Source organism: Campylobacter sp. RM16704 (assembly GCF_000816245.1).
Lineage (GTDB): Bacteria > Campylobacterota > Campylobacteria > Campylobacterales > Campylobacteraceae > Campylobacter_D.
The window spans coordinates 1,263,911-1,379,253 of record NZ_CP007769.1; the positions used below are offsets into that span (position 1 = coordinate 1,263,911).

Consider the following 115,343-nt stretch of genomic DNA (forward strand, 5'->3'; position numbering starts at 1 on the left):
TTTGCTTTAGATAAAAAGTCTTGGTATGAACTTTGTTGATTTGAGTTATTGTAAGTGTGAATTTGGATTTTATCATTGGTATTACCCCAGTAATTTCTATCTGTAATTGCATTAGTTAAATCATTTGTATGATGATAGATATGGACATTAGTAAAGGTAGGATTAGCACCAGTAAAATAACCTCTACCAAAGAATTTACCTATATAATTTTGCCTACCACCACTTGCACTTATACTCATATTTGGATTAAAAAATATATAAATGTTTTCGAAGGTAATTATTGATGAAGTATCATCATTGTAAATATAACCAATAAAACCACCGGCATAACTCTCACTACCACCATAATTACTATTACTACTACTAATATTGCCTATATTATTTAAAGAGATATTGCTAAAGGTTCCATCTATAGCATAACCCGCAAAACCACCAGCATAGCTGACACTAGTAAGACCACTACCACTAATATTACCTATATTATTTAAAGAAATATTACTAAAGGTTCCACTAGCAAAACCAGCAAAACCACCAGCATAGCTATCACTATAATCATCACTACTACCACTAATATTGCCTATATTATTTAAAGAAATATTACTAAAGGTTCCATTACTAGCATAACCCGCAAAACCACCAGTATAGCTGACACTAGTAGTACTACTAATACTACTACTAATATTGCCTATATTATTTAAAGAAATATTACTAAAGGTTCCACGATAAGCATAACCACCAACAAAACCACCAGCACGAATATCTCTATAACCACTACCACTAATACTACTTATGTTATTTAAAGAAATGTTGCTAAAGGATACATCACCAGCATTACCAGCAAAACCACCGATATAGCTAAAACCAACACTACTACTACTACTACTAATATCCCCTATATTATTTAAAGAAATATTGCTAAAGGTTCCATTACTAGCAAAACCAACAAAACCACCAACTCGAGCACCATCAGTAGCCTTTATCCCACCACCCATATAATCTACATTAATATTTTTAATAGTAGCATTATTAGTAGAACCAAATATACCAACAAAATAGGGTTTATTGCTTAAAGAACTTGTGTCTATATTGATATTTTTTAAAGTATAGCCTTGTCCATCAAAGGTTTTAGCAAAAGAAGTAACTATCATAGAAGTACAACCTAAACCATTTAAACAATAATTAGCATAGTTTTGCCAGTCTCTACCTTCTACTCCTTGTCCTTTGTTACCACTAAAATCCACATTCCCTACTAATCTAAACTCATCAACACTTTGTGTATCACCTATATATTCATTCCACCCTTTAGCAAAGTAAAACCATTCTGTAGCATTAGCTTTTTCATTTTCCATATTACCTATAGTTAGGACTTTTTTGAAGTTATTACTTCCATTATGAGTTTGTCCGTTAGTTTCTGTATAGTTTGTATTTTGTATATTGGTGTAATTTCCAAAATTATAATTATCATTAGCAAATTTATTCATTTGTCTTTGTATATAACCATTTTGTGTAGCTGTTACATTTATAGTTGAATTTAAATTAGCACTATCTGCATCTATATATACATTATTTCCTACTAAGTGTGTAGTAGAATTAGCATTACCTAGCTTACCACCTTGTATATCTACTTTATTACCTATAAGCAATACTTTATCTGCTTTAATATTACCCATATTAACTACATTACCTAATTTATTAGGTTTAAATACAGGTGAGAAAGTATGAGCATTTTCATAAGTTAAATTTTTAAATGTTGTATAATCTGCATTATTTAAAGATGAAGTAGAAGCCACAAAGCGATTAGCATTGATAGTTCCTGTTTTAGTAATGATTACTCCATTAGGATTGATTAAAAATACATTATTACCATTAGCATTTAATAAACCAGCTATAGTAGATTTACTTGTTCCATGAGCAATGTTTAGATAGTTTTTATTAGATCCATTAAAATTTACACTCTCACCTTGATTAATACTAAATCCACCACCCCATTGAATGACAGAACTAACTTTATGACCATTAATATTCATAGTATTACCATTAATGTTTATAGTTCCTGTTGTTCCATGAGTAAATTTACCTCCACTAGGTAAAGCAAATGTAGATGAAAAAAGTAAAGAAGCGACTATATTTGAAAGTAGAATTTGTTTTGATAATTTTTTATAAGAAGAGGTTAAATCAAGATTATTCGATCCCCAACACACCCCCCCCCGTGAAGATAGCTTTAACATTGTAGTTCCTTTAAGCTAAAATTTTATGTATGTTAATATTATATTTATAAATTTTTACTTAAATTAATGTGTTAAAATTTAGTTTTAAGTTCATCTTCGCTTGTGATTTTTTTATCATATTTTATCACTAAGAATTTAGAGTTTTTATACACATCTAAAACTCCATTTAAATTTTTAATCATATTTAAATCGTGCTTAGTATCTAAAGATAAGTAGATATTTTTAAAATCTGCTGGGCTTTGTAAAAATAAAAGCAATACAAACCAAATTAGTGATAAAACGATTAACACAAAGGCTAAATTTACTAAACTAAAATGGTGTAAAAAATACCCTCCTACAACACCACCTAAAAAGCTTCCAAAATACCCAAAAGCATTAAACACACCCAAGGCTGCACCCTTTTCATTTACCTTGGCAAATTTACTCGCACAGCTTTGCATAATAGGCTCATGCAAATTAAATCCTATAAAAAATACTACAACACCTATCATAAACACTACTGCATTATGCGAAAAAGCAAATATAATATAAGCGATGATGAAAAATGCTACTCCTAAAAGCAGTATTTCTTTGCTTAAACCTCTTTTTTCCCCTAAAGAGCCTGATAAACCCATAGCTAAAAAACCAAGTACCATAGAGCTAACATAAACATGCCATAAATTTTCGCTTGGGTAGTTAAACTCATGCACCAAAACCAAAGGTATGCTTAAAAAAGCTATACTCATAAGCATTTTTTGCATACAATTAGTAAGATTCATTAAAGCTAGGTTTTTTTCTTTTAGAAGTTTTTTTAATGGGGTTTTAGTATTTTCATGTACTATTGTATGTTCTTTTGGCACTACGCTAAACAAAAGCACGATACAAACTAAACTTAAAATAGCACTCAAATCAAATAAGCTCGAAAGCCCAAATTTAGCACTCATTAATGGTGAAAGCACTAAAGAAGTTGCAAAAGAAAGTCCTATAAAAGACCCCATGATAGCCATAGCCTTACCGCGATTTTCTTCATTGATAAAATCACTAATCATGGCAGTAGCAACAGCACCTATAGCACCTGCTCCTTGTAATAATCTTCCAAACATCATAGTATAAATATCATTAGCATACGAGCAAACTAAAGAACCTATGATAAATATCACAAGCCCTATAAGCATAGTTTTTTTACGCCCTATTTTATCTGAAAGAATTCCAAAAGGAACTTGTAAAGCCATTTGAGTTAAAGCATATACACCTACCAAAAGCCCCACTAAAAATTCATTAGCCCCTTTTAAATTTAAAGCATATAAACTTAAAACTGGTAAAACTATAAATAAACCAAAAAATCTAGTTCCAACTATAAAAGATAAAGGCAAAACGGTTTTTAACATCTTTTCTCCTTATAAAGGATAATTTTACTATGATTTTGATAAACTTTTTTTAAAGTCAAAACAAAAAGAGAATTTTATGAAAAAAAAATTAAAAATCATTCTAGCAAGTTCTAATACACATAAGATAGAAGAAATTAAAAAAACTCTAACTACTTATGAAATTTATGCACTAAATGAAATCATCACTCCTTTTGAAATCATCGAAGATGGTAAAAGTTTTAAAGAAAATGCTTTGATAAAATCCAAAGCTATTTTTAATGCTTTAGGTAAAAAACAAGATGAGTTTATAACCTTAAGTGATGATAGCGGTATAAGTGTAGAAGCTTTAGATAATGCACCAGGGATTTTTTCAGCAAGATATTCCAAAGAAGGCACAGATGAAGCTAATAGAAACAAACTCATTCAAGCTTTACATAAAAAAAATCTAACTCAAAGTAATGCTTTTTATACTGCAGCTATTGCTATAAGCTCAAAGTATGGACATTTTAGCACACATGGATATATGCATGGTGTTGCTATAGATACTCCAAAGGGAAATAATGGCTTTGGCTATGATCCTTTATTTATCCCAAAAGGTTATGATAAAACTTTAGGCGAGTTAGATGAGAAAATTAAATTAGAAATTTCTCATCGCACACAAGCTTTAAGACTTTGTATTTATATATTAAAAATTATAGAAAAACAATAAACATTATAAATTATGAATTTTTATATTGTTTATGATTTTAAATTTTATACTTTTGCCTTAAAACGATAATAACTTACAATAAAACTTGGCAATAAAAATAAAGCACCAAATAAAAGCAAACTCATAGCCAAAACCGTAAGCAATCCAAAATAAATCGTCGGGATAAAATTACTACTAATCATTACTAAAAAGCCTAAAATAATAGTAACACTAGTATAATAAATAGCACTGCCTATACCAAAATGAGAAGCTTTTATAGCTTCTTCTAAACTTTTATGTTTCAACTCTTCTTTAAAACGATGAATATAATGAATCATATCATCAACCCCTATTCCTATACAAATAGCAGCTATAGTAATACTCATAATATCAAGTGGTATATTTAAAACACCCATTAAGCCAAACACTAAAGCCAAAGGTATGAGATTAGCTAAAATTGCCACAAAAGCATAAACAAAACTTCTAAAAATCACCACAAACAAAGCAAAAATCACAAGCACTACAAAGGCTAAAGTGTCAAATTGAGATGAAAAAAGACTTTGAAGCATATTATTATATAAAGGCATAATACCGCTGATTTTAACCTCTACATTATCATTTTTTAAAAGCTCGTTTAAGTCTTTTTCAAGTTGTTTTAAAAAGGCATCGCGTCTTAAATTTGGATCACTATCTAGCATACGCACACTAAATCTTAACTCATTGTTTTCCACGCTTACAAATGGAGTTAAAACCTGTTTTTTAAAGCTCTCATCTAAATTTTCATATAAAAATGCCAAAGCAAAATCATCTAAAGCTTTACCATCATTGATACTTTTTCCAAGCTCTAATAAACTTTGCAAGCTAAGCACAGAACCAACATATTTTTGCGTACTTAAAAATTCATGCACTTTAGTAGCAATCCTTGTTTTTTCACTACTAAAAAAATACCTATCATCTTTGGCTAAATCATCAAATTCTTGTTCGAATTCATCAACGCTCTCATTTTGCTTTGAGTTATGCTTAAATTTAACAATCACATCTAAAGGCATAGTTCCGCCTAGCTCTTTATCTATAATCAACAAACCTTGTTTTATTCTAGAACTATCTTTAAAATAACTTACAAAGCTATTTTCTACTTTGATTTGTGAAATTCCAAACAAAGCAAATACCACACAAATCACACTTATGCTATAAATAATTTTTCTATGCTTTAAACTTACATTAGCACAAAAACTTAAAAATTTCAAAGAGCTTTGATTGAGTTTTTTAAATTCAAAGCGAGGTAAAAGCATTAAAATACTTGCAAAATATATATAAGCTAAAATCAAACTTATGCTTATACCAAGGCTCATCATAATGCCAAGTTTTATTATAGGCTCTATATCTGAAAATACAAAACTTAAAAATCCAACTATGGTAGTTAAAATAGCAAAAAAACTTGGATTTGCTTTATTTAATAAAGTTGAAAGTAATATTTTATAAACACTTGATTTTGGATGTTTATGTGAATTTTCTATAAAATGTACTATTAGATGAATTACCACAGAAACGCTAATAATAAGCACCAAAGCCACATAGTTTGAAGAAACTATGGTAATATCAAAACCCAAAAGTGCGAAAATTCCACTAGAAGTAAAAAGCGAAATCACACAAATTCCCAAAGCCAAAAACACTAAACGCAAAGAGCCAAAAAACCACCAAAGAACAATAAATAAAAGACCTATCAAACTAAGTCCATAAATTTTTAAATCACTCTTTACATAATCAATCATATCATTAGCAATCATTTCCACACCACCAAGGTGTAAAAAATCTCCATTTTGACTATATTTAGATACTATTTTAGTGATTTCTTCTAGTCTTTTTGCACTAAATTCTCTTGAACTTTCTTGATGTTTTTTTATTAAAGCTCTAAAATGCTCTTTTTCGTTTTCATTTTTTGCACTATCCCTTGATTTAATCAAGTCATTATAAACAAGATCAGGCGCTAGATAAATCAAAATTCCCGTTGTTGTTCCATCTTTTGAGATGATATTGTTTTTATAAAAGGGTTGGTTTAAAATTTCTTTTTTAGCTAGATTAATATCCACATCTTGACTAAAAATATTAGGTATATTTTGAATAAGCTCTTTTAATTCTTTATCTTTAGAACTTGTAAGCAAAGGTGCATTAGTGATAGAAAATACTTTTTCAACCCCTTTAACTTTTGCTAAATCAAAAGTTAAATTTTTGATGGTTTCCAAATTTTCTTTAGTAAAAATATCATTATCTTTGGGAGCAAAAGCAAGCATTAAAAAATTATCATTGCCATAGTGTGCTGAAATTTCTCTATATAGTTTCAAACCCTCATCATGTTCTAAAAGTAAGCTTTCAGCACTTGCATCTACACTTAAATTCTTCGCAAAAAAACTAAAAAATACACAAAAAATTAAAGTAATCCCCAAAGTTAATTTTGGAAAATTAAGAAAAGTTTTTAAAATTTTACTTAGCATTATTTAGAAAAATCAACACTGGAAAGCTTTTCAAGCAAAGTATTAAAATCACTATTTTGTATAATGTCTTTAAATTGAGAACGATATGTTTGTATAATGCTTATACCAAAAATATCCACATCATAAATTTGCCAATCTCCGTTTTTATCATAAAATTTAAAAATTACAAAATTTTCTTTTCCATCGACTATCATAGAAGTTTTTAAAAAGGCTCTTTTATTTTTTTCTTCTAAGCCAACTACCTTTAATTTTTGCGAATCATATAAAGCAAGTTTATCTGTAAAGCTTTTTTTAAGATTTTTTTCAAAAGCCTTATTAAATCGAGTTTTTTCACTCTCGCTTAATTTTTCATACCTTGTAGAAAGACTAAGTTTAGCCATAAGAGTATAATCAAAAACACCATCAAATAAAGCAAAAATTTGCTCTGCGGCTTTATTTTTATCGTTTTTATTTTGATCTAAAATTTTTAAACTCTCATCAATTTTTTCTTGCATAGTTTTTGAAATATCTTGCAAATTTAAAGCAAAAGCAAATGCTATACTAAAAAATAATATTATGATTTTTTTCATTAATTTCCTTGTTTTATAAGTTCTTGACGCTTTTGCTCATAAGCATCGCGTATAAAAATATAATAATCTACACTATTTTGGTAAATATCATCAATTTTTTCATACTCAAAACTTAATTCATTAAGTTTTAATGTAGCATTTACACCTACTCCAAGCCAAAAATTATCTATATAAGCTTCAGGAACTAAAAACCAATCTATGGGTAAAGCTAGAGCATCTCTTACATTAGATGGTCCTAAAATAGGTAAAACCAAATGTGTTCCACTACCTACTCCCCATTTACCCAAAGTCGTTCCAAAATCAACTTCATAACTTTTTAAAGAAGTTTTACTTGCACTATCTAATAAACCAAAACCAAAAATCACATTCACACAAAATCTACCAAATTCCTCGCCTGCCTTTTTAAATTCAAAGCTTAAAAGATGATTAATAATCCTTGCAGGAGATCTTGTAGTATCAAAAACATTTTTTACCCCAGTTCTTACAAAACTTGGTGTGATACTTTTATAAGAAATAGCAATAGGTCTTAAAATATAAGTATAAAGATCATAATTAAATTTACTCATAGCTTTATTATAGGTATAAAAGCTATCTTTAATTTCTTTTTTTTGGTATTCTTGTTCGAAATCTTCAAAGTCATTAGCTATTATTAAAGTGCTAAAAAACATACATAAGCAAATTATATATTTTGACAATTTTTTCCTTGATTTTTATATATAAATAAGAGTGCAAATTATACAAAAATAAAAATAAATTTTGCACTAAAGAATTTTAAATATTCTTATAAAATAAAATAAAAAAAATATTTTGCTATATCCTAGCTCTTACAAAATATGCAAAAAATACAAATTAATTTTTACTTTTAAAAATAAGCTATAATTTTTTGCAAAATTTATTATTAAAAGGATAAAAAGTGAAAAAAATTCTTACACTAATTTTTTTATGTGTTTTTGGGTTTAGTGCTGATGTGAATATTGCTGCGGCTGCAAATGTAGCTTATGCTTTTAAGGCTTTGCAGAAAGAATTTCAAAAACAAAATCCAGATATTAGCATCAACGTAAGCTTAGGAGCAAGTGGAAATTTGGTTTCGCAGATTAAAAACGGAGCACCATTTGATATTTTTATGGCGGCTAATATGAAATTTGCTCAAAATTTATATGATGATAATTTTGCTGTTACAAAGCCTGTTATTTATGCTCAAGGTGCTTTAGCTTTACTAAGCATAAGAATGGATTTAAGCAAAGGATTAGACACACTTAAAGAAGAAAAAGTAAAAATCATCACCATAGCTAATCCCAAAGCAGCTCCTTATGGACAAGCTAGTATAGAAACTTTACAAAATGCTAAAATTTATGAACAAACAAAAGCTAAAATCATTGAAGCAAAATCCATAGGAGAAGCTTTAACTCAAACATTAAAAGCAGCTGATGTGGGTTTTGTAGCAGCAAGTGCTTTATATGAAGATACACTAAAATCTTATAAACTCCAAGAAGGAAAAAATTATATTTTAATCGATCCAAAGCTTTATGAGCCTATTAATCAAGGCATTGTTATAACTTCTTATGGTAAAGATAATGTCAAAGCTAAGAAATTTTATGATTTTATATTAAGTCCTAAGGCTAAGGAGATTTTTAAAGCCTATGGCTACAATGTTCCATGATTAAAGCTAAAATAAAAACTATAAAAAGTCATGAAAATATAAACTGGGTGGAATTTCATACCCAAAAGTATAATTTTTTTATGCTTGCTTTAGAACTTGATGAAAAAGCAAGCATCAACCAAGAAGTTTTGCTTGCTTTTAAAAGTAGCGAATGCCTACTTAGCAAAGAAAGCTTAAACAACTCGTTTTTAAATACTATCTATGCAAAAATCATAAACATTTTCCAAGGACAAGTCATTACCATAATAAGATTAGAAAATGAAATTTGCACCTTTGAAGCACAAATTAGTACTTTTGAATTCTTAGAACAAAATTATCAAGAAAATGAATATATATTTGCTTATATTCATCCTAGTGCTTTATTTATTAAAGAGTATTTATGTTAAAACTTGACTTTGAAAAAATCTTTAAAAACAAAGAAAAAGAATTTAAACTCAAAGTTAAATTTGAAGTTAAAGACGGAGAATTTTGTACTATTTTTGGAAAAAGCGGAAGTGGAAAAACTACACTTTTAAGAATTATTGCTGGTTTTGAAAAAGCACAAGGATTTTGTGCTTTTAATGATAAGGTATTTTTTGATGATAAAAACTTTCTAAGCCCACAAAAAAGAAAAATAGGATTTGTTTTTCAAGATTATGCTTTATTTGAACATATGAATGTAGAGCAAAACTTACTTTTTGCCAAAAAAGATCTAAAATTTGCTAATGAACTTTTAGAGCTTTTAGATTTAAGCAAGCACAAAAAAAGTCATATTTTAGAACTAAGTGGAGGGCAAAAACAACGCGTAGCTTTAGCAAGATCCATTATGCAAAAACCTAAGCTTTTACTTTTAGATGAGCCATTTAGTGCCTTAGATAATGAGATAAAACTGCACTTGCATGATTATCTTTTAAATATACATAAAACTTATAAAATCACTACTATTTTAATCAGCCATGATGTAAGTGAAGTTTATAAACTAGCCAATAAAGTCATCATTTTAGAAAATGGAGCTATCATAAAAAAAGGCTCGCCTAGTGAAGTTTTTTTAAAAACGCAAGGTTCGCAAAAATTTGCCATAAAAGCACGCATTTTAAAACTACAAAAACAAGATAGTATATTTATAGCCATACTTGCCATAGGCAATCAAATCAGCCAAGTAGCACTAAGCCCTTTAGAAGCTAAAGATTTTAAAGAAAATGATGAAGTACTTTTGAGTCAAAAAGCTTTTGCACTAAATTTAACTAAGATATAAAAAATGTTAAAATAAGATAAATTATTGCAAGGTTATAAATGACTTATGGATTTTTTATCTTAAAATTTTATACTAGCTTATGGACAAAATGGAAGGTAAAAACTGCATATGGTTATTTTTTCTACGCCATAGCTCCACCTTTTATCCTTTTATAATTTCATTTTTAATTATTTAAAGGATATAAAATGCATTGGTTGATTTTAGCAATTAGCATAGTTTTTGAAGTGATTGCAACAAGTTCTATGAAATATGCAAGTATTAGTAAAAACAACTTTTATTTAATCATTTTTGCAGTATTTTTTTCTTTTTCTCTAGTAGGGTTGTTTTATGCTTTGAAAAAAATTGATTTAAGTATAGCTTATGCGATTTGGGCAGGTTGTGGTATAACACTTATTAGTATCATGGGCTTTTTAATCTTTAAAGAAGCAATAACCATCAACAAACTTATTTTTATCGTTTTAATCATTACTGGAGTGGTGGGATTAAAACTTAGTGCTTAAGCCTTTTGGCTTAAAGCACGTCCATATTTTGTATCATTATCTTTGCTTTACATTCAGCACAGCAATATAGTGTTTTTATCTTAGTTTCATCTCCCATAAATTTTGGTTTCATAATGTTAGCTATTTTTTCAACTGCTTTTTTTGTAGCAAATTCTTTCCCACACTCTACACAGGCAAAAAGTTCATCTTGGGCTAAAATCATAAAAGAAAAATAATCTTTTTCTAAATCTATCCCACTTCTTTGAAGCTCTAGGGTATCTTTTTCAGCACAACTTGTTTCACAATATCCACAGGTAGTACATAAACTTGCATTAAATTTCAAAGAATTATCCTTGGTATCAGCCACTAAAGCTCCTACATTACAAGCACCCACACAAGAAAGACATAAGGTGCAGGTGTTTGTATTGATAGAGATTTTTCCATAGCGTATCCATTCTTTGCTCGGGATATTGCCTAAATTCTCTTCTTTTATAAGCTCTCTTAATCTTATAGCAAAATCTTCTCTTTTTAAAACAGAAGAGTTATAAGAAATAAATTTAAGATTTTCTATAAAACAGGTTTTGTCAATAGCTTCTAAAAGCTCATTTTCATTTTTGGCTAGAAAAATTGCATTTTGTTTAAATTTTCTTTGAAAAATTTCATTAATTAAATCAACAATCTCCAAACTTCCTTTAGATAAATTATCACTATAAACAACCATATTTGCTCCACTTGTTTGAAGCATAGCTAAAAAATGTGCTTGATCAAGATAGTTTTCACTTTTAACCATAAATGGCATAACATTTTCTTTTAAAGTAATGTTTAAATTTTCTATAGAAAATCTTTCAGGAATGACTAAAATAATTTTATCTTCATAAAATTTTAAAATTTCATAAAAGCTATTGCGTGGCATAGGTGCATAATCAAGTGCTCCACTAGGACAAATTCCTACACAATCACCACAATTTATACAATCTATATGAGAAAATTCTAATTTTCTTTGCTCATCATCTTTTAAAATAGCCACACTTGGACAAATTTCAGCACATTTTCCACAATGTATACTTCTTCTTTCATGGTATTGACAAATGCTATCATCATAACTAATATAATTTCTAAATCTATATTTTGGAGAATTTGAATTTAAAAGTTTTATAAGCTCTTCTTGACTTAAAATAGTTAAATCATAGCAACCACTTTGCTGATCAAAACTTTCTTTTTTTACATCATATAAGAAAAAATCACAATCAATTTCTACTTGCTCATTATCTTTCAAAGCTATCACACAAAGCTCACCCACGCAACCTAAAACGCCTAAACATTGCTCATTGCTTAATTTTAAAACCTTATATTCTTGTTTTTTTAAACTTTCTATAAGCTCATTTTGATCCTCATTACTTACAATAATTACATTTTTACCCACTTCTTTGGTATATTCTAAATCAAGTCCCAAATCATAAACTTTAGATCTAATCTTATATAAAGACTCAATAGTTTTGGCTTTTTTAAGCACATCATCTTGTGAGTTTTTAAGGTAAAAATTAATCTCAGGTGCATAAACTTCAGGGTTTAAAAGCTTTGAATTTCCTATAAAAACTTCTTCATTACAAGCTTTTTGAACTATGCTAATACTATCACTTAAAGGGATTAAATCTTCATTTTCTAAAAATACAAAATCTTTCATCATACTCTCTTTTAAATTTTTAACTTTAATTATATAAATTTCATTATAAAAAAGTTATAATTTTAGTAATTTATTCTTAAGGTTTAAGATGAACAAATTTAGAAATTTTCCACCTATTAATACACTAATAAACGATAAAAGCTTGGTTAAATACCCTTTGTATTTAAAAACATATTTTTCAAAACTAGTTGTTTCAAATTGTAAAAAAGAGCTTAGTAAAAATGAAAATTTAAATTTTAGTTTGCAAGATTTGCTAAGTAAAATTGCTCAAAGCATTGATGAGTTTTTAAATATGCAAAGTCAAAGCTTGATCAATGCTACTGGAGTTATCATACATACTAATCTTGGTCGTAGCATTATTGATGAGAGTATTTTTGAAAGAACTAAAGAAATCATCTGCTCTTATTCAAATTTAGAGTTTAACATGCAAACTGGCAAAAGAGGCTCAAGATATGACGCACTCAGCGTGAATTTAAAAATATTATTTGATTGTGAGGATTGTTTGGTTGTTAATAACAACGCCTCAGCTGTATTTTTGATTTTAAACACCTTAGCAAAAAATGAAGAAGTTATTACTTCAAGAAGTGAGCTAGTTGAGATTGGGGGAAATTTTAGAATTCCTGAAGTTATGCTAGCAGCTGCTGTTAGGCTAAAAGAAATAGGCACAACTAATAAAACTCATCTATATGATTATGAAAAAGCTATCAATGAAAATACTAAGATGATTTTAAAAACCCATCGTTCTAATTTTACTTTTAAAGGATTTTTTGAAGAAGTAAGCTTAAGTGAAATTCATGCTTTGGCAAAAAAGAAAAAACTCATATCTTATTATGATTTAGGTGCTGGCTGGTGTGAAAAAATCAATAAGCAACTAAGTAAAAATGAGCCAAGTGTGAAAGAGCTTTTAAAACATTGTGATATTTTAAGTTTTAGTGGTGATAAGCTTTTTGGTTCTACTCAAGCAGGCATTATACTTGGAAAGAAAAAATACATTCAACAACTAAAGAAAAATCAACTTCTAAGAATGCTAAGGGTTGATAAAATCACTCTAGCTTTTTTAAATGAAACTACCAAAGCATACTTAGAAAAAGAATATGAAAAAATCCCCACACTAAAACTTTTAAATGATGATTTAAAAATCATAGAAAAAAAGGCTCTTTTTGTCAAAGAAAAAATTCCTACAAAATGTGAGTTAAAAGCTTCTAAAAGTTTAGTAGGTGGTGGCTCTATGCCTGATAAAAGCTTAGATACTTTTGTGTTAAGTTTTGACGAGAAAGCTTTGCTTTTACAAGAAAAATTTAGAAAAAAAGGTGTGATTGGCCGTGTTGAAAATGGACATTTTGTGCTAGATTTTAGAAGTATTTTAGAAAAAGATTTAAACCGTTTAATCCATGCTATCAAAGAGGTATTTCATGCATAGTATCATCATAGGCACTGCTGGACATATTGATCATGGTAAAACTTCGCTTATTAAAGCTTTAAATGGTTTTGAGGGTGATGATTTAAAAGAAGAGCAAGAAAAAGGCATTACGATTAATCTTAGCTTTTCAAATTTAAAAAGTGAAAATTTAAATATTGCTTTTATTGATGTACCTGGGCATGAAAGTTTAATCAAAACTATGATAAGTGGTGCTTTTGGGTTTAGAGTATGTATGTTTGTCATAGATATAAATGAAGGTTTAAAGGCTCAAAGTATAGAGCATTTAAGGGTTTTGGAATTTTTAGGTGTAAAAGACGTAGTGCTTATTTTAAGCAAGATTGATTTATGCAAGGATTTAGCACAAAAGCAAGAAGAGCTTTTAAAAGAATTAAAAGCCTTTAAAATCAATATCTTAAAAGTTTTTCCAACTAGTATTTATGATGAGCAAAGTATAATAAATTTAAAAAACTATCTACTTAGTTTAAAACCTAAAGAAAATGATGAAAATTTGATTTTTAGATACTACATTGATAGGGTTTTTTCTCTAAAAGGTATAGGCACGGTAGTAACTGGAAGTTTAAATGAGGGAAAAATCAGCAAAAATGAAAAAATCTTTTGCCTTGAAAATCAAAAAGATATCATTGTAAAAAACATACAAATTCATGAAGAAAATGTTTTAGAAGCAAAAGCTTATAATAGAGTTGCTTTGAGTTTAAATTGTGATTATCATGAATTAAAAAAAGGCTATATACTCACAAAAAAAGGTATTTTTAAGAGTTTTAAAAGTATTGATGGAGTTGTTTTTAATACAGAGATTAAACACGGAAGTATTTTAGAGTTTTGCAGTGGCTCAAAAAAGCTTAATGCAAAAATCAGCATTATCAAAGAATTTGAAAATAAAACTTACATTAGTTTAGATTTTGATAAAAATCTACCTTTATGCTTTGATGATAAATTTATCTTGCTTGAAAATGGTCGTATTAAAAGTGGTGGCGTGGTGTTAAATGCAGTGAGTGAGCCTTTAAAAAAAGATATAAAAGCTAAGTATTTAGCACTTTTAGAACAAAAAGATTTGAAAAAAGTATTTGAGTTTTTAAAACAAACCCATAAACTTGGTTTTGGTTTACTTTCAAGTTACCAGCGTTTCAAACTCGCTCATGAACAAGCTTTAAATTTAGCAAAAAGTTTAGATCATGTTTTTGTCGACGAGCAAGCTTTAAATGTATATGATTTAAATGCTATGCAAACTTTGAAAGATTTTATTAATTTTATCTTTTCTAAAAATCCTTATGCTTTAATCTCGCCTCATTCTATCGCCTTAAGACTTACTTGGGCAAGTGAAAATTTTTGTGCTTATACACTTTTGCAAATGCAAGAAAAGCTGGACTTTAAAGATGGCATATGGTTTTTAAAAGGACAAGACTTTGAAAAATTACAAGAAAAGGCTCATTGTGAGCTTTACGAAATTTTAAAAAAAGAAGGTATAAAACCTACTGCACCTTATAATCTTTATGAGTATTTAGAGCTTGATAGGAAAAATGGAGATCTTATCTTAAAAAAACTTACTAAAGAAAATAAAGTCAAAAGACTAGCGCATAATCTTTTTATAGAAAAAAATGCTCTTGAAAATCTTATGCAAGAATTTTTAAAACTATTACAAAATAACTATTTAGATGTAAGCTTTGTAAAAAATCATTTTCAAATTTCAAGAAAATATGCCATAGCTTATTTAGAATATCTTGATAAAAATTACCCTCAAGTAATAAAAATAGATGAAAAAAGAATGCTAAAAATCTAAATGTTAAAAATTACATTTTATAATGTATGAAATTCAAACATAAAGGAAAATAATGAAAAAATCTTTAGCTCTTTTGACCCTTGCTAGCTCTTTATTTGCAGCAAGTAATGAAGAAATTATTAATTTTTTTAAAAAAAATCCAAATTTATCTAATGCAAACATTAGCGTTTCTAGTAGAGAAAAAATTCCTGATACTAACTTTGAAGCTGTGATAGTTAATTTTGAAATTAGCGGTAAAAATTTTCAAGAAATCGTTTTCACTCAAGATAATATCATCACAACTGAAGTAATTGATGTCAAAAAAGGTGAATTTTATTCTCAAGTTTATCAAGCAAAACTTATGGAAAAACAACAAGCTGAATTTTCAAAAAAAGCTTTGACTGAACTTAAAAAAGAAAAAATGTTTGTTTCTTTAGGAGATCCTAAAAAACCTTTGCTTTATGTGTTTAGTGATCCTGAATGCCCATATTGTAGAATGCATTTAGATAAAATAGAAGAAACATTAAAAACTCATCAAGTTAAATTTATCTTAACTCCAATCCATGATACTAGTGCTTTTGAAAAATCAGCTCTTATTTATAAAGAAAGTAAAAATGCTAAAGATGATGCACAAAAAATTGCTATTATGAAGAAATATTATGATGAAAATATAAAAGATTATAAAAAACCTAGTGAAGCTGAGGTAAAAGCGGTAAGAGAAACTTTTGCAAAATACTCTAAACTTGGCCTTCGTGCCGTACCAACCATAATTGATGCTCAAAAATAATTTTTTTTTGCTTGTGTTTGCACTGTTTTTAAGTGCTTGCACAGGTCCTATGCAAACTTTTATACAAACAAGCAATGATGGTATTTTCCTACATGCTAATAAAAATCAAAGTTTTTCTTTACACATCAATAATCCTTCAAAACTAAATACAAATTTAGAAGCTAAGCTCACTCAAAAATTACAAAATTTAGGATTGGTTTTAAACAATAAACAAAGTGATTATAAAATTTATCTCAATATAGTAGATTTTAAGAAATTTTCCTATGCACAAAGATTACTTGCTTCTAATGCGAGATTTTTTTATAACGACTTTGATAAAATAGATGATGTTTTTGAAATGGAAGTGGAAAATTACTACCTTTTACAAGTTAATTTACAAATAATTTCTAAAAACTCTACTCAAAGCACCTCACTTTTAGCAAGAACTGCTTATCTTAGCAATATAGATAGAGCCAAAGAATCTTTAGAGGAAAAAATTACTAATCAAATAGCAAGCTTTTTTTACATGCAATAAAGATGGCATTTAAGCCATCTTTTTAAATATAACCATGATCAATCATCGCATCAGCTACTTTTTTAAAGCCTGCTATGTTTGAGCCTACCACTAAATTTCCTTCATGATTATAAGCTTTTGCACACTCGTATGAATTTTCAAAAATATTTTTCATAATCTTATGCAATTTTGCATCAACTTCCTCAAAACTCCATTGACACATACTTGCGTTTTGTTGCATTTCAAGTTGAGAAGTCGCTACACCGCCTGCATTTGCGGCCTTAGCTGGAGCAAATAAAAAGTCTTTTTGATTTAACATAAAATCAATCGCTTCAAGTGTGCTTGGCATATTAGCTCCCTCTGCTACCATACGACAACCATTATGATATAAGGTTTTAATATCTTCTAAATTTAACTCATTTTGCGTAGCACTTGGAAAAGCTATATCACAAGGTATGCTCCACACCCCATTACAACCTTGTTTATACGCGCTTTTTGGAGTAAAAATAGCACCTTTTTTAAGCGCTGCATAATCACTCACCCTAGCTCTTTTTATTTCTTTAATTTCCTTTAATAAATCTAAATCTATTCCATCTTTATCATAAACAAATCCATCACTATCACTTATTGTAATTGCTTTTGCACCAAGTTGGTGTAATTTTTCTATAGTATAAATTGCCACATTTCCACTACCTGAGACTGCACACTCTTTTCCTTCTAATGCATTGTTATATTTTGCTAGCATTTCTTGAGTAAAATACACACAACCATATCCTGTTGCTTCTGTTCTTGCTAAGCTTCCACCCCATGGAATTTTCTTTCCTGTTAAAGTTCCATCAAAATTAGAGCTAATTTTCTTATAAGCTCCAAACATATATCCAATTTCTCTAGCACCAACCCCTATATCACCTGCTGGTACATCAGTATTTGCACCTATGATTTTTGAAAGTTCTGCCATAAAAGCTTGACAAAAACGCATAATCTCTGCTTCACTTTTACCCTTAGGGTCAAAATTTGCTCCACCTTTGGCACCTCCTATCATTAAACCTGTTAAAGAATTTTTAAAAATTTGCTCAAAACCTAAAAATTTCAAAACATCTAAATTTACACTAGGGTGAAATCTAAGTCCACCTTTATAAGGACCTAAACTAGAGTTAAACTGCACTCTATAACCAAAATGCGTTTGAGCTTTACCTGCATCATTAATATACACAACTCTAAATATAGTTGTTTTTTCAGGCATTACAATACGCTCTAATATTGCATGATCTTGATAAGTTTTATTAGATTCAAGTAAAGGTTCTAAAGAATTTAATACCTCGGTTGCTGCTTGAAAAAAGATAGGTTGTCTTGGAGAAATTGTTTGAATTTTTTCTAAAGTTTCGTTGATATATTGTTTAGCCATACTCATAAATTGTCCTTTTTATAGTATCTTGCTGTTTGTTTTAGCTAAAAATTTTTTTAGCGCCATTTGCTCCTTTGTTCCTATTTTGTAGTAAATTAGCTTTAAGTATGTGCTAATTTCTTTTTGAGAAAGATTTCTTGATTTAGAATAATCTAACAAAATATATTGTGGAATGAAAATTTTACTTTTTATGAAATTTTTCATCATTTTTTTATAAATAGAAAAATTTTTAACACAAGAAAAGCGTGCAAAAACAAAAGGTAAATTTGTTTTTTCATACCATAATTCACACAAATCAATATAATCTTTTGGATTTTGCAAATAAAGTTTTAAAGCTTTATCACCGATGATAACCTCCCCTTTTTGCTTTAAAACTTTTGCAAGAGCATTAGAAGTTGCAGAACTTGCATCTTCTTTGCTTTGAGAATGCTTTTTCACTAAAACGCTTTTTACCTTTTTATTTGCACAAATTCCTACATTTAAGGTTTTGTATTTTTTTCTACGACTTTCAATGCTTGAGACAATTGCTGCATCAATGCGTCTAAAATACAAATGGCGATTTAGCTTACTAGGAACCCCTTTTTTGTATTCTGTAGTTTGTTTAACATAGCTAGGAAAAGCTGATTTTTTAAGATAGATATGTAAAGGGAGTAAATTAAGATAATCTATCTTTCCAAAAACCATTTTAACCTTTCTAATAATAAACTTCTATATCCTATAAAAAAATATCTTAAATGTAAATTAATTTAATTAATAATACAATCAACAATAAAAATTTATGTTTATTTGTAAAAATACCTAGCCATTTACTAATATTAAAAATATATTTTAAAAAATTAAAAAAGAAATTTGTAAGGTATAAAAATAAAAATTAAGTTTTATTCAAAAAAATATTTTAAATAAAACTTAATATATAAAAATTATTGTAAACTTGCTAGATATTTTTGATAATCAAATTCTTTTGCTAAAGCCACACCATCTTCAACAGCAGCTTTTGCCACAGCAGCACTGACTACAGCTTTTACTCTACTATCAAATGGTTTTGGTATAACATAATCTCTACCAAAACTTAATGTTTCTATTCCATAAGCTTGTTTTACCTCATCAGTAACTTCAAGCTTAGCTAAATCTGCCAAAGCTTTAGCCGCTGCAACTTTCATATTTTCAGTAATTTTAGTTGCCTTAACATCTAAAGCACCTCTAAAAATAAAAGGAAAACCTAAGACATTGTTAATTTGGTTTGGATAATCACTTCTTCCTGTTCCAACTATAGCATCATTTCTTACTCTTTTAACATCTTCAGGCATAACCTCAGGCACTGGATTAGCTAGTGCAAAAATCACTGGATCTTTAGCCATAGATAAAACCATTTCATCATCTAAAATTTTAGGCACACTCAAACCTAAAAATACATCAGCACCTCTTAAAGCTTCTTTCAAGGTTTTATCTTTAGTATCATTTACAAATTCTAGTTTATATTTATTTAAATCATCTCTTTGAGTATTAATTACACCTTTACTATCTACTAAAATGATATTTTTTACTCCTAAATTTCTATACATTCTAGCACTTGCAATGCCTGCTGCACCAGCACCGCTTACTACCACTTTAATGTCTTCAAATTTTTTACCACTAATTTCCATAGCATTCATTAATCCTGCAGTAGAAATAATTGCTGTTCCGTGTTGATCATCATGCATTACAGGAATTCCAAGATCTTGTAAAGCAGCTTCTATCTCAAAACATTTTGGTGCTGAAATATCTTCTAAGTTGATTCCACCAAAAGTCGGAGCTATAGCTTTACAAAAAGTAATAATTTCATCAATACTGTGAACATTAATTTCTAAATCATAAGCATTAACGTTGGCAAATTTTTTAAACAAACAAGCCTTTCCCTCCATAACAGGTTTACTCGCACTTGCTCCTATATTTCCAAGGCCTAAAACAGCACTTCCATCACTAACTATAGCAACTAAATTTGCTTTATTAGTATATTTATACGCTAAAGTTTCATCTTTTGCAATTTCTAAGCATGGTTCAGCTACTCCAGGTGAATAAGCCAAGGATAAATCATGTGCACTACTCATAGGTTTTCTAGCTATAATATCAACCTTACCACCTAAATGGTATTCTAATGCTTCGTCTTTTAAATTCATTATCATTTCCCTTTCATGTAATTTAATAAATTTTCTATCCTAAGTTTAACTTTTTGCACTCCTAAAAATTCCAATACTTCAAAAATACTAGGACTTACAGAATTTCCAGTAAGTGCAATACGTATAGCTTGTGCTAAATCTTTTAGTTTAAGATTGTTTTCTTCTAAGAATTGATTGGTTAATTCTTCAAATTCACAAGCTTTTTTTTGCCCATTTAAAACCATAGCGTATTTTTCTAAATAAGTTAAATTTATTTCATTAAGAAATTTATCTATAGCTTTTTGATCATATTTTTTTGGGTTGTCTAATAGTATTTTAGCCCCATTTATAATATCGTGCAAAGTTTTTGCTCTTTCTCTTAACATATCTAGTAAAAAACCTGCTTTTTCATACTGACTTAAGTCAAAACCCAAATCTTTTAATTGTCTGTTAATTTCTTCAAAAGGTAAGGTTTTAATATAATGAGCATTAAGCCATTCTAGTTTTTTAAAATTATAGCAAGATGCACTTTTATTGATGTGATTTGGATCAAAAAGTTCTTGCATTTTCTCTAAAGAAAAGATCTCATCATCTCCATGACTCCATCCAAGTCTTACTAAAAAATTTAACAAGGCTTGAGGTAAAATCCCCATATTTTTATACTCCATCACATCAGTTGCCCCATGACGCTTAGAAAGTTTTTTACCATCTTCACCGTGTATCATAGCTACATGATAAAATTTAGGTATCTTAAAACCGAGTGCTTCATAAAGTACAATTTGTTTTGGAGTATTTGATAAATGATCATCTCCCCTTATAACATCACTCACACCCATTAACGCATCATCAATTACAACGGTTAGGTTATAAATAGGACTACCATCACTTCTTGCAATCACAAAATCATCTAAAATATCTTCGGCCTTAAAGCTAACTTCACCTTTAATACCATCTATAAATTTAATCTCTCCACTTTGTGGTGCTTTTATACGCACCACAGGCTCAATACCACTTGGTGGAGTTCCTTTAAAATCTCTATATCTACCATCATATCTTGGACGCTCTTTAGCTGCTTCTTGTTTAGCTCTTAATTCATCAAGCTCTTCTTTACTCATATAACAATAATAAGCCTTGCCCTCATCTAATAATTTTTGAATATATTTTTTATAAATATCAAATCTTTGAGATTGATACTCAATTGTCCCATCATAATCAAGCCCACACCACTTAAATGCTTCTATAATAGCTTGTGTTGCTTCTTGTGAATTTCTTTTTAAATCCGTATCTTCAATGCGTAATAAAAATTTACCCTTATTTTTTCTTGCATAAAGATAGTTATATAAAGCGGTTCTAAGTCCTCCTATGTGTAAATATCCAGTTGGAGAAGGAGCAAAACGCGTAGTAATTTCTTGCATATTTTTACCTTTTTTAAATTTTTATTGTTATAATGCTATATTTACACTTAAATAAAGGTTTTAAAATGAGAAAATTTTTAATATCTTGTTGTTTTGTTGCAAATATTTTATACGCACAATCTCTTGGTGGAATAGCAATGATAGTAGAAAACCAACCTATCACCCTTTATGATATTGAACAAACCATGAAAGAATTAAAAACTAATGATAAACAAAAAGCTATTGCTTTCTTGATAAATGATAAGGTTCAACAAAGTGAAGCTAAAAAGTTAGGAATTTATGTTAGTACTTTTGAACTCAATGAAAAATTAGCACAAATTGCAAAAGGTAATAATACTGATATTAACGGTTTACAAGCAAAAATAGAAAAAGATAAACTTAGTTTTGAAAATTTTAAAAATAAAGTTAAAAAAGATCTTGAAAGAGAAAAGCTTTATAGAAATATAATGCAAAATGCAAAAATAACTATTGATGATGAAGCATTAAAACATTTTTATGAAAACAATCTTGATAAATTTAGTACTTTTTCTAATATTGATTTAGTTGTTTATAATTCTACAAATCCAGAACTTTTACAACAACTTATACAAAATCCTATGTTTAAAAACTCACAAATTAAATCAAAAGCTATTAGTCTAAATGCAACAAACATGGATCCAAGATTGTTGGCTTTACTTAATAATACTAAAATAGGAGAATTTACCCCAATATTAAATGGAGAAAATACCTATATAATATATTTTATAAAAGAAAAATATGGAAAAAATCCTATTGAATTTGATTTAATCAAAGATCAAGTTAGTAATGTTTATACTTTAACCCAAAGAGAACAAGCTTTAAAAAATCATCTTGATAAAATAAGAGTTAACGCTCACATAGAAAAAATAAGATAGGCAAACGCCTATCTAAATTAATGCCTTGAAAGATAATTCGTATCATAATTATTATTGATAAAATCTGCATTATCCATCATTGCCAAATGAAAATCTTTTGTCGTTTTAATCCCACCTACAATAAGCTCTTGCAAAGCAATTTTCATTTTTGCAATAGCTGTGTTTCTATCTTCACCCCAAACAACTAATTTTCCAATCATAGAATCATAATAAGGAGGTACACTATAATCTTGATAACAATGGCTTTCCATTCTTACATTACGTCCTGCTGGTGCTACATATTTTGTAATTTTACCTGGACATGGTAAAAAAGTCTTAGAATCTTCAGCTGTAATTCTACATTCTATAGAATGACCTTTAAGTTTAATTTCTTCTTGTTTTGGTAAAGGATAGCCTTCAGCTACTTTAATCATAAGCTCGATAATATCTACCCCACTAACCATCTCACTTACACAATGTTCTACTTGCAAACGCGTATTCATTTCAATAAAATAAAAGTCTAGATTTTTATCCACTAAAAATTCAAAGGTCCCTGCACCTTCATAATCAATAGCCTTAGCGGCTTTTACTGCTGTTTCATGAAGTCTTGCTCTTGTTTTTTCATCTAGTAAAATTGCAGGGGATTCTTCTATAAGTTTTTGATGGCGTCTTTGCATAGAGCAATCTCTCTCACCTACATGAATTACATTACCAAAACTATCACCTATGATTTGTACCTCTATATGGCGTGGATTTTGTATATATTTTTCCATATACATTGTTCCATCACCAAAAGCACTCATAGCTTCACTTTCTGCAGACCAATATGCTTTTTCAAGATCACTTTCTTGCTCTACCACACGCATTCCACGACCACCACCACCTGCTGCTGCTTTTAAAATCACTGGATAACCTATTTCTTTAGCAAGTTTTTTTGCAGCTTCAACTCCACCTAAAGCTCCATCGCTTCCTGGTATTACAGGCACACCCGCTCTTTGCATTACTTGTTTTGCCTTGCTTTTATCGCTCATTAGTACCATAGCAGCTACCGAAGGACCTATAAATTTTATATTGTGTTTTGCACAAATTTCAACAAAATTTTGATTTTCACTTAAAAATCCATACCCTGGGAAAATAGCATCAGCTTCGCTGATTTCAGCTGCACTAATAATAGCTGGGATATTTAAATAACTTTCTGAGCTTCTAGCATTTCCTATACAAATACTAGCATCAGCATATTTTAAATATAAAGCATCTTTATCTGCTGTAGAATACACACAAATTGCCTTTTTACCCATTTCTTTTATAGTTCTTAAAGCTCTTAATGCAATTTCTCCACGATTTGCAATTAAAACTCTTTTGATTTCCATTTTATAATTTCTCCACCACAAATAAAGGCATACCAAATTCCACAGGTTGACCATCTGCTACCAGTACTTCTACTATCCTACAATCATATTCAGCTTCAATTTCATTCATAATTTTCATTGCTTCAATGATAGCTATAGTGCTTCCCTTTTTAATGGTTTGCCCTGCCTTAGCAAAAGGTGCTGCACCTGGACTAGGAGCTTGATAAAAAGTTCCAACCATAGGGCTATTTATAGTTGGTTTATTTGAAGAATTTGAATTTGTCTTGGTTTCATTTACAACATTTACATTAATTGGTTGTGGTGCTGGAGCAACAGGAGCTGGAGCTGGTAATTCACAACATAAATCTTTTTCAAGTTCTATTTCAAATCCATCTTGTTCTTTTATTTTAATCTTACTTATATTTGCTTCTGCAAAAAGTTGCATCAGTTCTTTGATTTCTTCTTTTGTCATATACTCTCCTTAATTTAATAAGACTTAATTTATAATTATATATAAAAATAATAAAAATAACTTCAATTATTTATTTTTTACTTTTATTTTAAGATATAATTTGAAAATTCACTTTTTATAAAAAGGATAAAAATGGGTTTAAAAGCAGATAATTGGATTAAAAAAATGGCATTAGAACATAATATGATAGAGCCATTTTGTGAAGCAAACATAGGTAAAGGTATAGTTAGCTATGGGCTTTCAAGCTATGGATACGATATACGCGTAGGAAGAGAATTTAAGATTTTCACTAATGTAAATTCTACTGTGGTAGATCCTAAAAATTTCGTAGAAGAAAATGTGGTGGATTTTGTAGGTGATGTATGTATAGTACCCGCAAATTCTTTTGCACTTGCAAGAACGGTTGAGTATTTTAAAATGCCAAATGATGTCTTAGCTATTTGTCTTGGAAAAAGTACTTATGCAAGATGTGGCATTATAGTTAATGTAACCCCTTTTGAGCCTAGTTTTGAAGGACATATCACTATAGAAATTTCAAACACCACTCCGCTTCCTGCTAAAATTTATGCTAATGAAGGTATAGCTCAGGTTTTATTTTTACAAGGAGATGAGCCTTGTGATATTACTTATGCAGATAAAAAAGGCAAATATCAAGCACAAACGGGTATAACTTTACCAAGGATTTTAAGATAATTTTATCTTTAGACAATATAAAAGTTAACAAAAATAGGAAGTAAATATGTTTAATGGAAAAAGCATTTTAATTACTGGCGGAACAGGAAGTTTTGGGAAAACTTATACTAAAACATTACTTCAAAAATACAAACCTAAAAAAATCATCATCTATTCACGTGATGAACTCAAGCAATTTGAAATGGCAAGAGAATTTAACGATGTTTGTATGCGTTATTTTATAGGCGATGTAAGAGATAAAGAAAGATTAAGCACAGCTATGAAAGATGTGGATTTTGTCATTCATGCAGCTGCTATGAAACATGTGCCAATTGCAGAATATAATCCTATGGAATGTATTAAAACCAATATTAATGGTGCTCAAAATGTAATTGATGCATGTTTAGAAAATAGTGTCCAAAAATGCATAGCTCTTTCAACCGATAAAGCGTGTAATCCTATTAATTTGTATGGAGCTACTAAGTTAGCAAGTGATAAACTTTTTATTGCAGCCAATAACATAGCAGGAAAATCTCATACTAAATTTAGTGTTACAAGATATGGAAATGTAGTAGGTTCAAGAGGATCTGTGATACCATTTTTTAAAAAGTTAATAAATGAAGGTGCTAAAAAACTTCCTATAACAGATGAGAGAATGACAAGATTTTGGATATCTTTAGAAGATGGAGTCAATTTTGTTTTAAGCAATTTTGAAAGAATGCATGGAGGAGAAGTATTTGTTCCCAAAATTCCTTCTATGAAAATCACTGATTTGGCAAAAGCTATGGCTCCCAATTTAACTCATAAAATTATAGGCATAAGAGCTGGTGAAAAACTTCATGAGATTATGATTTCAAGTGATGATAGCCATTTAACTTATGAATTTGAAAAATATTATGCTATTAGTCCAAGTATTAAATTTACAAGCATAGAAACGGATTTTAGTACTAATGCAAAAGGTGAAAAAGGTAAAAAAGCTTCCAATGGTTTTTCTTATAGTTCTGATAATAATCCTTTATGGATAAGTCAAGAACAACTATTAGACATTATAAACCACACAGAGATTGAAAAATGATTGCTTATTCTCATCAAAACATAGATAAATGCGATATAGACGCTGTAATTAATGCGTTAAAAGATGAAATTTTAACTGGTGGAAAAAAAATAGAAGAGTTTGAACAAGCTCTTTGTGAGTATGTAGGCGTAAAATATGCTTGTGTGTTGAATTCTGCCACTTCTGCACTGCATCTTGCGTATTTATCTTTAAATGTTAAAGAAAAAATCGTTTTAACCACTCCTATAACATTTGCAGCCACTGCAAATGCAGCTTTAATGGCTGGAGCAAAAGTTGAATTTATAGATGTAAAAAGTGATGGAAATATAGATGAAAAAAAATTAGAACAAAGATTAAAACAAGATAGCAAAAATATAGGTGCAATTTGCGTTGTTGATTATGCTGGCAACAGTGTAGAAATGGATGAGATTTTAAGTCTTTGCAAAAAATATAACATAGCTTTAATAGATGATGCAAGCCATGCTTTAGGGAGTATTTATAAAAATAAAAAAGTAGGAAGCATGGCTGATTTAGGAATTTTTTCCTTTCACCCTGTAAAACCAATTACTACTTTTGAAGGTGGAGCAGTAGTTAGCAACGACAAAGAGTTGATTGAAAAAATAAAATTATTAAGATCTCATGGAATTTATAAAAAAAGACTATGGGATAGCGATATGATTGATTTAGGATACAACTACCGCTTAAGTGATGTAGCTTGTGCTTTAGGTATAAATCAACTTAAAAAACTTGATCAAATGTTAGAAAAAAGAGAGGAAATAGCAAAATTTTATGATAAAGAATTTGAAAAAAATCCTTATTTTAGCACTATAAAAATCAAAAATTATAAAAAAAGTTCAAGACATTTATATCCAATATTACTTTATCCTGAGTTTTATTGTCAAAAAGAAATAATATTTGAAAAATTAATAAATGCTGGTATAGGAGTGCAAGTGCATTATAAGCCAACTTATGAATTTAGTTTTTATAAAAATTTATATGGGAATGTTTTTTTAGAAAATGCTGATAATTTTTATAAAGCTGAGCTTAGCATACCATGTCATCAAGAAATGACTTTAGAAAATGCACGATTTATAAAAGATAAAGTGTTTGAAATTTTAAAACAGAATAAGAAAGGATGTAAAATATGAGTAATTCATTATGGGGGGGGGGGATGTATGAGTTAGCTAAAAAACTTTTTCCAATTTGCAGAAGTATTAGTGGAGAAGGTTTTAGGCAAAGCTTAAAAATACTTGATGATGTTATGGGGGGGGGTATACTACAAATTCACTCCATAAAAAGCGGAACTGAAATATATGATTGGGTTATTCCGCAAGAATGGCAAATAAACGATGCTTATATCATAACTCCAGATGGAGAAAAAATTTGTGATTTTAAAAAAAATAATTTGCATGTATTAAATTATAGCGAAGGTATAGATGATGAAATTTCACTAGATGAGTTACAAGAGCATTTATACTCCATAGAAGATTATCCTGATGCCATACCTTATGTAACAAGTTATTATAAAAAAAGATGGGGATTTTGTATAGAGCATGAAAAAAGAATAAATCTTAAAAACGGAAAATACAAAGTTTTCATAGATGCAAAGCATTTTGATGGTGTTTTAAACTATGCTGATTTTATCATACCTAGCACACAAAATAATAAAGAAGAAATTTTAATTTCTTCTTATCTTTGCCATCCATCTATGGCAAATAACGAATTAAGCGGACCAATAGTAGCTACATTTTTGGCCAAATGGCTTTTAGAACAAAAACAAAGAAAATATAATTATCGTTTTGTTTTTATACCTGAAACTATAGGAAGCATAGTATATATTAATAAACATTTAAAACATTTACAAAAATATGTAAAAGCTGGATTTGCATTATCTTGTATAGGTGATGATAATGCTTATTCTTTAGTGCATTCTCCATATGAAGATACTTTAGCTGATAAAGTTGCTTTACATACTTTAAAAAATAAGAAAAATTTTAAAGAATTTAGCTTCTTATATAGAGGAACCGATGAAAGACAATATTGCTCACCATTAGTAAATCTTCCAGTAGTTGCAATTTGTAGAACTAAATTTGGCAATTATAAAGAATACCACACTAGCAAAGATGATTTAAATTTAATTTCACAAACAAGTTTAAAAAATAGTCTCAAAGCTATGCAAGAAATCATAATGAATTTAGAAATAAATGAAATTTATAAATTAGTGACATTTTGTGAGCCAAATTTAGGAAAAAGAAATTTATATCATAATATAAATGTAAAAGTTATTCAACTTCCAGTAGCTGCAAATTTTTTAGCTTATTGTGATGGCAAAAATGATGTTTTAGATATAGCTGATAAATTAAATTTACAAGCTTATGAATTAAAAGATTTAATAGAAAAATTAAAATTTCATAAACTAATTCTTAATTCTAATACATTAAAATAAAAAATATTTTTAAGGATAAAAAATGCAAATTTCAATGCAGACTGTTAAAACTCTATTTGAAAAAATAGGAAGAAATGATATAAATGAAAATACACAAGATTTAATTGGTGAAGATATTATTGATAGTGTTGATATGATGAAACTTATTATAGAAATTGAAAAACTTTTCAATCAACCTTTAAACGCCAAATTTATAATACCAGACAATTTTCAAGATTTTCAAAGTATTCAGAAAATGCTTGAACAAGCTATGAATTAGTCTATAAAGTATTTACAGAATTTATCTTGATATTTTTGCTCTAAAACATCATATAAATTCTGCATTTTGTTTATAAAATCTTCGTTTTTATACGCTTTTAAAGTCATAGAATTAATTTCTTGCATGGCAAAAAAATTATATTTTTCATCTTCATTCATCTCATCTAAATACACTTCCTTGCCATAATATTTATATGTATATTTTTTCAAAGCTTCTTCTATATATTCTAAAGCTTTAAAAATAAATATCATTATAGGTTCTTGTTGAAGTATTTTTGTATTTTTATCAAAAGTTTTTATAAATTCTTCTTCAGCAGTATGCGTAATAGTGCAAAAATTATTTTTTTTATGCTTATAAAAAATATCAAATAAAGCACAAGGTTTTACACCCAAAAAATTACCATCAAAATCAACTTGTGGATAATAAGGATATAATTTGCAAATTAATGGTCTTAAACTATGAGGATTACAAATACCATTTAAAGAACACTTTATTAAATAAACAACAATTTTCTTTTTGTTTTTTAATTCATATATTACCTTGCTGTGGTTGCTTAAATTATTATTACCAGCTTTTACTAAAGATATATATTCAGCTTCAATTACAGGTAAAATAACTTCACTTGAAGTATTAAATTTAAAATATTTTGCATAAATATTATGACAACAACCACCATTGCAAGTCATATAGCATTTTGGGGCAAAAATAAATTCTTTATCATGCAAGGTATCAAAAAAACTATCCATATCTTTCCTTTAAATAATTTCTAAATCAAATTTATTGCCATTATCTTTAAAAGTGAAAACCTTATCTCCACAAGGATAACTTATGCTATCTTGTTTTAAATTAAAATTTTTACCATGTAAATTTTCTAACAATCTTGGTAGTTCTTTTTGAAACAATGACCTCATAGTAATGCCTCCACTATGATTTAAATGCTTAACAAAACGTCCATCAATCTTATTTTCGTCTATTAAATTAAAATCCACTTCATAACCTAAAGTTTTATATATTTGCATTAATTGAGTTTTATCTTTTGCTGAACTCATCGAATCAGTAGAACTATGATAACTTATATATTTTATATTTTTATTTTTTTGGGCTTGAAGAGTTAAATGCGTAGGATTAAGTAAGGCTCTAATCATATAATTTTCATTTTTAAAACAATATGGAGAATTAGAATTTACATTCCAATATGTTTTTAAAAAACAACCAAATTGAATATTTCTTTCATAAATTATAAATTCTGCTTGGTTTAAATCTTTGCCTATTATATATTGTAATAAAAGCAAAGCTTCACCAGAATTATCCAACACCACATCAACATGCCAAGGAGCAATTTTTGAAATTAGTAATGACAGGTAACCTCCATATGACCCCCCCCCATAAATTTTAGGTAAATTTTGAAATTGTGGAAATTTTTGCATAATACTTTTCAAAGCATTAATATGATCAATGGCAGCCATAATCCCATAATTTTGATACTCATTATTTGGTGGAATAAAAGTTACACCAATAGTTGCTTTATAATCTTGTTCTCTTTTTCCAGTATCTTTTAAATGTTGTACATGAGCATCTAACTTTTGAATAAAATCCCCAGCATTGTTTAAATTTAAACCATAGGTGGATAATCCATGATTTTCTAAAACTTTTTTTAAGTACATTAAATTATCTTCTAACACAGCAATTTCAGCACTATAACCAATACTTTCACTTTTTCTGATACTAAAACACCAATAAATAACGCTTACTACAACAACATCAAATTTTGAAGCAATATATTGTCTATCAAAATCCATGATAGGCATACTCATATTAGTGCCATATCCTCCGATCATAAATACAATAGCTTTCATTTGTTTGCTATCATCATAGGTAATTCTATATTCTAATTTGCTTTCTCTTTTTATATTTAATTCTACATCATCGCAAGAGTCTATAAAATAAGTTTGATTTATAAGCATAATTTTCTTTCTTAATTGTATTTTATGTTATTATAACAAAAAATTTCAAGGAAGCTTATGACAACCCATATCAATGATTTTTTACAAGAAAGTGTTGCTAAATTTGAAAGCAAAAATGCTTTTGTTGAGTTTAATGGTAAGAGTATAAGCTATAAAGAATTTGATGATTTGAGTAAAAAAATAGCAAGCAAAATTCTTTCCAAACTTCCTACTAAAAGCACACAAGAGCCTGTGTTAATCATACTTCCTAAAGGGATTGATTGTTTGCTTTCTTTTTTTGGTGTAGCAAAAAGTGGAAATTTTTATACACTTTTAGATGAAAAAAGTCCTAAAGAGCGTGTAGAAAAGGTTATAGAAGTTTTAAAACCTAAACTTTTAATCACTTCTAGAAAATTAAATTTAGATTATAATCTTGATACTATTTATGCAGAAGACTTTGAAAAATTTTCTATAGATGAAAACGCTTTAAGTAATGCCTTAACAAATCACATAGATACAAACTTACTTTATGTGTTTTTTACAAGTGGAAGTACAGGAATACCAAAAGGAGTAAGTATAAGTCACAAAAGTGTGATTGATTATACTTTTTGGGTGTGTGAAACTTTTAAACTAAGTCATGAAGATACACTAGCTAATCAAGCACCATTTTACTTTGATAACAGCATATTAGATATATTTTGCTCTGTTAAAATGGGAGCTACGCTTCATATACTACCAAATCATCTTTTTGCTTTTCCAAATAAAATTTTAGAATATTTAGAGCAAGAAAAAATAACAACAATTTTTTGGGTGCCTTCTGTGCTGATTTATTTTGCCAATACTAATGCAGTAGATAGTACCAAACTAAAAAATTTAAACAAAATTCTTTTTTGTGGCGAAATCATGCCAAATAAACAGCTCAACATTTGGCGCAAATGCCTTCCTAGTGCTTTATTTGCCAATCTTTATGGACCTACTGAAATCACCGATGTGTGCTCTTTTTATATAGTTGATAGGCAATTTAGCGATGATGAACTTTTACCTATAGGAAAAGCTTGCAAAAATACCCAGCTTTTAGTCTTTAATGAAAATTTAAATTTAATTACTCCAAATCAAGTAGGAGTTAAAGGCGAACTCTATGTAAGAGGAACTTGTCTTTCTCTAGGATATTACAACGATAAAGAAAAAACAAAACAAGCTTTCATACAAAATCCTTTGCATGATAACTATTTAGACTTGCTTTATAAAACAGGTGATGTGGTAGCTTATAACGAATTTGGTGAGCTTTTATGTTATGGAAGGATAGATCATCAAATCAAATACATGGGTCATCGCATAGAGCTTGGAGAGATAGAAAGTGTGATAAATTCTCATGAGAATGTTAGAAATTGTGCTTGTGTCTTTGGAGAAGAAATCATTTGTTTTTATGAAAGTAAAGAAGAGTTAGATTTTAAAAACTTTTTAAAAGATAAACTACCTGCTTATATGATACCTAAGAAATTTATTAAAATAGAACAATTTGCTTTAAATGCAAATGGAAAGATTGATAGGAAGGTTTTGAGTGAAATTGTTTAAAAAAGAAGATAATCAGGTTTTAAGCTCACTTATATCATTAATGCCTAACTAGATATTTGATTAATTCACAATCTATAAATTTTATAGATATAATTTTCTCTTGGAATTTAAGTAACATTTTTAAAGGATAAAACATTTTAACAACAAAAATATACTTCTTTATTGTTTGGTAATGATGAAGCTAAATTAAAAACTATAAACACAAAAGAAAAGCTTTTAAAATTGTAACAAATTAAAGATAAACATACTCTGCGAAAATATATTTAAATTGCCGCAGAGTGCTTTGTTTAGTGTTACTACTATACAAAGATACATACTAAATTTTTAAAAGAATAAAAAAGATATTAATAATATTGATCGTTTTATCTTATATCAAGATAACATATATGTAATTTAGGTATCATTAGGCAATTTAAAATTAATGAAAAAAATATTATTTAAATGGCAATACCATTCTTCTATATTAAATTATTAGAAAATGAAATTTTAAGCAAAATATATTATAATAACCAATTTCAAAGATATTTTAGAAATTTTAAAGAAATCCAAATTCTAGTCGATATAGACATGTTAGAAATAGACAAATTTCATGAAAGATTAAAGAGTTAATTCTTTGAATATGATGAATATTTTTTAAATTTATAAGCAAATATAATAAAAATTCTATGAAAGATGTAGAAAAGTTTGATTCTATAAATATCATCAAACAACAATATATTAGATTAAAACAATAATAAAGGTAAATTATGGATCTAATTCAAAAATTTTTTGATAATATTGGAAGATCAGATATTGATAAAAATTCTAAAAACCTTCTTAGTGATGGAATTATTGATAGCATGGATATTGTTTCTTTAGTTGCTGAAATTGAGAAATATTATAACAAACCTTTAAAATCTGATTTTATAAAAGCTGAATACTTTGAAAACTTTAACACAATACAGCAAATGATCATGGAAAATATAAAATAATGATTCCACTTTTTAAAACAAAAGAGCGAATTTATACCACAAAAGATCTAATATTTACTTTACAAAATCTTGGTATAAAAAAAGGAGATACACTATATATACATAGTGAAATTTTTAATTTTGGAATTCCTATGGTTAGTCTTTGTGATCTTCAAAAAAATATTATAGATTGTTTTTTTGAAGTAATAGGAAGCGAAGGCACTGTACTAATGCCAACCTTTACTTATAGTTTTTGCAATAACAAAGTTTATGATAAACTGAATTCAAAAACAAAAATTGGTGTTTTAAATGAATTTTTTAGAAAACTCCCTAGCGTTAAACGCACGAATGATCCTTTGTTTTCTTTTGCGGTTAAAGGTGCAAAAGAAAATCTATTTTTAAAAGAAACAGATAGCTGTTTTGGAGAAAATTCAGTTTATGATATACTGACTAAAATTGGAGGTAAAATCATTCTTTTTGGTAGTAGAAAATTAGGAATAACTTATTTTCATTATATAGAAGAAAAGACTATGGTTTCTTATAGACACTTCAAATCTTTCATGGGTAAAATAATTAATGAGCAAGGGCATGAATATAACAAAAAAATAGATTTTTTTTGTAGAAAATTAAATGAAAATTCGATAACTTCAACAAATATACTATTGAATTTTTTATCTCAAAATAAAAATATAACAATAGAAAAATATGCAAATTCAGAAATTGCAAGTATAGATATAAAAAAATTTTATACTACTTGCTTTACAAAATTACTACAAAATGAGAAATTTTTTTTAGATACTCAAAGAGGTAATTATGCAGAATAAATTTTCTTACGCAAAAATTTCAGCAATGGTTATGGTAATTCCTCAACATAAAATTAATATTGATGATGAATTACATACACGTTATAACGGAGATATAAAAAAACTTACAAAAATAAAGAAATCAACAGGTATTCAATACAGATATTTAGTAGATAAAAATACTTCAGTAAGTGATTTAGCAGAATTTGGTTCTAAAATCCTATTTGAAGATTATGGTTTAAATAAAAATACAATTGATGCTATTATTGTAGCAACTCAAACTCCAGATTTTTTCATACCAGCTACAGCTTGTTATTTACACGGAAAACTTGATTTACCTCAATCTACTTTAGCTTTTGATATAAATCAATCTTGCACTGGTTTTGTATATGGTTTATATACAGCATTTAGTTTATTAGAAAATGGGGGATGTAAAAGAATTTTACTTGTTTGTGGAGATACGATAAATAAAAATAACGATCCTGAATTTATTCAAAAAATGAATAATAAAGCAGATATCATAGGTAATGGAGTTAGTGTAAGCTTGTTAGAATTTAGTCCGTATAAAACAGAAAGTTTTTTCGAAATTGGTAATGATGGAAAAGGATTATCGTATTTATTTATACCATATGGAGCATACAAAACACCAAAAAACAATGAATTTGAAGAAAATGGCTGGCAAGATAATCTCCCTAAAGAATTTTATATGAATGGACTTGAAATATTTAATTTTGCGACAAAAAAGGAACCGGAAGTTTTTAATAGTTTGTTGAAATTTGCAAAATTTCAACAAGATAATCTTGATTATATTTTCTTTCATCAGGCAAATAAAGATATAGTAGATATTATTATTAAAAGATTACAACTTGATTCTACAAAAAGCCCTAATGACACTATTTATAAATATGGAAATCTTGCTTCTGCTTCAATTCCTGCAACAATATGTGATACATTAAACACTCATCAAAACAAACTTAATAAAAAAATAGATATTGCTTTATGCGGATTTGGTGCAGGACTTAGTTGGGCAAACGCTATAATTTCACTCGATGAGAATTTTTGGTGCAAAGAAACTCAAATATACAAGGAAATGAAATGACAAAACAAGATTTTTTAATAAAATTAGAAGAACTATTACAAACTGATTATACACTAGATGAAGATATGCTATTAAGCAATATAGAAGAATATGATAGCTTAGCTTTATTATCACTAACAATGCTTTATGATCAAGAATTTAATATTTTCGTAGAAGGTAAAAAACTTAGATCTTGTCAAAAAATTTCAGATTTAATTGCATTGATTCCTAAAGAAAAAATGGATTCTTGATGATATTTAAAGAAAATATTTTTCACGATTATATTTTTTTAGTTACAGGTGCTAGTAGCGGTATAGGAGCTCATGTAGCCTTAACGCTAAACAAGCTTGGTGCTAAAATCATCGCTATAGGTAGAGATGAAAATAAACTTTTAGCTCAAAAAGAACAAGCTAAAAATTCTGATGATTTTATTACAATTTCAAAAGATTTATCAAATTTTGAAAATCTAGACAAATGGACTTTAGAACTTGCCAAAGAATATGGAGGTTTTAATGGAGCTGTTTTAGCTGCAGGTATTGTAAAGCCTTTAGGGATCAACTCTCTTTATTATATTCATAATGCAAAAGAAATTTTTAATATAAATTATTTTGGTAATTTACAAATACTTAAAGGTTTAATAGACAGAAGAGCTAAATGCAAAGAAGATGCTAGTTTTGTTTGGATTAGTTCTACTGCTAGTAAAAACCCTGGTAAAGGGTTAAGTTCATATGGTGCAAGTAAAGCGGCAATAGATACAACAATTAAATCAATAGCACTAGAAATAGCTCCAAAATATCGTATAAATTCGATTTTACCAGGATTTGTAAATACTCCAATGATTCAAAATGAAATTTTTGATAATAGTTTTTTTACCCGTTCTTATCCATTAGGTATAGGAAATGTTGAAAATATTTCACCATTAATTTGTTTTCTTTTAAGTAGTGGCTCATCTTGGATAACAGGACAAGAATTTATAATTGATGGGGGGGGGGAATCTCTTTAATGTATAATATAAAAAATCTTTGTATTATCCCTGCACGCGGTGGTTCTAAACGCATTCCTAGAAAAAATATAATAGATTTTTTAGGAAAGCCTTTGATATCTTATAGTATAGAAAGTGCTTTAAATTCAGGTATTTTTGATGATGTAATCATCTCAAGTGATGATGATGAAATTATCGAAGTAGCATTAAAGTATGGTGCAAAAGCTCCTTTTGTACGCAAAAAAGAATTAAGTGATGATTATGCAAGTTCCACCGCTGTAATCCAAGATGCTATCACTACCTTAGAAAAACAAGGTAAAATCTATGAAAATGTGTGTTGTCTGTATGCAACTGCTCCACTTATAGATGAGTTTATCTTGCAAAAAGCCTTTAAACAATTTAACCAAGAAGAGTGTAAATTTTTATTTTCAGCTTGTGAGTTTGAATACCCCATACAAAGAGGATTTTATCTAGATGAGCAAAATAAAGTTTATATGTTTGATGAGTCAAATTATGATAAACGCTCACAAGACTTAACCAAAGCTTATCATGATGGTGGTGCATTTTATTTTGGTAAAAAAGAAGCATGGCTAAACGAAAACTTTATGTTTAAGCCTCACTCTAAAGCTTTTTTACTTCCTAGAAATAAAATTTGTGATATTGATACCTTTGATGATTTAGAATTTGCTAAAATGCTGTATCAATTTCACAAAGGCGATAAATGTTTATAAGCAAAATCAAAGGTTTTAAGTATCCTGATATGGAGCTTGTAAGATGGTTTTTTAAAAACAAACTTAATACTTTAAAAAATGTAAAAGTTTTGGAATTTTATTTTTATGATATAAATATACTAAGATTTAAAAAACACAAATATATTTTAATACCTAAAATCACAAAGTATATAAATAATTTTAAAAAATTCATTAAAAAAATCAAAACAAAATATTTCAACAATGGTAGGGGGGGGTATATGGGTACCATTAAAAGGGTTAATATATGCAAATAGCCATTATGCAACCTACTTTTTTACCCTGGATGGGATATTTTCAAATGATAAACCAAGTAGATTATTTTATTTTATTAAATGATGTTCAATTTGAAAAACAATCATGGCAAAGCAGAAATAAAATCAAATCTCAAAATAATGAACTTTTTATAACTTTACATGTAAAAAAGTGCCCTTTAAAAAGTAAAATACAAGATATTGAACTGATTAAAAATCAAAAATTCAGAATAAAAATACTAAAGACACTAAAACAAAATTACAATAAAAGTATTAATTTTCAAAAATACTATCCTTTAATAGAAAATATTTTATTAAATTCGACAAATTTATGTCAAACAAATATCGAACTTATTCAATTATTTCTAAAAATATTAAAAATTAATACTCCATTATATAAATCTTCAGAACTTAATTTAACCCCAAAATCAAAAGATTTATATATTATTGATATTTGTAAATATTTTAATGCTACATCATATCTTTGTGCTAATGGCTCTAAAGCGTATATGAATATGAAATTATATAACGAGCAAGGAATAAAAATTCAGTTTTTTAATTATGACCATCCTATTTATCATCAAACAGGAAAAAATTTTATTTCCCATCTTAGCATTGTCGATCTAGTTTTTAATGAACCAAATCCTCATCTCTTTTTTCAATAGTTATTTTTCTAAATATACTAAATAATCATCATCGGCATATAAATCATTTTCATGGGAAATACGCATAGAATTTATAGTTATTTTTTCAAATTCTGAAAACATATAATATAATTCTTTTTTATTAAAAAAAGTTATTCGCATACCATTTTCCTTAAATCCTGATCTTGTCTCATATTTTTCATTAATAACTACCTCGTTATTATTAACATAAATACCATTTAAGTATCTATAATCTTCTAAAGATCTTAAAACAATAAAAGCCTTAGCATTTTTTTTCAAAATACGATATATTTCCTTAATTGATTGCTCAATTGTACTTTTTGGACTATAATACAAGACTCCATAACAAATAAGTCCGTCAAAAAAACTATCTTCATAAGGAAGTTGTTCAATACTTGAAACATTTAATTTAACATTATAATCTTTAATTATATGGTGACATATTTCGATGCTTTTTTCTGAATAATCACATCCATAAGCATCAAAACCATTTTCAGCCAAAAATTTTAAATGCCTACCCGCACCGCAACCTAAGTCCAAAATTTTAATATTTTTATTTATTTTAAAATTCTTTAAAATAAAAGTTACAACCTCATTATGAGGATATTTAGGATGATGACGATTATCATCATATAATTGTTCCCATTTGTTTTTATTATTCATTTTTTTCCTTTTTTTAAACATAAATTATAGTATAATTCATAAAAGTAACTAATTTAAAAACAAAGTATAATGAAAAAAGTTTTAATAAGAAGTGATAGCTCTAGTATTATAGGACATGGACATATCAAAAGAGATCTTTTGTTGGCTAAACAATATCAAGATGTTTCTTTTGCATGCTTACCACTAGAAGGCTCATTAATAGATGAAATTCCTTATCCTGTATATGAATTAGCAAGTGCTAGTGTGTATGAGTTAATTAATCTTATTAAAAAAGAAAAATTTGACCTTTTAATCATCGATCATTATGAAATCACAGCTGATGATGAAAAACTTATTAAACTTGAAACTGGGGTTAAAATTCTAAGCTTTGATGATGAGATTAAAGAACATTTTTGTGATATTTTACTTAATGTTAATGCATATGCAAAAGAAAGTGATTATGAAAGCTTAGTGCCAAAATACTGCGAAATTAGATGCGGCTTTTCTTATGCATTAATACGTGATGAATTTTATGAAGAAAGCAAAATAAAGCGAGAAAAAATCTATGATTATTTCATTTGTATAGGTGGAAGTGATCAAAAAAATCTTTCTTTTGATATAGCAAATAAACTTAATAGAGATAAAATCATTATTATAGCTACCACAAAGGCAAATCCTCATCTAAAATCACTACAAAAATTAAGTGAAAGAAATCCTAATATACAAATTCTTATAGATCAACCCAATCTTGCTAGATTAATGAATGAAAGTAAAAAGCTCATCATTAGTGCAAGCTCATTAGTAAATGAAGCTTTAATTTTAAAAGCCAATTTTAAAGCTATAGCCTATGCTAAAAATCAAGAAAAATTAGCTATTTGGCTTGCTAAAAAAGGTTATGAGGTAAAAAATTTAATATGATTTTTTTAAAAGATTTTATTTATTTATCACAAGATGAAATTAAATTGATTTTCAAATGGCGTAATAATGAAAATATTGCCAAATTTATGAAAACACAAAATATCAATTTAAAAGAACACTTAAATTTCTTATCCACATTAAAAACAGATGATACTAAAAAATATTTTTTAGTTTATAATGATAAAGATACCATCGGTGTAATTGATTTTATAAACATTACTGAAACTTCATGTGAATTTGGGCTTTATGGCATTAAAAAAGGAGTTGGAGATTTATTGATGGAAGAAATAAAAAACTATGCTTTTAATATCTTAAAAGTTCAAGTTTTAAACGCTTGTGTTTTTAAAGAAAATACAAAAGCTTTAAATTTATATTTAAAACATGATTTTACTATATATAGTGAAAATGATAAATTTTTCTTTGTTTGCTTAAATAGTAATGGGGGGGGGGTATAGCCTAATTTTCATTTTTTTAAAGGTTGCAATATGAATGTAATCATTGCAACACACAAAAAACATGATATACAAAATTCATATTTATTAAAACAAAATTTCCAAAATATAACATTCCATTTAATCACACAAAAATCACAATTAAATATTGGTTTTGTTGAAAAAATTAATCCTAAATATATATTTTTTTCTCATTGGTCATTTTTTATACCAAAAAATATTTACAATAATTACGAATGTATAGTTTTCCATCTTGGTAATTTACCATTTGGAAGAGGTGGTTCTCCTTTACAAAATTTAATCATACGCGGTATATACGAAAGTAAAATTTGTGCATTAAGAGTTAATGAAATTTTAGATGGTGGAGATATTTACCTGCGTTATAAAGTTAAATTTAGCAAATTAAAAGCTCAGACAATATATGAAAAAATTTCAAAAATTATATATACAAAAATGATCCCAAATATTCTAACTTCCAATATCTGTCCTAAAAAGCAAAAAGGCAAAGTGGTTGTTTTTAAAAGAAGAACTCCACAAGAAAGCAATATAAATACTTTAAAAAAAATAAATATTACCAAAATATATGATTTTATAAGAATGCTTGATGCTAAAGATTATCCAAAGGCTTTTTTACAAATTCAAAATATAAAAATTGAATTTTCAAACGCAAAATTAAAAAACAATACAATACAAGCAAAGGTAGAAATTTATGAAAAATAAAATATTAATTATAGCAGCTCATCCAGACGATGAAGTATTAGGATGCTTTGGTGCTGTTAGCAAGATGATAAAACAAGGATATGAAGCCTATACTCTCATTCTTGGAGAAGGAAAGACAAGTAGAAATGAAGAAAATATTGAAAATCAAAAAAGTATTTTTGAAAACGAACTTATTATGGCAAATAATATTATAGGTGTTAAAAAAGTTTTTAGAGAATATTTTCCTGATAATAGTTTTGATAAAGTTGCTTTACTCAAAATAGTTAAAGCCATTGAAAATATAAAAAATGAAATTAAACCTAACATTATTTTTACTCATTATGAAAATGATTTAAATATAGATCATCAAATAACTTACCAAGCGACAATTACTGCAACAAGATCTTTGCCAGATGAAAGTGTTAAAGAAATTTATAGCTTTGAGATTCTTTCTAGCACAGAATGGAAATATCCGCTAAGTTTTAGTCCCGATGTTTTTTATGATATAAGTGATACATTAAATTTAAAATTAAAGGCTATGTCTTGTTATAAATCTGAACTTAAAGATTTTCCGCATCCAAGAAGTTTAGAAGGTATAGAGCTTAATGCAAAATATAATGGAATGAGAGTTGGATTAAAATATGCTGAAGCATTTAAAAGTATAAAAGTTATAAGATGATTGTTTATAAAGATTTTGTAAATTTAAACCATAAAGAATGCAAAGAAATTTTAAAAATTAGAAATAGTAAAAATATAGCTAAATTTATGAAAAATCCTTACATAAACTATGAAGAACATTTAAATTTTATACAAAAATTAAAAAATACTGCTACTAAAAAATATTTTTTAATATACAAAGAAAATAAAAAACTTGGAGTGATATATTTTACAAATATTAATAAAAATTCTTGTGAATTTGGGCTTTATGGCATTAAAAAAGGAGTTGGAGATTTATTGATGGAAGAAATAAAAAACTATGCTTTTAATATCTTAAAAGTTCAAGTTTTAAACGCTTGTGTTTTTAAAGAAAATACAAAAGCTTTAAATTTATATTTAAAACATGATTTTACTATATATAGTGAAAATGATAAATTTTTCTTTGTTTGCTTAAATAGTAATGGGGGGGGGGTATAGTTTATCGTTTTCACATATGCAACCCAACCTTCTTTAAAAAGGTTGTATAATGAAAATCGCTTTACTTACCTCGCCAAATCAATGGTTTGTACCTTATGTTAAAAAATTACAAAAACTAATTTCTAATTCGACAATATTTTATGAATATGAGCAAATAAAAAATTATGATATAGTATTTATACTTTCCTATCATAAAATTATCTCAAAAAAATTTTTACAGTCTAATAAACACAATATAGTCATACACGCTTCAAACCTACCTCAAGGAAAAGGTTGGGCTCCGCTGTTTCATCAAATTATAGAAGGTAAAAATAAAATCGTTTTTACTTTATTTGAAGCAAGCGAAAAAACAGATAGTGGAGATATATATTTACAAAAAACACTATTATTAGATGGTCTGGAACTTTATGATGAGCTAAGAACAAAACAAGCAAATTTCACAATAAAACTTTGTCTTGAATTTATAAACTCCTTTTCAAAAATTCTTAAAAAACCTCAAAAAGGGAAAGAAAGTTTTTATCCAAAAAGAACTTTCAAAGATCATGAACTTGATATAAACAAAACCATAGATGAACAATTTAACCTTTTAAGAATATCAAGTAATGAAGAATTTCCAGCATTTTTCTATAAAAATGGTAAAAAATTTATAATTAAAATTTATTCTGAATAATTAGATATAATTAAGCAAAAAAAGGAATAATAAATGAATAAAAAAGATATTTGGGAAAATATATATAAAGAACGTTCAAGATGTATTTTATACCCTAGTGAAAATTTTGTTGGTTTTTTTTATAGAACTTTTATAAAAGAAAAAAAAGAAAATATTAGCATACTTGAATTAGGTTGTGGCTGGGGAAATAATTTGAATTTTCTACGACAAGAAGGATATAACCCTACTGGGATAGATTTTTCTCAAGAGGCTGTTGATTATCTAAAAAAACAAAATTACGATGTTCATTGTAACAACATTTCACAAATAGATGTAAATAAATATCAGTCTAAATTTGATCTAATTTATGCTTGTGGAGTTTTAGAATGTAATAATATACCAGATATTGAAAAAACACTACTTTTTTGCTACAAAGCTTTAAAAGAAAATGGAAAAATTTATATTCTTAGCACAAATAATGATTTTTACGATAAAGACTTAGTACCTACACCGATAACAAAAGAATTGTTCTTATCAATTATAAAAAAATACGATATTAATTTCAAAAATATACAGATTGATTATTTAACAAAAACTTTATATAATCAAGAAAAAACTATAAAATTAATAGAAATAACATGTTCTAAATAGTCAAAAATGAATAATAAAAATATTTTTTTTAAAAATTTACATAATATAGAATTTGTTTTTTTTAAGAATTGTTATACCACATGTAATGGTTATTGTTGCAAAAATTTTCATTCTACTAATTTTAATTTTTTAAATCAAGAAGAGGTTATCATACCACTATTAGAATCAGAATTTCAAGCTTTAAATAGTATTCAAAAAAAATCTTTTTTAAATTTTAAAGAAAAAATTTTTACTCTGCAAAATGGAAAAAAAATAAAAATATATTTTCTTAAATGCTCTTCTAAGGGGTTATGTTTTCCTCACTATTGCAGACCACTACTTTGTAAAATCTATCCATATTTTCCAATTGTAGATTTTGAGGGAAATTTTTTAGGTGTTCGAGAATGTGCATTTTTAGATTTATTTTACAAAAATGATACCAATCATCCTTGTACTTTAATTAACCAACACAAACAACAGCTAATTGAAGAATTTGAAAAATCCACAACAATACTCAGACAAGAACCTATTATGATTTTTGTTTTTATGGTTCTAAAATGTCTAGATGAAGCATTGGTGCTACACTTTAGCAAAAAATTTCAAAATAAAATCTATTTAGATAAATTAAATTTAGAAGAAAAAAAACTTTTTTTTAAAATTTATGAACACAATGCTTTAACTTTTGAAGCATGGAAAACACAAGAATTTTCAAATAAAGTCGTTCATATATACAATAAATTAGAACAAAAATATGGTGAAGAATTTACCCAGTATTTTTTTGACTAAGGTTTAAAATATGGATTTGACATTACTTCCCTATATGATTATAGGGGTTTTTTCAGGTATAGCTTCGGGAGTTTTTGGTATAGGTGGTGGTATGATTATTGTTCCTTTTATGCTTACTCTAGGGCTTAGCTCTCATCATGCTGTTGCAATTTCAGTAGTACAAATGATCTTTGCTTCTATTTTTGGTTCATATTTAAACTACAAAAAGAAAAATTTAATCTTAAAAGATGGTTTTATCATAGGTTTTGGTGGCTTTTTAGGTGCAATGTTTAGCGGAGTTTTACTTTCGTATTTTTCAGATATAACCTTAACAGGCATTTTTTTATGTGTAAGCATTATTTTCTTCTTAAAATTTGCCTTTAATCAGAAAAGCACCATTAGCAATATTAATCATTCTAGTGCCTTAAAAAATTCTATTTTATTAATTTGTGGTGTATTTACAGGAATTTTTGCCATATCTTTAGGAATTGGCGGGGGACTTTTAATCACACCTATTTTGGTATATTTTTTAGGCTATGATACCAAAAAAGTAGTACCACTTAGCTTATTTTTTGTAATATTTGCTTCAATTTCAGGGATTAGTTCTTTTGTATATAATGACATTATTGATAAAGAAGTGTTACAAAATGGAAGCTTAGTAGGACTTAGCTCTATGCTAGGGGTTTATCTTGGCATCAAAATTATGGAAAAACTTAATCTTAAATCCCATCGTATAGCACTTTTAGGAATTTACACTCTTTCTATAAGTATGACTATTATTAGTTTAATTAAAAAGCTAAATTTATTTTAACCTATCAGCAAATTTTTGTCGATTAGAAGTATAAACAAAACTTAAAACTTCCGCTACTGCTTTAAAAAGTTCTGGTGGGATAAGATCATTTACCTCGCAAGATTTGTAAAGCTCTCTTGCTAAAGGAGGATTTTCATAAATCATAACATTATACTCATATGCCATATCTTTGATACGCAAAGCTAAAAAATCTACCCCCTTAGCTAATACTTTAGGTGCTGATTCTTTAGAACTATCATAACGCAAAGCAACTGCATAATGAGTAGGGTTAGTTATTACTACATCAGCACTTGCAACATCTTGTACCATTCTACGCCTTGCTGCTTCCATTTGCAAACGACGAATTCGTCCTTTTACCAAAGGATCTCCTTCGCTTTGTTTATATTCATCTTTAATTTCTTGCTTACTCATACGCAAATTTTTAAAATACTGATATCTTACTAAAAGTATATCCAAAAGACCTATAATCAAAAAAGCTATAATAACAACAGCAGCCAAGATTATAGCTTTATCTCTAAGCCACAAAAGTTGTGGATAAATCGTATAAAGTTCTACTCTAGGAAGCTCTTTCATAAACTGCAACAAAAAAACAAAAGCAATACCAAAGACAATACCTACTTTAAATGTAATTTTTATTGCTTCAATGATTTTTTTCAAAGAAAAAAGATTTTTCAGTCCATTTATAGGATTAATTTTATTGAAATTTGGAGTGATTGGTTTGGTAGTAAAAATAAACCCAAATTGCATTAAATTTCCAAGTACACCTGCCACCATAATTGTTAAGGTAATAGGTAAAACCATAATAAACATTTCTATCATAGTTTTAATAATAATTTTTTGTAAAATTTTTAAGTCAAGCTCAATACCTATAAAGCTTTGATAATATCTATACAAACCACTAATTCTCTCTCCTATAAAAGGTAACATAAACAAAACCGCAACTACAGCTACAACAAGCACAGCTACTGCAGATGCATCTTGACTTTTTGGAACATTTCCCTCTTTGCGTGCATCTTCTATTTTTTTGGACGTGGGTTCTTCTGTTTTTTCTTGATCATCAGCAGCCATAAAAAAACCTTGTAAAAAATTAAAACAAGATTATAACATTTAAATCCAAGTATCTACAAATTTAAACACTTGGATTTTTACTTAACTAAAACTTCTTCTTCCTAGCATCTTCTAAGATATCATTAGCAATTTGATTTACATTCTCAGATATTGCAGCACTATCTTTTGCTATTTTTAAGTTTTCTTGGGTTACATGATCAATTTGAGCTACAGCATCATTTATTTGAGTAATACCTGTAGTTTGTTCTTTAATACTTTCACCCATTTCATTAATAGATTGAACTAAGATATTAGTATTAGCTTCTATTTCACCTAATGATTTTTGAGTTCTTTCAGCTAGATTTCTTACTTCATCAGCAACAACAGCAAAGCCACGTCCGTGCTCACCTGCACGAGCAGCTTCAATAGCAGCATTTAATGCAAGTAGATTGATTTGATCAGCAATATCTCCTATGATAGAAGTAACATTTTTAATCTCTTCACTTTGAGCTATAACTTCACTAGTTTTATGAGATACATTTTGCATAGAAGAAGTAATTTCTTCTAAAGCAGCAGCTGTTTCTTCTAAAGAAGAAGCTTGGCTAGATGAAGAATCAGTTAAGTTCTTAACAGCATTTTGTAATTTACCACTCTCATCAGCTAATAAAGAAGCAAATTCAGATGATTGTTTTAACATATCAATGATTTCTTTACCTAGGGTATTAGTTGTTACTTCAACACCACCTTTAGCATTTTTAACTTCAGTGGTAAAGTCTAACGCTTTATAGCTATCAAATACTCTATTAATTTCATTCATATTAGAACCAACTTTTGCTTCTAATACATTAAGCATTTCATTTAAAACATTTTTTAATTCTATTAATTGAGGATTAGCTGGAACTGCTGTAATTCTTGCTGTGAAATTACCACTTTCTATTTCTTTAGCAGTTTCTACTGATTGTTCTACTGCTTTAGAATCTTGTTCTAATGCATTTTTAGTTTTAGTGATGTTTTCATTGATGGCTTTAGCCATAGCACCAAGTTCATCATTGGTATTTACATTAATCATAGCTGAATCTTTGGTTTTATGATTGATAAAATCAAAGAAAGAGTTAAGACCGGTTTGGATTGTTTGGAGTGGAGATAGGTAGTAAGAAATAATAAAATACAATAAAATAATACTAGCTATACTGGTAAAAATTACAATAGTTGTTTGAATATATGCTATTTTTAGCACTGGTGCTTCAATAACTTCTATATTTTCTCCAGCACAAGTTGTATAACTACCAATTTTTACACAGATACCGAATTTATCTTTTCCATCTTGAGTTGTATAGTTAAAAATATTATAATCTCCTACTTTTTCAAAAGCCTTTGCAATTGTAACAATATCTGGATTTTGCTCTTCACTTATCAAAGATTTATCAGTTGATGCAAATACCGTATATGCGTGATCAAATACAAAGGTTCTTCCTGGTAATTCACCAAATCTATTTTGTAAATCTTCTACCAAAATATCAATAGCCAATATACCAATAAATTTATCGTCTTTAACCAAAGGCATAGAATAAGTAAAACATGGCAAACCAGTTGTCACATCAATATAAGCAGCGGTTATATGCAAACCATTTCTTTTTCTAGCTTCAATATAAAATTCTCTTGTTGTTGCATCATAATCATCCGCTTTGCCATAAATTCCATAATCTAATCCTTTACTATCACTATCAGGATCACTTACTATTAATTCTCCGTTTGGCTGAGCTATATAAACTGCTAAATAATTATTTATATCTCTATAAGTTTTAAGAATTTTTCCTGTATTTTCCATAAGTTTTTCTGGTGAATTTAGCTCACTATAAGGAATTTTCATAATAGCTTCAGAAAGTTTTTTTAAAGCTTTTGTGTTAAAATTTTGGAAATCTCTCATTGAACTTTCTGCAGTTTTAACATAATTAATCTCTGCATTAACTACTTCATAATTTAATGCTTTTTTTGTAAAAATAAAACTCATAATGCCGAGTATTATAAGACATACAATAGCTATGATATTTGCAATTAACGAAATTTTTAATTTAATACTTTTCATCGAAAAATCCTTTTGTATTTTTTGTATAAATTTTGTAAATATTAAAAATACTAAATTACTTATAAAATAAATTTATTGATTAAATTTTTCATATTTTCTCCTTTGATATTTTTAAACATAAATTAGATGAGAAATTTTACAAAAATAAAAAAACGAAAAAGATAAGGATTATAAATATAAATTTAATATAAAGTATAATTTAGAAATCAATATTAAAAACAATATTTTAGTAGTATTAAAAAAGATTCTAAATTTAGTAAAATACTATAATTTAGAATCTATATTATAACAATTATAAAAAAGCTAAAAAAATTTTATAATTTATTTTCATTTTTACTTAAATAATCAGCAACACCTTTAGGATCTGCTTTCATACCTTCATCACCTTTATTCCATCCTGCTGGACAAACTTCACCATATTCATTTGTAAACAACATAGTATCCACCATTCTAAGCATCTCATCAATATTTCTTCCAAGTGGTAAGTCATTTATAACAGCATGACGAATTGTTCCATCAGCATCCAATAAGAAAGAACCTCTTAAAGCAACCGCTTCTTCAAACAAAACATCAAAATTTCTAGCAATTTGTTTTGTTAAATCAGCCACTAAAGGAAATTTAACTTGACCTATACCACCTTGATTAACTGGCATATTTTTCCATGCAAAATGAGAAAATTCATTATCGCAAGATACACCTATTACTTCTATACCTCTTTCTTTAAAATCTTGATATCTTTTATCAAAAGCTATAATTTCAGATGGACAAACAAAAGTGAAATCTTTTGGGTAGAAAAACACTACTGCACCTTTTGGCCCTATATTTTTATAAAGGTTAAAATCTCCAACTATTTCATTATTTCCTAATACAGCTGGTGCTGTAAAATCAGTAGCTTTTTTAGTTACTATCATTTTTATCTCCTAAATAATAAATTTTATTTATAACGAAATAATATCATTTGTAAATTTAAAAATTTATTAATTGTGTAAAATTATCCAAGATTTGATTTTATTATCAAAATTAAAAGTTTTTAAGAATAAAATTAAGACAATTTTGATAATCTTATATCTGATAACATTAATGTAAGGAGAAAAAATGGCAGTTAAAATTACTGATATTTGTATAGCCTGTGGCTCTTGTATAGATGAATGTCCGGTAAATGCAATTGTAGATGATGCAAACAATCCAGAGGGTGAAGATAGATATTATGTATATGCTGATAAATGTGTAGAATGTGTTGGACATAATGATCAACCAGCTTGTGCTAGTGCTTGTCCGACTGATGGTTGTATTGTATGGAGTGATATTGTGAGCGGTCAACCAAGTCGTGATAATATTGGAAGCAATTTAAGAGATGGCTCAACTCCAGTATTTGCATAAAATAAACATAAGTGTCTTTTGATATTTTAAAGTAAAAGACACTTCAATTCTTCAAAATCACAAAAATTTATATAATTTTAATACATTTATTGATATAATTAGAGCTTTTATACAAACAAAAATCATAACTTAAGTATAATAAAGGGGATATTTTGGAAAAAACACTTTCTATTATTAAACCTGATGCAGTAAAAAAAGGTGTAATTGGTCAAATATTATCACGCTTTGAAAACAATGGCTTAAGAATAGCAGCAACAAAAAAAATTCAACTTTCTCAAAAAGAAGCTCAAGAATTTTATGCTATTCATAAGGACAGACCTTTTTTTAAAGATTTAGTTGAATTTATGATTAGTGGACCGGTTGTAGTTTCTGTTTTAGAGGGCGAAAATGCTGTATTAAAAAATAGAGAATTAATGGGTGCTACTAATCCAAAAGAAGCAGCGCCTGGTACTATTAGAGCAGATTTTGCAGATAGTATTGATGCAAATGCAGTTCATGGAAGTGATAGCTTAGAAAATGCAAAAATTGAAATAGAATTTTTCTTTTCAAAAACTGAAATTTTATAATGAGAATTCCATTTGCAAAACTCAGCTCTGTTGCTTATCCTTTTAAATTGGATCTTGATAATATCCTTTTTGAAGGAAGTATAGAAAAGGTTAATCCAAAACTAGCTAAAATAAAAGCTAATTTTAAAGGCTTTACTTATAGAAATTGCGACCGCTGTGGCGATGAAATGGAGCTTGAGATTAATCAAAAAGTAGAGCTTTTTGCAAGTGATGGAATTTTCAAAGATAAGAATAACATATTAAGTGATACTATGGAATTTTTTGATTACCATATAGACTTAATAGAACTTGCTTCAAGTGAGTTGCAATCTTACTTGAGTGATTATTTTTATTGTAATAAATGTTTAAACCAATCAAAGGAGTAAAAAATGGCAGTACCTAAGAGAAGAGTTAGTAAAACTCGTGCGGCTAAACGTAGAACTCATTATAAAGTTACTCTACCTATGCCTGTTAAAGACAAAGATGGTAGCTACAAAATGCCTCATCGTATTAATCCAACAACTAAGGAATATTAAAAAACAATGATTAACATTGCTATTGATGCAATGGGTGGAGATTTTGGGGAAAAACCTATCATAGATGGTGTAATTCAAGCTTTAAAAGAAAAAAAATTTAAAGCTGTCTTGGTAGGAGATCCTCAAAAATTAAAAACGTTAATCCCACGGGATTTAAGTCCATATGTAGAATATGAAGAAGCTTATGATGTGTTTGCTATGGATGAAAATTCCACCGATGCATTAAAAAGAAAAGATAGTACTATTTATAAGGCTATAGATTTAGTAAGAAATCAAAAAGCAAAAGCTGTTGTTTCTGCGGGACATAGTGGTGCTACTATGAGCTTGGCTACTTTGAGACTTGGAAGACTAGCTAATATTGCTAGACCTGCAATTGCAACTTTAATGCCAAATATTAATTCTAGAACTTTAGTGTTAGATGTTGGAGCAAATGTTGATTGTAAAAGTGAGCATTTATTTCAATTTGCCATTATGGGCGAAGCTTATGCTAAAGAAATTCTAAAGATTTCTAAGCCTAGAGTTGCATTACTTTCCAATGGAGAAGAAGAATGTAAAGGCAACGAACTTACCAAAGAAACTCATCAATTATTAAAGCAACTTCCAAATTTTATTGGAAATGCTGAAGGTAGAGATATTTTTAATGGTACAATAGATGTATTAGTATGTGATGGATTCAATGGGAATATTTTACTTAAAACCGGTGAAGGTGTTGCAAGTGTCATTACAAAACTTTTAAAGCAAGAAATTCAAAAGTCTTTCTTAGCAAAACTTGGTTATCTTTTGGCAAAACCAGCTTTTGATGAATTAAAAACACATATTGACTATGAAGAATATGGTGGAGCCCCTCTATTAGGTGTTAAAGAATGTGTAATTATCAGCCATGGTAAAAGCGGTCCTAAAGCAATCAAAAATGCTATTTTTCAAGCATTAAATTTTACCCAATCAAATATCAACTTAACCATAGAAAAAGAACTTTTAAATTATGAAATCATTTAAAGCTTCTTTAAAAAGTATAGCTTCTTATATTCCTGAAAAAATTCTAAGTAATTTTGATTTAGAAAAAATGGTTCAAACCGACAATGAATGGATACTAAGAAGAACAGGAATTCAAGAAAGACGTATTGCAGGTAAAGATGAAAATACGAGTGATCTTGGAACAAAAGCGGCAGTTAAAGCCATCCAAAGAGCCGATTTAGCACCACAAGATATTGATGCAATTATAGTTGCAACTTTAAGCCCTGATTATTTTACTATGCCTTCAACTGCATGTAAAATTGCCTATAATTTGGGTTTAAAAAATATTACCGCATTCGATATTTCAGCTGCATGTTCAGGTTTTATTTATCTATTAGAAATTGCAAAATCTATGGTTGAAAGTGGCATTAAAAAAAATGTATTGATAATAGGGACTGAAAAAATAAGTTCTATTATAGATTATACTGATAGAAGTATGTGTGTCTTATTTGGAGATGGTGCAGGAGCAGGTGTTGTTTCTTTGGATAACAATTTTCCTATTTTAGATACTCATACAGCAAGTGATGGTGAATTTGGTGATTTATTAATGACACAAAGATCTCAAAAAAGTAGTATTTGCAGTCCCCTTTCTATGCAAATGAAAGGCAATGAAGTTTTCAAAATTGCCGTGAATACTTTAAGTAATGATGTGATTAATATTTTAGCTAAAAATAATATCAACGCAAATGATATTGATCTTTTTATACCTCATCAAGCCAATCTAAGAATTATTAAAGCCGTTCAAGAAAAATTAAATTTTAAAGATGAACAATGTATAGTTACAGTACATAAATATGGAAACACTTCAGCTGCTTCTATACCCATGGCTATGAATGATGCTTATGAAGATGGTCGTTTAAAACAAGGTTCTTTAATATTACTAGATGCCTTCGGTGGAGGTTTTACTTGGGGTTCAGCACTTCTTCGTTTTGGTGGAAAAAATAACAAATAAATTAAAAACTTATTTGTTATTTAAATTTCCTATTTGATCCAATACGGATTTTTTGGTTTGATTATCTGAAGAATCCACACGAATATAAAATTCTACCCTGTTATTCATTTCATCTTCTTTATTATTAGTCAAATTAAAATTATTGCCGAAACTTACCACTATAAGTTGAGATGGATTAATTCCTCTAGCAATTAAATAATCAGCTACAACTTGAGCTCTTTTACTTGCTAAATCAAAATTTCTTTTTGGATCATTGTCGCTATTATCGGTGTAACCTCTAAGTTCTATTTGTGCTTGGGCTGGCATTCTTTTTAATACTTCACTAATACGTTTTAAAAAATCTTGCACATCAGCTGAATCAATTTGCGTACTACCCCTGGCAAATTCAACCCTAGCTGGTAAATTTAAGATTATGTTGTTTTCTCTTTGATCTAGTGCTGCTTTTAATTTTTCAATATTTTCCTGTTGAGTTATACTTAATTTTTTAAGCTTTTCTAATTCTTCTATATTAGCATTAGATGGAGCACTATATCTATTGTGTATCTCACTTTCTTTTTCTAATGGATTAGAAGCTGTAAATTCAAATATTTTGATAAATTCTGTTTTTAAAGCTTCTGTTTTAGCAGGATTACTCTCAGAAATAGCCCAAAGGGCTATAAAAAGCGCCAAAAGTAAACTTAAAAAATCCGCATAAGGCACTGCCCATCTTTCACCAGCAGGACATTCTGGACATTTATGTTTTTTAGCCATTTTTTACTCTTACTTATCAAATTGAGAAATTCTAGGTTCACCCTGGCCAAGATAATTAAACAATTTAGCCTCCAAATCTCTTGGGTTAGCCCCTTCTGCTATACTTACAATAGCATGAGAGATAACTATTCTTTCTTTAACTAACTCGTGTGCATTAGCTTTTATCTTATGCCCCCAAGGACCAAATAAAGCATAAGACCCAAAAATTCCAGTAACCGTAGCAGTAAAAGCACCCGCAATACCTGCTGCCATAGCTTGAGGATCATCAAGAAGTTGCAAAGCAAGCATAAGCCCCATAACCGCTCCAACAAGTCCCATTGTAGGACAAGTTTCACCAAAACGAATCCAATATTCTGCGGTTTCTTTATAATATTCTTCCATTTCTTCTATTTGGATTTCCATACTCTCTTTAATTTCTTCTACGCTTTTACCATCAACCATCATCATCATGGTTTCTTTTAAAAACTCATTATCAATCTCATTAGTTTTTGATTCTAAAGCCAAAAGTCCATCTCTTCTTGCTATAATAGAGTATTCTACGAGTTCAGCTATTCTTTGGCTTAAATTTACTCCAGCACCTTTAAATGCAAGTTTTAATTCCTTGTATGCGGCTTTCACAAATTTTTTATGTGTTGCAGTCATTGCACAAAAAGCTGAGGTTGGAACCACAATCAAAAATGAACTAAAATGCAAAACATGCAAAGGATTACCACCCTCTAAAATATCTCCTACAGAAATACTAGTAACAGCTAACACTATCCCAAGTATGGTTGAAAGATCCATTAATTATTCTCCTTATTTTAATGCGCCCCAATTTTTGGCAATACTCGATGAAGTTTTTAATTTTACATTTAATTTTACAATATTTTCCATAATATCACTAGCTTTTTTCGTAAAATTTTCACAAAATTCATCTTTAACTTCAAAGACAAGCTCATCATGAATTTGTAAAATTAAACGCTTATTATCATCTAAATTTTTTGCAATTTCTAGCATTGCAAGTTTTATTATATCGGCAGCTGAGCCTTGAAGTGTAGAATTTATACTTTCTCTTTCATACATTGCAACTTGCATAGGTTTTGCATTCTCAAAATCAAAATAACGCTTACGACCTAATAAAGTCTTTATAAAACCATTTTGTTTAGCTTCGTTTTTTACTTTTTCAAAATAAACTTTTATGCTTGTAAAATTTTCAAAATACTTTTCTATATATTCTTTAGCTAATTTTGCCTCTATTTTTAAATTTTGACTTAAAGTTTTATAACCCATACCATAAATAAGTCCAAAGTTTATACTTTTAGCTATACTTCTTGTATTATAATCACTCTGTCCAAAAATCATTATAGCTGTTTTTGCGTGAATATCTTCATTATTAGAAAACGCTTCCAATAATTTTTCGTCTTCACTAAAATGCGCAAGCATTCTAAGTTCAATTTGAGAATAATCAAGCGAGATAAAACTAAATCCTTCTTTAGCTATAAAACATGATTTATAATCTTTCGCATATTGTCCATGTGCAGGGATATTTTGCAAATTTGGATCTTTTGATGAAAGGCGTCCGGTAGCTGTACCAGTTTGTAAAAAGCTTGAATAAATTCTTGAGTTTTCATCTTTTTTAGCTAATTTTAACAAAGGTTCACAATAAGTAGAAACTAATTTTGCAAGCTCTCTATAAGCTAAAATTTCTTTCACGATCGGATGATTATCTAAAATAACATTTAAAACCTTTTCATCAGTAGAATAACCTGTTTTACTTTTTTTACCACTTGGTAGCTTTAATTTTTCAAATAAAACATCCCCTACTTGTTTAGGAGAGTTAATATTAAATTTTTCACCCGCTAAATCATATATTTTTTCACTTAGTATTTTAATGTCTTGGCTAAAACTTTGCATCAAGCTTTCAAGTTTTTGAGTATCAAGCTTGATACCATTACCCTCCATCATCATAAGTACTTTTATAAATTCAAATTCACTTTTTTGCGCAAGCTCAAATAAAGGCTTTTCTAAATTTTTTAAAAAATACAAATAAAATCTTAAAGTGATATAAGCATCCTCGGCTGCATATTTACAAGCTTTTTCTACATCCACTCCTGCAAAACTTTCTCCTTTTTTTACTAAATCTTCAAAATGCAAAGTCTCATAATCAAATAATCTTTTTGCCAAATCATCCATATTTACACGCAAACTTGGCTCTTTAAGCCATGCAAGTATCATAGTATCAGCATAGTTTTTTGGAGGAAGTAAATTGAAATTGTTTTTTATAATCTCAAAATCATATTTAAGATTATGACCTATAACCGTGCTTTGATAGATTTTTTCTATACCCTTTTTAGCCACTTGCATAGAAATTTGCTTACAAACTCCTAAATAATCATGCGCAAGTGGTACATAAAAAGCTTCACTTTCATGAAAACAAAAGCTAAATCCTACTATTTTTGCTTCTTTAGTATTTAAACCTGTAGTTTCTGTGTCAAAAGCAACGATGCTTTGATTATCAATTTTTTCTAAAATTTCAAATAATTCTTTTTCATCTAAAATTAATCTTGCATTAAATCCTAAATTTTTATCTTTATTAGTAGGGTTAGTGCGTAGTTTTTTTAACAAAGCGTTTAATTCATAATGCTCTAAAATATCCATAATCTTAAGCAAAGGTTCATCTTTAGGATACTCACAATTTAAAAGCATATCTTTTACATCTAAATTTTCATATAATGAAGCAAGTTTTTTACTTAAAAAGGCATTTTCTTTGCTTTCAAGTAATAAATTACGATTTCTTTCGTTACGCACTAGTGCTAAGTTTTCATAAATTCCCTCAATACTTTCAAATTCATCAAGTAAATTTTTAGCACCCTTAGCACCTATTCCTTTTACCCCTGGGATATTATCTGAACTATCTCCACAAAGTGCCAAAAAGTCTCTTATTTGGCTAGGTTTTACCCCATATTTTTCCAAGCACCCTGCTTCATTATAATCATTTTTTGAAATAGGACTATAAATACTAACTTTATCATCTTTTATAAGTTGATATAAATCTTTATCTTGAGTGATAATTCTTATAAAAATTTCTTTATCTTCACACTCTTTTACCAAAGATGCGATAATATCATCTGCTTCATACCCTTCACAAGAAAAGCTTGAAAAGCCCATTTTTTCTATCATTTGAATACAAATTGGAATTTGAGTTAATAAATCAGGTGGAGGAGGAGTACGGTTGATTTTATAATTAGGATCAATTTCACTTCTAAAAGTTTTTCCTTTACTATCAAGAGCAAAGATGATCATATCACTAGGATGTTCATTTTTCAAACTATAAATAAAATTAGCAAAACCACTAATCATATTACTAGGCTCACCTTTTGAATTTTTCAAACCCTTTAATGCATAAAAAAGTCTAAAGAAAAAACCAAAAGTATCAATTATTGTTAAAGTTTTCATTATTTTCCTAAAAATTTACATAATCAAATTATCACGCAATTTTATTTAAAAGATGGTAAAAAACCATTAAAATTAAATTTTAATCTTTTTAGATAAAATTCGATTTTAATTTCTAAAACAAAGGGTTAATTTTGCAAACAAAATCAATTGCAGATGAGAATTTTCAAACGCCGCAAGGAAGAAAAGCTTTTAAAAAAGCTGTATTTTCATGTTGGCTAGGAACTGCTATGGAATACGCAGATTTTGCACTTTATGGCTTGGCTGCAGCTACTATTTTTTCGGAAGTTTTCTTTCCTGAGCAAACTCCTGTTATAGCGTTATTGCTTAGTTTTGTTACTTATGGCATAGGTTTTATCGCTAGACCTATTGGGGCTTTATTTTTTGGATATTTAGGAGATAAATACGGAAGAAAAAATGTATTGATGAGTACTATTGCATTAATGGGTATTTCAACTACTTTAATTGGTTTTATACCAAGTTATGCAGTAATTGGAATTTGGGCTCCTATATGTTTGGTTATTTTGCGTTTTATGCAAGGCTTTGGAGCAGGCGCTGAGCTTTCAGGTGGAACTGTCATGCTTGGAGAATACGCTCCTAGCAAACATAGAGGTTTAATCTCTTCTATCATCGCTCTTGGATCAAATAGCGGAACCTTGCTTGCAGCTTTTGTATGGCTTTTAGTTACAAGTATGGATGATGCTAGTTTTAAAGAATGGGGATGGAGAATTCCTTTTATAGGAAGTATCTTCATAGCACTTTTTGCTGTTTATATGCGTTTAAATGTAAAAGAAACTCCTGTTTTTGAAAAACAAAAAGAATTAATGCTAAAAATTCGTCATGAAAATGAAGCACATATGAAAAAAGATGAAAGAACTTTTTGGCAAAAAAGTCGTGCATTTTGGACTATGGTGGGTATAAGAATAGGAGAAAATGGGCCATCTTATCTTGCACAAGGCTTTATAGTAGGCTATGTAACTAAAATTTTACTTCTTGATAAATCAGTAGCCACAACTGCTGTTGTTATCGCTTCTTTAGTGGGATTTTTAGTTATACCTTTAGCAGGATATTTAAGTGATAAATTTGGAAGACGCATTACTTATAGAGTCTTTTGCTTACTTTTAATGCTTTATGCCTTCCCTGCTTTTATGCTACTTGATAGTAAAAATGAAATTATTGTAATTTTAACTATCATCGTGGGTATGTCTTTAGCTTCTTTAGGGATTTTTGGTGTGCAAGCTGCATGGGGCGTGGAGCTTTTTGGGGCAAAAAATCGTTATACTAAAATGGCACTAGCAAAAGAATTTGGCTCTATACTTTCAGGAGGAACTGCTCCTATGATAGCTTCAGCTTTGCTTGCTTATTATGGCACTTGGTGGCCAATAGCCTTGTATTTTGTTATCACTGCAGGAATTGGTTTTATCACAACTTTCTTTGCACCAGAAACTAGAGGCAGGGATTTAAATTTAATAGAAGATGCCATATGATACGCCTTATTTTAGATACTGATATAGGCAATGGCATAGCAGGGGCAAATACTGATGATGGTTTAGCCCTTGGGCTTATTTTAACTTCTAAAGAAATCAAACTTGAAATGATTAGCACTTTAAGTGGTAATGTACAAGCTTTAACCGCTTATAGCGTTGCTAAAGACTTATTAAATAAGCTTAATCTAGACATACCTTTGTATTTAGGTGCTCATGAAGCTTTATATGAAGATAGTCATTTTTGGAGACAAAGACTAGATAAAAGCGTGGAAGAGTTTAAACTTACTCATCTTTGGGATCACATAAAACCTGTAAAAATCTTAGACAACATAAACCCAAATGCTTGTATGAAAATGGGTGAGCTTATTATGCAAAATCCAGGTGAAATTTCAATTTGTGCTATAGGACCTTTAACAAATATAGCTATTACTATGAAACTTTTTAAAGATTTTGATAAAAATGTGAAAGAAATTTTTATTATGGGTGGAAGTTTTGATATGCCTTATCATATCAAAGATACAAATTTTGGCTTTGATCCTGAAGCCGCTAGCATAGTTTTAAACTCAAGAGCTAAAATCACACTTGTTCCTTATAATGCAACAATGCAAACTATGCTCACACATGAAGATTTAAATGCTTTAGAAAATCAAAATCCTCTTTGTGATTTTTTAGTACAAACTTTAAGAGTCTGGATTGATTATGCAAGTAAAACAAGAGGCACAAATGGTACATGGATACATGATGCATTAACTGTTGCTTATATACTTGATCCAAATTTAGCAAGTTTTGATGAGTATTTAGTAGATGTAATTTGTGATAGCACTTTTGCTAGAGGAAGCACGATAAGGTGTTTTAAAGATGCAAAAATGCCTATGAAAAATCATGAGCTAAAAAACACCGTAAAAGTTTTAAAAGATATTGATAATGCTAGACTTTTAAATCTTTTAAAATCAAGACTTTCAAATGGAATTTGCTATGAAAATTACAAAAGCATAACGACTTAACTTACCCAAGGCTATAAATATACTTGCTTTTAAAAAAGAATACCTAGAAAATCCAAGTCCTAGTGCAAAAAGATCTCCTACTATTGGTAAAAAAGTAAAAAAGGCATACAAAGAACCAAATTTTGTAAAGTTTGCATTAATTTTTTCTAATTTTTGCAAAGAGCTTTTAAAATATTTTTCTAAAATTTGACTCTCTCCAAAATAAGCTAAAGCATAGGTACTCAAACTACCCAAAGTATTAGCCAAGCTTGCGACAAATAAAACCATATAATTATTAAAATCTAATTTTACAAAAGCAAGCACAAAAGCTTCACTTGCCATAGGTAAAAGCGTGCTAGAAAGAAAACATACTATAAAAAGCCCTATATAGCTTATATCATTATATAAAAAATCAAGCATATTGGTTTATTTATTACCAATCAACTCCATTTTCAGAAAAAAAATATTTATAAATTTCACCAACACGCTTTTTTACAAAATCAAATTTAGATGCACTAGCTAAATTAGAATACATAGTTCCTCCCCCACTTGCAGTATATACAAAGTATCTATGCTGATCTATATAATTTTCATAGGCATCACGCAATTTAAGCCATGCTCTTTGTTCTTCTAAAAGAGCAGTTTGAGTTTTTTTATCCAATTTATTTTTATATGAGTAGTATTTGTTGAGCAATTTATCATATTGTTTATAACCATAAAAATATGCCAAATTTATCCCTTGGGTAGATGATTCATAATTTTGCAAAAGTTCAACCGCATAATCAATTTTATAGCATTCAAATGTATATTCTTTTAATTTTTCATCCATATCTTGTTTATTTAATTCTTCTAATTTGATTTTTATACTCTCTTGATAATCTTTTTTAACTGCTTCAAATTTTTCTTTAGTTAGCCAATCTATTTCTGTTTCTAATAAATCCATAGAAAAACTAAAATTAAAAAATAAACCACATGTTACAAAAATTAACAACTTTTTCCATTTTTTCATTTTTCATAAGCTCCAATAATTACAAAATCATACCACCGTAATTTCAGTATTATATCATAATACAGTCATATTAAAATTGTTAATTGTTTTATTGTATAATCCAAGGCGTATTTATTTTCTAAAGGAGTTTTTATGTTGTCTTTTTCAGATATGCAGACAGAAAAGATATTTAAGAAATTAAATTATCATATTAAGTCTATAAATTCAAATTCTGCACTCTTTCAGATTCTTTCTTGGCGTTAAGCCTGTCATTTATATTTTAATTATCTTATTTTATTATTTTTTATTATTTAGTTTTTTAGTTGATCAATTTTGATTAAACCTAATATTGATTATTAATTTTAAGGAAAAATCATGAAAAAATATTATGGAAATTTTGGCGGACAATTTGTACCAAATGAGGTAAAAACAGCACTAGATGAAGTAGAAAAAGCTTTTTTAAGACTTAAAAAAGATAAGGAATTTAATACAGAATTAAAAGGACTTTTAACAACTTATGTAGGAAGACCTACTCCTTTATATTATGCCAAAAATTTAAGCCAAATTTATGGTCATGAAATTTATTTAAAAAGAGAAGATTTGACGCATACTGGAGCACATAAAATAAACAATGCCTTAGCTCAAGCTCTAATGGCCAAAAAAATGAATAAGAAAAAAATTATTGCAGAAACTGGAGCAGGACAACATGGACTTGCAACAGCAACAGCAGCTGCACTTTTAGGGCTTGAGTGTGAGATATTCATGGGTGCTATTGATGTAAAAAGACAAGCTTTAAATGTTTATAAAATGGAACTTTTAGGAGCAAAAGTTCATGCAGTAGAAAGCGGAAGTAAAACCTTAAGTGATGCGGTAAATGAAGCCTTAAATTTTTGGGTAAAAAACACCAAAGATATCTTTTATGTTATAGGAAGCGTAGTTGGGCCTTATCCTTATCCACAAATTGTTACGCATTTTCAAAGCATTATAGGAAAAGAGTGTAAAATGCAACTTAAAAAATTAAACAAAAAAGTAGATTATATCATAGCAGCAGCTGGAGGAGGTAGTAATGCTGCTGGAATTTTTCATGCATTTTTAAAAGATAAGAAAGTTAAACTCATAGGTATTGAAGCAGCAGGTTTAGGTAAAGATACACCTTATCATGCAGCCACACTTACCAAAGGAAAAATAGGAATAATTCACGGAATGAAAACTAAAGTTTTACAAGATAACAATGGTAAAATTTCACATACTTTTAGTATTTCTGCTGGACTTGATTATCCTGGAATTGGACCTTTACATGCGTATTTACAAGAAAGTAAAAGAGCAAGTTATCATGCTATTAGTGATGATGAGTGTATCAATGCTTTAAAATTATTATGTAAAGAAGAAGGTATTATACCCGCTATTGAAAGCTCCCATGCACTAGCTTATTTGGAAAAACTTTGTCCTGTTTTAAAGAAAAAAAGCGTAATTGTAATAAATCTTTCAGGTAGAGGTGATAAAGATATGCAAAGTGTTTATGAATACAAAAAAGGCGAAATTTATGGGTAAAATATAACAAAAAAACTCCTTTTATTTTTATGATAATTTAATTATTGTTTTGATATTTTTTTATCACAGATTATTGAAAAATTTAAAGGAGTTATTTTGGAATTTACTATACTCGTTTTACTAGCAGCTTCTATATTGCTAATACTCATTAAACCTGAAAAAGAAAAATTAATTTTTGGAATTTTTCTTTGTGGTGCTTTATTAAACTACTTTATGTATTTAGTAGCAAGCTTTAACTCTATTATCCCAAGTGGTAATTGGTAAGGAGAAAAAATATGAATACTTATTTAAGCAAAAATGATCAATATTTTTATCTTTTTATGACTACTGCTGTTTTACTTATTTTAGCAATACCGGTAGGTTTTGCAAATATGTATTTGGGATATTTCCATAATGAATCCCCTTGCACATTATGTTGGTTTGAACGTATTGGTATGATAGTAATTGGTGTTCTTGGAATGCTTATATTACGCTATGGCCCTCAAATAAAATATATTGTATGTGTATTTTTATTTGCTGGATATGGGATTTATATGGGAATTCGTCATACGGCTAGTTGGTGGCAAAGAGATATTGGTATAGGTTTAGGGGATAAATTAGTAGGAGCACATACTTATACTTGGGCTGTTGTAGTGTATTGGTGCGTTGTTGTTGTAATGGGACTTGCTTTACTTTTTATAAGAAAAAATAGTTCTATGATGGAAGATCTTGCTAATAAAGAAATAAAAGTTAAACCTTTAAGTGCCTATTCTAAATTTGTTATTGTTATATCTTTTGTAGTAGTTTGTTCTAATGCTTTTCAAGCTTTAATTATCAATGGTTTGCCTCCATATACAGGAAAATCCAACCCTGATCGTTTGACTTTTGATATGAGCATTATGAGTAAAACATGGACAATGGATGTTTGGAAAAGACTTGGTGATTTTAGTCTTTTAGGAAAAAATGTTCCAGAAGATGTTTTTATTAAAGATTTAGTTGAACCAAAAAATTTAAGTTTTGATAAAAATGCTTCAAATGGAGCTTTTGAAATTACTAAAAATATAGAATTTTTAGATAGTCAAGAAATAAACATACCTGAACTTAAAAAATTCAAAAATATCAATGCTATAGCTTATAACAAAAACAACGATGAATTTGCTTTAGTAACAAATGAAATGGCTGTATCTTACACTAAAGATTTCAAAGAATCAACTGGCTTTGTTTTATTTGATAAAACCAATGGAAATGATATGAGATACATTGCAGATGCCACATTCATAGGAAATAAATTTGTCATTGGAGCATCAAATAAAACTTTTGCTGGAACAGAAAAAACAGATAAACCTATTGATGAAATGCTAGAATGGCAAACCTTTAAAGAAACTACAAAAGGTATAGCTCCTGCATTTTACACTAAAAAAGGCGAAAGCTGGTATGAGCCTTCTAGAAAGTATGTTTTAACTATAAGAGCTAAGCAAAATTATGTACATTCTTATGCTAATGATGGACAATTTTTGTATTTAATTACAGTCCCAAATAAATTTAGCAAAAAACTTATTCTTTCTTATGCAAGTACCAAAGATTATTTATTAAGTGGAGAAAAAGTTTTAAGTGTCGGTGAAAATTTAAAAATAAAAGAAGGTAAAAACATTAATGATTATTATATCGTTGGAGCAGATATTATCGGTGATAAAATGTTAGCATTGAGCTTACGCTATAACACACTTCTTGTAATTGATTATAAAAACGCAAAAATCATTGATGCTTACGAAATCAATGGTCTTGACAATCCAAAATCACTTGCAATTAAAAACGATATGATTTATGTACTAGATCGCAACAACGAAAATAAAGACATAATCAAAATTTATAAAAGTCCTTTATAAAATTAAAATCTAGTGGTAAGATTTATCACTAGATTTAATAACTTCTTTAAGAAATTTATTTTTATCTTAATAACACAATTGACAATTAAAATGAAAACAAAACTTCTCAAAAAGAACATATATTCAAATTGTTTGTTTTAACACTATGATAGCTTGTTAAATATCAAATAAACACAAACTATATTAAATAATTTTGCTATTTATTTTTGATTTCTAAGTCTAAATAATGTCCTGTATAAGATCCAGTTTTTTTGTGATTTTTAGCAAGTTCCTTTACACTACCCTTAGCTATTACCTTACCGCCTTTAATTCCACCTTCTGGTCCCATATCTATAATATAATCAGCATTTTTTATCACATCTAAATTATGCTCTATCACAAATACACTATTTCCAAGATCAACTAAATGCTGCAAAACCAAAATAAGCTTATTAACATCTTCAAAATGAAGTCCAGTTGTAGGCTCATCAAGTATATAAAGAGTTTTACCTGTATCACTTCTACTTAGCTCTTTAGCTAACTTTATGCGCTGAGCTTCTCCTCCACTCAAAGTCGTAGCATTTTGACCTAAAGTAAGATAATCAAGCCCAACTTTTACCAAAGTATCAAGCTTTTGTTTTATCTTTGGCACAGAAGTAAAAAACTCACTTGCCTCGATAATACTCATATTTAATACATCAGCTATATTTTTTCCTTTATATTTAATCTCGAGCGTCGCATCATTGTATCTTTTTCCATTACATATATCACAAGTTACCATCACATCAGGTAAAAAGTGCATTTCTATTTTAATTTCTCCATCTCCACTACACTTTTCACATCTTCCACCTTTAACATTAAAAGAAAAACGTCCTGCTTTATAGCCTCGCATTTTAGCTTCTTTAGTAGCTGCAAAAAGATTACGAATTTCATCCATAGCACCTGTGTAAGTAGCAGGATTTGATCTAGGGGTGCGACCTATAGGACTTTGATCAAGATAAATTACCTTATCTAGCTTTTCCAGGCCATCTATCTTAGCTCCACTTAGTTTTTTAACTTTCTTGGCATGGTTTAATTCTTCTTTTGCAAATGGAAGTAAGGTTTGTAAAATTAAAGAACTTTTTCCACTTCCTGAAACCCCTGTAATTGCCACTAGATTATGTAATGGAAAATCTACATTTAAATTTTGGATATTATTAATATTCACATCTTTTAAACTTATAAATTCTTTTTGTTCTCTATTTTTTTGATGGGCAATTTGCTTTTTACCACTCATGTAAAGTGCGGTTTGACTTTTACTTTTTAATAATTCTTTATAAGTTCCGCTAAATACAACCTCACCTCCAAATTTACCTGCTTTTGGTCCAATATCTACTATAAAATCCGCTTTTTCTATGGTCATTTTATCATGTTCAACTACTATTAAAGTATTGCCTTTTTGCTGAAGATTTCTTAATGTTTTAATTAATTTTGCGGTATCTCGCTCATGCAAACCTATACTTGGCTCATCTAAAACATACATTACTCCACTTAAACCACTACCAATTTGTGAAGCTATACGAATTCTTTGAGCTTCACCTCCACTAATAGTTCTTGCATCACGCCCTAAAGATAAATACCCAAGTCCCACATCATAAAGAAAAAATAATCTTTCATTAATTTCTTTAAAAATAGGCTTAGCAATCAATCTTTCTTGTTCGCTTAAATACGCAAAATTAGCTTCTTTTGAAAAAAATATAGTGGTGTTTTCTATACTCATATCTAAAATTTCACCTAAATTTTTTTCTGCCACCTTCACAGCTAAACTCTCAGCTCTTAAACGATGACCTCCGCAATCTTTACAAGTTTTTTCACTCATATATTCGCTTAAATCTTTTTCATCTTTTAACATTTCATAAGCGTATTTTACCGCACCTTCAAATTTACGATTTAATCTATGTCTTTTCCACAAAAAGTTAATATCCTTTGCATTACCATAAAGCACTAGACGCTTTTCTTCTTCACTTAACTCATTATATGGAATTTTTACCCTGATATCATTTTGCTCACAAAAGGCCATTAAAAACTTATAATAATAACTTTTATTAAATCCGTATAAAAGTTTTATGGCTCCTGATTCTAAACTCAATTCTTCATTAATAAGCTTTTTCATATCTAATGTATATCTTATACCAAGCCCATCACAAGAAGGACAAGCTCCTTTTGGAGAATTAAACGAAAAACTCAAAGGTTCAAGTAAAGGAAACGAAATTTTGCAATCAAAACAAGCATTATGCTCGCTATAATGAAAATGCTTGGCTATATTTAATTCCTCATTGTTTAAAACTTCAATTTCTACCTCACCAAAACTCTCACTAAGACCTTTTTCTATATCACTTGCAAGTCTTGCTAGCATATCTTCTTGCACTTCAAGCCTATCTATAACAAGTTTTATAGTATGTTTTTTTGTCTTGGCAAGCTCAATATCTTCATCAAGACGAGTTAAAACACCATCAATTTGAGCCCTCACATAACCTTTTGCAACTAAATTTTCTAAAAGGTCAGTAAAGCTTCCTTTTTTTTCTTTAATCAAAGGTGCATAAATAATAATTTTTGCCCCTTTTGGAAGCTTTAAAATTTCTCCCACAATATCTGCTGCACTCATAGACGAAATTTTTTGACCACACTGATGACAGTATTGTTCTCCAATTCTTGCATACAAAAGTCTTAAATAATCATAAATTTCAGTAATAGTACCAACAGTCGATCGAGGATTTTTTGAAGTAGTTTTTTGATCAATTGCTATTGCAGGAGTCAAACCCTCTATCTTATCTACATTTGGTTTACCAACTTTATCCAAAAATTGCCTTGCATAAGCACTTAAACTTTCAATATAACGACGTTGACCTTCTGCATAAAGTGTATCAAACGCCAAGGTTGATTTACCACTTCCACTAAGTCCTGTAAAAACTATAAGTTTATTTTTAGGAATTTTTAAATTTATATTTTTGAGGTTGTTTTCTTTAGCACCAATAATATTTATATTATCATCCATAATTTTTCCTATAATTAAAAATGAATTTTATATTTTACATAAGTAAAATAAAATACTTCTTTATTATTCAAATTAATTTTAAGAATCATATAAATTAAAATATTATATAATGATTATCAAAATTAATTTAAAGGACAGAAAATGAAATTTTCAAAAATTGTTTTTTTAGGATTTTTTATTACTAGTTCTGCTTTAGCACATCAATTTTTTCCAATGCAAACTAGTGATGGATATAAAGTAGGTTTTTGGGCTGATGATCATTGGGGCCAATATCAACCTGATAGAATTTTTGGAATTAGTGCAAAAGATTCAAAAGGGAAACTACTAAAAGCAGGGTATGACTACCAAAACGATAAAATTTTCATAGATGGAACACCTGCTGTAGCAAGTGTTAATTATGATTTTGGATATTATACCTTTACAAGAAATGGCAAACACTACGCACAAAATAGATCACAAATAACTGATATTGCCGGAGCAAACGAAGTTGTTCAAACAAGAAAAATATTTAAAATGGGAAAAAGTATTTTTAGTTGGAATGAAGGATCTAACAAGCCTTTGGGATTAAAATTTGAAATTATTCCTTTGCAAAATCCTTTAATACTAAAAGAAGGAGACAAGCTAAAATTACAAGTTTTATTAGATGGAAAACCAATAAAAGGAGTAGAGTTTGAAGATCAAAATGATGATATTGAAAATATTACAACAAACGATAACGGCATAGCAACAATAACACTAACAAAACCAAAAGAAAGATTACAAATTATAGCTGCAAATATAAAAATTCCATATAATCTGGATAGATATGGTGACACTTTACAACTAACAGCTACTTTGAGTTTTCAATCTAAGTAAAATAATTTTCACTAATATAAACATTTTTATATTAGTGAAATCTCTATTATAATAATTTATTTATAATTTCTTGTTATAAATGAAAATATCTTAAGCATGTTTTCCAATAAAAAACCTCATAAATTCACTTAATTTTTTAATTTTTTCAAGATCAATAGAATTGTAAATACTAGCACGAATTCCACCTAAAATTCTATGTCCTTTAAGTCCTATCATACCATTTTCCTCTGCTTCTTTTACAAAAATTGGTTCTAAATTTCTATCATGAGCTATGTTAAAACTAACATTCATTAACGATCTATCTTCTTTTTTAGCATGACCTTTATAAAAACCACTACTCTCATCAATCACATCATATAAAATTTTAGCCTTTTGTATGTTTTGCTCATTAATTTTATCTAAACCACCTTGATTTAAAAGCCACTTCATTTCAAGATTAAACATATATATAGCAAAGGTTGCAGGAGTGTTGAACAAAGAATTATTTTCAGCATAAATGCTGTATTTTAGCATACTAGGTATATTTTTATTTTTACTACGTTCTATCATATCTTTACGCACAAAAGCACATGCAAGTCCTGAAATTCCAGCATTTTTTTGCACCCCTCCAAAAAGCATAGCAATATTGGAAAAATCTATCTTTTTAGAGAAAAAATCACTAGAAGCATCAATTATCAAAGGACTTTTAGTTTTTGGATATTCTTTATATTGGGTTCCATAAATAGTATTGTTAGAGCATATATAAGCATAATCTGCATTATCACTAAATTCAAATTGCGGAATATGATTAAATTCACTTTCTTGACTACTTGCCACTATTTTTGTATTTACTCCCAAAATTTCAGCCTCTTTTATAGCCTTTTTAGTCCAAACTCCAGTATTAGCAAATTCACAAACCCCGCCCATATATAAATTCATAGGTATCATAGCAAATTGTAAACTAGCTCCACCTTGCATCAAAAGTACTTCATAATCATCACTTACACCATAAAGTTCCTTTGCCATTTTAATAGCTTCAAAATGCACCTCTTCAAAAACCTTTCCACGATGAGAAACTTCCATAATAGAAAAGCCTTTACCATGATAATCAAACAAATGCTCTTGTGCTTCTTTTAAAACCTCATCAGGCAAGTTTGAAGGACCTGCACTAAAATTCATTACTCTCATTTTCTCTCCTTTTTATAGTATTTGAGCCTCTTTGCTCTTATTTATAGAGCAAAGTTTTATAATATCTCCTTTTTTTAGCTTTTCAAGAGAGATATTTTTGCCATCTTTTTGTAAATTTATCAAATTTTTGCTTTTATCAAAAAAATTTTTATGTTGAACTAAAAGCTCTTCAAAATTGTCAAGTTTATTTTCATAATTTAATAATTTTAAATTTAAAACACTCTTTAACTGAACTTGTAAAAAATCAAGCTTTTGTTTTTTAAGAAAAAAAGCATTTTCTAAAGATTTTGCCTTGGCTAAATTTTGTAAATAATCAATTTTGTTTTGGTATAATTTAAGATGGTTTAATATTTGATTTTTTAATCGCATACTAAGCTCATCAAGTCCTTGCTCTAGACTTAATTTATTAGGAAAGATCATATCAATAGCCGCACTTGGAGTTGGTGCTCTTAAATCTGCTACAAAATCACTAATAACATAATCTATCTCATGCCCAATAGCAGAAACAATAGGAGTTTTTAAAGAAAAAATACATCTTGCAAGTTCTTCATCATTAAAACAAAACAAATCCTCTCTACTTCCACCACCTCTTGCTAAAACAATTGCATCTAGGCTATATTCATCTGCTTTCTTTAAAGCATTTATCAAAGAATTTGGAGCACTTTGCCCTTGAGTAAGAGCATTAAAAATAGTTATTTTGCAAAGATTATATTCTTTCTGCGAAATCAGCTTTAACATATCTTGCAAGGCTGCTGAAGTAAAAGAAGTTATTATACCTATCTTTTTAGGAAATTTAACAATATTTTTTTTTAAGCTAGTATCAAACAAGCCCTCTTTCTCAAGCTTTTCTTTTAGAGCTAAAAATTTAGCTTCTAAATCTCCAAAACTTGTTTTTTGCATACTTTTAGCAATAAATTGATACTTACCACTTGCTTCATATAAACTTACATAGCCCCTAAGGTCAAGCATATCACCCACTTTAGGTTTAGCTTGTACAAATTGATTAAAGCCTTTAAACATTACACAAGCTATGCTTGACTTTTCATCTTTTAAGTCAAAATACCAATGTCCAGAATTATGGATAGTAATCTTAGAAATTTCTCCACTTAATTCTATGTCATCAAGATGAAATTCTAATAGACTTTTAGCTTTTAAATTAAGTTCTGAAACTTTCATTTTTTTCTTGCAATAAACATAGAGCATACACCAAAGCTAAAGCTTTTATACTCCAGTATTTCAAAATGTTCGCTCAATTCTTTAATAAAGTCTTCTTTACTTAAAAAATCTTCTATAGAATTTGGTAAATACTCATATGCACTATAATTTTTACTAATAAATCCACCTATTCTTGGCAAAATATTCTTTAAATAAAAATCTCTAAAATTTGCTACAAAGCCTCCTTGTTCTCTTTTAGTAAATTCAAGTACAAGTAAAATTCCATTTTTTTTCAATACTCGTGCAAATTCCTTTATAGCCTCTTTTCTATCTACTACATTACGTATGCCATAGCTTATACTTATAACATCTGCACTTTCATTTTCAAGTGGAAGATCTTGTGCTTTTGCTTGTATAAAAGCTGCATTCGGGATTTTTTTCTTCGCCACTTCAAGCATACCTGCACTTGGATCTATACCTTTGATACTAATAATATTTTTATTTGATTTTAAAGCTTGATTTTGCCATTCTATAATCATATCACCTGTGCCACAAGCTACATCTATAACATCGAGCTCGTTATTAGAGTACTTAAAAACACTCAAACAAGCTTTCCTTCTCCAACTTACATCAGTACCAAAACTTAAAATTCTATTAGCTTTATCATAAGTTGGTGCTATATCATCAAACATTTTGACTATTTTTTCTTGTTTTTGCATGTTTTTCCTAGCTATATATTTTTAATTTTTTAGTATTTTTGTTAATTCTTTTAATTACTTTATTATATTTAAGAAGAATTTTTTCTGAATAACTATAGTCAAAATAAGACTTTAATCTACTAATACTTTTTTCTTCAAACATTGTTGCAAAATAGTATAACAAAAAATTTATTCTATCCAATTCTTTTTTAAGATCCATTTGTGATTGTACAATTTTTTTCTTTAAAAAAACCAATTCTCTTCTTAACTTAAAAGCTATTAAACGCTTTAAAATCTGTTCTTTTTCTCCTTGATAAAAATTACAATCATTCTTTAAAATAAATTCCAAGTCAAAAAAAATATTATCAATTTTTTTATCACTTAAAACAAAAACATATTTTTCTAAGTCGATTTTTTGTGTTTTATTTATATCAATTTGTTCTGTTAAGGCTAAAAAAATATTTTTAAGTTTTTCCATAATGTTTTTTTCAAAAATATTATGGAAAATTTCTAAAAAAATATTGATTTGATAAAGACTTAAAGAGAATTGTTTGATAGAATTTATATTTACATTTTGCAAGAATTGATTTTTTTCATTTTTTAATCTTTTTAAAAGAATGAAAAGTAAAATTTTACAAGCCACAAAGCTTTGAATTTGACTTGGAAAATTTAAATCAATATTTTCTTGCTTATCTAAAATTTTAATGATTTTAGTACTATTAAAAAATTTGGAAAAATCTCCATATAATGCTAAATTTTTAGTATAAAATTTTTCATCGTCTGTAATTTCTTTAAAATTATTAAAAAAAAGAGGTAGATTATATTGCTTCGCCTTTTCAAAAGTAGGAAAAATAATCTTTAAAATTACCAAATCTTGCAAATTATTCTTAAATTTATAAATATAAAATTTTAAATCATTAATTTCAAAACCAATTCTAGTTTTATTGATAATACTGCCTATGGATTTTTTATATTGACGTTGAAAATCTTTTTTAGAAACTTTACAAGTCTTTTTATCTAGAATATCATGTAGTTTATAAAGTGAAAACTGATAATAATTTTGATTTATTTTTTTATATTTAATATCACAAAAAGGACTTATACGCGTAAAAAAAACACGTATTTTGTCCTTAGAATAAACAATCTTTTCTTTTTTTAAAATTTTTAAAAAATCATCATTTGGGAGTAAAAAGCGTCTTTGAACTTCATAAACCATTTTATTTTTTGCAATTTTTGCAACCATTTACATAAGCAAATACACCTAAATAATCAATAATATTTCCTATTTTTTTTTCAAGATTTTCTTGATATTGGCTAAGTCCACTATCTTCGTAACATACATCCTCTATATGATTACATTTATTACAAACCACATGAATATGAGGATATTCATAAATGTCATAACAAGTTTTTTGATTTAGAGTATTAATTTCTACTACTAAACCCTGCTCTTTTAGAGTATTTAAATTTTTATACACTGTAGCTAAAGAAATCGATGGATATTCTTCTTTAATACTTTCATACAAAGATTCGATATTAGGATGTTCATGGCGTTGTAAAATTTTTAAAATGCAAAGTCTTTGTGGAGTAGCTTTTAAATCACAATTTTTAAGCATTTGAATAAGTTCCATAATAATTCTCCCATATTTTTTACTTAGTATAACAATTTTTTTATAAAAAAATAATTATATTAAAGGATATTTTTTATCTTTTAATAAAGTTTAATTTTTTGGCATATTGAATTTACATCAAGTTCTAAAAATTGTTCTACTTCGCTAGTTTTACCATGAGTTATAAAATGATCTTCATATTCAAAACTTACTAATTTTATATGATGTAAGTTTTCTCTTTGCAAAAAACTAGCTATTAAACTAGTCACACCACCTATTTTAACATTATCTGAAAAAACAAACCAAGTTTTTGTGTTTTTAGCTAATTGCTTTAAAAGATCTTCATCTAATGGTTTTACAAAAACCAAATCCACCAAGCTTGCATAATTTTTTCCTATTTCATCCAATACAAGCTTTGCTTTTCCCACACCTTGTCCAAAACCCAAAAAAATTTTATCACTATGTTCTTTAGATAAAATTTGAGCTTTACCCAGTTTAATTTCGCAAGGAATAAAGTCATTATTTAACAAAAAACTTCCTCTAGGATAACGAAAAGCAAAAACACCTTGGTGAAAATAAGCATATTCCATAATTTTTTCCATCATAGCTTCATCTCTTGGAGCAGCAATAGTAATATTTGGAATAGCACTTAAAAAGCTTACATCAAAGACACCTTGGTGAGTTTCTCCATCTTCTCCTACAATACCTGCTCTATCCATTGCAATAACCACATCTAAATTCATAATTGCACAATCATGAATAACTTGATCATATGCTCTTTGCATAAATGTACTATAAATAGCTATATAAGGTTTAAAACCCTCTTTAGCCATAGCTGCCATTGAAGTGACTGCGTGTTGTTCTGCTATAGCTACATCCCAAAAGCGTTCCGGATATTTTTCTATTAATTTATCAAGTCCAGTGCCACTTGGCATAGCAGCAGTAACACCAACTATGTTTTCATATTTTTGAGCTAAACCTAAAAGTATATTTGAGAAAATTTCGGTCGCATTTTTCTTATTTAAGTTTTGCTTTAAATTTTCTCCATTGCTCCTATCAAATGCACCAACTCCATGCCATTTTGAATTTTTACCTTCAGCTAATGCATAGCCCTTACCTTTAGTAGTTTGTGCATGAACCACACAAGGTTTATTCATAGCTTTAGCTTGGTTTAGTGCATTAATAATCTCATTTAAATTATGTCCATCTATAGGACCTATATATTCAAGTCCTAGTTCTTCAAACAAAAGTCCTGGTGTAATAAGCCTAAGACTTTCTTCAAAACGTTTTGCCATATAAGATGTACCTTGAGGAAAATATTCTAAAATATTTTCTATGCGTTTTTTAAATTTTTGATAAAACTGTGTTGCCATAGCTTGTGAAAGATATTTTGAAATAGCTCCTATAGGTTTTGAAATACTCATTTCGTTGTCATTTAAAATAATTACACAAGGATATTCTCTATCACCAAGTTCATTTAAGGCTTCATAAGCCATTCCTGCACTTAATGCACCATCACCTATTAAAACTACTGGCAAACGATTTTCTTTTTTTAATCTTATAGCCTTACATGCTCCAACAGCTAAAGATATAGAGGTGCTTGAATGCCCTGCTACAAAATAATCCCCTTCATCAGGTTTTGTATAACCGCTCAAGCCATTAAATTGTCTTAATGTGTGAAAATTACTAATTTTATTACTTAAAAGCTTATGAGGATAAGATTGATGTGAAACATCAAAAATAAAAGGATCTTTTTGCACATCAAAAACATAATGCATTCCTATACTAAGCTCTACAACTCCTAAATTTGAAGATAAATGTCCTCCGTTTTTACTTACCGTATCTATAATAATCTCACGAAAATTACAAGCTAAATTCTCTAATTCTTTTATTTGCATATTTTTAATATTTAAGTTAGTTAAATCTATCATTCATTGACCATATTTTTTATTTTTTGTAAGCGATTATTAAGATTTGATTCTATATTGCCTGCATCAGATAATATTAAGACACTCCCTTTACTAATAGCATCATCAAGACTAAATTTAATATTATTTTGTTCTTGCAAACGAGTTTTAACAAATTCATAATCATTGGGGCTTAATTTTAATTCTATTTTAGTGGCATTTCTAAGTTCACTTATAAGTTCCTTAGCTAAATTTAAAGCTATAAGTGATGAATTCTCCTCTAATTCTTTTGCAATAACTTCTTTTGCAATAACTACAGCAGTATCCGCCAATTCTTTTTCATTCTTAGATAAAAATTCATTCAAAGTTTGCACCGTATTTTCAAGCTTTTCGACACTTTTAAGATACTTATCTCTTAAAGTTTCTAGTTCATTTTCAAATTTTTTTTGTGCCTGTTCATAGCCTTCTTTGGTATATTTTTCCTTTGCATGTTCTAATTCCGAATTTAGTCGATTATTAAATTCAGCCTCTTGACTTTCTATTTGCATTTGAAGTTTAATGATATTTCCAGACATTTCATCAGTTTTCTTTAGCAAATCTTCTACAAAGTCGGGTTGAATTTGAGGTTGAGTAGACTGGGTTTGATTTTCTACTACAATCAAATCCTCTGTAATTGTATTATCTTGCGTAGGAAGAGGTTTGGTTGCTTGTTGAATTTCCTCTATATTTGACTCTCCGCTTGGAGTCATTTCACTCATTACTTTAAAATGATATCCTTCTATAACATGACTTGCTATATTATTTGTTGAAACTACATTAGTTAATTTTGCCATTATCTTACTCTATCATTTCATCTGCCTCACCCACTTGGATAAGACCTTGTTCAGCAAGTTTTTGCACTACTTCCACGACTTTTCTTTGTGCTTCTTCAACATCTTTTACACGCACTGCACCTAAAAATCCCATTTCTTCGACAAAAGCTTCAGCTGCACGTGTAGACATATTAGACATAAATTTTTGCTTCAAATCTTCACTTGCACCTTTTAAACCTACCATTAAATCACGCTTATCAGCCGCTTTTAAAACTTCTCTAATTGCATTGGTGCTAAGTTGAGAAATATCATCAAAAGTAAACATCAAGTCTTTAATAGTTGTCGCAAGTTTTTCATCACTTTGCTCAATATAAGAAAGCGTTGTTTTAGAGGCTTTTTGACCTAAGCGATTAAGTACTTCCGCAACTGCTCTTGGACCACCCACTTCAACTTTGTAAGAAGTAAGGCTTTCAAGCTTACTTTCAAGCACAGCAGAAACTCTTTTGATGATTGACGGTGAAATATCTCCAAGATTTGCCATTCTTATTACAACTTCAGCTCTTAACTCATCACTAAAATACTCCAAAGTCTCAGCAGCTTGAGTAGTATCCATATGTGCTAAAATCAAAGCTATAGTTTGTGGGTGCTCTTTAATGATAAAATCTGCAAGTTGTTGTGGTTTAATTTGAGAAAGATAAGCAAAATTTTGGTTATTTTCCATACTTTTGGTAAGTTTTTCCAAAATTTTATTGGCAATTTCAGGACCAAAAGTTCTAAATAAAATTTCTTTTGCATATTCCAAACCGCCACTTTTAAGGTATTGACTTGATTGAAGTAGAGTATAAAATTCTTCAAGAACAGCAGTAGCAACTGGTTTATCTACATTTTTTGCTAAAGCAATATAGCGAGAAATTTCAGTGATAACATTAATATCCATATGAGAAAACAAAACTGTCGTTACATCTTCTCCAAGTTGAATTAAAAAAATTGCGACCTTTTCTGGCATTGAAAGGTCATCATAAACCATTTTTTGTTCTTCGCTAAGCTTTATCATTAAATATCCTTCTCTCCGAATTCAGCTTCATTTTCAACAAGTTTTTGCAATAACAAAGCAACTTCTTCACTTTTTTCATTCGCAAGAGCTCTTAATTTTTCTAGTAAGACATCATATTGTAATGCGTCTTCATCAAAATTATCTCCAAATCCAAGTTGCTCTTCCACTTTTCTTCGTGCTGCATTAAATTTCTCAATTGCATCTTCAGCTTCATCAATAATTTGCCCTTCTTTTCCTTCCATTTCTTCTTCAAGCTTGATATCTGAGAGCATTTTTTGCGAAAAAGGAACAATAACTTTCTTGTAAAAAATAAAGAGTAAAATTGCAGCAAATACATACTTAACAGGTGGAATAAACGGCTCAACAAATCTTGAATAAAAAGTTTGAACTTTGTTTTCAACCTTAGCTGTTCTATGAAATTCCAAATTATTTACTTCAACTGCATCACCTCTAGCAAGATTAAATCCTATAGCACCTTTAGTTAGATTTTCAATAGCTTGTATCTCCTTATCATTCAAAGGAACATATTCATTTGTTACATTTCCCTGATCATCTGTAACAACCTTATACTTACCATCCACTACAACTGCAGCTGAAATCCTTTTTACAGTTGCAAACTGCTTAGTAGTATTGGTGATTTTTTTAGAAATTTCGTTATTAGTAGTAGTTTGATTCTTAGTATAAATTTCACGCTTATCTTTACCATCTAAACCTTCTACAGGACCAATATTTGAAACCGCTCCAGGTACACCCTGAATTTCTTTATCTTTATATCCTTCCTTATGTTCTTCTAAAGTTTGTTCGCTACGCACAACAGTATTTGGATCATAAAATTCACTTTGAGATTCTTCTTTAGAAAAATCATAATCAATGCTAACCTTTGCCACTACTCTATCATATCCCCCAGCAAAGGGAGCAATAGAAGCAATAATTTTTTGTTCTAATTCATACTCTTGATCTCGTTTATATTTAATTTGTGCTGCAATTAAATCACTTTCAAAAGCACCTTCATCATCCAAAGGAATACCTTTTTGATCCATTATTTTTACGTTTTCAGGTGTAAGTTTTGTAACAGAAGAAGCAATTAGATTTTTAATTCCCATGATTTGCTTTTTATTAAGTTTTAAGCCCTCTTTAATTGTTAAGGCAACAGAAGCAGTTGGTGGCACTTGTTGCTTAGTAAAAAGTGTATCTTTGGCAAAAGCAATATGTACAGTTGCACTATGTATAGGTTCTAAACTTTCAATAGTTCTTGCAAGTTCACCTTCTAATGCTCTTTGATATTTTACCTTTTGTTCAGCTTCAGTTGCACCAAATTCTTGTTTATTAAAAAGCTCAAAACCTACTTTATTGTCTTTTGGGAGCAATCCTGCTGAAGCAACTGCTAAACGCTGTTTGTAGACTTGATCATTTGGAACTAAAATAGTTCCTTCGTTACGCAAAATATAAGGAACTCCGCTTTTTTCAAGCTGAGTCACTATCATTGCTGAATCACTTGTATTAGCATTTTCAAATAATACCGAATATCCAGCTTCACTAGCAACCGTAGAACCACTTCTAAAAAGGGTTAAAAACACTAAAAATCCAACTACAACTACAATAGAAGCAGCAATAATAATACGCTGTCTTAAACTTAAATTCTGATAAAGCTGACCTACTTGGTGCAGTATAGTTTTATAATCCATTTATTTCCCATAAATTAAAAAATTTTAGAAAACTCTTCGAAAAACCTTGAATTTTCATATGCCGTACCTATGCTTATACGTACAGCATTTAAACCATAACTTTGTAAATTTCTTATTATTATACCGTTTTTAAGCAATTTTTCAGATAAATCTGCACTATTTTTTTCATCAAAAAAATAAGTGATAAAATTTGTATAACTTGGAATATATTTTATTTGATGTTTTTCTGCAAATTCTTCATAAATTTTCATTTGTGAAAAATTATTTTCTAAAGTTCTTTGTATAAAATCCTTATCACTTAAAGCTGCAACAGCTGCTTTTAAACTTAAATTTGTCACATTAAAAGGAGCTCGTAATTTATAAAAAGTACTAATAATTTCTTTAGAAGCAATACCATAGCCCACTCTCATACCACCTAAACCATAAAGTTTAGAAAAAGTTCCCAAATACACTGCATTTGCATATTTATCAATTAATTCTTTTGGGTTAATATGTTTTTTACTATCTTTAAATGATGCAAATTCATTATATGCTCCATCAATAGCTACCAAGCAATCCTCATCAATTTTTTCTAAGAAATCATAAACATCCTTTACATCTAAGCACTCTCCTAAAGGATTATTTGGTAAACATAAAAAAATCACTTTTATTTCATTTTTATGTTTTTGATAAAGCTCATAAAGTTGATTTAAATCATGGGTTATGCTTAAAGTTTTATAAACTTTAGCTCCAAGTTGTTTTGCATAAATCTCATACATTGCAAAACTAACTCCACATTGTAAATAAGCCTTAGAATGATCAAGCTTTGCATGTACAATATATTCAATAATTTGATCACTTCCACTTCCTATGATGAGATTTTCATTTAAAATATCATATTTTTGTACCAAAGCTTGCTTTAATTCACTCATAGTATCATCAGGATATAAATGAGCTAAATGTGCATTATTTGCAATAGCATCTTTAGCTTTAAGGCTTGTTCCATATGGATTTTCATTGCTTGCTAATTTAATGACTTCTTTTAAACCAAATTCTTTAGCAATTAAATCCATATCCTTACCACTTTCATAAGTTTTAATAGCTTCTAAAAAAGGATTAAATTTCATTACTTTCTCCTGATAAATATGATCCAAGCCATTTTATATCATCAGCTTTTTTTAAAACCCTTTGAACATTTTCATCATCAATATGTCCTTCAAAATCTATATAAAAGCTATGAATAAATTCTCTAGTTTTTACTGGACGTGATTCTAGTTTTGTGAGATTAATTCCTTCTTTTTTAAATTCATATAATAAATCACTAAGACCACCAGGTTTATGTGCAGCAAGAGCTAAAATAGAAGTTTTACAATGAGATACTTGTGGAATTTTAATATCACTTAAAATTAAAAATCTTGTCCTGTTTGCTAAATTATCTTCGATAGTTTCAAATAAAATAGGTACATTATAAAGCTTTGCAGCAATTTTAGAACAAATTGCAGCTGAAAAAATATCCTGTGAAGCCAAATATGCTGCATGGGCTGTAGATTTACTTGCTATAAATTCTATTTCACTTAAATCATGACTTTCTAAAAAATTTCTACACTGATTATAACCTTGAGGGTGAGAATATATGCGTTTAATATCTTTTAAATTTTCACTCATACTTATAAAAGAATGATGTATATCCATATAAATTTCAGCAAAGATTTTTACATCTTCATATTTACCTAAACAATCAAGTGTTACCCCAACAGCTCCTGCTGTATTGTTTTCTATAGGTACTACACCATATTTTGCTTCTTTATGAGATAATTCCTTAAAAACATCTTCTATGTTTGCAAGTGGAATATAACGACTCATTGCACCAAAACGCGTTCTTGCTACTTGATGTGTATAGCTTCCCTCAGGCCCTAAATAAGCTATACTTTGAGGCATTTCTAAATTTCTTGAAACAGCAAAAATTTCTTGATATATAGCTTCGATTGCATTTTGATCTAATAAACCATAATTATAATTTTTAAGTCTATTTATGATAGCCCTTTCACGTTCAGGTCTATAAATACTTCCACCTAAATTTTGCTTAATTACTCCAATATCCTTTACATGAAGCATTCTTTCATTAAGCAAAGCTAAAATTTTATCATCAATAGAATCAATTTTATTGCGTAATTTTTCTATTTCTTTCATTTAAACCTCGATATATAATATTCCCTAATATTATCATATATAAAATTAAGTTTAATTGTATCCAAACCTTGAGTGTTAGAAATTTTTCCACTTAACACTAAAGCTGTTTGCATACCAAGCTCATAAGCACCGAGTAAATCACCTTTAAAGTCATCGCTAATAATCAAAATTTTTTCAAAATTTGCATTTTTATCTTGTTTTTGTAGCAATTTTAACGCACTTTCATAAAAAGTCTTGCTAGGTTTTCCTATCACTTTATAATCAAATTCATGTGCATTTTTAAGCATAGACATAATACTTCCAACACCTGGATAAAGTCTTGAATTTTTCTTATAGATGCTACTTTCGTGCATTGCTATAGCTTGTACACCATCTTTAATATATTCTATCATGCTAGCAAAATCTTGAAATTTAAAATCATCATAACTTGCTACTAAAAAAGCTTTTGGATTTTTATAATCAAGTTCATAACCTAGTTCTTGAAGTGAATTTATAAATTCTTTTGCTCCAAAAGCTGCTATTTTGCAAGGTTTTAAATGTTCTTTTAAAACGCTAAAAGGATCAATATAAACTTTTTCATCAATCTCAAAACCTAAATTTCGCAAATGATTTAAAAAATCTAATTTTTTAGTGTTATTAGTAATAATCACATAAGGAATTTTTTCTTTATTTAAGGTTTTAATGAGTTCTAAGGCACCATTTATAGGACTTTTATCATGATCTGAAATTAAAGTTCCTTGTACATCTAAAAATAGCATTTTAATCCTTTAAACACTCGATTTCTAAAGCAATTTGATCCTCATAACTTTCTCTTTTTCTAATCATTTTTACCACACCGTCTTCACAAGCTAACTCACAAACTCTATTGCGTGAATTATAATTACTACTCATGCTAAAACCATACGCTCCTGCACTTTTAACTATGATTAAATCCCCTGCTTTAGTTTTAGCTAATTTTCTATCTTTAGCTAAAAAATCTCCGCTTTCGCAAATTCCACCAACAATATCACAAAGACTTTCTTCATTATTTTCACTTAAAAGCTTAATTTCATGATAGGCATTATATAAACTTGGACGTAACAAATCATTCATTGCTCCATCAACAATTACAAAACGCTTTTTTTCATTAAATTTTTCATATAAAACCTTTGTTACAAATTCTCCTGCATTTGCTACTAAAAACCTACCAGGTTCCATACCTATACACATGTCAAGTCCTTGCAAGCTTGTTAAAACCCCTTGAGCATAATCATATAAATTTGGTTCTTGTTCATTTTTATAGCAAACTCCTAAACCTCCGCCTATATCAAAAAATTTAATATTGATTTTTAAAGCTAAAAGCTCTTTTACTAATTTTGCAACAATTACCGAAGCTTCATGAATGCTACTAATGTCAAGAATTTGAGAACCTATATGAAAATGCACTCCAATGGGGTCTAAAAATTTTGATTTCTTGGCATAAATATACATTTTTTTTGCACTTTCTATATCTACACCAAATTTATTTTCATGCAATCCTGTTGAAATATAAGGATGAGTTTTTGCATCTACATTGGGATTTACTCTAATGCTAATACGTGCCTTTTTTTGATTTTCTTTGGCAATTTGCTCTAAAAGAAGCATTTCTTCATAACTTTCTAAATTTATGTAAAGTATATTTTGATCTAATGCATATTTTATTTCATCAACATTTTTACCTACTCCACTAAAAATAATTTTATAATTTTTAGCTCCTGCTTTTAAAGCTCTATAAATTTCACCTGCACTCACACAATCAAAACCACTATCTAAAGAAACCAAAAGCTTTAAAATACTTAAATTTGAATTAGCCTTTACCGCATAAAAAATTTGCGATTTTCTTGCTTTAAAAGCATCCTTTAATATTGTAAAGCGTTCTTTGATTTTATCAAAATTATAAATATAAAAAGGAGTATTGTATTCTTTTGCTAATTTTAAATAATCCATATAAAACCTCACTAGTAGTTATTTGTGTTTTAAATAATAAAAACTTCCTATACACATTAAGATAAATACTGGCAAAATTATACCAAGCTCTGGGGATAAAATTTCATTTTCACTTAATCTTGTTAATAAAAATAATAAGCCCCAAACTAAAAGTATACATACAAAAAACACGAAAGCCAAAAATGCAAGATTAAAAAATCTCGATATTAAGGGAAAATAATAATATATAATTAACATTAAAAAGGGTGCAAAAAAAGGTGTAAATATCAACGAATACAAACTGCTTCTAAGAGCACTAGTGGATATATTTTGTTTTGTATAAATTATCATGCTCTCTAATGCATCTAAAATAGAATAAGAAGGATTGCTATCAGTTAAAGAAATTCTTTCTAAAATTTTTGGAGAAAAATCTTCTAATCCATTAATATTTTTAAATTCTTCTACACTTAAACCTTCTTTTGATACGATTAAATTTCGTGGTATGTTAACTATTGTTACGTTATTTAACCCCCATGAAACACCATCAAAATTAGCATCTTTTGCATTTATCATACTTTGAATATCTAAATTATATGTATCAAAAATTTTAACATTATACAAAATTTCATTTGCGATTTTCTCTATATAAATAAATTTATCATTATATTTAATTAAAATTTCTCCACCCTCTCTATTTACAGTACCTCGTTTTATAATATTACTTTTATATTCATCCACATATGCAAAAGGAGTAAAATTTAAACCCACGTATATACAACAAAAAAACATAGCCCAAATAAAAGGATAAAAAATCACTTGATTTTTGCTTAAACCCAAAGCATATAAGCTAACAAATTCATTAGATCTTATCATGTTAAAAACGCATAAAACTAAAGCGAGAACAATAGCTAAAGGTAAAATATAAGAAACCGCAGAACAAGTTAAAAAGAAAATATACATTAATTCTAAATTTGCACTTTTTGGTAATTTATTAAAATTCACCAAAAAATCAATAGCCACAAAAAAAAATGTAAGAGAAAAAAATAAGATAAAAAAAGATTTCAAGTATAGGGATGAAATATAACGAAAAAATATATTCATTGCTTTAACTTTTTAGAGAATATTTTGAAGCAATTTCTTTGATATTAGAATCCAAAAGCTCAAGTAAGGCTTTTTTACTATGCTCTAAAACCTTAGCTAAGCTTTCCTTTTCACCTTGAGTAAATCTACCTAAAACATGAGAAATTACATCTTGTCCTTTTCCTACCCCTATGCGTATTCTTTCATAGGTATTACCGCAAAGACTATCTATGCTTTTAAGTCCATTATGACCGCCACTACTCCCACCTATTTTAAACCTCAATGTACCTAAATTTAAATCTATATCATCATGAATTACAATAATCCTATCACATTTATAATACTCACTAACAGCTTTTACACTTTCTCCGGATAAATTCATATAAGTGGAAGGTTTTAAAAAAAGAGTAGAAGAACTTTTAAAAAGTTCTCCTTTAAATTTAACATTTGAAAGCCTAGTTGTCTCTAAATCTTTTAAAAGCAAGTCAATTAGCATAAACCCTACATTATGTCGGGTTTGCTCATATTGTTCTCCTATATTACCAAGTCCTACGACCAAGGTCATTTTATCTTGCTTTTTCTACACCAACTACAGCTACTCTATCAGCATCTACAATAGTTACACCCTCAGGTACAACTACATCACGAACTAAAAGTGCATCACCTACATCAAGTTTAGTTACATCTAATTCAAAGTGATTTGGTAAATTTTCAGCTTTACATTTTACTTTTAATCTTCTTTTTGATTGAATTAAAACGCCTTTGTTTTTAAGTCCCATAGCTGTTCCTATTATTTTAACAGGAACCATATATTTAGAAATAACACCTTTTTGAGCAACTTTTAAATCTACATGTTTTAGCTGTGCAGTTACAGGATCTTTTTGATAGTCTACTACAACAACATTTAATACTTTACCTCCAACTTTTATATCAAAAGCTAAAGTAGTTTTTTTACGCACTTCTTTAATAAAATCATTGATTTTAAAAGCAGCATTAATATTTTCTAATCCTTTCCCATAGATGTTTGCGATTAGATAACCATCTCTTTTTAAAGCTTTAGCAGCTTTTCTACCGATACTCTCTCTAATAATGCCTTCTAACATCTCTTTCCTTTCTAAATAAAATAAAATATTGATTATATCTAAATAAGTTTATAATTTAATAAATTTTATAATACAATAATGCAAATATTTATATTTTACTAGATACTTAAGTAATTTAAATATTTAATAAATTTCTAAAAATTATTGCCAATATAAAATATATTATAAAGATTTTAAAATATTTTCATAAGCAATGCAAAATTGTTCTAAACCATCATCGAGTAAATCTTTACAAGCTTTACTTAAAGCATCTTTTGAGATATTTGCATTCAATTTTTTCTCTATACATTCATCTTTTAAAGGCTCTTTAAATGCAATTTGCTTACTCTTAAAAGCTTCAATAGCATCTAATGGTGCAGTATTAATAGCTTTATCGTAGAGCAATTCTTTAATATAATAATCTTTTTCTAAATCATCACCTTTAACACCAGTACTAGCAAATAACGCTCTAATATTTGCTTCATTTTGTCTGATAATATAATTATAAGCTTTAGTTGCAGTAAGAATTCCTATATAGTTTCTATCTAAAACTTGATTATTTAATAATCTATCAAAACGACTTACAAAAATACTAATAACAGCTTGTGGTTCTTTTTTTCTTGCAATATTATTTTTTCTAAATTCTTTTAAACCTAAATTTAATACTTCGAAGCATTTTTTGGTTTGTTCAAAATCAAAAACCAATGTAGCATTGACACTAATACCACTTTTCATTAATTCTTGCATTACTTCATAAGAAGCTTCTGTGGCAGGAATTTTTATCATCACATTTTCTTTTGCAATTTGCGTGTATAATCTTTTTGCTTCGGCTAAAGATAAACTAGTACTATCTTTTAATCTTGGGTCAATTTCAATGCTAATAAAACCATCATTATTTTCATAATAATTAATAGCTAATTTATCCGCGGCCTTGGCTATATCTTCTACCGCAAGATACTCATATAAAGTTTTTTTATCTTTAAGACTTGATTTTTTGATTTTTTCTTTATAAATAGCTGAGTTTAAAATCGCATTTTTAAAAATAGCTGGATTTGAAGTAGCACCATTAATAGTTTTTGAATTAATTAAGTCTAAAAATTCATGATCTAAAAATTCATTTTCTATAAAATCACACCACAAAGAAAATTTTTTCATTGTATTACCTTTATTATTTCTTTTAAATCTTTTTTATCTATACAAATATCTGCATGAGATTTTAAAATTTCTTTTGCGCAAAAAGCTATTTTTAAACCACATTCTTTAAACATAGAAATATCATTAGCTCCATCACCTACGCACATAATTTCTTCTGTTTTTAAGTTTAAAAATTTCTTAAGTCTTTGTAGTATAATACCTTTTGAGTTATTAAACATAATTTCTCCGCCAACTTTTCCTGTTAAGATGTCATTTTTATTATGTAAAAAATTAGCAAAACCAAAATCAAAATGAAGTTTGTTTTGTATTAAATCAATTCCTTCATGAAATCCACCACTAAAAACAATTATTTTTATGTTTTTACCTTTCAAGTATTCACACAATTCTTTTGCACCATTCATCAAAGGTAAATTTTCACAGCATTTTTTTACTTGCTCAACAGACATACCTTCGAGCAAAGCCACTCTAGCACTTAAGCTTTCAAAAAAATCAAGCTCACCATTCATTGCTTTGTTGGTGATTGTTTTAACAGCATCACCAACATTATATTCATCTGCTAATATATCGATAGTTTCCCCATCCATTAGCGTAGAATCAAAATCAAAAGCACAAAGTTTAATCATTAAAACTCACGCTTTAGCAAAGCTTCAGCTTTTAATATAGTTAAAATATTTTCCTCTCTTTTACCTATACCAAAAATCATGCCTTTTTCTTTTAGTAAGGTTTCAGGTGGTGGATCAATTCTATTTCTATGAATTTTGATAGCTTCGGTTAATCTATCAATAACAAATCCTGCATTACCTGCAGGAGTTTGATTACCATTAGACATACCTTTTAAAACAATATATCTAGTTTGAGGAGTCATTTTTGAACTACTCTGATTAAATCTTTTAGCAAGATCAATCAAAGGCATAACATTACCTCTCATATTAAACACACCTAAAACATAATCAGGTACACTTGGAACCCTAGTGTATTCTATAGGCTTGATAATTTCTTGGATATTAAGAATAGGAATAGCGTATTCTTCTTCTCCTACCACAAAACCAACAAGCTGAACAATATCCTCTTCTTTATCCACATCTGGTTCTGCAATTTGTGATTGTTGTTTTTGCAAAACCTGGCTCAATTTATCATTCATCTTCTTATCCTAGTTTTAAATTTTTTCTAACTACATTTTCTAAGTATTCTGGAGAGTAAGGTTTTGTAATATACTCTGTCATTCCTACTTCCACACCTCTTAAGCGGTCTGATTTACTAGTTCTTGAAGTTACTGCAACAAGCGGAAGATTTTTATATTTTGAATACTTTCTGATTTCACCTGCTAAAGTATAACCATCCATTCTTGGCATTTCAATATCAATCAGTACAGCATCAATATCATGCTCACCTGATTTGATTATATTTAAAGCTTCAACACCATTAGTTGCTTCTACAATACTCACTCCTAGTGGTTCTAGTGATTTTTGCATTATATTTCTATCCATTTTAGAATCATCTACTATAAGGACAGTATAATCACTTGGCTCTTCTTTTGTATTTTTTTTAGATTGAGACTCCATTTGAGCTTTAATATCTACTTTAATTTCTTTAGCAATATCCATCATAGCTGCTACATCAATAATTAAAGTAACTCTACCATCGCCACGAATAGTTGCTCCAGCTATACCTTGAATATTTTGTAAATATTCACCCATAGATTTAATAACAATTTCTTCTTGACCTATTAAAGTATCTACTATAATACCAAGCTTACTTTCAGCCACACCAATAACAACCACATAAGTTTGATCTGTGTTTTCAAGTACTTGTTTAACACCAAATACATCTGAAAGTCTTACCAAAGATAACACTTCATCTCTTAGTCTTAATACATTTTTACCTTCAATAGTATAAATATCATCAATTGGCACTCTAACAGTTTCAAGAACACTTGCAAGTGGAATTGCATAAAATTCCTCTTGAGTACCAACAAGTAAAGATTGAATAATAGCTAGTGTTAATGGGATTTTAAGTTTCATAACAGTGCCTTTTCCAAGTTCACTATCAATCTCAATTACACCATTTAATTTTTCAATGTTAGTTTTAACAACATCCATTCCAACGCCACGACCTGATACATTAGTAATTTTTCTAGCAGTTGAAAAACCTGGTTTAAAAATCAACGCAAATGCCTCTTTATCACTCATCTGATCAGCTTCACGTTCTGTGATTAAATTTTTCTCTATCGCTTTTGCTTTTAATATATCAGCATCTAAACCTTTACCATCATCGGCAATTTCAACGACAATATGATTTCCTTCGTTGTAGGCTTTAAGATTAACAGTTCCTTTTTCTGGTTTTCCATTAGCCACACGAGTTGCTGGATCTTCTATACCATGATCACACGAGTTTCTAATCATATGCATAATAGGATCGCCAATCTCTTCTACGATAGACTTATCAAGTTCAGTTTCTTCCCCTGAAATTTCAAGCTCCATTTGTTTACCAAGCTCACGACCTAAATCACGCACAACCCTTGGAAATTTATTAAATACTTTAGCAATAGGTTGCATTCTTGTTTTCATTACTGCAAGTTGAATATCTGTAGTTACAATACTAAGTTGGGATACAACTTGATTTAACTCTTCTAAGAATTTTTCCCCATCATATCTTTCTTCAACATCATCATAAATTTTTAATAAGCGATTTTTGCCTAATACAAGCTCACCAATTAAATTCATCAAGTGGTCAAGTCTTTTAACTTCAACTCTAATAGTTTGATCCATATTAGCACCGCTATTACCACCACCTGCTGCTGGAACTTTTTTATCCGCAGGATTTGTTGTATTTTGACTAGTTGCTGATTTGCTAGGAGTAGAAGCTACTTCTTCTTGTGCCTTTTTCTTTTCAGCACGTCTTGCCTGATCCTCAGCTTTTCTTGCTTTTAAAAGTCTCTCAATTTCTGCTTCAACTTCATCATCACTTAACTTGTTTACATCAACTTCAGGTTCTTCGGTCTTTGACTCTTCTATTTTTTCTTCTATTTTTTCTTCTGTCTTAACAGATGCGACAGAATCTAAACTTTCACCTTCTGAAATTGCTGTCAATCTTGCACAAATAGGAACTATATCAAGTCCAATAGCAGTATCATTACCATTATCTCTAATAGAATTTAATAAGGTTTTCATCATATCAATTGATTCTAAAACTACATCCATTACTTCTGGCGTAATTTTAAGCTCATTATGTCTTGCTTTATTTAAAACATCTTCCATGTGATGGGTAAGTTTTGTTAAAACATCAAAGTTTAAAAAGCTTGATGAGCCTTTAACAGTATGTGCAACACGGAAAATTCTATTTAATAATTCTAAATCTTCAGGATTTGCTTCTAGCTCAACTAAATCATGGTCAATTTGTTCTACTAATTCAAAGGCTTCAACTAAAAAATCCTCAAGTATTTCTTGAATATCTTCCATTTTTACTCCTCACCTTTTTCATGTTTTGTTATAATACGAGAAATTTCAGTAAAGAAATCACTTGCGTTGAACTTGACCAAATAACCATCTCCACCAGCTTCTTTAACACCTTTATCACTCATAAATTCATTTGATAAAGAGGAGTTAAATACAATAGGAACATCCCTAAATCTCTCATCATCTCTTACTTTTGCTGCAAAGTGAAAACCATCCATTTGTGGCATTTCAACATCACTTACAATAATTTTTAGATGTTTACCTAAATCTGTTCCATAGGCATTATAAAGCTCTTCTAATTTTTGCAAGCCTTCAACGCCATCTTTTGCCTCTACTACTTTTAAACCAATTTTGTTTAAAAGATCTTTAACAAGCTTTCTAGCAGTAGAACTATCATCTAATGCCAATGCCATACCATCGATTTTTTGAATTTTATCATCATCAATATCAGTTTGTGGAGTATAAATTCCAAGTTCTTGTACTATGCTTTCTAAATCTAGGATAAGTAAAACCTCATCTCCCTCAATTTTAGTTACACCTGTTATTTTACCTTTATCCAAACTACCTGCACTTGTAGCAAAAGTAGCCGGTTCGATATTTTTCCAATTAATTCTTCGAATTCTTTTTGCCTCATGCACAATAAAACCGATTAATACATTACTAAATTCGGTAATAATAACCCTAGGTTTTATATTTGTCATTTCTGGCTCTTGAATTTGCATCCATTTTGCAAGATTAATTACAGGAATAACTACGCCACGAAGATCAAAAATACCTTCAACATAATCAGGTACTCCCGGAATTTCAGTCAGAAAAGGAATTTTTATGATTTCTCTAACCTTAGAAACATTCACACCATAAATTCCCTCATAGACTTTATCCTGGCCTTGCTTAAAGATGCGAAAATCAACAAGTTCCATTTCATTTGAACCCGTTTTAATGACATTCTCATCAAACATTATGCCTCCTTAAGTTCTATTTTGTGAAATCTAATTTCTGGTTCGTATTTTACTATAAAAAAACTTTCCTTGTATGCAAAAGTAGCTAAATTTAAATATTTTGTGTTTTTTATTTCTAAGAATATATTTTGATGATAGTGACCTTCTATTACGAAATTTGTATCATAATATTTTAGACGTTTTTTTATTAAACTGGAAAAATTAGGAATTTCTCTAACAAGTTTTTTTTTGTTTTGATTTTGCAAGATTTTATGCGTAATTTTATATTTACAAAGGTTATTAAGAAAATTTAAAAAATAAAGCAAATAACGATTCCTTAAACTTTTTAAACAAAACTGCAAAAATGGTTTTAAAAAAATATCCCCATGAGCTAATTTTGCCAAGGTGTGATCTTGAAATTCACAAAGTAAAGGTTGCTGCTCTATGTTATAAACTTTAACATTTTTAAAAAATTTAGCCAAATTAAAATCATGGTTGCCTTCTAAATAAATAATTTCAATTTCACATGCAAGTTCTTCAAGTAAATCTATATAATCTTTTGCAAAGTTATGCGTAGCTTTTATCTCATAAATTAAAAGATCAAAAATATCGCCCATTAAAAAAAGCTGTGAGGTTTGAATTTTGCCATTTTTTAAAGCTTGTAAAAATTTCCAAAAACCACGCCTATTCTCATTTTCATGAGCATCAGCTATAAAAATAGCATTTTCTTTTATAATTATTTTTTGCAAAAATTAAAATTCCAAGGCTTTGTATTCTATAGAAATAATTTCAAATTCACTCTCGCCTTTTGGCAAACGCACTTTAAAATCATCCCCTTCTTTTTTTCCAAGCATAGCCCTTGCTATAGGTGAATTTATAGATATGTAACCTTTTTCTAAATTTCCCTCATTCACTCCTACTAAAGTATAGGTACTTTGTTTTTCACTTTCTAAATCTTCCACAACAACAGTTGATCCAAATTTTACACTATCATGCTCATAACTTGATGGATCGATGATTTGTGCTCTTGAGATTAAATTTCCAAGTTCAGCTATCTTTCCTTCTATAAAAGCTTGTTTTTCCCTAGCTGCGTGATATTCTGCATTTTCTTTTAAATCTCCATGGCTTCTTGCTATATCGATTTCTTCTACTACTTTTGGACGTTCAACTTTTTTTAAATGTTCTAATTCTTTTTCTAATTTTTCATAACCATATTTACTCATAGGTTCTTTTTGCATAATCTATCCTTATTTGATTTTATAAAGTATTTTAGCTAAATTTTTTGCACTTGCAAATTGCAAGTATTCTTTTAAAAAATCTACTTTATCAAAAAACGCCTTATAATTGTATTTAAGATAAGCTTGATATAAATTTTCCACATTCACGTGCTCTTGTAAAAATTCAGGATTAAGCTCGCTTTTTCCTGCAAAATCTAAAAAAATATTTGCAAGTCCTATATGTTTGAGTTTTACAAAACATCTTGCGATAAATACATCAATAGCTTTAGCTTTATAAGCAAGCACAAAAGGCGTGCCGACCAAAGCTGCTTCAAGTGTAGCTGTACCACTACAAATAAAAGCAAAATCAGCATTTTTTAGCACTTTTGGGGTATTAGTTTGAATTTCAAAATTACTCACATCCCCATAAAATTCTAGTCTTTTTAAATTAAACTCAGGCACACAAAGGATTTTTTTACCTTTAAATTTGGTACTTAACTCTCTAAAAATAGGCATTAAACGCTTTATTTCACTTTTTCTTGAACCTGGTAAAAATGCGATGGTTTTTACATCATCTTTTTTTGAAAGTATAGAATTTATATCATCTTGGTTTTTAAATTCTTTTATCTCATCTAAAAGTGGGTGTCCTACATAAGTGCTTTTGCTAAAAAACTCACTATCAAAAGGTAAAATAGAAGCTAAAATATCAAAATGACTTTCTATGATAGGTATGCGACCTTTTTTCCACGCCCAAACTTGAGGTAAAATATAATAAATTCGTTTTATTTTAGAATTTGCCTTTTTTAAAGCTTTTGCAAAGGGTATATTAAAAGCTGGAGAATCTACACATAAAATCACATCTATCTTTTGAGAAAAACTTAAATTTACAAGCTCTTTTATGGCTTTTTTTGCTTTTAAAATGAGTGGCAAAATCTCTATAAAACCCATAGCACTAAACTCATGTGAGCTATAAAGTGGTTTGGAATTTAAGCTAAATTTTTTACACAAGCTCTCATCATAAATTCCTACTAAGTCAAATTCTTTATATTCATTTTTATAAGCTTTTAAAACTTCTTTTAAATGTAAATTTGCTGATGGCTCTAGGGCGCAAACCAATATTTTTTTCATTCTCTATAAAACTCAAACATTCTAACTAAATTTAACTCAAGATTTTACCAATTTTTTAATTTATTTGACATAAATATACTCGATTATTTTTGATAATTTATAAAATTCAGCAAATAACTACGAATACTTTAAAATTGGTATAGTGTTTTATCTTTATATTTTATAGTTCAAATTACAATAGTTTTATAGCCTTAATAATATAATCTACAAAAAATATCTTCTCAAAATATATAAAATATCAATAATTAAAAAATTAGGATAAATTTTATCTTTAATTACCGATATAAATAATGTATTTTATTAATTAAGGATTAAGAATGAAAACAATATTTTTCGTATTGATTGTAGGATTATATAATATTTTGATGGCACAAAACGAATATAATGTTTCAAATGAAGAAACATATAGAAAATTTACTAATGGAAAAGAAGTAATCAGTTGGTGGAGTGAATTATATGATGGTTTAAAATTATCAAAAGAAGAAAAAGATATTATTTATCAATATACTTATGGTCATTTTGTTGTAATCAATGATAAATTAAGAAATGCCATATCCTTATCTTCACTAGATACACAACAAAAGAATATGGTATCAAAACTCGATAAAGCATTGTCTAAGACTATAATCTTTGAAAATATTCAAGTATACAGATATGAAACTTTAGGATTTTTAACAAAATTGATAGACAAAAATTTATTAAAAGACATATATGAAAATGGTAAATTTACAGATAAAGCATCACATATTCTAGAAACTATTGATTACAAAAAATACAAAGATTATGGCTTTATGTCAACAACTGCTATTCAAAATAGTGTATTTCAAAGTAGACCTATAGAATTAATTATAAAAGTTCCAAAATACTCTAGCACAATGTTTGTTTCACTTAAAGATTTAGCAGCTTTTCCAACTCAATATGAATTTTTATTTCCTAGAAATCAAGTCATAACTATTGAAAAATATGAATTTTCCAGTAATAAAAAAAGATTAACTATCTATGCTAAAATGACTCCACCTTGTTACATCAATCAAAAATGTGAAGAAGAAAAAGTAGATAATTTAAAACAACCTAAAAATTAAAGCACACTAATTAAAAGTGTGCTTATAATAATGCTTTTATTTTTTCCAACCATACTTTGCAAAAATTTCTTTTGCTTCATCACTGCTTAAATAATTTATAAAATCTTGCACTTCTTTACTTGAATTTTCTTTAGCAACTACATTTAAAGTTCTATAAACTACCAAATCTTTTTCTATTGCCACTGCTGTGCCTATGTCAGGATTGCTTTTTGACCAATCAATCCAAGTAATCCAAGCATCAGCTTTGTTTTCAGCAAAAAGCTTTCTAGCACTTCCACTATTTGGGGTAAAAGCAACGATATTTGATCTGAATTTAGCTATAGTTTGAATATCTTGAGTTCTTCCTATCATATCCTCCCAAACTCCAGTTCCAGAAGTATTGCTTTTTCCAGCACCTTCAGGTACAACAATCTTTACTTTTTTATTGGCTAAATCTTTTAAACCTTTGATTTTCAAAGGATTACCTTTTTGGGTTAATATAATAGCTTCTCTAAAATATAAAGGTTTAATTTTAGAAATATTAAAATCATCACCAAAATCACTTGCAATAGCTAAAGCTGACTGATCAGAAGCTCCAAATAAAATATCAGCATCTTTTTTAGCTTTTTCAAACCAAGTAGCTTGTGGGCCAAAATTTACATTAACTTTTATACTCGTTTTTTCATTAAATTTAACCGCAACATCTTTCAAAGCAGTGTGAGGACCACCTGGACCATATAAATTAATCTCTGCATTTACTAAACTAACTAAAAGAGCACAAGCTCCAAACAAACTAAGAATTTTTTTCATCAATATCCTTTATATCAAAAATAAAAAAAGGGAGCGGGTATTATAGGCATTTCATATTAATAAAAATAAATACCTATAATTATAGATATTTATTGTATAGGAGTTGCTTCTACTATAGCTGGAGTAAAAAACATTAACTCGAATAACTCTAAAAATAATCCAGGATCTAAAGTGCATTTTCGTATACCAAAGCGGTTTTCTATAGGGACATTTGGATTAAAAAATGTAATCATACACTCTTCTCCACCTTCAACCAAAGATCTAATTTGAACAGCAGAAGATGTTGTAGGCATTATAGAAAAAACCGTTTCTAGTTTACCATCTTTTAAATCCTCCTTACAAGACTTTCCGCCAAAAAAACCACTTTCTAAAATAGCCAAACAAAGATCATCATCACTTGGATTAACAAATTGAACATAACCAAAAGGTAATTCTTCTGCTAAATTATCTTTTTTTTTCAATTCATCACTAAGTATTATTTCTCTTAAAATCCAATTTTGATCTTCTAATCTATCTGAAGTTTCTCTAAAAGGACTTAAAGAAATTCCTGTTTCTAAAGATCTAATAGCAAACATAGGGGTAAAATCAGACAAATCTCCTTGAGAGGGATTTACAGCAAACAAAAAATTAAAAAACATAAAAATTATAATGAATATTTTTTTCATCATATAAACCTTCTAAAATTTTCTAAAATTCACTGGAAAATGATCAGATGCTAAAAAAGTTCTAAGCCCAGCTAAAGCCAAAACAGCAAGAATAGCTGGTGGTGTATAAAGTGTTCCTTGATTTGAATTTCCAGTTACAGCATAGTCAATAGTGTTTCCACTAACTTGAGTAAAAGAAGGTGGAGCTACTATATTAATACGAGATCTTAAGTCTGGATCAAGTAAAGGTACAAGATTACCAGGACTTCTATTAAAATCTCCCATAATCATCCAATTAACATTTGGCATATTCCTAAAATGCATATCTACAGCTGTTACTATAGCTCCAGCATCATTACCTCCTCTTGCAAGTGCATGAATCGAGAAAAACACATCATTACCTATACGAATTCCTATTATAGGACGAGATAAAACAGTTGGTGGAGGCAAAACTATCACTTCATCTGCTCTAGTCCTACTAACTATAGCCATATTTACACGATTTGCACCAACATCAACTCTTGAATAATAAATAAAAACTGAATTTGGACGAGCTAAAGAGCCTAAATTCCATATATATTCGTGAATTGGTATGCCTATTCCTACTGGCTGCACCTGCCTTGAAGTCATCATTGCTGTAGATGGCAATACTCCAGCTTCTTGAACTGCTAAAACATCCAAAGGATCATTTCCACTAACTAATTGTCTTATGCTAATATTCCATTTGCTTTCAGTAGATGCTGAAGACCCTTGCAAATTCCAAGTTCCTGCATTATAATTTTCCAAAGCACCAAAAACCAACTTTATACTAAATATTAAAAACAATATTATTTTCATTTTAAACCCTCAACTTCATAAGGTAAATTTGCTGCAAAAGGAGGTGTAGTAATATACCATTGTCTATCCAAATTTTTTTCTCCAAACTTCAAACAACTAGTTAAATAAATATTAAAAAAACTGAAATTAAAATCATTCATCACATTTGTAATTGGAGTTTGTATACATTGCTGCGTAGCAAAATTTTGAATTTGAAAAGATCCATTACTCATAGGAAATAGTCTCCAAAATTGCGCATGATTAGTTTGATCACAAGGATAATGTACTATTCCTTTTCCATAGGCATTTAAGCAAGTGTTAGTCCTTGCATTTTTAATCATAACCATGTTGTTTGGAAATTCTATCAACTGCCACACCCTTGCATCACCAAAACCTTTACTATTAAATATAGTATATCCCCAAATCCAATTACCAGCAGCTAAAGCCCAAACCGTTAACAATGCGCCATTTGGATTCATAATAGCTACAAAATTACTCGGAAAACCTCTATTTTCAAACACCGAAACATCATTAAATTCGCCATTTGATTTAAATCTAGGCATAGGACCTTTTATAGCATTATCTCCATTAAAAGAATTTGTTCTTATAATTGGTGGATCTAGAGGTATTGCTGGAATCAAATCCTTGCCATCAATTAACGCGGGAGTTTTTTGTTTTACAGGAGGAGTAGGAGTTGAACCTAACTTTAAAGGATCTTTGTCGTTTATTTTTCCAAAAGAGCGACCTAAAGGATTAATATTTTGCTCCTTTGTAGAACATGCCGTAAAAAATAATACAAAGCTTAAAATAAAAAATAACCATTTTACACTGAAATTTCCACTCATTGTTTTATCCTCATATATTATTATATATCAAGCAATAATTATCATATAAAAAAATTATAATAATTATATAATATTTTTTTAAAAAAAAGTATCATATAATTTTCAATGAAAATTAAACATGAAAGGATATCTTATGGATATAGTGGAAAGATTTATTAACTACACTAAAATAAATACTACGACTAGTAGAGAAAAAGGTGCAGCAGGTATAATGCCATCAAATCCTACAGAAATGGAACTTGCAAAGCTACTAGAAAAAGAGCTTAAAGAACTTGGTTTAATTAATGTTAAAAGAAGAGATAACACTATTACCACAGCACTTTTACCAGCAAACACACCAAATGCTCCAAAGATAGCTTTTTTTGCACACTTAGATACTAGTATGGAACAAACTAATGACACTAAAGCACAAATTACTCACTATCAAGGAGGAGATATTTGTTTAAATGAAAATTTACAAATTTATTTAAAAGAAAGTGAATTTAAAGAACTTAAAAATTACATAGGAGATGATATTATCCACACAGATGGTACAAGCTTACTTGGTGCAGATGATAAAGCTGCAATTGCTGCTATTATGAATATGCTTGAATTTTTTGTTAAAAATCCTGATGTTAAACATGGCGATATCTATGCTTGCTTTTTACCTGATGAAGAACAAGGTTTAAGAGGCGCCAAAGCTTTTGATGTAAAAGAAATAGATGCTGATTTTGGATATTGTTTAGATTGTTGTGGAATTGGTGAGTTTATATATGAAAACTGGAATGCTGGAGATTGTGAAGTAGAATTTATAGGAAAATCAGCCCATCCTATGAGTGCTAAAGGCAAATTGATAAATTCTTTAATATTAGCTCACAAATTTATATCAATGTTGCCAAATGGAGAAGCTCCAGAATATACAGAAAATAAAGAAGGATATTTTTGGGTTAAAGAACTCAAAGGAAACAGTGCTAAAACTATTTTAAAAATTGACATTCGCGAATTTGATGACATAAAATATACTCAAAGAATGGATTTCTTGCAAAATTTATGTGATAGTTTTAAAAAACTATATGGAGAAGAAAGAATTAACATAAAATTAAATGATAGATATAAAAATGTATTTAATTCTTTAAAAACTACAGACTCTCTTCCTATAAAACTAGCCTTACAAGCTTATGAAAATTTAAATATTACACCAAAAACCATTCCTATGCGTGGAGGTTATGATGGAGCAGTGCTTTCAGAAAAAGGATTACCTTGCCCAAATATCTTTACCGGTGCTCATAATTTTCACTCTATTTATGAATATCTACCTGTTAAATCTTTAAAAGCTGCAAGTAAAGTTATACAAGAAGTTGCTATCTTAGCGGCAAAATAAATTTTAAGCCTTGAAAAAGGCTTAAAATTTACAATAAAACAAAAGCAATTACAATAACTGAAATAACACAACCTAGTGCTGTTCTTTTAACTATTTCTAAAGGACTAACTCCGGCAATAGCTGAAACTATAATACAAGCACCTAAAATAGGTGAAAGATATCTACCAAGTACTGCTGACATTGCAACTGCTGTACCAAGTTTAACCTGATCAAAACCAAGATCTTGTGCGTGGATTGTAACAGCTTTATTAAAAGCCATAGCTGCGGCATCACCACTTCCTGTAACAGTTGCCATTAAAAATGGTATAAAAGTTCCACCAAAACGTACATAATGTTGTTCATTTTTGAGCCATTCTATGATGATATCAATCACACCACAAGCTTTTAAACCTGCAACAAAAACACTAGCTGCTATAATAATACCTATAATTTCTGCATAAGACTTACCCATACCATTAAAAAACTCTTTACAAATAACATCTGGCTTGGTCCAAGTAGCCACTATAGCTACGATAGCACCCAAAAGCATTGCTTCAGCAACTCCAACCTTTTTAGTCCATGCAAGAAATTCATATGAGTGTAAAGGACTTGCACCGATTATTAAAATTACCAAAGGAACCAAAGGCATTAGAGCATAAAGTATATTTACTTTCTCTATATTGTCTTCTTCTTTTTTATTTTGGTTTGCCACCTCAAAAACTTTACCTTTTTGATAATCTTTAAAAATCAAAGCCATAACCACCAAAGAAATCATTACAATAACTCCTGCAGTTAATGCATTTGGAGTTTGAACTAAAATAATTTCTTGTATATTCTTTCCGGAAATTTCAGAAATTAAAGCTGTATGTGAAACTCCTGGACTTAGTATACCTCCCATTGTTCCACAAAGAACTGCAGATGCTGCCATAGCAGGATGAATTCCTGAAGCCATTAATAGCGGTATTAAAGTGGCACCAACTGCAGCAGAACATCCAGCAGCTGAAGGTATAGCTATAGCAATAAAAAAAGTTACCATAAATGCAAGCGGAATTAAAAAAAATCCTACATTTTTTAAAGGAGTGGTTAAAAATTTCACTAAATGCTTATCGCATTTTGTCACTTTCATCACAAAAGCAAAACCCATACTAGCACATATAGCTTTAATTAAAGCAGGCTGTATCATAGAATGCGTAAAAGCACTTAAAGCTTCAATAGGCTTAAATGCAATTAAACACAAAACAAAACCAACACCAATTAGTGCTGTTTTTGTTTCAACTTTTTTTATCAGTAAATACACTACTGCTATAGTACCTAATATCGCAACTAAAAGATAAAAGCTTTGCATATTTTCTCCTTTTATATTTTATATGTTTGATTAATTTTTAGATATTCTATATTAAGCGGATATTGCATTTTCAATACATCATAATGCCCTATAATTTTTACTTCATTATTTTTAACTTTTAAAGCTGAACCCTCTGGAATGGCATAAATAGTCTCGTTAGGATTTACAATTAAAAATTCTTCCAAACGTTCTTCCCTACTTTCTCCATTATGTCCAGGAATTTTACCACTAATAAAATGTGGATTAATTTGATGAGGAAATACCCCTAAACTATCAAAACTTTTTGGCATAATTATAGGCATATCATTAGTTGTTTTTATACTAGTTCCAGCTATATTTGACCCAGCACTCCAGCCTATATAACAAGCTCCTTGTTTGATACGATCTTTTAAAATTTCAAGTAAATCATTTTCGTATAGTTTATGCAAAAGCATAAAGCTATTACCTCCACCAACTAAAAAAACCTTTGCATTTAAAATTGCTTCTTTTAAATTTTCAAAGCGGTGTAATGATTTGATATTATCTCTTTTTAAACCTTCTTTTACTTTTGCCTCATAGGCATCAGGTGTTCTTCTAACTCCAGCATAAGGTATAAAAAGAATTTCTTCATTACCCATAGCATTTTCTTTTAAAAAATCATCTATAAATTCAGCAGTATGATTTAAATATCCGCTGTCTTTATAGCTAGAAGCACTAAAAAGTAGCAAGTTTGGCATTGCTCTCCCTCCCTAAATTTTGATTTAAAATTATAATTTTAATATTTTAAAAATAAAAAAACAATTTATTTTTTTAAAAATATTTTATTACTTATGTTAAAATTCAAACTAAAGGAAGTAAAATGAAAGAAATTTTAATAACAAATGATGATGGCTACGAAAGTGAAGGTTTAAAAAAACTTATAAAAATGTTAAGAAAACACTTTAAGGCAAAAATCACCATAGTAGCACCTGCTAGTGAAAAATCAGCATGCTCACACTCTATAACCTTAACCAAACCCTTAAAATTTCAAAAAGTAAAAAAAAGATTTTACAAGCTTGATGATGGCACGCCTGCAGATTGTGTGTATCTAGCTTTACATGCTTTATATAAAAAGCGTTTGCCTGATCTTGTCATAAGTGGGATCAATAAAGGTGCTAATGTGGGCGAAGATATAACCTACTCAGGAACTTGTGCAGGTGCTATGGAAGCAGTGCTTCATGGAATTCCCGCTATTGCTTTATCGCAATTTTACAAAGATAGTCAAAAAGAGCTTGATTATAAACTTGCTCTAAAACTTACCAAAAAAATAGTCAAAAATATCTTTGAAAAAGGTTTTCCTTTAGACAAAAAAGAATTTTTAAATATCAATTTTCCTTCTAGCAAAACAAGCTTTCAAGGCTTAAAAATTTGCAAAGCAGGTAAAAGAATTTATAGCTATGAAGCACATTCAAATACAAATCCAAGGGGAGTAGAATACTACTGGTTAGCTGCTGCTAATCTTGATCATGAAAATGAAAAAAACTCAGATATAGCACTTTTAAAACAAGGCTATGCCACAATAACCCCTATAATGCTTGATCTAACAGCTTATAAACAAATGAAAAATCTTAAAAAATGGTTAAAAAATGGATAGATATACACGCATAAAATGGCTTGTAAATGAAGAAAATTTTATAAAATTTCAAAATACAAAAGTCTTAGTATGTGGTTTGGGTGGAGTTGGTGGAATTTGTGTTGATACACTTTTTAGAAGTGGTTTTAGTGATTTAACTTTAATCGATGCAGATAGATTTGAAACTACTAATCAAAACCGCCAACTTCATAGCGAAAATATAGGCGAAGAAAAAGCTAAGGTTTTTGAACGCATTTACAACGCTAAAGGCATAGTTAGTAAAATTGATGATGAGTTTTTAAAAAGTTTTGATTTAAGCGAATTTGATTTAATCATTGATGCGATTGATGATATACCTGCTAAGGTTGCTTTGGCTAATTTAATTGATTTAAAAAAGCAAATTTTTATCTCTTCCACTGGTGGAGCTAGGAAGCTTGATCCAACGCGTATTAAAACAACGAGTATATTTAAAACCCATGGCGATGCCCTAGCTAAAAAATTCCGCTATGAGCTTAGAAAATCAGGTTTTAAAGGAGATTTTGAAGTGGTATTTTCAGATGAAGAAGCTCATTGTAAAGATCTTGGCTCATTTATGGGTGTGACAGCTTCTTTTGGACTTGCCCTAGCTTCTTTAGCTCTAAGGAAAGTGCTTGATAAGAAAGCTTGATATAAAAGATTTAGCTTCTTGCATCAAGCTTTTTAAGCAAAGTGTATCAATGCTTTGTAAAAACGATTACACAAAAGAACAAATTCATGCATGGACTAATATAGACCAAAAAGCTTGGGAAGAAAAATTCCAAAAGCAACTAGGTTTTGTTTATGAAGAAAAAGATAAAATCATATCTTTTATAAGTATAAATTTAAAAGAAAAAACACTCGATCTTTGCTTTACTTATGTAAATTTTGCATATCAAGGTTATGGCAAAGCTTTATTAGAATTTGCTTTAAAGAATTACCCTTATAATGAAATTTATACTTTTGCTAGTCTTAGTGCTAAAAATTTCTTTTTAAAAGCAGGATTTAAAATCATCAAAGAAAACATTGCTATAAGAGATCAACAAGAATTGAAAAATTTTTTAATGAAAAAGGAAATAAATTGAAAAAAATACTTTTACTTTTTAGTCTTTTTTGCTCTTTTGCTTTGGCAAATGAAAATTTAAAAGATCTTTTTAAAGATTACAATGAAAGTGGAGTTTTTATAGCTTATGATGGTAAAAAGTATTATAGCAATGACTTTAAAAAAGCAAACAAACGCATTCTACCTGCCTCTACTTTTAAAATTTTCAATGCTTTAATCGCACTGAATGAAGGCATTGTGAAAGATACTAATGAAATTTTTTATCATTACAAGGGCGAAAAAGTATTTTTACCATCTTGGAAAAATGACGCAAATTTAGCCCTAGCTATGCAAAGATCTCAGCTACCTGCCTATAAAGAACTAGCTAGAAAAATAGGCTTAGAAAAAATGCAAAAAAATCTAGATAAATTAAACTATGGCAACCAAAAAATAAGCAAAATCGATGAATTTTGGCTTGATAATTCTTTGCAAATTAGCCCCAAAGAACAAACTTCTTTGCTTTTTAAACTAGCAAATTTAAAATTAGATTATCTTAAAAATATACAAAAAGAAGTTATAAATATAATAAAACTTAGCGAAAATGATCATTATGAATTTTTTGCAAAAACAGGCTGGGGTTTAGATAAATATGGACAAATCGTAGGTTTTATAAAAGATAAAAAAACTCATCAAATTTATGCTTTTGCTTTATGTATGGATATAAGTGATTTTAACAAGCTTTATTTAAGAGAAGAATTAGCAAAAAAATATCTATCAAATTTAATAAACTTGACACATAAAAAATAAAGGATGATAAGTCAAGGTATTTTGAAATTCTTTTTCATAGTTTTTTAAAAATGCCTTGCTTATGAAAAATTTATCACCCAAAGCATTAACCCCGCTTAATTTCAAATGCCTAAAAAGCTCTAAAGTATAATCAAATTTTAACTCTTTTAACTCTTCTTTTGCTTTTATGATCTTAAATTTTTTAGAAAGTTTTTGCGAAATTTGCTCTAAGCTTAGATACTCAAGCGATAAATTGGTGCTTTGCTTAATTTGAGTGAAATTTTTTTCTCCAAAAGTAGAAAAAAGTAAAATTCCATTTTTATTTAGCACAAATGCAAGATTTTCTAGAAGTTCATCTATCTTTAGCCACTGCATACAAGCATTTGAAGCAATAAGATCAAATTTTTTCGTATAAAAATGATGATTTTTAAGTTCATTCATATCAAAAACGCCAAATTCATCAAATTTACAAGGATTTTCAAAAGGATAAATATCATTTAAAAAATAATGTTTAAATTTGATACTTTCTTGCAAAGCCTTACTAAAAACCCCTACCCCACAGCCAAACTCAAATACCGCTTTAAAATCGCTAAAATCATTCTCGCTAAGCATTTTACAAAGCTCATTAGCCATAGCTTTTTGCACAGGTGTATTTGTGCTATAAGTGTCTTTTGCTCTTATGAAAGTTTGCAAAGCTCTTCCCAAGCATGGTATTTAAAAAATGCAAAATGTGGCTCATCGACAAACATTGCCTTTTCTTTGAAAAAATTAAAAGCATGTTTTGGTGGAAAGATTTTATCATCATTGCTAATTATGGCTTTATCCCAAGCGAAATTTTCGTTTAAATCTTTAGTGCAAAACTCATATAAGCTTAAAAGCTCTTCTTTTAAATGCTCGTTTTTTTCAAAGTAAAACTCATCACTTAAACTCATTCTTTTTTCAAGCAAATTTGCTTTAAAGTCCTTTAAAGCAAACCTTTTCATCGTAAGTTTAAAAATGGCTTTTTTGATCCCAAATTCATCATCTATAGGTAAATTTGTACCATTTATGGCTATTTTTTGTTCAAATTTTATATCTTTTAAAATTTTACTCGCTACACAAACTCCCATAGAAAAGCCAACAAGAGTGATATTTTCAAATTTATGAAGATCAAATTCCCAATCAAAACTCGTATAATCATACACCATTAAAACATTTACATCACTTTTTAAATGCGTAAAATGGCTAAAATGTGAGCAAAACCCTGAAAAAAATAAAATCAACTCAGATGAATTTGCATTTTCATGTAAAAAATGAGTTTTCAAAGTACCTCCAAAACCTTTTCTAAGTCTTTTTTCACTAAACCAGCATGTAAAGAAAAGCGAATTCTAGCTGTATTTTTAGCCACGGTTGGTTCTTTAATAGCAGGTGCGAAAATACCATTTTCTAAAAGCTTTTGAGAAATTTCACTAACTAAAGAATTTTGCCCTAAAATAAAAGATATCACATAAGCCTCGCCTAAAACTGCACCTTTACTTGCTAAAGCATTTTTAAACCAAACGCTTAATTCTAAAAGCTTTTTTCTTTGAGCGCTAAATTCATGCAAATGCTTAAAAACATGCAAAGTCCAAGCTACATTTATAGGTGCAATAGCAGTTGAGTATATAAAGGCTCTTGCTTTGTTGATAAAAAAATCTTTTTCATCACTTATCATACAAGCTCCCATAGAAGCTATAGCCTTACCAAAAGTAAAAACTAAAAAATCCACTTCCTTTTCTAAGCCCAAAAATTTCACATAACCCAAACCATCATCACTAAAACACCCTATGCTATGAGCTTCATCAATGTAAATTTTGATATTTTTAAACTCTTTTTTTAAATTTATGAATTCTTTTATAGGTGCAAAATCCCCATCCATACTAAATAAAGCTTCACTTACTATAATGATATTTTCAAATTCTTTATAATGCTTTTGCACTAAGCTTTGCAAATGCTTTATATCATTGTGTTTAAACCTTATAAATTTAGCCCCGCCAAGCCTTAAACCATCGATGATACTTGCATGCACTTGCTTATCTGCTAAAAATAAAGTATTTTTAATGCTTGCTAAAGCTTGCAAACAGCTAACATTTAAGGCATAGCCGTTGTTAAAATGCAAGATTTTTCTACCTAACTTAGCTTCCAAAAAGTTTTCAAATTCATCAAAAATCGCATAATTTCCACTCAAGCTTCTTGAACTTGAACTAGAAAATTCAAATTCTTTTAAATGTGTTAAAAAATCTTGCTTTAATGCTTTTTCATTGCTTAAATTTAAATAATCATTGCTCGCTAAATTTAGCAATTTTTGCCCATTATAAACGACATATTTTCCCTCATGTTTTAATGAGCGTAGAATTCTAAAATTATCTTGTTGTTTTAACTCATCTAAAATTTGTGCAATTTGCATTATTGTTTAAGCCTTGCGTAAGCTTGACAACCTAAATCATTTTTTAAATCACAAGCCTTGCCAAAATACTCTAAAGCCTTAGAAGTGTCTTTTCTAACGCCTTTGCCAAGTGCATACATAACTCCAAGATTAGAACAACCAGCTCCATCATTTAAATTACAAGCTTTTACATAAAGTTCAACTGCTTTAAAATTATCCTTTTTTACACCTTGTCCATTTGCATACATGAAACCAAGATTAGAACAACCTAAACCATTTTCTAAGTCACATGCTTTTTGATATAATTCTACTGCTTTGAAATTATCTTTTCTAACACCATGTCCATTCGCATACATTACACCCAGATTAAAACAACCCAAGCCTTTTTCTAAACCACATGCTTTTTGATACAATTCTGCTGCTTTAAAATTATCTTTTCTTACACCTTTTCCATCTATATACATAACACCCAGATTAAAACAACCAGCTCCATCATTTAAATTACAAGCTTTTACATAAAGTTCAACTGCTTTAAAATTATCCTTTTTTACACCTTGTCCATTTGCATACATGAAACCAAGATTAGAACAGCCGTCCCCGTTATTTAAATCACAGGCTTGTTTGTAATACTTTATAGCGTTTATATAATCACCACTCTCATAAGCTTTAAATCCTTTTACAAATAAATCCTCTTGCGAATATGCAAAATTTAAAAATAAAATCACTAAGATAATCAAAACTTTTTTCATACTTTACCTTTAAGTTTAAGATAAAAGCTAATTATATAAATATTTTCTAAATAATCCTTTTTCATTTTAAAGCATAAATTTGAGTAAAAATTGTAGTATCATTAGTAATAAAAATCAAAGAAGTAAAAATGAATTTAAAAGAACTAGACTTAAAACACATTTGGCACCCTTGCACGCAAATGAGTGATCATGAGTTTTTACCTTTAATACCTATAAAAAAGGCCAAGGGAGTGTATTTGTATGATTTTGATGAAAAATCCTACATAGACTGCATTAGCTCTTGGTGGGTAAATATCTTTGGTCATTGTAATGAGTATATCAATGAAAAAATCAAAGATCAGCTTCAAAATTTAGAGCATGTCTTGCTTGCAGGCTTTTCACATGAGCCTATCATAAAGCTTTCGCAAAGACTTTGCAAGCTTTTACCTTTTGATAAATGCTTTTTTGCAGACAATGGTAGTTCAGCCATAGAAGTGGCTTTAAAAATGAGCTTTCAATACCACTTAAACAATGGCTCTAAAAAGGATAAATTCTTATCACTTAGCAATTCTTACCATGGAGAAACCTTGGGTGCATTAAGCGTTGGCGATGTAGCGCTTTATAAAAAAACCTATGAGCCTTTACTTTTAAAAAGTATCACAACACCTGTGCCAACTAGCAAGGACTATACAAAAGAACTTGAAATTTTAGAAAGCATTTTAAAAAATCATCATCATGAAATTTGTGCTTTTATACTTGAGCCTTTACTTCAATGTGCAGGCAATATGCATATATATGAGCTTGGGTATTTAAATGAAGCCATTAAGCTTGCTAAAGATTATGGTGTGCAAGTGATATTTGATGAGATAGCCACAGGTTTTGGGCGCACGGGAGAGATGTTTGCGCTAGATTATTGCTCGCAAAGCATTGATTATATATGCCTTTCTAAAGCTATCACGGGTGGGTATTTACCGCTTTCAGTGGTACTTACTAAAGATGAAATTTATGAGAAATTTTATGATAGCTATGAGAGCCAAAAGGCCTTTTTACACTCTCACTCTTACACGGGTAATGCCCTAGCTTGTGCAGCGGCTAATGCGACTTTGGATATTTTTGAAAAAGAAAATATCATCGCAAAAAATAAAATCAAAAGTGCTTTTATAAAAACGCAATGGGAGAGTTTAAAAGAATTTAACTTTTTAGGAAATTTTAGAAATTTAGGCATGGTGAGTGCATTTGATATACAAAAAAGCAAATACCAAAGAGCAGGACTTGAAGTCTTTCAAAGAGCCTTAGAAAAAGGCTTGCTTTTAAGACCACTTGGAAATACAATTTACTTCATGCCACCATATGTTATAAATGAAGATGAGATTGCTTATGTAGTGCAGTCTTTAAGAGAGATTTTCAATGAATTCTAATTTTGATTAATTTTAAATTAATATAATATGAAAATAATAATTTTACAAAGAAAGGATATTTTAAAATGAAAGAAATTAATCAAAATGCTTTTTTTGATGAATTAGTTTTAATGCTTCTTTATAAAAAAGAAACATTAAACACAACAAAAATCGAGCAGTTACTTGGCGGGATATATGATTTCCAAAATGTTAATAATGTTATTTCTAATAGAGACAATCAAACAAGTTATATATATAAAGAATATATGCTTTATGACGAAAATAAAAATGAATTAACAATCACTAACGCAGGTAAAGAGTATATAAGAAATAAATTTCCACCAAAACCAAGAATATCTTAAACAATAAATTTTAAAAGTTTTTCACACACTTTATCATCAAATTCTATAATGGGAATTGAAGTATATTTGCTTATAAAATCTTTGCTAAAATTATCTTGAGTTTTTAAGATTAAAGCAAGGATTTTAATATCTCTTTGTTTTAGTGCTTTTATACTTAAAAGAGTGTGATTGATACTACCTAGATAATCTTTTGCTACCAAAATCGTAGGGTGTTTAAACGCACTCATATAATCAATCATTGTTTTTTCATCATCAAGTGGCGAAAAAAGCCCACCAGCTAGCTCGATGATGAGTTTATCACTTTGTGGAATTTGTATATCAAAGGCTTTATAGTTTAAATTTTCTAAAATCCTGCCTTTGTGTGGGGAAGCAGGAGTTTTTAAAAACACACCTTCTTTGAAAATCTTAGTTTTTGGACTAAACTCAGCTACTATCTCGCTATCTTTTGGGATTCCTGCTTGGATAAGCTTAAAATAATCAAATCCTAATTCCTTACAAAGTCTAGCACTTAAGTAAGTTTTACCAACATCTGTGTCTATACCGCTAATATATATTTTCATTTTAAACCTATGAAAGTATTTTTAAACCCACAGTACAAGCGATGATAAGAGCGATCAAAAAAAGCTTTAAAAAGCTTTTGCTTTCTTTGTAAAAAAGCACCCCTATGATAACCCCACCTGCAGTTCCAGCTCCTGTCCATATAGAATAAGCCACACTCATAGCAATACTTTGCATACTAAGGCTTAAAAATCCAAACGAAAAACCAAAACACACTATCAAAGCTAAAAGATAAAGCTTATTTTTAGTGCTTACAAGTTGTTTCATAATAATCACACCAAAAATTTCAAAAGCAGTCGCTAAAAACAAAAAGAACCATTCCATTATTTAGCTTCCTTGCTAATGATTTTAAGGCCTATGATACTTAAAAGTAAAATGGCTATTAAAGCAAGTTTGGTAGCAGAGCTTGGCTCATTGAAAATAAACATCTCATTAAGCACCACTCCAACCGTGCCAATACCTACAAAAACACTATAAGCAATGCTTACTTCAAGTCTTTCACAAGCTTTTAAAAAACAAGTAAAAGATATGCATACACCAATAGCAGTAAGCACATAATGCCAAATTTCAGTAGAGTATTTTAAACCACTTACCCAAAAACACTCAACCAAACCACCTAAAATAACCATAAACCAACCAAAATTAGAGCTTATTTTTGTTCTTTCTATCATAATCTACCTTTTTTCAAAAGTGCAAATTATAACTAAAATTACAAAATATTTTCTAGAATAAGATTAATTTATTGTATTTTAAAATTATTTAGTAATTAATTTATAATAAATTTAATAATATTAATTTATATTTAATTTACATTGTTATAAAATTATAAGATTTTAAAAAAGGAGGAGTAATGAAATTTTTAGCATGTAGCAAAAAATCTTTACTAGTATTAGCTAGTTTGGTATTTTTATCAAGTAGTAATGTTTTTGCAAAAAGCTTTGAACCTATCATTGTAATACATGGTGGAACAAGTGGGTTAGGTTTAACCAAAGAAGAATTTGCTAAAAGAGAAAAAGTGATGAAAGAATCACTAAAAGCTGGACAAAAAATACTTGAAAACGGTGGAAGTTCAATTGATGCGGTAATAGCCGCTATTAAAGTTATGGAAGATAGTCCTGAATTTAATGCGGGAAAAGGTGCTGTTTTTACTTCTGATGGATATAATGAACTTGACGCTTCTTTAATGGATGGAAAAAATTTAAAAGCTGGAGCAATTGCTATGGCAAGAACCATTAAAAATCCTATAGAAGCAGCAAGACTTGTTATGGAGAAAACACCTCACACTTTAATAGCAGGAGAAGGTGCTGACAAATTAGCTAAAAAACATGGTCTAGAAATAGTTGGGCAAAAATATTTTTATACTGACCATAGATATAAACAGTTACAAGAAGCTAAAAAAAGTAAAGAAGTATTACTAGATAGTGATAAAGCAAAAGCTCATTTAGGAATAAGCACAGAGCCTTATTTAGGCACAGTAGGAGCGATAGCTTTAGATAAAAATGGTAATTTGGCAGCGGGTACAAGCACAGGTGGAACTACTAATAAAATGACAGGTCGTATAGGAGATTCTCCTATCATAGGAGCTGGAAATTATGCAAACAATGATTCTGTAGCAGTATCTTGTACAGGAACTGGCGATATTTATATAAGAGTAGCTGCAGCACACGAAGTAGCTTCTTTATATGAGTATAAAAAACTTTCAGTACAAAAAGCAGCTGAAGAAACTATAAAACAAGTTGCCAAACTTGGTGGAACAGGCGGAATTATTTCAATAGATAAAAATGGAAAAGTAGGATATGCGTGGACCAAAGATAAACTTGGAATGTATCATGGTGAAGCAAGACTAGGTAAAGAACCAAAAATCTTTTGGCCTGTAGAAAAATAATTAACGCAATTTAATTTTCTTTGTGCCTCTTAGCTTAAAAATCTTTGAGGCACTGCTTTCAGAAAAGTTTTTATCTACAATTTTATCTGCGTTTTGCATAGCCCATTTTAAATTAAATTCTTTTCCATGAATGTTTGCTGAAGTAGAATAAAGCCAGTCAAATTGCTTTAAAAATCTCTCGTGATTACAATCTTTTACAACACGAATTGCTTTAGAATTGGAATATAAAAAAGTAGTTTTTTTAGATTTTCTAATAGTATTTTTAAAATGATTTGGTACTCTTGTAAGTTTTTTAAGCTCACTAAATTTAGCTGTGGTAATCAAACAATCTTGGTTTAAAGATCTTTTTTTTAAAACATTAAGGGCTTTTAAATCTTTGCTTAAAAACCCTGCTGTTGTATCAGTTTGGGCTAGATAGATCATGATTTTAAATACTCTTGCAAGCTCTTTACTTCAAGACATGATTTATTTTGTATAGCTTTAATCGCTTTAGCACCTGCATACGCTGCCCTTAGGTTTGTAAAATAAGGTGTTTTAAAGCGTAAAATATTAGCTCTAATTTTTTTAGTATCATCTTTAAAACTATTTTCATCACTTGTGTTTATAGCTAGATGAATTTGTGAATTTTTAATTTTATCTTCCACATTTGGACGTCCTTCTGAAATCTTATGGATAAATTCACATTCCAAACCTGATTCTTGCAGTATTTTATAAGTACCGCTAGTCGCTATAATTTTAAAACCTAGCTTAATATACTCATTTGCTAAATCTACTGCGTATTTTTTATCTTGTTCTCTTAAAGATAAAAAAACATTTCCACTTTCTGGTAAGAAATTTGAAGAAGCTATTTGACTTTTTGCATATGAATTTTCAAAATCTTTACTAATACCCATAACCTCACCAGTTGAACGCATTTCAGGCCCAAGCTCAAGATCGCTTCCGCTAAGTTTTGCAAAAGGAAATACTACTGATTTTACACTAATATGTTTTGGTTGTTTAGCTCTTAAAATTCCATTTTTTTCTTCTACCACCTTAAAAGTGTCATAAAAATTTAAACTTTCTCTTAAATTTCCTTGCCACATTACACGTGTTGCAACTTTAGCTAAAGGAATTCCTGTAGCTTTACTCACAAAGGGCACGGTTCTACTTGCTCTTGGATTTACTTCTATCATATAAAGTTTATTTTCATGAATAGCAAATTGTATATTTAAAAGTCCAATTACGCCTAAATTCAAAGCAATATCTTTGGTTTTTTGCTCAATCATTTCAAGCATAGTTTTATCAATATTTACAGCAGGTAAAGAACAAGCACTATCACCTGAATGAATTCCTGCTTCTTCAATATGTTCCATAATACCTGCTACATAGACTTCTTTACCATCACTTATTGCATCTACATCAAGTTCGGTTGCATTATCTAAAAATTGATCAATAAGCACTGGAGATTTATCACTCACATCTACTGCTTCTTGCATATAAAGTCTAAGCTCACTCTCATCATGCACTACACGCATTGCACGACCACCCAAAACATAGCTTGGTCTAACAAGTACAGGATAACCTATCTCATTTGCTTTTATAATTGCTTCTTCTACGCTTATGACTGTGCCATTTTTAGGTTGGTTTATACCTAAATCTTCAATAAATTTGGCAAATTTCTTTCTATCTTCAGCTAAATCTATCACTCTTGCACTTGTCCCTATAATCTTTGCTCCAAAAGCACTAAGGCGTTTTGCAAATTTAAGTGGAGTTTGACCACCAAAATGTACGATTACTCCATCTGGCTTTTCTCTATCAACAACTGCTCTTAAATGTTCAAAGTCAATAGGTTCAAAATATAAAATATCACTTGTATCATAATCAGTTGAAACCGTTTCTGGGTTGCAATTATACATTATAGTTTTTACACCCATATCTTTTAGAGCAAAAGAGGCATGTACGCAAGCATAATCAAACTCAATACCTTGTCCTATGCGGTTTGGCCCACCACCTATAATCATTACTTTTTTATCTTTTTTATCTTTATTTTCTTTTACTTGCGTAGCTTCATTTGCATTAATGCTTGAATACAAATACGGAGTTAATGCTTCAAATTCGCCCGCACAAGTATCTACTTCGCTATATTGAGCGATGATTTTATGTTTAATTCTTGCATAATAAATATCGTTTTGACTAAGCTCGAGATTATCTTTTTGATTAATCAAGCTAGCAATTTTTTTATCTGAAAAACCTAAGGTTTTAGCTTTTCTTAATAGTTGTTTATTGCTTAAAATATCCATATCTATTTGATTTTCAAATTCCACTATTTCTTTGATTTGATTTAAAAACCAAGGATCTATTTTGCAAAGCTCAAAAAGCTCTTGTGTGCTAAAACCTTCTCTAAAAGCTTGTGCTATATAAAGTAAACGTTTTTCATTCGCGTGACGAATTTTTGTAATTAATTCGTTTTTATCACAATCTATTACATTAAAACCACTTAAATTTCTCTCAAGTGAACAAAGTGCTTTTTGTATACTTTCTTTAAAAGTACGCCCTATCGCCATAACTTCACCCACGCTTTTCATTGCAGTGCCAAGTTCAGTGCTTGCATTTGGAAATTTTTCAAAAGTAAAACGAGGAATTTTAGTTACTATATAATCAATCACTGGCTCAAAAGAAGCAGGGGTTCCTGTGATATCATTTTTAATTTCATTCAAACTAAAACCAACTGCTAAAAGCGTTGCAACTTTAGCTATGGGATAACCTGTTGCTTTACTAGCTAGGGCTGAAGATCTTGAAACTCTAGGATTCATTTCAATAACTATCATCCTACCATTAGTTGGATTGACAGCAAATTGCACATTTGATCCACCTGTATCAACGCCAATTTCTCTTAAAATTGCAAATGAAGCATTACGCATTGCTTGATATTCTTTATCAGTAAGTGTTAAAGCTGGTGCTATGGTTATACTATCGCCTGTATGCACTCCCATAGGATCAATATTTTCAATGGAACAAACGATAATACAATTATCATTTTTATCACGAATTACCTCCATTTCATATTCTTTCCAGCCAAGCAAGCTTTCTTCAATCAAAATTTCATGGATAGGACTTAGTGCTAAAGCAGTGTTTGCAAGTTCTGCAAATTCATCCATATTATATACCACACCACTTCCCGCACCCCCAAGAGTAAATGAAGCTCTAATCATCAAAGGAAAACCTATCTCATCAACTGCTTTTAAAGCTTCTTCATAGTTATATGCATACATAGATTTTGGTAAATCCATACCAATTTTTTTCATACATTCTTTAAAAACTTGTCTATCTTCGCCTTTTTTAATAGCCTCTGGATTTGCTCCTAAAAATTTTACATCTCCAAGCTCGTCACTTTCATAAACTTCCATAGCAACATTAAGTGCTACTTGACCACCCATAGTAGGTAAAATCGCATCAATCTTTTCTTTTTTGATTATATTTAAAATACTTTCTTTGGTAATTGGTTCTATATATGTTGCATCAGCAAATTCAGGATCTGTCATAATCGTAGCAGGGTTAGAATTTATCAAAACTACTCTATAACCTAGCTCTTTTAAAGTTTTAGCTGCTTGAGTTCCTGAGTAATCAAACTCACAAGCTTGACCTATAACTATAGGTCCACTGCCTATTAATAGTATATTTTTTATATCTGTTCTTTTTGGCATTATGATTTCCTAAGCTAAATTTTTAGCCAAATTATAACAAATATTAGTTTTTTAAAAGTTGAAATTAACAAAATAAATAAGGAAAATTAGTTTTCTACCATATAAAAATAATTTGGTACTTTTGTTTTTACATAAGGTTTAACATAAGCGTTTTGGTAGGCACCTTCTTCTTCTATTTTAAAAATTTCCCCAACAGGAATTCCTGAAAAGAAAATTTCATCTAATCCACTTGTATAAACTTTTTCTCCTATTTTAAGCTCGAGCCACTTAGAAATATATTTAACCAATATATAATTGTTCCTACCATGAGCAACACCAGGAACCTGGTTTTTACCTATAAAAACAGAAAAAACACATTCTTCATCACCTTGCAAAAGCCCCAAAGCTCTGCCATTTTTTTCTACTACTATTCCGGCAGTATAGCCATTATAAATCAAACCTTTTATTTTGCCTTTATAATCAATATCAAGCCATACCTTATGATAGTCACTAATTTGAGCATATGAAGTAGCTTTTACCAAAACCACATTAGGATAATAAAAGCTTGAGTTTTTATCATTTAAAATATTATTTAATTCATTTGCAAAATTTTTCATATAAATATTATTTTTTTCAAGTTCTGCGTTTCTTTCTCTTAGATTTCTAATTTCTTGAGCTTGATTAAGATATTCATTAAATTTAAATTTCAAAAAATCAATATTTTTCGAAAATTGATCAATAATAACAATATTTAATTTTAAAACATTTTGTTTTATTATATCTCCATAATAAAACGAAACAAATACCAAAAAAGATAAAATCAGTATACTAAGGATTTTACTCTTCATTGGTTAGCTGATGCAATAAAGAAATTTCTTCTAAAGCCTTGCCTGTACCTTTTGCAACAGCTAAAAGTGGCTCATCTGCTACATAAACTGGAAGCTTAACTACTTCTGAAAGATATTTATCAAGACCACGTATTAAAGCTCCACCACCTGTTAAAACAACGCCATTTTCAACAATATCTGCAGCAAGATCAGGTGGCATCATCTCAAGAACGATTTTTAAAGCATCAGCAATTTCTTTCAAATGCTCACGCATAGCCTCTCTTACATCTTCACTTGTTAGCTCTATCCTATTTAACAATCCTGTTACTTGATCACGACCCTTAACTACCATAGAAAGTTCTTTTGGGAGTTGAACTGCTGATCCTATAGTAATTTTAATTTCTTCTCCTGTTCGCTCACCTATAACAAGATTGTATTTTTCTTTTACATAGTTTACTATACTAGTGTCAAGTTTATCGCCTGCTGTGCGGATTGATTTTGAAATAACAAGTCCACCTAAAGAAGTAACACCAATTTCAGTTGTACCTCCACCAATATCCACTACTAAACTTCCTTGAGGCTCTCTAATTGGTAAATTTGCCCCAATAGCAGCAGCCATAGGCTCTTCTATCAAAAACACTTCCCTAGCTCCCGCACTTAAAGCACTTTCTCTAACTGCTTTTCTTTCAACTTGAGTTAAACCATAAGGCACTGAAATAATAATTCTAGGTCTTAAAAAAGATTTTCTTCTATGAGTTTTTTCTATAAAATAACGGATCATCTTTTCAGTCATATCAAAATCCGCAATCACTCCATCTTTCATAGGACGAATTGCTTCGATATTACCTGGAGTTTTTCCTACCATTTCCTTAGCTTCTTTACCAACAGCTAAAATTTTAACTCTACCGTATCTTTCACGTTCTACTGCAACAACTGAAGGTTCATCAATCACTATACCTTTATCTTTTACCAAAACCAAAGTATTTGCAGTACCTAAGTCAATCCCCATGTCACTCGAAAAAAATCCAATTATTTGATCTAAAATCATTCTCAGCCTTTAACTTTTTTATTTTTTATAAATAAAGGTTTAGCACCTTCTTTAATTACTTCTTTAGTAATAATTATATTATAGCCATAATACTCTGGCAAATCAAACATTAAATCTACCATCATCTCTTCAATGATACTTCTTAAACCTCTAGCACCTGTTTTACGCTCTAACGAAAGTTTAGCAATTTCTCTTAATGCTTCATCTTCAAATTTTAATTCCACATTATCAATGGCAAAAAGTTTTTGATATTGTTTAATAATAGCATTTTTTGGCTCTGTTAAAATACGCACCATACTTTCTTCATCAAGCTCTTCTAAGGAAGCTAGTACATGTAATCTTCCTATAAGTTCAGGGATAAGCCCAAAATGTACCAAATCATCAGGCTCTAGTCTTTGAAGCAAGGCTTCTTTTTCATCCTTTTTATCATCAGTAAAAAAGCCCATGACATTATCGCCTAGTTTTCTTTTAATGATATCACTAATACCATCAAAAGCCCCACCACACACAAATAAAATATTAGTTGTATCTATTTGTATAAAATCTTGATTTGGATGTTTTCTACCACCTTTTGGTGGGATATTTACTAAAGATCCTTCGATGATTTTAAGTAAAGCTTGCTGTACACCTTCACCGCTTACATCTCTTGTAATGGAGCGATTTTCACCCATTCTTGCGATTTTATCGATCTCATCGATAAATATAATCCCTTTTTGTGCTCTTTGTACATCTCCATCAGCAGCTTGCAAAAGACGAGTAAGGATATTTTCAACATCTTCTCCCACATAACCTGCTTCAGTTAA

At 28.9% G+C, this 115,343-nt stretch carries 120 protein-coding genes and 1 pseudogene (2 of these 121 running past the window's edge); 54 read left to right on the forward strand and 67 right to left on the reverse strand.

The genetic code is table 11. The features are described from left to right. Together CAQ16704_RS06430 and CAQ16704_RS06435 are read right to left on the reverse strand one after the other, a co-directional pair. Positions 1–2,228, reverse strand: the 5' portion of a protein-coding gene (locus CAQ16704_RS06430) for a two-partner secretion domain-containing protein (RefSeq protein WP_039667409.1). Its footprint begins 958 nt before the window's first position; the window shows 2,228 of its 3,186 coding nt (coding positions 1–2,228); the start codon lies at positions 2,226–2,228; the stop codon falls past the left edge of the window. Positions 2,229–2,299: 71 nt separating this feature from the next. Then, positions 2,300–3,595 (reverse strand): MFS transporter, encoded by a 1,296-nt coding sequence (locus tag CAQ16704_RS06435; RefSeq protein ID WP_039667410.1) that lies wholly within the window; start codon positions 3,593–3,595, stop codon positions 2,300–2,302. 76 nt (positions 3,596–3,671) lie between these two features. Between CAQ16704_RS06435 and CAQ16704_RS06440 the strand changes: the two genes are divergently transcribed. After that, a complete protein-coding gene (locus tag CAQ16704_RS06440; protein ID WP_039667411.1) occupies positions 3,672–4,283 on the forward strand; it encodes a non-canonical purine NTP pyrophosphatase in 612 nt (203 codons plus the stop codon). 44 nt (positions 4,284–4,327) lie between these two features. On the opposite strand, the gene CAQ16704_RS06445 is transcribed toward CAQ16704_RS06440, so the two are convergent. The 3 genes from CAQ16704_RS06445 to CAQ16704_RS06455 are packed head-to-tail and all read right to left on the reverse strand — an operon-like array spanning position 4,328 to position 7,991. After that, positions 4,328–6,754 carry an efflux RND transporter permease subunit gene (locus tag CAQ16704_RS06445; RefSeq protein ID WP_039667412.1) on the reverse strand — a complete coding sequence of 809 codons (2,427 nt, stop codon included), beginning with the start codon at positions 6,752–6,754 and terminating at the stop codon, positions 4,328–4,330. Next, on the reverse strand, positions 6,754–7,323 hold the full coding sequence (locus CAQ16704_RS06450; protein WP_039667413.1) for a transporter, toluene tolerance family: 570 nt from the start codon (positions 7,321–7,323) through the stop codon (positions 6,754–6,756). Before CAQ16704_RS06450 ends, CAQ16704_RS06445 begins: the two co-directional genes overlap by 1 nt. After that, positions 7,323–7,991 carry an MlaA family lipoprotein gene (locus CAQ16704_RS06455; protein ID WP_039667414.1) on the reverse strand — a complete coding sequence of 223 codons (669 nt, stop codon included), beginning with the start codon at positions 7,989–7,991 and terminating at the stop codon, positions 7,323–7,325. The genes CAQ16704_RS06450 and CAQ16704_RS06455 overlap by 1 nt, the downstream gene beginning before the upstream one ends. 245 nt (positions 7,992–8,236) lie before the next feature. On the opposite strand from CAQ16704_RS06455, the gene modA reads away from it, so the two are divergent. The 4 genes from modA to CAQ16704_RS06475 all read left to right on the forward strand — a co-directional run bounded on the left by modA (position 8,237) and on the right by CAQ16704_RS06475 (position 10,717). Next, entirely contained in the window at positions 8,237–8,983 is a 747-nt protein-coding gene (modA, locus tag CAQ16704_RS06460) for a molybdate ABC transporter substrate-binding protein (protein WP_052245027.1), read from the forward strand. Then, positions 8,980–9,369 carry a hypothetical protein gene (locus tag CAQ16704_RS06465; RefSeq protein ID WP_039667415.1) on the forward strand — a complete coding sequence of 130 codons (390 nt, stop codon included), beginning with the start codon at positions 8,980–8,982 and terminating at the stop codon, positions 9,367–9,369. Before modA ends, CAQ16704_RS06465 begins: the two co-directional genes overlap by 4 nt. Beyond that, positions 9,363–10,217 carry a sulfate/molybdate ABC transporter ATP-binding protein gene (locus tag CAQ16704_RS06470; protein ID WP_039667416.1) on the forward strand — a complete coding sequence of 285 codons (855 nt, stop codon included), beginning with the start codon at positions 9,363–9,365 and terminating at the stop codon, positions 10,215–10,217. Before CAQ16704_RS06465 ends, CAQ16704_RS06470 begins: the two co-directional genes overlap by 7 nt. 185 nt (positions 10,218–10,402) lie before the next feature. Then, positions 10,403–10,717 carry a DMT family transporter gene (locus tag CAQ16704_RS06475; protein ID WP_039667417.1) on the forward strand — a complete coding sequence of 105 codons (315 nt, stop codon included), beginning with the start codon at positions 10,403–10,405 and terminating at the stop codon, positions 10,715–10,717. A 10-nt stretch (positions 10,718–10,727) separates the two neighbouring features. Here the strand turns inward: CAQ16704_RS06475 and CAQ16704_RS06480 are convergent, their stop codons facing one another. Beyond that, on the reverse strand, positions 10,728–12,380 hold the full coding sequence (locus CAQ16704_RS06480) for a 4Fe-4S dicluster domain-containing protein (protein ID WP_039667418.1): 1,653 nt from the start codon (positions 12,378–12,380) through the stop codon (positions 10,728–10,730). 88 nt (positions 12,381–12,468) lie between these two features. Here CAQ16704_RS06480 and selA point away from each other — a divergent pair, with 88 nt between their 5' ends. The 4 genes from selA to CAQ16704_RS06500 are packed head-to-tail and all read left to right on the forward strand — an operon-like array spanning position 12,469 to position 16,878. Further along, positions 12,469–13,800, forward strand: coding sequence for an L-seryl-tRNA(Sec) selenium transferase (selA, locus tag CAQ16704_RS06485; protein WP_039667419.1), 1,332 nt, complete (start codon positions 12,469–12,471; stop codon positions 13,798–13,800). Then, complete coding sequence (gene selB / locus CAQ16704_RS06490) at positions 13,793–15,598, forward strand: selenocysteine-specific translation elongation factor (RefSeq protein WP_039667420.1); 1,806 nt, start codon at positions 13,793–13,795, stop codon at positions 15,596–15,598. Before selA ends, selB begins: the two co-directional genes overlap by 8 nt. 52 nt (positions 15,599–15,650) lie before the next feature. Beyond that, a complete protein-coding gene (locus tag CAQ16704_RS06495; protein WP_039667421.1) occupies positions 15,651–16,364 on the forward strand; it encodes a thioredoxin fold domain-containing protein in 714 nt (237 codons plus the stop codon). Beyond that, on the forward strand, positions 16,351–16,878 hold the full coding sequence (locus tag CAQ16704_RS06500) for a hypothetical protein (protein WP_039667422.1): 528 nt from the start codon (positions 16,351–16,353) through the stop codon (positions 16,876–16,878). Before CAQ16704_RS06495 ends, CAQ16704_RS06500 begins: the two co-directional genes overlap by 14 nt. A 22-nt stretch (positions 16,879–16,900) precedes the next feature. On the opposite strand, the gene gdhA is transcribed toward CAQ16704_RS06500, so the two are convergent. The 4 genes from gdhA to gltX all read right to left on the reverse strand — a co-directional run bounded on the left by gdhA (position 16,901) and on the right by gltX (position 21,812). Then, complete coding sequence (gene gdhA, locus CAQ16704_RS06505) at positions 16,901–18,268, reverse strand: NADP-specific glutamate dehydrogenase (protein WP_082020059.1); 1,368 nt, start codon at positions 18,266–18,268, stop codon at positions 16,901–16,903. A gap of 12 nt (positions 18,269–18,280) precedes the next feature. Beyond that, positions 18,281–18,946 (reverse strand): 6-amino-6-deoxyfutalosine synthase, encoded by a 666-nt coding sequence (locus CAQ16704_RS06510; RefSeq protein WP_039667423.1) that lies wholly within the window; start codon positions 18,944–18,946, stop codon positions 18,281–18,283. A gap of 236 nt (positions 18,947–19,182) precedes the next feature. Beyond that, complete coding sequence (locus CAQ16704_RS06515; RefSeq protein ID WP_039667424.1) at positions 19,183–20,418, reverse strand: malate oxidoreductase; 1,236 nt, start codon at positions 20,416–20,418, stop codon at positions 19,183–19,185. Between the two features lie 2 nt (positions 20,419–20,420). Then, positions 20,421–21,812 (reverse strand): glutamate--tRNA ligase, encoded by a 1,392-nt coding sequence (gene gltX, locus CAQ16704_RS06520; protein WP_039667425.1) that lies wholly within the window; start codon positions 21,810–21,812, stop codon positions 20,421–20,423. Between the two features lie 65 nt (positions 21,813–21,877). On the opposite strand from gltX, the gene CAQ16704_RS06525 reads away from it, so the two are divergent. Further along, on the forward strand, positions 21,878–22,705 hold the full coding sequence (locus CAQ16704_RS06525; protein ID WP_039667426.1) for a peptidylprolyl isomerase: 828 nt from the start codon (positions 21,878–21,880) through the stop codon (positions 22,703–22,705). Positions 22,706–22,722: 17 nt separating this feature from the next. On the opposite strand, the gene CAQ16704_RS06530 is transcribed toward CAQ16704_RS06525, so the two are convergent. Together CAQ16704_RS06530 and accB are read right to left on the reverse strand one after the other, a co-directional pair. Further along, positions 22,723–24,054, reverse strand: coding sequence for an acetyl-CoA carboxylase biotin carboxylase subunit (locus CAQ16704_RS06530; protein ID WP_039667427.1), 1,332 nt, complete (start codon positions 24,052–24,054; stop codon positions 22,723–22,725). 1 nt (position 24,055) lies between these two features. Continuing rightward, a complete protein-coding gene (accB, locus tag CAQ16704_RS06535) occupies positions 24,056–24,505 on the reverse strand; it encodes an acetyl-CoA carboxylase biotin carboxyl carrier protein (protein ID WP_039667428.1) in 450 nt (149 codons plus the stop codon). Positions 24,506–24,637: 132 nt separating this feature from the next. On the opposite strand from accB, the gene dcd reads away from it, so the two are divergent. From dcd to CAQ16704_RS06560, 5 genes are read left to right on the forward strand one after another with little or no spacing between them, the layout of a single operon-like run. After that, positions 24,638–25,198, forward strand: coding sequence for a dCTP deaminase (gene dcd, locus CAQ16704_RS06540; protein WP_039667429.1), 561 nt, complete (start codon positions 24,638–24,640; stop codon positions 25,196–25,198). Positions 25,199–25,244: 46 nt separating this feature from the next. Next, a complete protein-coding gene (pseB, locus tag CAQ16704_RS06545) occupies positions 25,245–26,252 on the forward strand; it encodes a UDP-N-acetylglucosamine 4,6-dehydratase (inverting) (protein ID WP_039667430.1) in 1,008 nt (335 codons plus the stop codon). Continuing rightward, positions 26,249–27,379 (forward strand): UDP-4-amino-4,6-dideoxy-N-acetyl-beta-L-altrosamine transaminase, encoded by a 1,131-nt coding sequence (gene pseC, locus CAQ16704_RS06550; protein ID WP_039667431.1) that lies wholly within the window; start codon positions 26,249–26,251, stop codon positions 27,377–27,379. The genes pseB and pseC overlap by 4 nt, the downstream gene beginning before the upstream one ends. Continuing rightward, positions 27,376–28,677, forward strand: coding sequence for a DUF2172 domain-containing protein (locus CAQ16704_RS06555; RefSeq protein ID WP_039667432.1), 1,302 nt, complete (start codon positions 27,376–27,378; stop codon positions 28,675–28,677). Before pseC ends, CAQ16704_RS06555 begins: the two co-directional genes overlap by 4 nt. A 22-nt stretch (positions 28,678–28,699) precedes the next feature. Next, the gene (locus CAQ16704_RS06560; protein WP_442856704.1) at positions 28,700–28,936 is read left to right on the forward strand and encodes an acyl carrier protein; all 237 of its coding nucleotides are present in this window, start codon (positions 28,700–28,702) and stop codon (positions 28,934–28,936) included. On the opposite strand, the gene CAQ16704_RS06565 is transcribed toward CAQ16704_RS06560, so the two are convergent. Together CAQ16704_RS06565 and CAQ16704_RS06570 are read right to left on the reverse strand one after the other, a co-directional pair. Continuing rightward, complete coding sequence (locus CAQ16704_RS06565; protein ID WP_039667433.1) at positions 28,933–29,682, reverse strand: hypothetical protein; 750 nt, start codon at positions 29,680–29,682, stop codon at positions 28,933–28,935. The two genes, CAQ16704_RS06560 and CAQ16704_RS06565, sit on opposite strands and share 4 nt — an antisense overlap. Before the next feature lie 9 nt (positions 29,683–29,691). After that, a complete protein-coding gene (locus CAQ16704_RS06570; protein WP_039667434.1) occupies positions 29,692–30,900 on the reverse strand; it encodes a DUF2920 family protein in 1,209 nt (402 codons plus the stop codon). 57 nt (positions 30,901–30,957) lie between these two features. Between CAQ16704_RS06570 and CAQ16704_RS06575 the strand changes: the two genes are divergently transcribed. The 9 genes from CAQ16704_RS06575 to CAQ16704_RS06615 all read left to right on the forward strand — a co-directional run bounded on the left by CAQ16704_RS06575 (position 30,958) and on the right by CAQ16704_RS06615 (position 37,935). Then, the gene (locus CAQ16704_RS06575) at positions 30,958–32,454 is read left to right on the forward strand and encodes an amino acid adenylation domain-containing protein (protein ID WP_039667435.1); all 1,497 of its coding nucleotides are present in this window, start codon (positions 30,958–30,960) and stop codon (positions 32,452–32,454) included. Positions 32,455–33,200: 746 nt separating this feature from the next. Then, on the forward strand, positions 33,201–33,425 hold the full coding sequence (locus CAQ16704_RS06580; protein WP_039667436.1) for a phosphopantetheine-binding protein: 225 nt from the start codon (positions 33,201–33,203) through the stop codon (positions 33,423–33,425). Next, positions 33,425–34,228, forward strand: coding sequence for an AAC(3) family N-acetyltransferase (locus tag CAQ16704_RS06585; RefSeq protein ID WP_069358611.1), 804 nt, complete (start codon positions 33,425–33,427; stop codon positions 34,226–34,228). The genes CAQ16704_RS06580 and CAQ16704_RS06585 overlap by 1 nt, the downstream gene beginning before the upstream one ends. Further along, entirely contained in the window at positions 34,218–35,306 is a 1,089-nt protein-coding gene (locus CAQ16704_RS06590) for a 3-oxoacyl-(acyl carrier protein) synthase III (protein ID WP_039667437.1), read from the forward strand. The genes CAQ16704_RS06585 and CAQ16704_RS06590 overlap by 11 nt, the downstream gene beginning before the upstream one ends. Beyond that, the gene (locus CAQ16704_RS06595) at positions 35,303–35,536 is read left to right on the forward strand and encodes an acyl carrier protein (RefSeq protein ID WP_039667438.1); all 234 of its coding nucleotides are present in this window, start codon (positions 35,303–35,305) and stop codon (positions 35,534–35,536) included. The genes CAQ16704_RS06590 and CAQ16704_RS06595 overlap by 4 nt, the downstream gene beginning before the upstream one ends. Continuing rightward, on the forward strand, positions 35,536–36,288 hold the full coding sequence (locus CAQ16704_RS06600; protein WP_235361597.1) for an SDR family NAD(P)-dependent oxidoreductase: 753 nt from the start codon (positions 35,536–35,538) through the stop codon (positions 36,286–36,288). The genes CAQ16704_RS06595 and CAQ16704_RS06600 overlap by 1 nt, the downstream gene beginning before the upstream one ends. A gap of 8 nt (positions 36,289–36,296) precedes the next feature. Then, positions 36,297–36,998: a pseudaminic acid cytidylyltransferase gene (pseF, locus tag CAQ16704_RS06605; protein ID WP_039667762.1), complete on the forward strand. Its 702-nt coding sequence runs from the start codon at positions 36,297–36,299 to the stop codon at positions 36,996–36,998. Continuing rightward, positions 36,989–37,273: a hypothetical protein gene (locus CAQ16704_RS06610; protein WP_039667439.1), complete on the forward strand. Its 285-nt coding sequence runs from the start codon at positions 36,989–36,991 to the stop codon at positions 37,271–37,273. The genes pseF and CAQ16704_RS06610 overlap by 10 nt, the downstream gene beginning before the upstream one ends. Continuing rightward, on the forward strand, positions 37,264–37,935 hold the full coding sequence (locus CAQ16704_RS06615; protein WP_039667440.1) for a WbqC family protein: 672 nt from the start codon (positions 37,264–37,266) through the stop codon (positions 37,933–37,935). The genes CAQ16704_RS06610 and CAQ16704_RS06615 overlap by 10 nt, the downstream gene beginning before the upstream one ends. Here CAQ16704_RS06615 and CAQ16704_RS06620 read toward each other — a convergent pair whose 3' ends face one another. Beyond that, a complete protein-coding gene (locus tag CAQ16704_RS06620; protein WP_039667441.1) occupies positions 37,936–38,598 on the reverse strand; it encodes a class I SAM-dependent methyltransferase in 663 nt (220 codons plus the stop codon). Between the two features lie 69 nt (positions 38,599–38,667). On the opposite strand from CAQ16704_RS06620, the gene pseG reads away from it, so the two are divergent. From pseG to CAQ16704_RS06665, 9 genes are read left to right on the forward strand one after another with little or no spacing between them, the layout of a single operon-like run. Continuing rightward, entirely contained in the window at positions 38,668–39,495 is an 828-nt protein-coding gene (pseG, locus tag CAQ16704_RS06625) for a UDP-2,4-diacetamido-2,4,6-trideoxy-beta-L-altropyranose hydrolase (protein ID WP_039667442.1), read from the forward strand. Further along, positions 39,492–39,950: a UDP-4-amino-4,6-dideoxy-N-acetyl-beta-L-altrosamine N-acetyltransferase gene (gene pseH / locus CAQ16704_RS06630; protein ID WP_039667443.1), complete on the forward strand. Its 459-nt coding sequence runs from the start codon at positions 39,492–39,494 to the stop codon at positions 39,948–39,950. The genes pseG and pseH (CAQ16704_RS06630) overlap by 4 nt, the downstream gene beginning before the upstream one ends. A gap of 30 nt (positions 39,951–39,980) precedes the next feature. Further along, positions 39,981–40,667: a methionyl-tRNA formyltransferase gene (locus CAQ16704_RS06635; protein WP_039667444.1), complete on the forward strand. Its 687-nt coding sequence runs from the start codon at positions 39,981–39,983 to the stop codon at positions 40,665–40,667. Beyond that, the gene (locus tag CAQ16704_RS06640) at positions 40,657–41,325 is read left to right on the forward strand and encodes a PIG-L deacetylase family protein (protein WP_039667445.1); all 669 of its coding nucleotides are present in this window, start codon (positions 40,657–40,659) and stop codon (positions 41,323–41,325) included. Before CAQ16704_RS06635 ends, CAQ16704_RS06640 begins: the two co-directional genes overlap by 11 nt. Continuing rightward, positions 41,322–41,780, forward strand: coding sequence for a UDP-4-amino-4,6-dideoxy-N-acetyl-beta-L-altrosamine N-acetyltransferase (pseH, locus tag CAQ16704_RS06645; protein WP_039667446.1), 459 nt, complete (start codon positions 41,322–41,324; stop codon positions 41,778–41,780). The genes CAQ16704_RS06640 and pseH (CAQ16704_RS06645) overlap by 4 nt, the downstream gene beginning before the upstream one ends. 49 nt (positions 41,781–41,829) lie before the next feature. Continuing rightward, positions 41,830–42,450: a formyl transferase gene (locus CAQ16704_RS06650; RefSeq protein ID WP_039667447.1), complete on the forward strand. Its 621-nt coding sequence runs from the start codon at positions 41,830–41,832 to the stop codon at positions 42,448–42,450. A 33-nt stretch (positions 42,451–42,483) separates the two neighbouring features. Continuing rightward, entirely contained in the window at positions 42,484–43,080 is a 597-nt protein-coding gene (locus CAQ16704_RS06655; RefSeq protein ID WP_039667448.1) for a class I SAM-dependent methyltransferase, read from the forward strand. Positions 43,081–43,086: 6 nt separating this feature from the next. Continuing rightward, positions 43,087–43,845, forward strand: coding sequence for a hypothetical protein (locus tag CAQ16704_RS06660; protein ID WP_039667449.1), 759 nt, complete (start codon positions 43,087–43,089; stop codon positions 43,843–43,845). 10 nt (positions 43,846–43,855) lie between these two features. After that, on the forward strand, positions 43,856–44,635 hold the full coding sequence (locus tag CAQ16704_RS06665) for a sulfite exporter TauE/SafE family protein (protein ID WP_039667450.1): 780 nt from the start codon (positions 43,856–43,858) through the stop codon (positions 44,633–44,635). Here the strand turns inward: CAQ16704_RS06665 and flhB are convergent. The 4 genes and pseudogenes from flhB to CAQ16704_RS06680 form a co-directional block, all read right to left on the reverse strand. Continuing rightward, entirely contained in the window at positions 44,627–45,703 is a 1,077-nt protein-coding gene (flhB, locus tag CAQ16704_RS06670; protein ID WP_039667451.1) for a flagellar biosynthesis protein FlhB, read from the reverse strand. The two genes, CAQ16704_RS06665 and flhB, sit on opposite strands and share 9 nt — an antisense overlap. Before the next feature lie 85 nt (positions 45,704–45,788). Beyond that, positions 45,789–46,751, reverse strand: coding sequence for a methyl-accepting chemotaxis protein (locus CAQ16704_RS08635; protein WP_442856713.1), 963 nt, complete (start codon positions 46,749–46,751; stop codon positions 45,789–45,791). Positions 46,752–47,111: 360 nt separating this feature from the next. Next, positions 47,112–47,768, reverse strand: a pseudogene (locus tag CAQ16704_RS08640) (PDC sensor domain-containing protein); the annotation flags it as partial. Between the two features lie 314 nt (positions 47,769–48,082). Beyond that, positions 48,083–48,679, reverse strand: coding sequence for a peroxiredoxin (locus CAQ16704_RS06680; RefSeq protein ID WP_039667453.1), 597 nt, complete (start codon positions 48,677–48,679; stop codon positions 48,083–48,085). 184 nt (positions 48,680–48,863) lie between these two features. On the opposite strand from CAQ16704_RS06680, the gene CAQ16704_RS06685 reads away from it, so the two are divergent. From CAQ16704_RS06685 to CAQ16704_RS06710, 6 genes are all read left to right on the forward strand, one after another. Then, positions 48,864–49,148 carry a ferredoxin, 4Fe-4S gene (locus CAQ16704_RS06685; RefSeq protein WP_039667454.1) on the forward strand — a complete coding sequence of 95 codons (285 nt, stop codon included), beginning with the start codon at positions 48,864–48,866 and terminating at the stop codon, positions 49,146–49,148. A gap of 152 nt (positions 49,149–49,300) precedes the next feature. After that, complete coding sequence (ndk, locus tag CAQ16704_RS06690) at positions 49,301–49,714, forward strand: nucleoside-diphosphate kinase (RefSeq protein ID WP_039667455.1); 414 nt, start codon at positions 49,301–49,303, stop codon at positions 49,712–49,714. Continuing rightward, positions 49,714–50,079 carry a hypothetical protein gene (locus tag CAQ16704_RS06695; protein WP_039667456.1) on the forward strand — a complete coding sequence of 122 codons (366 nt, stop codon included), beginning with the start codon at positions 49,714–49,716 and terminating at the stop codon, positions 50,077–50,079. The genes ndk and CAQ16704_RS06695 overlap by 1 nt, the downstream gene beginning before the upstream one ends. 3 nt (positions 50,080–50,082) lie before the next feature. Further along, positions 50,083–50,229, forward strand: coding sequence for a 50S ribosomal protein L32 (gene rpmF, locus CAQ16704_RS06700; protein WP_039667457.1), 147 nt, complete (start codon positions 50,083–50,085; stop codon positions 50,227–50,229). Between the two features lie 6 nt (positions 50,230–50,235). Further along, on the forward strand, positions 50,236–51,225 hold the full coding sequence (plsX, locus tag CAQ16704_RS06705) for a phosphate acyltransferase PlsX (RefSeq protein ID WP_039667458.1): 990 nt from the start codon (positions 50,236–50,238) through the stop codon (positions 51,223–51,225). After that, positions 51,212–52,195, forward strand: coding sequence for a beta-ketoacyl-ACP synthase III (locus tag CAQ16704_RS06710; protein WP_039667459.1), 984 nt, complete (start codon positions 51,212–51,214; stop codon positions 52,193–52,195). Before plsX ends, CAQ16704_RS06710 begins: the two co-directional genes overlap by 14 nt. Positions 52,196–52,204: 9 nt before the next feature. On the opposite strand, the gene motB is transcribed toward CAQ16704_RS06710, so the two are convergent. The 3 genes from motB to polA are packed head-to-tail and all read right to left on the reverse strand — an operon-like array spanning position 52,205 to position 56,380. Then, positions 52,205–52,945 carry a flagellar motor protein MotB gene (gene motB, locus CAQ16704_RS06715; RefSeq protein WP_039667460.1) on the reverse strand — a complete coding sequence of 247 codons (741 nt, stop codon included), beginning with the start codon at positions 52,943–52,945 and terminating at the stop codon, positions 52,205–52,207. Positions 52,946–52,954: 9 nt separating this feature from the next. Continuing rightward, on the reverse strand, positions 52,955–53,728 hold the full coding sequence (motA, locus tag CAQ16704_RS06720; protein WP_039667461.1) for a flagellar motor stator protein MotA: 774 nt from the start codon (positions 53,726–53,728) through the stop codon (positions 52,955–52,957). Positions 53,729–53,740: 12 nt separating this feature from the next. Continuing rightward, on the reverse strand, positions 53,741–56,380 hold the full coding sequence (polA, locus tag CAQ16704_RS06725; protein ID WP_039667462.1) for a DNA polymerase I: 2,640 nt from the start codon (positions 56,378–56,380) through the stop codon (positions 53,741–53,743). A gap of 128 nt (positions 56,381–56,508) precedes the next feature. Between polA and CAQ16704_RS06730 the strand changes: the two genes are divergently transcribed. Both CAQ16704_RS06730 and CAQ16704_RS06735 read left to right on the forward strand, forming a co-directional pair. Continuing rightward, positions 56,509–57,864, forward strand: a complete 1,356-nt coding sequence (locus CAQ16704_RS06730; protein WP_039667463.1) for an MFS transporter — start codon at positions 56,509–56,511, stop codon at positions 57,862–57,864. Next, the gene (locus tag CAQ16704_RS06735) at positions 57,864–58,868 is read left to right on the forward strand and encodes an inosine-uridine preferring nucleoside hydrolase family protein (protein ID WP_039667763.1); all 1,005 of its coding nucleotides are present in this window, start codon (positions 57,864–57,866) and stop codon (positions 58,866–58,868) included. Before CAQ16704_RS06730 ends, CAQ16704_RS06735 begins: the two co-directional genes overlap by 1 nt. Here the strand turns inward: CAQ16704_RS06735 and CAQ16704_RS06740 are convergent. Together CAQ16704_RS06740 and CAQ16704_RS08040 are read right to left on the reverse strand one after the other, a co-directional pair. Continuing rightward, complete coding sequence (locus CAQ16704_RS06740; RefSeq protein ID WP_039667464.1) at positions 58,824–59,267, reverse strand: YqaA family protein; 444 nt, start codon at positions 59,265–59,267, stop codon at positions 58,824–58,826. The genes CAQ16704_RS06735 and CAQ16704_RS06740 overlap by 45 nt on opposite strands. Positions 59,268–59,280: 13 nt before the next feature. Then, a complete protein-coding gene (locus tag CAQ16704_RS08040) occupies positions 59,281–59,856 on the reverse strand; it encodes a lysozyme inhibitor LprI family protein (RefSeq protein ID WP_082020062.1) in 576 nt (191 codons plus the stop codon). A gap of 351 nt (positions 59,857–60,207) precedes the next feature. Between CAQ16704_RS08040 and trpB the strand changes: the two genes are divergently transcribed. The 3 genes from trpB (at position 60,208) to CAQ16704_RS06755 (ending at position 63,251) form a co-directional block, all read left to right on the forward strand. Then, positions 60,208–61,386, forward strand: coding sequence for a tryptophan synthase subunit beta (trpB, locus tag CAQ16704_RS06750; protein WP_039667465.1), 1,179 nt, complete (start codon positions 60,208–60,210; stop codon positions 61,384–61,386). A gap of 96 nt (positions 61,387–61,482) precedes the next feature. After that, entirely contained in the window at positions 61,483–61,650 is a 168-nt protein-coding gene (locus CAQ16704_RS08380) for a hypothetical protein (protein ID WP_200884643.1), read from the forward strand. 11 nt (positions 61,651–61,661) lie between these two features. Continuing rightward, positions 61,662–63,251 (forward strand): disulfide bond formation protein B, encoded by a 1,590-nt coding sequence (locus tag CAQ16704_RS06755; protein ID WP_039667466.1) that lies wholly within the window; start codon positions 61,662–61,664, stop codon positions 63,249–63,251. A gap of 196 nt (positions 63,252–63,447) precedes the next feature. Here the strand turns inward: CAQ16704_RS06755 and uvrA are convergent, their stop codons facing one another. Further along, positions 63,448–66,264, reverse strand: coding sequence for an excinuclease ABC subunit UvrA (gene uvrA, locus CAQ16704_RS06760; protein WP_039667467.1), 2,817 nt, complete (start codon positions 66,262–66,264; stop codon positions 63,448–63,450). 141 nt (positions 66,265–66,405) lie between these two features. On the opposite strand from uvrA, the gene CAQ16704_RS06765 reads away from it, so the two are divergent. Next, positions 66,406–67,119, forward strand: coding sequence for a DUF4198 domain-containing protein (locus tag CAQ16704_RS06765; protein WP_039667468.1), 714 nt, complete (start codon positions 66,406–66,408; stop codon positions 67,117–67,119). A gap of 90 nt (positions 67,120–67,209) precedes the next feature. Here CAQ16704_RS06765 and serC read toward each other — a convergent pair whose 3' ends face one another. The 24 genes from serC to lpxB all read right to left on the reverse strand — a co-directional run bounded on the left by serC (position 67,210) and on the right by lpxB (position 91,375). Beyond that, on the reverse strand, positions 67,210–68,286 hold the full coding sequence (serC, locus tag CAQ16704_RS06770; RefSeq protein ID WP_039667469.1) for a phosphoserine transaminase: 1,077 nt from the start codon (positions 68,284–68,286) through the stop codon (positions 67,210–67,212). Between the two features lie 12 nt (positions 68,287–68,298). After that, positions 68,299–69,462: an exodeoxyribonuclease VII large subunit gene (gene xseA / locus CAQ16704_RS06775; protein ID WP_039667470.1), complete on the reverse strand. Its 1,164-nt coding sequence runs from the start codon at positions 69,460–69,462 to the stop codon at positions 68,299–68,301. After that, a complete protein-coding gene (gene ubiE / locus CAQ16704_RS06780) occupies positions 69,459–70,160 on the reverse strand; it encodes a bifunctional demethylmenaquinone methyltransferase/2-methoxy-6-polyprenyl-1,4-benzoquinol methylase UbiE (RefSeq protein ID WP_039667471.1) in 702 nt (233 codons plus the stop codon). Before ubiE ends, xseA begins: the two co-directional genes overlap by 4 nt. Before the next feature lie 7 nt (positions 70,161–70,167). Continuing rightward, complete coding sequence (locus CAQ16704_RS06785) at positions 70,168–71,382, reverse strand: metal-dependent phosphatase (protein WP_039667472.1); 1,215 nt, start codon at positions 71,380–71,382, stop codon at positions 70,168–70,170. Next, the gene (perR, locus tag CAQ16704_RS06790; RefSeq protein ID WP_039667473.1) at positions 71,357–71,770 is read right to left on the reverse strand and encodes a peroxide-responsive transcriptional repressor PerR; all 414 of its coding nucleotides are present in this window, start codon (positions 71,768–71,770) and stop codon (positions 71,357–71,359) included. Before perR ends, CAQ16704_RS06785 begins: the two co-directional genes overlap by 26 nt. Before the next feature lie 80 nt (positions 71,771–71,850). Then, complete coding sequence (dxs, locus tag CAQ16704_RS06795; RefSeq protein ID WP_039667474.1) at positions 71,851–73,680, reverse strand: 1-deoxy-D-xylulose-5-phosphate synthase; 1,830 nt, start codon at positions 73,678–73,680, stop codon at positions 71,851–71,853. Further along, the gene (gene fliH, locus CAQ16704_RS06800) at positions 73,677–74,489 is read right to left on the reverse strand and encodes a flagellar assembly protein FliH (protein ID WP_039667475.1); all 813 of its coding nucleotides are present in this window, start codon (positions 74,487–74,489) and stop codon (positions 73,677–73,679) included. Before fliH ends, dxs begins: the two co-directional genes overlap by 4 nt. 4 nt (positions 74,490–74,493) lie before the next feature. Beyond that, positions 74,494–75,522, reverse strand: a complete 1,029-nt coding sequence (gene fliG / locus CAQ16704_RS06805) for a flagellar motor switch protein FliG (RefSeq protein WP_039667476.1) — start codon at positions 75,520–75,522, stop codon at positions 74,494–74,496. Beyond that, complete coding sequence (gene fliF, locus CAQ16704_RS06810) at positions 75,522–77,207, reverse strand: flagellar basal-body MS-ring/collar protein FliF (RefSeq protein WP_039667477.1); 1,686 nt, start codon at positions 77,205–77,207, stop codon at positions 75,522–75,524. Before fliF ends, fliG begins: the two co-directional genes overlap by 1 nt. A gap of 14 nt (positions 77,208–77,221) precedes the next feature. Then, positions 77,222–78,313 (reverse strand): histidinol-phosphate transaminase, encoded by a 1,092-nt coding sequence (gene hisC, locus CAQ16704_RS06815; protein ID WP_039667478.1) that lies wholly within the window; start codon positions 78,311–78,313, stop codon positions 77,222–77,224. After that, the gene (locus CAQ16704_RS06820; protein ID WP_039667479.1) at positions 78,303–79,376 is read right to left on the reverse strand and encodes a chorismate mutase / prephenate dehydratase; all 1,074 of its coding nucleotides are present in this window, start codon (positions 79,374–79,376) and stop codon (positions 78,303–78,305) included. Before CAQ16704_RS06820 ends, hisC begins: the two co-directional genes overlap by 11 nt. After that, the gene (locus CAQ16704_RS06825; protein ID WP_039667480.1) at positions 79,373–80,134 is read right to left on the reverse strand and encodes an HAD-IIA family hydrolase; all 762 of its coding nucleotides are present in this window, start codon (positions 80,132–80,134) and stop codon (positions 79,373–79,375) included. Before CAQ16704_RS06825 ends, CAQ16704_RS06820 begins: the two co-directional genes overlap by 4 nt. A gap of 1 nt (position 80,135) precedes the next feature. Then, positions 80,136–81,341, reverse strand: a complete 1,206-nt coding sequence (lysA, locus tag CAQ16704_RS06830; protein ID WP_039667481.1) for a diaminopimelate decarboxylase — start codon at positions 81,339–81,341, stop codon at positions 80,136–80,138. 18 nt (positions 81,342–81,359) lie between these two features. Next, complete coding sequence (locus CAQ16704_RS06835) at positions 81,360–82,421, reverse strand: LptF/LptG family permease (protein ID WP_039667482.1); 1,062 nt, start codon at positions 82,419–82,421, stop codon at positions 81,360–81,362. 4 nt (positions 82,422–82,425) lie between these two features. After that, positions 82,426–82,965 (reverse strand): aminoacyl-tRNA hydrolase, encoded by a 540-nt coding sequence (pth, locus tag CAQ16704_RS06840; protein WP_039667483.1) that lies wholly within the window; start codon positions 82,963–82,965, stop codon positions 82,426–82,428. Position 82,966: 1 nt separating this feature from the next. After that, positions 82,967–83,503, reverse strand: a complete 537-nt coding sequence (locus CAQ16704_RS06845; protein WP_039667484.1) for a 50S ribosomal protein L25/general stress protein Ctc — start codon at positions 83,501–83,503, stop codon at positions 82,967–82,969. 162 nt (positions 83,504–83,665) lie between these two features. Next, positions 83,666–84,637, reverse strand: a complete 972-nt coding sequence (locus CAQ16704_RS06850; protein WP_039667485.1) for a transaldolase — start codon at positions 84,635–84,637, stop codon at positions 83,666–83,668. Further along, on the reverse strand, positions 84,634–85,260 hold the full coding sequence (gene serB / locus CAQ16704_RS06855) for a phosphoserine phosphatase SerB (RefSeq protein ID WP_039667486.1): 627 nt from the start codon (positions 85,258–85,260) through the stop codon (positions 84,634–84,636). The genes CAQ16704_RS06850 and serB overlap by 4 nt, the downstream gene beginning before the upstream one ends. Beyond that, complete coding sequence (locus CAQ16704_RS06860) at positions 85,260–85,778, reverse strand: chemotaxis protein CheW (protein ID WP_039667487.1); 519 nt, start codon at positions 85,776–85,778, stop codon at positions 85,260–85,262. Before CAQ16704_RS06860 ends, serB begins: the two co-directional genes overlap by 1 nt. Positions 85,779–85,782: 4 nt before the next feature. Beyond that, positions 85,783–88,095 carry a hybrid sensor histidine kinase/response regulator gene (locus CAQ16704_RS06865; protein ID WP_039667488.1) on the reverse strand — a complete coding sequence of 771 codons (2,313 nt, stop codon included), beginning with the start codon at positions 88,093–88,095 and terminating at the stop codon, positions 85,783–85,785. Positions 88,096–88,097: 2 nt separating this feature from the next. Continuing rightward, on the reverse strand, positions 88,098–89,051 hold the full coding sequence (locus tag CAQ16704_RS06870; protein ID WP_039667489.1) for a chemotaxis protein: 954 nt from the start codon (positions 89,049–89,051) through the stop codon (positions 88,098–88,100). Next, entirely contained in the window at positions 89,051–89,779 is a 729-nt protein-coding gene (locus CAQ16704_RS06875; RefSeq protein ID WP_148308483.1) for a UDP-2,3-diacylglucosamine diphosphatase, read from the reverse strand. The genes CAQ16704_RS06870 and CAQ16704_RS06875 overlap by 1 nt, the downstream gene beginning before the upstream one ends. Positions 89,780–89,782: 3 nt before the next feature. Next, positions 89,783–90,268, reverse strand: coding sequence for a transcription elongation factor GreA (gene greA / locus CAQ16704_RS06880; RefSeq protein ID WP_039667490.1), 486 nt, complete (start codon positions 90,266–90,268; stop codon positions 89,783–89,785). Between the two features lie 9 nt (positions 90,269–90,277). Continuing rightward, positions 90,278–91,375, reverse strand: a complete 1,098-nt coding sequence (gene lpxB / locus CAQ16704_RS06885; RefSeq protein ID WP_039667491.1) for a lipid-A-disaccharide synthase — start codon at positions 91,373–91,375, stop codon at positions 90,278–90,280. Between the two features lie 317 nt (positions 91,376–91,692). Here lpxB and CAQ16704_RS06890 point away from each other — a divergent pair, with 317 nt between their 5' ends. Next, positions 91,693–92,457, forward strand: a complete 765-nt coding sequence (locus CAQ16704_RS06890) for an ADP-ribosyltransferase exoenzyme (protein ID WP_039667492.1) — start codon at positions 91,693–91,695, stop codon at positions 92,455–92,457. Between the two features lie 36 nt (positions 92,458–92,493). On the opposite strand, the gene peb3 is transcribed toward CAQ16704_RS06890, so the two are convergent. From peb3 to CAQ16704_RS06910, 4 genes are all read right to left on the reverse strand, one after another. Beyond that, positions 92,494–93,246 (reverse strand): AcfC family glycoprotein adhesin PEB3, encoded by a 753-nt coding sequence (peb3, locus tag CAQ16704_RS06895; protein ID WP_039667493.1) that lies wholly within the window; start codon positions 93,244–93,246, stop codon positions 92,494–92,496. An 89-nt stretch (positions 93,247–93,335) separates the two neighbouring features. Next, positions 93,336–93,911 (reverse strand): cytolethal distending toxin, subunit CdtC, encoded by a 576-nt coding sequence (locus tag CAQ16704_RS06900; protein WP_039667494.1) that lies wholly within the window; start codon positions 93,909–93,911, stop codon positions 93,336–93,338. 12 nt (positions 93,912–93,923) lie between these two features. Then, on the reverse strand, positions 93,924–94,727 hold the full coding sequence (locus tag CAQ16704_RS06905) for a cytolethal distending toxin subunit B family protein (protein WP_039667495.1): 804 nt from the start codon (positions 94,725–94,727) through the stop codon (positions 93,924–93,926). After that, positions 94,724–95,551 (reverse strand): cytolethal distending toxin, subunit CdtA, encoded by an 828-nt coding sequence (locus CAQ16704_RS06910; RefSeq protein WP_039667496.1) that lies wholly within the window; start codon positions 95,549–95,551, stop codon positions 94,724–94,726. Before CAQ16704_RS06910 ends, CAQ16704_RS06905 begins: the two co-directional genes overlap by 4 nt. A 133-nt stretch (positions 95,552–95,684) precedes the next feature. Between CAQ16704_RS06910 and pepT the strand changes: the two genes are divergently transcribed. After that, a complete protein-coding gene (pepT, locus tag CAQ16704_RS06915; RefSeq protein WP_039667497.1) occupies positions 95,685–96,911 on the forward strand; it encodes a peptidase T in 1,227 nt (408 codons plus the stop codon). Between the two features lie 28 nt (positions 96,912–96,939). Here the strand turns inward: pepT and dcuC are convergent, their stop codons facing one another. Further along, positions 96,940–98,235: a C4-dicarboxylate transporter DcuC gene (dcuC, locus tag CAQ16704_RS06920; RefSeq protein ID WP_039667498.1), complete on the reverse strand. Its 1,296-nt coding sequence runs from the start codon at positions 98,233–98,235 to the stop codon at positions 96,940–96,942. A gap of 11 nt (positions 98,236–98,246) precedes the next feature. Then, complete coding sequence (gene pepE, locus CAQ16704_RS06925; RefSeq protein ID WP_039667499.1) at positions 98,247–98,951, reverse strand: dipeptidase PepE; 705 nt, start codon at positions 98,949–98,951, stop codon at positions 98,247–98,249. 122 nt (positions 98,952–99,073) lie between these two features. On the opposite strand from pepE, the gene surE reads away from it, so the two are divergent. From surE to blaOXA, 4 genes are read left to right on the forward strand one after another with little or no spacing between them, the layout of a single operon-like run. After that, complete coding sequence (gene surE, locus CAQ16704_RS06930; RefSeq protein WP_039667500.1) at positions 99,074–99,847, forward strand: 5'/3'-nucleotidase SurE; 774 nt, start codon at positions 99,074–99,076, stop codon at positions 99,845–99,847. Continuing rightward, positions 99,840–100,493, forward strand: a complete 654-nt coding sequence (locus tag CAQ16704_RS06935) for a dinucleotide-utilizing enzyme, molybdopterin/thiamine biosynthesis family 1 (RefSeq protein ID WP_039667501.1) — start codon at positions 99,840–99,842, stop codon at positions 100,491–100,493. The genes surE and CAQ16704_RS06935 overlap by 8 nt, the downstream gene beginning before the upstream one ends. Continuing rightward, on the forward strand, positions 100,477–100,926 hold the full coding sequence (locus tag CAQ16704_RS06940) for a GNAT family N-acetyltransferase (RefSeq protein WP_039667502.1): 450 nt from the start codon (positions 100,477–100,479) through the stop codon (positions 100,924–100,926). Before CAQ16704_RS06935 ends, CAQ16704_RS06940 begins: the two co-directional genes overlap by 17 nt. Continuing rightward, positions 100,923–101,690: an OXA-493 family class D beta-lactamase gene (gene blaOXA, locus CAQ16704_RS06945; RefSeq protein WP_039667503.1), complete on the forward strand. Its 768-nt coding sequence runs from the start codon at positions 100,923–100,925 to the stop codon at positions 101,688–101,690. The genes CAQ16704_RS06940 and blaOXA overlap by 4 nt, the downstream gene beginning before the upstream one ends. Here the strand turns inward: blaOXA and CAQ16704_RS06950 are convergent. The 4 genes from CAQ16704_RS06950 to CAQ16704_RS06965 are packed head-to-tail and all read right to left on the reverse strand — an operon-like array spanning position 101,664 to position 104,822. Beyond that, positions 101,664–102,362, reverse strand: a complete 699-nt coding sequence (locus tag CAQ16704_RS06950; RefSeq protein WP_052245030.1) for a biotin synthesis protein BioC — start codon at positions 102,360–102,362, stop codon at positions 101,664–101,666. The genes blaOXA and CAQ16704_RS06950 overlap by 27 nt on opposite strands. After that, on the reverse strand, positions 102,347–102,973 hold the full coding sequence (locus CAQ16704_RS06955) for a pimeloyl-ACP methyl esterase BioG family protein (protein ID WP_039667505.1): 627 nt from the start codon (positions 102,971–102,973) through the stop codon (positions 102,347–102,349). Before CAQ16704_RS06955 ends, CAQ16704_RS06950 begins: the two co-directional genes overlap by 16 nt. Further along, the gene (locus CAQ16704_RS06960) at positions 102,970–104,094 is read right to left on the reverse strand and encodes an aminotransferase class I/II-fold pyridoxal phosphate-dependent enzyme (RefSeq protein WP_039667506.1); all 1,125 of its coding nucleotides are present in this window, start codon (positions 104,092–104,094) and stop codon (positions 102,970–102,972) included. Before CAQ16704_RS06960 ends, CAQ16704_RS06955 begins: the two co-directional genes overlap by 4 nt. Further along, a complete protein-coding gene (locus CAQ16704_RS06965; protein WP_052245031.1) occupies positions 104,094–104,822 on the reverse strand; it encodes a TPR repeat protein, Sel1 subfamily in 729 nt (242 codons plus the stop codon). Before CAQ16704_RS06965 ends, CAQ16704_RS06960 begins: the two co-directional genes overlap by 1 nt. 128 nt (positions 104,823–104,950) lie before the next feature. Between CAQ16704_RS06965 and CAQ16704_RS06970 the strand changes: the two genes are divergently transcribed. Both CAQ16704_RS06970 and CAQ16704_RS06975 read left to right on the forward strand, forming a co-directional pair. Then, positions 104,951–106,219 carry an adenosylmethionine--8-amino-7-oxononanoate transaminase gene (locus tag CAQ16704_RS06970; RefSeq protein WP_039667507.1) on the forward strand — a complete coding sequence of 423 codons (1,269 nt, stop codon included), beginning with the start codon at positions 104,951–104,953 and terminating at the stop codon, positions 106,217–106,219. Between the two features lie 65 nt (positions 106,220–106,284). Continuing rightward, on the forward strand, positions 106,285–106,560 hold the full coding sequence (locus CAQ16704_RS06975) for a hypothetical protein (RefSeq protein ID WP_039667508.1): 276 nt from the start codon (positions 106,285–106,287) through the stop codon (positions 106,558–106,560). Here CAQ16704_RS06975 and bioD read toward each other — a convergent pair. Genes bioD through CAQ16704_RS06990 form a run of 3 tightly spaced genes read right to left on the reverse strand, consistent with a single transcriptional unit; the run spans position 106,557 to position 107,789 of the window. Next, a complete protein-coding gene (gene bioD, locus CAQ16704_RS06980; RefSeq protein WP_039667509.1) occupies positions 106,557–107,120 on the reverse strand; it encodes a dethiobiotin synthase in 564 nt (187 codons plus the stop codon). The genes CAQ16704_RS06975 and bioD overlap by 4 nt on opposite strands. Positions 107,121–107,127: 7 nt before the next feature. Then, entirely contained in the window at positions 107,128–107,442 is a 315-nt protein-coding gene (locus CAQ16704_RS06985) for a DMT family transporter (protein WP_039619256.1), read from the reverse strand. Continuing rightward, positions 107,442–107,789 carry a DMT family transporter gene (locus CAQ16704_RS06990; RefSeq protein ID WP_039667510.1) on the reverse strand — a complete coding sequence of 116 codons (348 nt, stop codon included), beginning with the start codon at positions 107,787–107,789 and terminating at the stop codon, positions 107,442–107,444. The genes CAQ16704_RS06985 and CAQ16704_RS06990 overlap by 1 nt, the downstream gene beginning before the upstream one ends. A gap of 179 nt (positions 107,790–107,968) precedes the next feature. Between CAQ16704_RS06990 and CAQ16704_RS06995 the strand changes: the two genes are divergently transcribed. Further along, positions 107,969–109,003 carry an isoaspartyl peptidase/L-asparaginase family protein gene (locus CAQ16704_RS06995; protein WP_039667511.1) on the forward strand — a complete coding sequence of 345 codons (1,035 nt, stop codon included), beginning with the start codon at positions 107,969–107,971 and terminating at the stop codon, positions 109,001–109,003. Here CAQ16704_RS06995 and CAQ16704_RS07000 read toward each other — a convergent pair whose 3' ends face one another. The 5 genes from CAQ16704_RS07000 to clpX form a co-directional block, all read right to left on the reverse strand. After that, the gene (locus CAQ16704_RS07000) at positions 109,004–109,426 is read right to left on the reverse strand and encodes a hypothetical protein (protein WP_039667512.1); all 423 of its coding nucleotides are present in this window, start codon (positions 109,424–109,426) and stop codon (positions 109,004–109,006) included. It lies immediately after the preceding gene. Then, positions 109,423–112,686: a carbamoyl-phosphate synthase large subunit gene (carB, locus tag CAQ16704_RS07005; RefSeq protein ID WP_039667513.1), complete on the reverse strand. Its 3,264-nt coding sequence runs from the start codon at positions 112,684–112,686 to the stop codon at positions 109,423–109,425. Before carB ends, CAQ16704_RS07000 begins: the two co-directional genes overlap by 4 nt. 86 nt (positions 112,687–112,772) lie before the next feature. Beyond that, positions 112,773–113,513, reverse strand: a complete 741-nt coding sequence (mreC, locus tag CAQ16704_RS07010; RefSeq protein ID WP_039667514.1) for a rod shape-determining protein MreC — start codon at positions 113,511–113,513, stop codon at positions 112,773–112,775. Beyond that, positions 113,503–114,540: a rod shape-determining protein gene (locus CAQ16704_RS07015; RefSeq protein WP_039667515.1), complete on the reverse strand. Its 1,038-nt coding sequence runs from the start codon at positions 114,538–114,540 to the stop codon at positions 113,503–113,505. The genes mreC and CAQ16704_RS07015 overlap by 11 nt, the downstream gene beginning before the upstream one ends. Before the next feature lie 2 nt (positions 114,541–114,542). Further along, a protein-coding gene (gene clpX, locus CAQ16704_RS07020; RefSeq protein ID WP_039667516.1) for an ATP-dependent Clp protease ATP-binding subunit ClpX crosses the window boundary here: on the reverse strand, positions 114,543–115,343 show its 3' portion. It continues 429 nt past the right edge of the window; the window shows 801 of its 1,230 coding nt (coding positions 430–1,230); its start codon lies off the right edge, out of view; it ends in the stop codon at positions 114,543–114,545.

What these genes read in the sequence shown, in the direction of transcription:
- CAQ16704_RS06435 (WP_039667410.1), bottom strand. Translation starts at nt 3,595, where the DNA reads ATGTTAAAAACCGTTTTGCCTTTATCTTTTATAGTTGGAACTAGATTT.
- CAQ16704_RS06440 (WP_039667411.1), top strand. Translation starts at nt 3,672, where the DNA reads ATGAAAAAAAAATTAAAAATCATTCTAGCAAGTTCTAATACACATAAG.
- CAQ16704_RS06445 (WP_039667412.1), bottom strand. Translation starts at nt 6,754, where the DNA reads ATGCTAAGTAAAATTTTAAAAACTTTTCTTAATTTTCCAAAATTAACT.
- CAQ16704_RS06450 (WP_039667413.1), bottom strand. Translation starts at nt 7,323, where the DNA reads ATGAAAAAAATCATAATATTATTTTTTAGTATAGCATTTGCTTTTGCT.
- CAQ16704_RS06455 (WP_039667414.1), bottom strand. Translation starts at nt 7,991, where the DNA reads ATGTTTTTTAGCACTTTAATAATAGCTAATGACTTTGAAGATTTCGAA.
- CAQ16704_RS06465 (WP_039667415.1), top strand. Translation starts at nt 8,980, where the DNA reads ATGATTAAAGCTAAAATAAAAACTATAAAAAGTCATGAAAATATAAAC.
- CAQ16704_RS06470 (WP_039667416.1), top strand. Translation starts at nt 9,363, where the DNA reads ATGTTAAAACTTGACTTTGAAAAAATCTTTAAAAACAAAGAAAAAGAA.
- CAQ16704_RS06475 (WP_039667417.1), top strand. Translation starts at nt 10,403, where the DNA reads ATGCATTGGTTGATTTTAGCAATTAGCATAGTTTTTGAAGTGATTGCA.
- CAQ16704_RS06480 (WP_039667418.1), bottom strand. Translation starts at nt 12,380, where the DNA reads ATGAAAGATTTTGTATTTTTAGAAAATGAAGATTTAATCCCTTTAAGT.
- selA (WP_039667419.1), top strand. Translation starts at nt 12,469, where the DNA reads ATGAACAAATTTAGAAATTTTCCACCTATTAATACACTAATAAACGAT.
- selB (WP_039667420.1), top strand. Translation starts at nt 13,793, where the DNA reads ATGCATAGTATCATCATAGGCACTGCTGGACATATTGATCATGGTAAA.
- CAQ16704_RS06495 (WP_039667421.1), top strand. Translation starts at nt 15,651, where the DNA reads ATGAAAAAATCTTTAGCTCTTTTGACCCTTGCTAGCTCTTTATTTGCA.
- CAQ16704_RS06500 (WP_039667422.1), top strand. Translation starts at nt 16,351, where the DNA reads ATGCTCAAAAATAATTTTTTTTTGCTTGTGTTTGCACTGTTTTTAAGT.
- gdhA (WP_082020059.1), bottom strand. Translation starts at nt 18,268, where the DNA reads ATGAGTATGGCTAAACAATATATCAACGAAACTTTAGAAAAAATTCAA.
- CAQ16704_RS06510 (WP_039667423.1), bottom strand. Translation starts at nt 18,946, where the DNA reads ATGGTTTTTGGAAAGATAGATTATCTTAATTTACTCCCTTTACATATC.
- CAQ16704_RS06515 (WP_039667424.1), bottom strand. Translation starts at nt 20,418, where the DNA reads ATGAATTTAAAAGACGAAGCATTAGAATACCATTTAGGTGGTAAGGTT.
- gltX (WP_039667425.1), bottom strand. Translation starts at nt 21,812, where the DNA reads ATGCAAGAAATTACTACGCGTTTTGCTCCTTCTCCAACTGGATATTTA.
- CAQ16704_RS06525 (WP_039667426.1), top strand. Translation starts at nt 21,878, where the DNA reads ATGAGAAAATTTTTAATATCTTGTTGTTTTGTTGCAAATATTTTATAC.
- CAQ16704_RS06530 (WP_039667427.1), bottom strand. Translation starts at nt 24,054, where the DNA reads ATGGAAATCAAAAGAGTTTTAATTGCAAATCGTGGAGAAATTGCATTA.
- accB (WP_039667428.1), bottom strand. Translation starts at nt 24,505, where the DNA reads ATGACAAAAGAAGAAATCAAAGAACTGATGCAACTTTTTGCAGAAGCA.
- dcd (WP_039667429.1), top strand. Translation starts at nt 24,638, where the DNA reads ATGGGTTTAAAAGCAGATAATTGGATTAAAAAAATGGCATTAGAACAT.
- pseB (WP_039667430.1), top strand. Translation starts at nt 25,245, where the DNA reads ATGTTTAATGGAAAAAGCATTTTAATTACTGGCGGAACAGGAAGTTTT.
- pseC (WP_039667431.1), top strand. Translation starts at nt 26,249, where the DNA reads ATGATTGCTTATTCTCATCAAAACATAGATAAATGCGATATAGACGCT.
- CAQ16704_RS06555 (WP_039667432.1), top strand. Translation starts at nt 27,376, where the DNA reads ATGAGTAATTCATTATGGGGGGGGGGGATGTATGAGTTAGCTAAAAAA.
- CAQ16704_RS06560 (WP_442856704.1), top strand. Translation starts at nt 28,700, where the DNA reads ATGCAAATTTCAATGCAGACTGTTAAAACTCTATTTGAAAAAATAGGA.
- CAQ16704_RS06565 (WP_039667433.1), bottom strand. Translation starts at nt 29,682, where the DNA reads ATGGATAGTTTTTTTGATACCTTGCATGATAAAGAATTTATTTTTGCC.
- CAQ16704_RS06570 (WP_039667434.1), bottom strand. Translation starts at nt 30,900, where the DNA reads ATGCTTATAAATCAAACTTATTTTATAGACTCTTGCGATGATGTAGAA.
- CAQ16704_RS06575 (WP_039667435.1), top strand. Translation starts at nt 30,958, where the DNA reads ATGACAACCCATATCAATGATTTTTTACAAGAAAGTGTTGCTAAATTT.
- CAQ16704_RS06580 (WP_039667436.1), top strand. Translation starts at nt 33,201, where the DNA reads ATGGATCTAATTCAAAAATTTTTTGATAATATTGGAAGATCAGATATT.
- CAQ16704_RS06585 (WP_069358611.1), top strand. Translation starts at nt 33,425, where the DNA reads ATGATTCCACTTTTTAAAACAAAAGAGCGAATTTATACCACAAAAGAT.
- CAQ16704_RS06590 (WP_039667437.1), top strand. Translation starts at nt 34,218, where the DNA reads ATGCAGAATAAATTTTCTTACGCAAAAATTTCAGCAATGGTTATGGTA.
- CAQ16704_RS06595 (WP_039667438.1), top strand. Translation starts at nt 35,303, where the DNA reads ATGACAAAACAAGATTTTTTAATAAAATTAGAAGAACTATTACAAACT.
- CAQ16704_RS06600 (WP_235361597.1), top strand. Translation starts at nt 35,536, where the DNA reads ATGATATTTAAAGAAAATATTTTTCACGATTATATTTTTTTAGTTACA.
- CAQ16704_RS06610 (WP_039667439.1), top strand. Translation starts at nt 36,989, where the DNA reads ATGTTTATAAGCAAAATCAAAGGTTTTAAGTATCCTGATATGGAGCTT.
- CAQ16704_RS06615 (WP_039667440.1), top strand. Translation starts at nt 37,264, where the DNA reads ATGCAAATAGCCATTATGCAACCTACTTTTTTACCCTGGATGGGATAT.
- CAQ16704_RS06620 (WP_039667441.1), bottom strand. Translation starts at nt 38,598, where the DNA reads ATGAATAATAAAAACAAATGGGAACAATTATATGATGATAATCGTCAT.
- pseG (WP_039667442.1), top strand. Translation starts at nt 38,668, where the DNA reads ATGAAAAAAGTTTTAATAAGAAGTGATAGCTCTAGTATTATAGGACAT.
- pseH (WP_039667443.1), top strand. Translation starts at nt 39,492, where the DNA reads ATGATTTTTTTAAAAGATTTTATTTATTTATCACAAGATGAAATTAAA.
- CAQ16704_RS06635 (WP_039667444.1), top strand. Translation starts at nt 39,981, where the DNA reads ATGAATGTAATCATTGCAACACACAAAAAACATGATATACAAAATTCA.
- CAQ16704_RS06640 (WP_039667445.1), top strand. Translation starts at nt 40,657, where the DNA reads ATGAAAAATAAAATATTAATTATAGCAGCTCATCCAGACGATGAAGTA.
- pseH (WP_039667446.1), top strand. Translation starts at nt 41,322, where the DNA reads ATGATTGTTTATAAAGATTTTGTAAATTTAAACCATAAAGAATGCAAA.
- CAQ16704_RS06650 (WP_039667447.1), top strand. Translation starts at nt 41,830, where the DNA reads ATGAAAATCGCTTTACTTACCTCGCCAAATCAATGGTTTGTACCTTAT.
- CAQ16704_RS06655 (WP_039667448.1), top strand. Translation starts at nt 42,484, where the DNA reads ATGAATAAAAAAGATATTTGGGAAAATATATATAAAGAACGTTCAAGA.
- CAQ16704_RS06660 (WP_039667449.1), top strand. Translation starts at nt 43,087, where the DNA reads ATGAATAATAAAAATATTTTTTTTAAAAATTTACATAATATAGAATTT.
- CAQ16704_RS06665 (WP_039667450.1), top strand. Translation starts at nt 43,856, where the DNA reads ATGGATTTGACATTACTTCCCTATATGATTATAGGGGTTTTTTCAGGT.
- flhB (WP_039667451.1), bottom strand. Translation starts at nt 45,703, where the DNA reads ATGGCTGCTGATGATCAAGAAAAAACAGAAGAACCCACGTCCAAAAAA.
- CAQ16704_RS08635 (WP_442856713.1), bottom strand. Translation starts at nt 46,751, where the DNA reads ATGATTAATGTAAATACCAATGATGAACTTGGTGCTATGGCTAAAGCC.
- CAQ16704_RS06680 (WP_039667453.1), bottom strand. Translation starts at nt 48,679, where the DNA reads ATGATAGTAACTAAAAAAGCTACTGATTTTACAGCACCAGCTGTATTA.
- CAQ16704_RS06685 (WP_039667454.1), top strand. Translation starts at nt 48,864, where the DNA reads ATGGCAGTTAAAATTACTGATATTTGTATAGCCTGTGGCTCTTGTATA.
- CAQ16704_RS06695 (WP_039667456.1), top strand. Translation starts at nt 49,714, where the DNA reads ATGAGAATTCCATTTGCAAAACTCAGCTCTGTTGCTTATCCTTTTAAA.
- rpmF (WP_039667457.1), top strand. Translation starts at nt 50,083, where the DNA reads ATGGCAGTACCTAAGAGAAGAGTTAGTAAAACTCGTGCGGCTAAACGT.
- plsX (WP_039667458.1), top strand. Translation starts at nt 50,236, where the DNA reads ATGATTAACATTGCTATTGATGCAATGGGTGGAGATTTTGGGGAAAAA.
- CAQ16704_RS06710 (WP_039667459.1), top strand. Translation starts at nt 51,212, where the DNA reads ATGAAATCATTTAAAGCTTCTTTAAAAAGTATAGCTTCTTATATTCCT.
- motB (WP_039667460.1), bottom strand. Translation starts at nt 52,945, where the DNA reads ATGGCTAAAAAACATAAATGTCCAGAATGTCCTGCTGGTGAAAGATGG.
- motA (WP_039667461.1), bottom strand. Translation starts at nt 53,728, where the DNA reads ATGGATCTTTCAACCATACTTGGGATAGTGTTAGCTGTTACTAGTATT.
- polA (WP_039667462.1), bottom strand. Translation starts at nt 56,380, where the DNA reads ATGAAAACTTTAACAATAATTGATACTTTTGGTTTTTTCTTTAGACTT.
- CAQ16704_RS06740 (WP_039667464.1), bottom strand. Translation starts at nt 59,267, where the DNA reads ATGCTTGATTTTTTATATAATGATATAAGCTATATAGGGCTTTTTATA.
- CAQ16704_RS08040 (WP_082020062.1), bottom strand. Translation starts at nt 59,856, where the DNA reads ATGAAAAAATGGAAAAAGTTGTTAATTTTTGTAACATGTGGTTTATTT.
- CAQ16704_RS06755 (WP_039667466.1), top strand. Translation starts at nt 61,662, where the DNA reads ATGAATACTTATTTAAGCAAAAATGATCAATATTTTTATCTTTTTATG.
- uvrA (WP_039667467.1), bottom strand. Translation starts at nt 66,264, where the DNA reads ATGGATGATAATATAAATATTATTGGTGCTAAAGAAAACAACCTCAAA.
- CAQ16704_RS06765 (WP_039667468.1), top strand. Translation starts at nt 66,406, where the DNA reads ATGAAATTTTCAAAAATTGTTTTTTTAGGATTTTTTATTACTAGTTCT.
- serC (WP_039667469.1), bottom strand. Translation starts at nt 68,286, where the DNA reads ATGAGAGTAATGAATTTTAGTGCAGGTCCTTCAAACTTGCCTGATGAG.
- xseA (WP_039667470.1), bottom strand. Translation starts at nt 69,462, where the DNA reads ATGAAAGTTTCAGAACTTAATTTAAAAGCTAAAAGTCTATTAGAATTT.
- ubiE (WP_039667471.1), bottom strand. Translation starts at nt 70,160, where the DNA reads ATGCAAAAACAAGAAAAAATAGTCAAAATGTTTGATGATATAGCACCA.
- CAQ16704_RS06785 (WP_039667472.1), bottom strand. Translation starts at nt 71,382, where the DNA reads ATGGTTGCAAAAATTGCAAAAAATAAAATGGTTTATGAAGTTCAAAGA.
- perR (WP_039667473.1), bottom strand. Translation starts at nt 71,770, where the DNA reads ATGGAACTTATTCAAATGCTTAAAAATTGTGATTTAAAAGCTACTCCA.
- dxs (WP_039667474.1), bottom strand. Translation starts at nt 73,680, where the DNA reads ATGATAGATTTAACTAACTTAAATATTAAAAATATGCAAATAAAAGAA.
- fliH (WP_039667475.1), bottom strand. Translation starts at nt 74,489, where the DNA reads ATGGCAAAATTAACTAATGTAGTTTCAACAAATAATATAGCAAGTCAT.
- fliG (WP_039667476.1), bottom strand. Translation starts at nt 75,522, where the DNA reads ATGATAAAGCTTAGCGAAGAACAAAAAATGGTTTATGATGACCTTTCA.
- fliF (WP_039667477.1), bottom strand. Translation starts at nt 77,207, where the DNA reads ATGGATTATAAAACTATACTGCACCAAGTAGGTCAGCTTTATCAGAAT.
- hisC (WP_039667478.1), bottom strand. Translation starts at nt 78,313, where the DNA reads ATGAAATTTAATCCTTTTTTAGAAGCTATTAAAACTTATGAAAGTGGT.
- CAQ16704_RS06820 (WP_039667479.1), bottom strand. Translation starts at nt 79,376, where the DNA reads ATGAAAGAAATAGAAAAATTACGCAATAAAATTGATTCTATTGATGAT.
- CAQ16704_RS06825 (WP_039667480.1), bottom strand. Translation starts at nt 80,134, where the DNA reads ATGCTATTTTTAGATGTACAAGGAACTTTAATTTCAGATCATGATAAA.
- lysA (WP_039667481.1), bottom strand. Translation starts at nt 81,341, where the DNA reads ATGGATTATTTAAAATTAGCAAAAGAATACAATACTCCTTTTTATATT.
- CAQ16704_RS06835 (WP_039667482.1), bottom strand. Translation starts at nt 82,421, where the DNA reads ATGAATATATTTTTTCGTTATATTTCATCCCTATACTTGAAATCTTTT.
- pth (WP_039667483.1), bottom strand. Translation starts at nt 82,965, where the DNA reads ATGACCTTGGTCGTAGGACTTGGTAATATAGGAGAACAATATGAGCAA.
- CAQ16704_RS06845 (WP_039667484.1), bottom strand. Translation starts at nt 83,503, where the DNA reads ATGTTAGAAGGCATTATTAGAGAGAGTATCGGTAGAAAAGCTGCTAAA.
- CAQ16704_RS06850 (WP_039667485.1), bottom strand. Translation starts at nt 84,637, where the DNA reads ATGAAAAAATTTTCTTTGTGGTGTGATTTTATAGAAAATGAATTTTTA.
- serB (WP_039667486.1), bottom strand. Translation starts at nt 85,260, where the DNA reads ATGATTAAACTTTGTGCTTTTGATTTTGATTCTACGCTAATGGATGGG.
- CAQ16704_RS06860 (WP_039667487.1), bottom strand. Translation starts at nt 85,778, where the DNA reads ATGAATGATAAATTGAGCCAGGTTTTGCAAAAACAACAATCACAAATT.
- CAQ16704_RS06865 (WP_039667488.1), bottom strand. Translation starts at nt 88,095, where the DNA reads ATGGAAGATATTCAAGAAATACTTGAGGATTTTTTAGTTGAAGCCTTT.
- CAQ16704_RS06870 (WP_039667489.1), bottom strand. Translation starts at nt 89,051, where the DNA reads ATGTTTGATGAGAATGTCATTAAAACGGGTTCAAATGAAATGGAACTT.
- greA (WP_039667490.1), bottom strand. Translation starts at nt 90,268, where the DNA reads ATGCAAAAAGAACCTATGAGTAAATATGGTTATGAAAAATTAGAAAAA.
- lpxB (WP_039667491.1), bottom strand. Translation starts at nt 91,375, where the DNA reads ATGAAAAAAATATTGGTTTGCGCCCTAGAGCCATCAGCAAATTTACAT.
- CAQ16704_RS06890 (WP_039667492.1), top strand. Translation starts at nt 91,693, where the DNA reads ATGAAAACAATATTTTTCGTATTGATTGTAGGATTATATAATATTTTG.
- peb3 (WP_039667493.1), bottom strand. Translation starts at nt 93,246, where the DNA reads ATGAAAAAAATTCTTAGTTTGTTTGGAGCTTGTGCTCTTTTAGTTAGT.
- CAQ16704_RS06900 (WP_039667494.1), bottom strand. Translation starts at nt 93,911, where the DNA reads ATGAAAAAAATATTCATTATAATTTTTATGTTTTTTAATTTTTTGTTT.
- CAQ16704_RS06905 (WP_039667495.1), bottom strand. Translation starts at nt 94,727, where the DNA reads ATGAAAATAATATTGTTTTTAATATTTAGTATAAAGTTGGTTTTTGGT.
- CAQ16704_RS06910 (WP_039667496.1), bottom strand. Translation starts at nt 95,551, where the DNA reads ATGAGTGGAAATTTCAGTGTAAAATGGTTATTTTTTATTTTAAGCTTT.
- pepT (WP_039667497.1), top strand. Translation starts at nt 95,685, where the DNA reads ATGGATATAGTGGAAAGATTTATTAACTACACTAAAATAAATACTACG.
- dcuC (WP_039667498.1), bottom strand. Translation starts at nt 98,235, where the DNA reads ATGCAAAGCTTTTATCTTTTAGTTGCGATATTAGGTACTATAGCAGTA.
- pepE (WP_039667499.1), bottom strand. Translation starts at nt 98,951, where the DNA reads ATGCCAAACTTGCTACTTTTTAGTGCTTCTAGCTATAAAGACAGCGGA.
- surE (WP_039667500.1), top strand. Translation starts at nt 99,074, where the DNA reads ATGAAAGAAATTTTAATAACAAATGATGATGGCTACGAAAGTGAAGGT.
- CAQ16704_RS06935 (WP_039667501.1), top strand. Translation starts at nt 99,840, where the DNA reads ATGGATAGATATACACGCATAAAATGGCTTGTAAATGAAGAAAATTTT.
- CAQ16704_RS06960 (WP_039667506.1), bottom strand. Translation starts at nt 104,094, where the DNA reads ATGCAAATTGCACAAATTTTAGATGAGTTAAAACAACAAGATAATTTT.
- CAQ16704_RS06965 (WP_052245031.1), bottom strand. Translation starts at nt 104,822, where the DNA reads ATGAAAAAAGTTTTGATTATCTTAGTGATTTTATTTTTAAATTTTGCA.
- CAQ16704_RS06970 (WP_039667507.1), top strand. Translation starts at nt 104,951, where the DNA reads ATGAATTTAAAAGAACTAGACTTAAAACACATTTGGCACCCTTGCACG.
- CAQ16704_RS06975 (WP_039667508.1), top strand. Translation starts at nt 106,285, where the DNA reads ATGAAAGAAATTAATCAAAATGCTTTTTTTGATGAATTAGTTTTAATG.
- bioD (WP_039667509.1), bottom strand. Translation starts at nt 107,120, where the DNA reads ATGAAAATATATATTAGCGGTATAGACACAGATGTTGGTAAAACTTAC.
- CAQ16704_RS06985 (WP_039619256.1), bottom strand. Translation starts at nt 107,442, where the DNA reads ATGGAATGGTTCTTTTTGTTTTTAGCGACTGCTTTTGAAATTTTTGGT.
- CAQ16704_RS06990 (WP_039667510.1), bottom strand. Translation starts at nt 107,789, where the DNA reads ATGATAGAAAGAACAAAAATAAGCTCTAATTTTGGTTGGTTTATGGTT.
- CAQ16704_RS06995 (WP_039667511.1), top strand. Translation starts at nt 107,969, where the DNA reads ATGAAATTTTTAGCATGTAGCAAAAAATCTTTACTAGTATTAGCTAGT.
- CAQ16704_RS07000 (WP_039667512.1), bottom strand. Translation starts at nt 109,426, where the DNA reads ATGATCTATCTAGCCCAAACTGATACAACAGCAGGGTTTTTAAGCAAA.
- carB (WP_039667513.1), bottom strand. Translation starts at nt 112,686, where the DNA reads ATGCCAAAAAGAACAGATATAAAAAATATACTATTAATAGGCAGTGGA.
- mreC (WP_039667514.1), bottom strand. Translation starts at nt 113,513, where the DNA reads ATGAAGAGTAAAATCCTTAGTATACTGATTTTATCTTTTTTGGTATTT.
- CAQ16704_RS07015 (WP_039667515.1), bottom strand. Translation starts at nt 114,540, where the DNA reads ATGATTTTAGATCAAATAATTGGATTTTTTTCGAGTGACATGGGGATT.